The following is a 113944-nucleotide window of genomic DNA, read 5'->3' on the forward strand; positions in this document are numbered from 1 at the left end:
TCAGCAGCAGCATTCCGGCGAACGCGCGTACGAACCGCATCCGTTCCGTCCCCCTCCGTAGCCAGGTACCCGGCCGACCTTACCGACGTCGACCGGCCGATCAGGGGATATCCACGGCACGCGATCGGGGGAAAGACCGCGGGCCCGCCGGAACACCGGCGGGCCCACGTGACGGATACGGGTCAGGCCGTCGTGGCCGGCCCGCGGCGGGTACGGGCGAACGCGAGCCCGCCCAGCGCCAGGCCGCCGAGCCCGGCGATCAGGCCGGCGATGCCGAGCCCCAGCGCGGCCCCGTTCCCCTCGCCCTCGTCGTCGTCATCGTCGGCCTCGGGGGCCGTGGCCGCCACCGGAGCGGCGGACGCCGACGGCGAGGCCGCCGTGAGGGTGAGCACCGGCGCCGGGTCCTCCGGCTCCTCCCCACCCGGGGTCGGCTCCTCGATCCACCGGGACACGTTGCCGTCCGAGTAGGTCTGCAGCGTCTTGAAGACCATCGTGTCGACCTGCGGCAGCGGGCCCAGCGAGATCGGGAACTCCTGGAACTCGCCCGGCTTGACGCCCGCGTTCGCGCTCGCCGTCCACGTCAGCTTGGACACCGCCTCGGTGATCTGGCTGCCGTGCACGTCGATCGGCGGGTCCACCTTCCGCTTCTCCACCGCCACCGTCCAGCCCGGCACGGGCATGGTGGAGACCGATCCGACCGGCGCGTTCTCCGGCAGCACCACCTCGATCTTCGTGGTGGAGGCCGTGTCGCTCTCGTTCGGCACCCGGAACGCGATCCGGCCGTAGCCGCCCTGGGTCGCCTCCTTCGGGTTGACCGTCACGTGGGCGGAGGCGGGCGCGGCGAAACCGAGCACCGCGGTGGCGACGGCGCCGAGCGCCAGGGCGGCGGCAGCCGTCGCGGAACGCCGGGTACGGATCATGGGTACGGGACCTCTCTCTAACGGATCGGCACGGTGGCGGTCACCGTCGCCTGGTCGATGTCGGACGTACGGGCCGTGATCTTCAGCTGCCAGTCACCGGAGGCCGGCAGGTTGATCTCGCCGGTGGCGTGGTTGTCGGTGAGCGGCAGCAGCGGGATCTCGATCGGCTCGATCCCCGCCGACGGCAACGCCGCCGTCGCCTTCCACTCCACCACCGGCTGCGGGCGGTTCTCCTTGGTGTACGCGTAGAGGTGCATGGAGTTGTTGCCCCGCTCGGCCGGGTCCAGCTCGACCTGGACGGAGAGCAGGGAGCTGTTCAGCGTGGCGGTGAAGTAGCCGGCCGAGGAGGCGGCGACCTCGTTGGCGGTGCGGGCCGGCGGTGTCTGCACCAGCGTGGCCGAGAGGCCCAGCACCACCGCGGTGATCGCCAGCTCCACCCAGACCGCCCGGCGCACCGGTGCCGGGCGCTGTTCCGCGACGCGGCGGCGCACCAGCTGCCGGGAGTACGCGGCCACGCCCATCACCAGCAGGAAGAGCCCGATCTTGGCCAGCAACAGCCGGCCGTAGGTGGTGCTGAACAGGGCGCCCGGAGTGGCCACCTCGATCAGGCCCTGCACCACGCCGCCGAGCAGCAGCGCGGAGACGGCCAGCGCCGCCCAGCGGGACCAGATCGGCAGGATCGCGCCCAGCTCCCGCTCGTCGGCCCGGCGCAGCAGGAACGCGGCGAGCATCAGCAGGCCGCCCAGCCAGACCGCCATGCTGCCCAGGTGCACGGCGTCGACCACCACGGAGACCGCCGGCGCCGGCGAGGCCGCCGGGTGGCCGGCCAGCGGCCACGTCACCAGCGTCGCCACGCCGAGCACCGTGAGGATGACGCCGTCGGCGCGCCCGACCGGCCCGGCGAACAGCGGGCGCAGCAGGAAGGCGGCCGCGGCCAGCAGGCCGAGCCGGACCAGGTGCGCCGCCCCGAACGCGCTGCCCAGCACGCTGCTGAACCCCTCGCCGGTCACGTCGAGGAGCCCGCCACCGGCGGTGTAGGGCACCTGTAGCCACAGCTCGGCGAGGGTGGCGAGGACGACGAGGCCGAGGCCGGCCCAGGCGAGCCGGGCCGGGCCGCGCCGGTCGAGCCGCCGGGGCCAGAGCAGGGCGAGCACCAGCGCCGGCCCGACGAGCAGCACGAGTCCGGCGTAGCCGAGGTACTTGGCGACCTTCACGGCCGTGCCGACCACCGGGTCCGCCCGGTCGGTGTCACCGGTGTCCGTGGGCGGTGGCGAGGGCGCGCCCACCGAGTAGGTGAACGCGCCGGAGACCGGGTGGCTGTCGGCCGAGATCACCCGGTAGCTGACCAGGTAGGTGCCGCGCTCCCCCGCCGGGTCCACCGGGATGTGGACCACCGTCCCGTCGAAGGACGGCTCGCCCCGGTCCGCACGGGAACCGTCCGGCGCTATCACCCGGATCTTGTCGGGCACCTTCCGGACGGATTCGCTGAAGGTCAGCACCACCTCCTCCGGCCCGGCGGGCACGACGGCCGAGGCCGCCGGGCTGGAGCTGACCAGCACGGCGTGGGCACTCGCGGGAGAGGCCGGCGCGATCAGGAGGGCGACGGCGGTGACCAGCAGGCCGGCGGTGGCGCAGAGCCGGGCGAGCCAGCGACGAGGGGCAGCAGTCATGGCGATCATGCTTCCCGACCGGGGCCGTCGGCGGCCACCCCGCGTCGACCGTGCCGGACTGTCGGCGCCACGCGGCGCCGGGCCGTACGCGCTCATCCGCGCCCCGGCGCCAGCGTCGGCCTGAGGGGCCGCTCGGCGTCGCCGCCCACGCGGACGAGGGCCCAGAGCAGGCCGGCCTGGACCACGGCGGCCAGGTGCCCGATCTCGTGGACCAGGGCGGTGGTCGAGTTCGCGATGTCCACCGCGCTGGTGCCGGCCAGGCAGGCCGCCAGCACGAGCGCCACCGGCAGGAACGCCCGTGCCCGCTCGGGCCGCCACGCGGCCAGCACGAAGCCGACAGCGAGCGCCACGTCGAAGGAGGCCATCTCCCGGCTGGTGTGCGGGTCCACGCTCACGCCCAGGCCGGCGAGGAGGATGGGCAGGGCGGTGGCGAGCTGCGCGACGGCCGCCACGGCCACCGCCACCCGCAGCACCTGGCGGCGGGCGCGCAGCGCGACCTCCCGCGCCCGGCCGGCGGCCAGCGGGTCGGCGGCCACCGCCGCCAGCACCGACGCCGTGAGGTCGGGCACCTCCACCGCCTGCACGCGGACCAGGCGGGTGACCTCCTCGGCCCGGGCCAGCCACACCCGGCACCCGGAGCACCCGCCAAGGTGCGCGTCCAGCTCCGCCGGCGCCGCCTGCGGATCCTCACCGTCCAGCCGTGCCGACAGCGCCGCGCGTACGTCGTCGCATGTCATGCCGTGGTAGTCGGCCGGGGCGCGGGGAAAGTTCCCGGCGTGGCGCAGGCCATGGAAGAGTCCAAGGACCCTCGTCCACCGTCGTGCGCCGCGTAACCTGGTGTGTCGTGATCCCCGCCCCGCGTGACGCCGCCGCCGGCCCGGCCGACCCGGCCGGCGCTGCCCGGGATGCGGCCACCGAGTGGGCGCTTTCCGCCCGTGACGGCGACCCGGCCGCCCAGGCCGCGTTCGTCCGGCTCACCCAGGTGGAGGTGTGGCGGTTCACGGCGGCGCTCGTGGATCCGGACAGCGCGGACGACCTCACTCAGGAGACGTACCTCCGGGCGTTCCGGGCACTGCCGGCGTTCGAGGGCCGCTCCAGCGCCCGTACCTGGCTGCTCGGCATCGCCCGGCGCGCCTGCGCCGACCACCTCCGGTCGGTGGTCCGCCGCCGGCGGCTCGACGACCGCCTGACCGCGCACGCGCACACCGACCGGCCGTACCCGGACCCGGCCGGGCAGCTCGGCGCCGCCGACCTGCTCCACCGGCTCCCCGCCGAACGGCGCGGCGCGTTCGTGCTCACCCAGCTGCTCGGCCTCTCGTACGCCGAGGCCGCCGCCGTGGAGGGGGTGCCGGTGGGCACCATCCGGTCCCGGGTCGCGCGGGCCCGCGACGAGCTGGTCGCGGCGGTCGGCGACGCCCTCGCGGGTTGACCGCGGAACTTCCGGCGGAGGCGGGACGACTAATGATCGTGACAGCACCCAGCACCACCCCGGCCTCGCGCTGGCCCGCCGTGCGGCCCTGGCTCGGCACGGCCGCCCGGCTGGGCCTGGCCGCCGTCTGGCTGCTCGCCGGGGCGTCGAAGGTCGATGATCTGGCCGCCTCCGGCCGCGCCGTGAACGCGTACCAGATCCTGCCGTACGACGTGTCGACCGTGGTCGGTGCGGCCCTGCCGTTCGTCGAGCTGGCGTTGGGCGTACTCCTGTTGGTGGGCCTGGCGACCCGGTTGACGGCGGGGGTCTCCGCGCTGCTGCTGGTGGTCTTCATCGCCGGGATCGCCTCGGCCTGGGCGCGCGGGTTCGCCATCGACTGCGGGTGCTTCGGCAGCGGCGGCCAGCTCGCCGAGGGGCAGGCCCCGAGTTATCTCCCGGAGATCCTCCGGGACCTGGGATTTCTGGTATTGGCGGGGTTCCTGCTGGTCTGGCCCCGCACGCCCGTCTCGGTGGACGGCTGGCTGACGGGCGAGCCCGTCGTGGAGGACGAGGATGAGTAGTCGCAAGGGGCAGAAGGGCGCGGCCCGGGTGGTCCAGCAGCAGTTGGCGCGGGAACGGCGGCGCCGGCGCACGCTCTGGGTATCGGTGGGCGCGGTGGCCGTCCTCGTGATCGCGGGCCTCATCGGCTGGGGCGTCTGGTCCAGCCAGCGGTCGACCGAGTTCACCGCGCCGGCCGGGTCCGCCGAGGGCGGCACCGGGGTGGTGGTCGGGTCCGGCCCGGTGACCGTGGACATCTACGAGGACTTCCTCTGCCCGGTGTGCAAGCAGTTCCAGGACACCAGCGGCGCCACGATCGACCAGCTCATCAGCGAGGGCAAGATCAAGGTCGTCTACCACCCGGTCGCCTACCTGAACCGCTTCTCCACCACCGAGTACTCCACCCGCTCCTCCGCCGCCTCCGGCTGCGCCGCACAGGAGGGCAAGTTCGCCGAGTACGCCAAGGCGCTCTACGGCCAGCAGCCCCCGGAGGGCAGCGCCGGGCTCACCGACGACCAGCTGATCGACATCGGCGCGGGGGTCGGGCTGAACCGAGACAGCTTCGGCTCCTGCGTACGCGACGGCACGTTCAAGCCGTGGACCGACCACGTCACCGAGCAGGCGTCCCGGAACAACATCACGGGCACCCCCACCGTGGTCATCGACGGTCAGCAGGTCGCCGACCGCAGCCCGGAGGGGATCCGGGCGGCCGTGGCGGCGGCCGGCAAGTGATCCGCACCCTGCTGACGCGCGCCGGGCTGGTGGCGGCCGGCGCGCTCGCCGCCACGCTGGCGACCGCGGCTCCCGCGGCCGCACACGGTGCGGACGCCCCCGACGGCACCGACTACCGCACGACGGTGACCGGGATCAGCCCGGCGCGGGAGGGGCTGGAGGTCCGGGCGGTGGAGGCCGGTGCCCGGCTGGAGCTGACCAACCGCAGCGGGCGGACCGTCGAGGTGATGGGCTACTCCGGCGAGCCGTACCTGCGCGTCGGCCCGGACGGGGTGTACGAGAACACCCGCTCCCCCGCCACGTACCTCAACCGCACGATCGCCGGCGACACGACGCTCCCCGCGGAGGCCGATCCGGCCGCGGCCCCGTCCTGGCGTCGGGTGGCCGACGGGCCGAGTGTGCGCTGGCACGACCAGCGCACGCTGTACCGGGAGTCTGCCCCACCGGCGGCGGCTCAGGCCGCACCGGACCGGGAGCACCGGGTGCGGGACTGGGCGGTGCCGCTGCGCGACGGCACCGAGCCCGTGGAGATCCACGGCACGCTGGACTGGGTGCCCCCGCCGGACGCGTACACCTGGTGGGCGGTGAGCGTCGTCGGCCTGCTCGCGGTCGGCGCGCTCGGTCTGCCGGCGGCCGGCTCCACGCTCGGCGCCCGGTCGATCGCGGCGGTGGGCGCGCTGCTGGTCGTCGGCGGGGTGGCGGCGGTGGCGTACACCGTGGGCCGGGAGTTGGACGCCGGCGCGCAGGGGGTGGGTGGCCTGCTTCTCGGGCTGCTCACCGGCCAGTTGTGGATCCTGCTCACCGGCTTCGGCGCGGTCGCGGCGGGCGCGTACGCGCTGGCCCGCCGCCCCGCCGCGGACTTCGCGGTGGCGCTGGGCGGCGCGTGCCTGGCGTTGTTCGCCGGCGTGGGCAACGCCGCCGTGTTCGCCCGGGCGGTCGCCCCGGTGCCCTGGTCGGCCACGGGCGCCCGTCTGCTCGTCGCGCTCGTCCTGGTCACGGGCGTGGGTGCCACCGCGGCCGGCATCCTGCGCCTGCACGCCGCCCGCCCCCGCGCTGCCAACCCCAACCCGAACCCCGCACCCCTGACCCTCACCCCCTCCTGACCGCCCCGCGATCTTGCAGTTTGTGCCCTTCATCTGGGCTGGTGTGCGGCTTTTGTCGGGGCCGAAAGTGCAAGATCGCGGGGGGTCAGGACGGGCGCGGGGTGGCGTGGTGGGGGTTGAAGCCGTACGGGAGTTCCAGGCGGTGCCGGGACAGCAGGGCGTCGTCGGAGAGCAGGTCCCGCGTCGGGGCGTCGGCCACGATGCGGCCCCCGTCGAGGATCACCGAGCGCTCGCAGAGTTCCGCGGCGTACGGCAGGTCGTGGGTGACCATGAGCATCGTCACCGGCAGGCCGCGGAGGATCTCGGCCAGCTCCCGCCGGGCGGCCGGGTCGAGGTTCGACGACGGCTCGTCGAGGACCAGGATCTCCGGACGCATGGCGAGCACCGTGGCCACCGCCACCCGGCGGCGCTGCCCGAACGAGAGGTGGTGCGGCGCGCGGTCCCGGTGCTCGGCCATCCCGACGGCGGCGAGCGCCTCGTCGACCCGGGCGGCCAGCTCCGCGCCCCGCATCCCGAGGTTGGCCGGACCGAACGCCACGTCCTCGGCGACCGTGGGCAGGAAGAGCTGGTCGTCCGGGTCCTGGAAGACGATGCCGACCCGGCGCCGCACCTCGGCCAGGGTGGCCCGGTCCGGCGTCACGGTCAGCCCGCCGACGCTCACGCTCCCCTCGACCGGGGTGAGGATCCCGTTGAGGTGCAGCACGAGGGTGGTCTTGCCGGCGCCGTTCGGGCCGAGCAGGGCGACCCGCTCGCCGCGCGGCACGGTGAGGTCGACCCCGTGCAGGGCCACGTGCCCGTCGGGGTACGCGTAGTGGACCCCGCGGACGTCCAGGCTGGGTGTCGTCGGCTGCACGTACCCGATCATGTCAGGACGACGGCGGCGGCGGCGACGGCGGACGCCACCACCGGCACGGTGGCCGCGACCAGCCACTGCGCGGAGGTGGCCGCGCCCACGCCCTGCCAGGTGGCCGGCATCCGGCCGGTGTAGCCACGGGAGAGCATCGCCAGGTAGACCCGCTCGCCGCGCTCGAAGGCGCGCAGGAAGAGCGCGCCCACGCCGGCCGCGAAACCGCGCAGCTGCCAGAGGAAGCGCGGGTCGTCGCCGCGGGAGACCCGGGCCACCCGCATCCGCCGGGCCTCGCCGACCAGCACGTCGAGGTAGCGCAGCATGAACGTGGCGATCTGGGTGAGCATCTGCGGGCAGCGCAGCCGGTCCAGGCCGATTATGAGGTCACGGGTGGTGGTCGTGGCGGCGAGCAGCAGCGAGGCGAGAACCCCGAGCGTGCCCTTGGCCAGGATGTTCCAGCTGCCGTAGAGGCCGTCCACGGACAGGTGCAGACCGGCCACCGTGACCCGCTCGCCCGCGCCGAGGAACGGCAGCGCGACCGCGAACAGCACGAACGGCAGCTCGATCAGCGCCCGGCTGAGCAGCCAGCGCGGGCCCACCCGCGCCAGCGCCGCGACGGCCGCCACCAGCAGGGCGTACGCCCCGAAGGCCCAGAACGCCTCGCGCGGGGTGGCCACCACCGCGACGGTGAAGACCACCATCGCGACGATCTTGACCTCGGGCGGCAGCCGGTGCACCGGCGAGGGGGTCTCGCGGTACAGCACGTGCCCGTGACCAGCTCCCACCCCGTCAGCCCCGTACGGCCGGGCCGGTGGCGCGGGCGCCGTCGGCGCCCGAGACGGCCCCGGACGTGGCGTCGGCGCCGGACGTGGCGTCGCCGGTCGACCGGCGGCGGAGCAGCCAGAACGCGCCGGCCCCCACGGCGAACGTGAGCAGCACGCCGAGCACGCCGGACAGGCCGGTGGAGAGGAAGCCGTTGTCGACGCCGCGGACGCCGTAGTCGGCCAGCGGGCTGTCGGCCAGCTCGTGGTCCTTGGCCTGCTGCGCCGGGCAGCTGCCGCCCGTGATGTTGTCGTCGGCGTCGACGGTGCACCCCTTGAGCAACGAGGAGTCCAGCCCGTCCGGGTGGGACGAGGCGTAGTTGCTCACCACGCCGGCGAGCACGAGGGCGACCAGCAGGCCGCCGACGACGAACGCCCAGGGACGCTTGTTCACCGGACACCTCCGACAGCGGGAACGGCGCGCGTGGTGACGGGGCGACGCAGCCCGCGCAGCGCGTAGACGAGATCGGGGCGCACCTTGGCGACGGTGACCACCGTGGTCGCGGTGATGAGGCCCTCGCCGATGCCGATCAGCAGGTGGACGCCGGCCATCGTGCCGGACAGGCCGGCGAGGTTGCCGCCCAGGTCCGTGGTGCCGCCCAGCCAGTACTGGACGACGAAGCCCTGCGAGGCGACGACCACGCTCAGCAGGGCGGAGACGAAGGCCGTCACCGCGAGGCCCGTGGAGGTGCGCGGCAGCACCCGCAGCAGGACCGCGATCAGCAGGTACGCGGCGGCCGTGCCGAGCAGCGCCATGTTGGTGATGTTCAGGCCGAGCATCGCCACGCCGCCGTCACCGAAGACCAGCGCCTGCACGACCAGCACCACCGCCACGCAGAGCGCGCCGACCCATGGGCCAACGAGCATCGCGGCGAGCGCGCCGCCGAGGAGGTGGCCGCTCACGCCCGCGGTGAAGATCGGGAAGTTGAGCATCTGCACGGCGAAGATGAACGCGGCGACCAGGCCGGCCATCGGGGCCAGCCGGTCGTCCAGGTCACGCCGGCCGCGCAGCACGCAGACGGTCAGGGCGGCCAGTGCGAGCGCCGCGAAGACCGCGGCGACCGGACCGTTGATGATCCCGTTCGAGATGTGCATCGCCAGGGTTTCCACGCGACCTCCCACGCGTTCGGCGCGCCGGTCCTCGCCGGCGGGATCAGCCTATTTCTCACACCTGCTTGTTGCCAAGACTTGGCAACAAGGGATGGTGTTGATCACGACGCCCGGCGCGCCGGGGTCGGCCGGGCCGTCCCGGCCGGCGGTAGGGTCGGGGCCATGACCGCACCCGACCGCCTCTCCCCCGGTGACCCCGCGCCCGAGTTCACCCTCACCACCGACACCGGTGACACGCTGTCCCTGGCCGACCTGCGCGGTCGCCGGGTGATCCTGTACGCCTACCCGGCGGCCATGACCCCCGGCTGCACGAAGCAGGCGTGCGACTTCCGCGACTCGCTCGCCTCGCTCCAGGCCGCCGGCTACGAGGTGGTCGGCATCTCCCCCGACAAGCCGGAGAAGCTCGCGAAGTTCCGCGACCGGGACGGCATCACCTTCCCGCTCGTGTCCGACCCCGACAAGTCCGTCCTGACGGCCTACGGCGCGTACGGCGAGAAGCAGCTCTACGGCAAGACGGTCACCGGCGTGATCCGCTCCACGTTCGTCATCGACGCGGACGGCAAGATCGAGCGCGCGCTCTACAACGTCAAGGCCACCGGCCACGTCGCCAAGCTCCGGCGCGACCTCGGCCTCGACTGAACGTCACGTGCGGGCACGGGCACCACACCGTCGCGGGGCGGCGCTCTAGACTCAGCAACGCAAGCGGGAGTGGCGAAACGGCAGACGCGCAGGATTTAGGTTCCTGTGTCCGAAAGGACGTGGGGGTTCAAGTCCCCTCTCCCGTACCAGCAGACTCGTGCGGTTGTCACCCGCGTCACGATCGTGGGTGCCCACCCGGCCACCGGGTCCAGGATGGCGGCGTGACCCTGCGCTTCGTCCTCGACCCCGAGCTCAGCCCCCGGCTGCGCGAGCAGATCGTCGCGCTGTGGGTGGACGTCAGCAACGCCGGTGGGGCGGTCGGCTTCGTGCCGCCGGTGACCACCGCCGACGTCCGCACCCTCGCCGACCCGACGTTCGCCGGGATCGCCCACGGCCCGGACCGGCTCCTGGTCGGCTACGACGGGGAACGGCTCGTCGCGGCGCTGATCCTCGCCGACAACCGGTTCGCCCTCAAGACGCACTGGTGCGTGCTGAAGCGGGTGATGGTCCACCCCGACACCCAGGGCAAGGGGTACGGGCTGGCGCTCATGCGCGAGGCCGAGCGCGTCGCGCGGGAGATGGGGCTCGCGGCGCTACACGTGACCCTGCGGGACGGCCTGGGCCTCGACCACTTCTACCGGAGGCTCGGCTACCGCGAGATCGGCCGGCTGCCCGGCGCGCTGCGGGTGGCACCGGGCGACGACCGGGACGAGGTCCTGATGTGGCTCGACCTCACGCCGGGCGACGCCCGACCGTAGGAGCAGAGACGGACGGGCCACGGCCGGGCGCAGGCTGCGGCGGCGGTCAGTCGGCCAGCGTCACCACGTCGCCGACGGTCAGCTTCCCGGTGCCGACGGGGACGAGGTGCAGTCCGAAGAGGAGCTTCTGTCGCACGTTGCGGTAGCGGCCGAGCGTGCGCAGGGGCTCCCTACCGCGTACCCCGGTCTCCTGGTCCGTCGTGGTGACCAGGCAGCGGTCACACGACCCGGCGGCCCGGAACCACACGTCGCCGATACGCAGCGACCGGCCCTCCCAGCCGTCCTCGGCCCAGGCCGGCGCGCCCTCGACGACCAGGTTGGGGCGGAACCGCGTCATCGGCACCGGCTCCTCGCCGGCCTCCAGGAGCCAGTCACCGAGGGCGGTCAGCGATGCGGCGTTGGCCAGCAGCACCGGGTAGGCGTCGGCGAAGCTGACCTGGTCACCCGTGTCGTGCTCCCGGTCGCCCACGGCCAGATGCCGGACGGGTCGGGCCAGCCAGACCAACCGGACGGGCCTGCCGAGCAGGCCGCCGAGCCACTCGTCGGCGACCGGCCCGGCGGGCAGCGCCGGCACCGGCAGCTTCCGGCTGCGGAACGTCCGCACCGGCACCGGCTCGCCGCCGGTCGGCTCCGGCACGTCCAGGTCGGGCCAGCCCTCGGCGCGCAGCAGCAGCCCGCCGTCGCGGGTCACGGCGTGCAGGCCGACGAGCCGCGTGGTCTCCCGTTGGGTGACGCCGACGCCGTCGGCGTCCACGACCATCCAGCGCCGGTCGCCCGCCAGGCCCCACGGCTCCACCACCGCGCCGTCGTGGTCGAGCCGGTGACAACCCTTGACCGGGTACGTGTGGAGAGCGCTCAGCCGCACCCACTCACCATGCCACGCCGATGCCGTCTCCCGGGTACCAGTGGTCGGCGGGAGTCTCCCGGTAGGCGAGGAAGCGGCGGCCGGTGCGCTCGGCGTGCTCGGCGAGGACGTTCGTGGCGGTGACGTTGTCGGTGAGCAGGATCGCGCCGGGCGCCAGTTTGGACTCCACCGCCTCGAACTCCCGCTTCTCGTGGGCACGGCTGTGGTCGCTGTCGTGCAGGAACAGGTCGACCGGCCGGTCCAGCGCGGCGATCGAGGCGATGGAGTCGCCGATCACCAGGTCGACCACCTCCGACCAGGGCGCCGTCCGGGCCAGATAGCCCGCCTCCGGGTTGATGTCCAGCGAGGTGAGCCGGCCCGGATGTCCCTCGTCGGCGTTGCGCAGCAGGGCCGAGGCCAGGACGCAGCTGCCGAGCCCCTTGTCCACCCCGGTCTCCACCACGTGGCTCGGGCGCGTGGCGCGGACGATCGCGTACCAGCCGATCCGCCGCGCGTAGCGCACCTTCCGGTCGGCGAGACCACGCCGGGCGGCACGGGCGGTCGCGTGCTCGATGTGCCGGCGCAACGCGTCGTCGGACTCGATCTCGGCAAGGTAGCCGCGTACCTGCTTCACGGGCAGGTCGCAGACGACACTCACGAACCAGGCCAGGTGGTGGCGGCTGAGGGTGGTCAGCTCGTACGTGTAGTTGTGGTGCTCACGGGAGGTGACCAGCCATCGCGCCGAGGTGCGCAGCACCTTGGAGTCGTGGCGGGCGACCGAGGCCAGCCGCTTGGGAAAGGCGGCGACGGGGGCGAGCCGGGTACGGGCGATGGCCCGCCGGAGCTTCGTTGCGTCCACGGCTGACTTCTTACCAGGAGATGACGATCTATGGCTGGAAACGGTGGGCGTCCAGCCTGTGAAGGAACGTCCCGTCGGCGCGCAGTGCTGACCGGACGAGGGTACGCGGGCGCCACCGTGAGTCAGTAGCATCGCGGCCATGCCGCGTGCAGACCAGACCGCAGAGCTTCACCTGCCGACCGACACCGGGCCGGCCGACGGAGGACCCCCGGACGACGGCGGGCAGACCGCCACCCGGCCGCGTCGCCGCCGGTGGCGGCGCATCGTCCTCATCACCCTCATCGTCCTGGCGTTGGTCGGCGGCGGCGGCGTCATCGCGGCGGGTCTCTACGTCCGCTCCATCAACTCCGGCATCGAACGCGTGGACGCCTTCGACGGCGTACCGGAGGAGTCGCGCCCGCAGGTCGTGGCCCAGGGCGCCATGAACATCATGATCCTGGGCAGTGACTCGCGCGACCCGGAGAACGCCGGTGGCTCCCGGAGCGACACCATCATCCTGGCCCACCTGCCGAAGGACCGGTCGAGCGCGCAGCTCATCTCGATCCCGCGGGACACCTGGACGCACGTCCCCCGGTCCAAGGAGGGCCGGGGCGGCCGGGACGCCAAGATCAACGCAGCGTACGCGTGGGGCGGCGTCCCGCTCATGGTGCAGACCGTCGAGGCGTTCACGGGCGTCCGCATCGACCACGTGACGATGGTGGACTTCGCCGGTTTCAAGGAGATCGTGGACGCCCTGGGCGGCGTCGACATCGACGTCGAGCAGAGCTTCACCTCGACCCACTCGCTCGCCCCCGGCGGCCGGCGGGAGTTCACCAAGGGTCGGCAGACGATGGACGGCCCGACCGCCCTGGACTACGCCCGGGAGCGCTACGCGTTCGCCAACGGTGACTTCACCCGCATCAAGCACCAGCAGCAGGTCATCAAGGCCATCCTCGACAAGGCGGCCTCCGGTGGCACGCTGGGCAGCCCCACCAAGCTGAACTCGTTCGTGCAGGCCACGGCGGACGCGGTGGCCGTCGACAAGTCGATGTCCCTCGTGGACCTGGCCATGGAGCTGCGCCACCTGCGCAGCGGCAACCTCGGCTTCTACACCTGCCCCACCAAGGGCACCGGCCGGGTCGGCAGCGAGAGCGTCGTGTTCGCCGACGTCCCCAAGGCCAAGGTCCTGTTCGACGCGGTCCGCCGGGACGCGGTCTCCGAGATCGTCGCCGCCGGAAAGTAGGAGAAGACGCCACCCGGCCCGCTCGGGTGGGGGTTCGCACCCCTACCCGAGCGGAGCCGGGTCACCACCGGAACGACCGGGTTCCCCGGAGAACGCGCGGATCGGCAGGGGCCGGCCGAGCGCCACGGCACGCAGCACCGCGGCGTGGCCGGCCAGGGACGCCGCCGGCGAGAAGGTCTCCGTCGCCTCGTCGCGCAGGCGCTCGCGAGCGTCCGCCCAGGCCGTACGGTCGCGGACCATCGACGACATCGCCGCTACCAGGTCCGCGCGGTTGCCCTGCGGCCGGTACCGGAGGTCGTTGATCACCTGCCAGTCGACCAGCTCGGCGCTCCCGGCCGGGTTGGCCACCAGGTGACCCCGCCGTCCTGCCGCCAACTGTTCCCGGGCGCCACCCACGTCGGTCATGACGACGGGGACCCCGGCCACCAGGGCCTCCATCGACGCCAGCGACCAGCCTTCGAAGAAGGAGTCGAGGACGAAGGCGTCGGCCGCCGCCAGCAGGGCCGCCGGGTTGGCGCAGTGTCCACGGAGGTGGATGCGGTCGGCGACCGGCACGGACGCGGCCGCCTGCCGCGTCTGCTCGTAGTACAGCAGGTCGTCGTCGGCGCGACCCGCCACCAGCAGGTGCGCGTCCGGATGCTCCGCCGCCACCTCGGCGAACGCCGTCACCAGGCCGTAGGTGTTCTTCTGCAGGCAGTACCGGGCCAGTGACACGAACAGGAACTCGTCGGCCAGTCCCAGGGCCGCGCGCGCCCGCGCCCGGTCCACGAGGGGGACGCGCGAGCCGTCCACGCCGTTCGGCACGGTCACGACACGGTCGCCGGGATAGGTCGGGATACGGGCGAGGTACTGCTGACGGACGAGATCGCTGACCGCGACCTGCGCCGCGACCCGCCGCGCCCGCTCACGCTCCGGCGCCCAGGAGTGCGGATGGTAGAAGCGATGCATGTCGTGCAGCGTCTCCACCCACGGGACGCCGATTTCGGCGGCCACGTCGAGCAGCCAGTCGCGGGCGTTGTGCGCGCTGATCACGTCCGGCCGCCACGACCGCATCCAGACGCCGGCATCGTCGGGCGTGAGCTGGTGCGTCGCGATCCCCTCGGCCGCGAGCGACCGGGCGAGCCGGCCGCCCTCGCCCTCCTGGCCGGGCAGGCGCGTGTCCGAGTAGACGACGGCGGTCTCGACGTTGTGCGCGGGAAGCCGTCGGGCGAGGAACGCGGCGACCTCCTCCGCTCCCCCCACGTCGAGCACACCGGCCGCGATGGCGCAGCGCACCCGCTCGGACTCGACGACCTCGACGGTGGGTGGCGGGGCCGGCGGGAGCGTCCCGGCGCTCACCGGCTGGAGCGCCTCCAGGTCGCCGGCACCGCGGCCGGGGACCAGGGGGACCGACCAGTCCTCGCTCGGCCCTGCGGTGGCGGCGTCGGGCTTCGTGAACCGCCGCAGCGTACGCCCCGCCACCCGCCGCAGCGGCTTCGGGACGACGTGGGCCTGACGCTGCGCCCAGAGCGCGAGCCGCAGCGCGCGCCGCGATGACTCGGTCACGACATCCCCCCTCAGGCCCCGTCCCCACCGGGCCGGGCCGGCCGGCCACGGGTCAGGATGAGCGGGGCGACGATCCCGGCCGCGATCCCGAGCACCAGGGGCCATCGGCTGGTCTCCGCCAGGAACGGCGCGGTCATGAGGCACAGCGGCGCGATCAGGCAGAACGCGGCGGCGGACCGGACCACGACATCGCTCGCGGGGTCGCGCACGGCCCGCAGCGCCGCCAGGCCGGCGGTCACGAGGAAGAGGAGCACCAGCACCGGCGCCAGCGGCCCGTAGCGCAGCCAGTCCTGCAACAGCTCGTTGTGCACGTACACGCGGGTCGCGTCGCGGGCCGCGAGACCCGGGAGCTGGGGCGACTGGGGGCCCACCCCGGTCCAGACGTGCTCCCGGACGTAGTCCCACCCGAGGCGCAGGTCGCTGAGGTGCCCGGCCGTCGACTCCGTCTGGTGCTTGATGCTCTCCTCGGCCCGCTGGGTCGGCGCCGGTCTGGTGGGCGTGCTGGACGGCCCGCTGCCCGCGCCCGTCCTGCCACTCGGGCTCGGCGTGCCGGTCGCGCGGGGCGTGCCGGTCGGGCTCGGCTCGCCCGTCGGGCTCGGCTTGCCCGTCGGGCTCGGCTTGCCCGTCGGGCTCGGCTTGCCCGTCTGACTCGGCTTGCCCGTCGGGCTCGGCTTGCCGGTCGCGCTGGGCTTGCCCGTCGGGCTGGGCTTGCCGCTCGGGCTCGGCTTCCCGCTGGCCGGCGGGCCGGCGTTCGCGCCCGGCGTGCCGGTCGCGGTCGGCGTGCCGCTCGGGCTGCTGCTCGGTTTCGGGCTGCTGGTCGGGCTCGCCGCGCTGCCGCTGAGTTCGAAGCTGCCGGCGCTGCGCAGCCCGAGGTCCGCCGCGAAGCCGGGCGCGGCCAGCGCGATGACCGCCAGCACGGGAACCACGACGACGACCTGCCGGGCGATCCGCCGCCACCGCGGCCAGGTGAGCACGAGGACGACCAGGAAGGCGGCCAGCGCCGCCAGCCAGACGCTGCGCCGGAAGCTGATCAGCACGAGGAGCGGAGCGGCCGTGAGCACACCGAGGTGCCGCCAGTCCCAGCGCCACCCGTCGTCACCGAGCATGCCGATGAACACGGCCGCCGCGATCGCGGGCAGGGCCGAGTCGTAGTAGACGAAGTAGTCGCTGAGCCGGTCGTCGGCGATTTCACCGAAGGGGATCGCGATGGCTGCCGCCACGAGCAGGAGGCAGAGCGCCACGCCGACCGTCGGGCCCACCGACCTGCGGTCGTCCCGCAGCAACCGCAGGCTCATTCCGATGACCAGGCCCAGGACCAGCAGGACGAAGGGACGGGCGTTCTGGTTGACGGCGGAGAAGGGCGACTGACCGTGGAGGAGCCCGGCGACGACGCTCAGGACGACGAGAGCGGCCGCCGCCCCGACCAGGACCCCGCCCGCCGAGCGCAGGCGGGGCCTCGCGGGCGGCCACCAGCGTACGGCGGCAGCGAGCGCCGCGGTCAGCGCGAGCGGCAGGGCGACGGGGATCTTTCCGGTGCTGACGAACGTCTGGTAGCCCAGCGTGGTCAACGCGCCGAAGCGCCCGTTCGGCTTGATCTCCTGGGCGAGCACGGCCACGAGCACGATGCCCGTCACGGGAAGGCGCAGCACCAGCGCGGGCACGGCGACCGCCAGGACGACTCCGACGGGCGACCGCAGCGTCCACGCGATGTACGCGGCGGTGAACGCCGCCATCGCCCACGTCGCCCACACGAGCGGCCGCGGCGCTGTGGCGGTGCGGGGGCGCAGGGCGGCGGGCACCCAGCGGGAGGCGGCCGCCGGAAGGGCCGGGCGGCCGGCGTCACCGGTCAGGTCGCCGCGTTCACGGGGCTGCGGGGCGTCGTCCGTGCCCGAAGCCGTCGAAGTCCCTCTGGAACCCATCGCTGCCTCTGCCCCGAGATCAGGCTCCGTCGGCCTTCGCCGGACACGGAACCCCGTTGACAACAACATCGGACCGTCGGCCGTGACAATCGCGGGACGACCACCGCCGAAGCAACCCCGTGACCAGGGCGGCCGTGCACTGTGGCAGGTCGAGCGTCACAGCCAGCCGGCCGTCGCGGCACACAGTATCAGGAACGGCGGAGGGCGGCGTCACCGGAAGATCACCCGCGGATCGGACGGCGGGCCGGAGCGGATACGATGCTGGTCATTTTCGGTCGGATAGGTGGAATGGTGGGAAGTTCGCGCACTCGCCTCCGGTGGCCGCCGTTCGGTAGGGTCGGCCGTGATCACCCCCGGAGCTGCAGATGATCACCCGCCGCACTCTCCTCGCCACCGCGGGCGGCCTGGTCCTCGCCGGCGGTGCGGTCCTCGCCGGTGACAGCCCGTCCCGCGAGGGTGCCGTGCTGTTGCCACCCCCGTCGGGGGGTGACGACACCGCGGCGCTGAACGCCGCCCTCCTGGCCGGGGCGGGAGGCACCGTCCGCGGGCCGCACGACGCCCGTTACCAGGTCAGCGCTCCCCTTGTCGTGCACAGTGGAACCACGCTGATCATGTCGGGCTGCACGGTCACGCTGGTCGCCGACAGCGCCTGCAACCTGCTCACCAACGCTGCCGTCACCGCCGGCGGCCGGGACCGGGACATCACCGTCATCGGCGGCACGTGGGTCCGCGCCGAGGGCGTCGGCGGCGCCGGGGTCCACCTGCACACGCTGCGCTGGCGGCGGGTGGACCGCCTGGCGCTCAAGGGGCTGGCCGTGGAGACCGCGAGCGACAAGTACGCCATCTCGCTCGGCGACGTCACCGACACGACGGTCACCCGGATCCGGTTCGCGGTGCACTCCGACGGGGTGCACATCCAGGGGCCGGCCGCCCGTACGCGGATCTCGGGGCTCCGGGGCGCGACGGGCGACGACACGGTCGCCATCACCCCGCAGGACTGGCAGGCGTACGACGACGTGCGGGGGACGGTGACCGACACCCTCATCGAGGACGTCAGCGTGGCCTCCCTGGCGGCGCTGGTCAAGGTCCTCGGCGGGTCGCCCGGGACGGCGGCGTTGCGCACCACCGTCCGGAACGTCACGGGCCTGGCCGGCAACAACGTCATCTGGGTCGGTGACGACACCGCCGAGTGGCGCACGGTCGGCGGCCGGGTCGACGACCTGGTCCTGGAGCAGGTCTCGGCGGGCACCCTGCCCGACCGGGGCGGCGTGGTCCACATCAACGGCACCTCCGTGGGTCGCGTCCACATCCGCGGGATGCGGGTCGACAGCCGAGGCCCGAACCAGCCGCTGGTGCAGATCGCGCCGCTGCGTCCCGCCACCGTCGAGGCGCTCACCGTCGAGGACGTCGAGGTCGCGCAGCTCAACGCCGCGCCCCTGCTGTACGCCGACGCGAACGCGAGGATCCGGCACCTGCTCGTCGACCGGGTCACCGTCGGCGCCACGTCCACCAGCACGGCCATGACACGGATCGCCGGATCCGTCGAGGATCTGACCCTCCGCGCGGTCACCATGACGGCGAGCGGCGACAGCTACGTCCTCGACCTGCCCGGCTGGGCCGCGGCGGCCGCAGTGCGGCGTGCGGCGCTCTCCGGTGTGCGGATCGTCGGCGACGGGGGCGGGCTGGTCTCGGCCACCGCCGCCACGCACACCCTGCCGCACCTCGACGTCGCCGACGTACGCACCGTCGGGGCGCCGTGGCTCGTGGACCTGAACACCGCGACGGAACTCCAGCTGTCGAAGGTGGACCTCGAGAAGGCCACCGGCGGGGTCGCCAAGGTACGGCGTTCGGGGGCCGCCGTGATCCGCGGCGACGGGCTCCGGTCCACGCCGGGCTCACGGGGGGTCGCGATCGCGCCGGGCGGTTCGGTGGTCTCGTACGTGCTGGACCTGGCGGTCGACGTGAGCGAACTCGTCCGCGCCGACGGCAGCCGGGCCACGAACACCAACGCCCACCTGTCCTGCGGGACGGGCCCGGTGCGGTGTGCCGGGCTGACCTGGCAGCACCTGCAGACCGGCGCCACCTACTGACCGCGCGCTGGCCTAGAGGGCCCTGGGCGACAGGACGCGCCGGAGGTCCGCCGTCGTGATCGCCCGCGAGAGCAGCACCGCCGCGCCGAACATGCCGGCGGCCAGGGCGGCCTCGGCCGGCCACGGAAGTCGTACCAGCCACAGCACGAGGATCGTCGCGGCCCCCACGAGGAAGACGCTCGCCACCTCGCGGACCGGCGGTCGCGACGTCATCGCCCGGGCGGCCAGCAGGCAGGTCGCGACGCCGATGACGAACTCGGTGGCGGCCGCCACGGCGGCGGCGCCCGTCGCGCCCCAGCGCGCGCAGGCCCAGAACTGGGCCGCGAGGTTGACCACCGCCACCGAGACGGTGAGCACCGCGATCGGCCGTACGACGCCCAACGCCGAGCAGATGGTCGTGCCCACGTAGCCGAGGGTGACGCCGACGAAGGCCACCGCGAGCAGGATCAGGGGCGTGACGGCCGGGGCGAAGTCGTCGCCGTAGAGGTAGGCGACGAGCGCGGGCGCGAGCGCGATCAGCAGGACAGCGGTGCCCGCGCCGACCACGGCGCCGGTGCGCGCCGCCAGACTGAAGATCAGGTTCCGGCGGTGGGCGTCCATCGACAGGCTGGTCGCCACGATCGGCAGCAGCGGCGCCACCAGCATGGCCGGGCCAAGCTGCGCGACGTCGAGGAACTTGTAGGCGGCCGAGTAGTAGCCCACCTCGGCGGCGCCCTGGAGATGGAAGAGGATCACCGAGCCGAGCCGGTAGTAGGCCATCACCGCCAGCGAACTGATCGCGAGCGGCCAGCTCAGCGCGAAGATCCGGCCCGCCTCGGCCCAGGACGGCCGGCCCAGCGGCACCAACCGGCGGTTGATCGCCACCCCCACGCAGGTCTGCACCACGACGACAGCCACGAAGAACCAGGCGAGCAGCACGACGTCGCCGCCGGCGCGGGCGACGGCGACGACCGCCACCAGCCACAGGACGCCCTGGACGAGCGCGAGGACGGCGGACACCTCGGGACGGAACCGGGCCGTCGCGCCGGCGGTGAGGACGGACGCCGCGGACAGCGGTGTGGCGACGGCGACCACGCCCACGACCGAGCTGGAGTCGCCGAACAGCCCCGCGGCGGCGGCCACCAGCAGCGCGGCCGTGGCGACCAGTGCCACCGAGGTCCGGATGACCAGGCCGGTGGTCAGGATGCCGCCGGCGGCGGTCTTCTCGCGCGCGATCCGGGAACTCACGGTGATCGTCGTGCCCATGTCGGCCACCTGCGCCGCCGCGGTGCCGAGGGTGAGCGCGAGGGCGAAGACGCCGTACCCCTCGGGGTTCAGGTAGCGCGCGAGGACGGACGTCGTGGCCATGCCCACGGCCATGCCCACGAGCCGGAGCCCGAGGGACACGGCCGTGGCCATGCTGAGCCCGCGAGCCGACCGGGAGGGAGCGGCCGTCGCGTCCGCCGGCCCGCCCGCCGGGGCGGCGCCGTCGAGCGGCTCGGTGGTCGTCTCGCCGGGGGAGGTCACGCGAGGCACTCCCCGAAGACCCGCTCGTACGCGTCGAGCCAGTTCCGGCGGCTGTGACACTGCTCGACGTACGCCACGCCACCGCCCCGGAGTTCCAGGAGCGACCCGGCCTTCTCCGCGGTCAGCTCCGCCGGGTCGTCGATCAGGAGGCCCCCGCAGCCCTGCACCAGCTCCGTGCCCGGGTCGCCGCGGAACGCCACGATCGGCAGCCCGCAGGCGGCGGCCTCCAGGACGCAGGTCGGCGTGCCGTCGGTCTCCGCGCCGCAGTAGAGGTAGAAGTCGCTGGCTGCGAGGAGGTCCGCGACGTCCTGCCGGTAGCCGGTGAAGTGCACGTCGGGGCTGCCGCCGGCCAGACGTTCCAGCCGCTCACGGTCGGGTCCGTCGCCCACCACGAGGAGGGCGCTCCCGCTCGCCCGTGCCGCCGCGATCGCCCGCTCGTGGCGCTTGCCGACGTGCAGGCGTGCCGCCAGGACGGCCACCCGGCGGTCCTGGAAGCGGGCCGGAAGCAGCCGTTCCCGCAGGGACGCCCGCGCGGCGGCCGGCGGGTCGACGTAACGCTCGGTGTCGATCGCGTTCGGTACGACGACGAGCTTGTCCCTGCCGACCACGGGTTCGAGGTCGGCGGCCACGGCCTCGCTGACGCAGACCACCCGCGCCACGTGCTCGGCGGCGCGTGCGTAACCCGCGAGGAGCAGGCGTCCGGTCGGCCCGCCCAGCCACCGGCCGTGCTCCGTCCAGACGACGGGAGCGCGTCGGGCCAGCGGCGCGGTCAGGGCGATCTGTTCCCGCTTGAACTGCAGGTAGTAGATCGACGACTCGGGGATGACCTGCGTGCGGTGCCGTTCCAGGGGCACGCGCAGGAGGCCGGTGGCCATCGTCCGGCGCGACCACTTCGGGCCGAGCCCGATCTCGCGCCGGGTGAGGCCCTGCTCGTCCCATCCGGGGCAGCGGCCGTACAGGACGACGTCGTGGCCGCGCTGCCGCATGCCCTGCCCGAGCGCGACCGTGTGCGCCTCGGCGCCACCGGCGGTGTCCGAGACGGAAACCATCGTGACGGTCAACGTGGACAAGGCGGTCGACTCCTCAGCGGGTGCGGGCCCGGCCGGTGCCCCGGCTGCGCTGGACGGCGGTGTACTCGTCGAGGAACCGGCCGGCGGCGTCCGCCGTGTCGGTCGGCTGCGCGCCGAGTTCGTACGCGGCGACGATAGCGTCCCGGACCGCGGCGGCGGTGGTGTCGCGGGCCACGGCGGTGGCCAGCTCGCCGAGACCGCCGCACGGGGCCACCGCGGTGGGCACGCCCAGCCGGGCCGCCACCGCGAGGACGCCGGACTGGCTGGCGACCTCGTACGGCGCGACCACCACGTCGGCGCTCGCGACCAGGGCGGTGAACTCGTCGACGTCCAGGTAGCGGTAGGCGGTCGTCACGGGCGCCCCGGTCCGGGCGACCAGCGCGTCCACCTGCCGGCCCGGGCCGAGGTCGTCGCCGACCACCGCACCGCGCCAGCCGGGCAACTGCGCCACGGCCTGGACGAACAGCTCGGGGTTCTTGTCCGCCCGCACCTGGCCGGGGAGGAGCGCGAGCCGCCCGCCGTCGGGTGCCAGCTCGGCACGCCACCGCTCGACGAGGGCGGGTCGCGGGGGCGGCGTCCACTGCACGAGCGGCACCTGGACGACGTTCGGCACTCCCCGGGCGAGGAGGTCCCGGCGGTCGGCGTCGGAGTGGACGAGGACCCGGTCGCCGGTGAGCGCGCTGCGCAGCGCCCGGCCGCCGCCGGGGGCGTCGGACCGGACGAACGTGTTGTGCGGGCTCGTGACAACGGCCGCGCGACGCCGCCGGGCCACCGAGATCAGCTCAGGGGTCAGCGCGAACAGGCCCTGGACGTGCACGACGTCCTGCGGACCGATCACGCGGTGCAGGTGCGGCAGCGTACGGGCGAGGTAGCGCGCCGAGGTCCGGGCCTGGCGGACGCGCCGGTGCCGTGAGGCGCGGTGCCAGGTGACGCACCGGCACAGCACCACCGACGCCGGTGCCGGGTCGCAGTCGTCGGCGGTGTGGACGACCACGTCGACGCCGATGCCGGTGAGACCGGCGGCGAGTTCGACGGTGTGGTTGAAGACGCCGCCCCGGCCGCCCGACTCGACCAGGTGGACGCGCCGGATCACGACGCCACCCCCGGTGTTTCGAGGGCGTCGACGGCCTGGACCAGGGCCCGGACCGCGTGGGGCCATCCGAGCGCCTCGCACGCGTGCCACGCCGCCCGCTCACGCGCGTGCCGTACGGGCAGGTCCCGCAGCGCTTCGACGACCGCCTCGGCGAAGGGACCGGCCCCGTCGCCCACCCAGTAGGCGTCGGCGCCGCGTACGGCGTCGGGAAGGCCCTGCGCCGCGAACGGGCTCATCACGACGGCCCGCCCCCGCGACATCGACTCGGTGAGCTTGAGCTGCGATCCGCCTCCCGTGGTGGCGGGGGCGACGGTCAGCGCGGCACCGGCGTACGCCTCGGCGACGTCGTCGAGGGTGCCGAGGACGGTCACGCCGGGCGCGGCGGCGACCTCGTGGCCCAGCGCCTCGCTGCGGCGGCCGGCGACCACGAGCCGGGCCTCGGGGAGCCGGGCGCGGACGAGCGGCCACACGTCGCGCACCAGCGCGCGCAGCGCCAGCACGTTGGGCTCGTAGTCGTACGAGGCCAGCGCGAGGACGTACCCGTCGGCGGGCGAGGGATGGTAGGGCCGGACGTCCACCCCGTTGGGGGCGACGACGACGCGCCGGGTCCAGCCGCTCAGCACCGCCCGGTCCGGCTCGGACAGCGCGACGCAGAGCGCGGCGCGGGCGGCCACCCGGGGCTCCCAGTACGCGGCCTTGGCCGCCTCGGCGCGGCGGGCGACCCGCTGCCACCCGTTCGCCGACGTGACGAGCGTCCGCAGGCGCCGGCTCTCGATGTTGGCGAACTCGACCACCTGCGGGACCGGGCGGGACCACGCCGGCGCCCACGCCGCCAGGTAGGAGTGCGACCAGTACACCGCGTCGGGGCGGAACTCGTCGTGCAGCGCCGCGAGGGAGTCGGCCACCGGCAGCAGGTAGTGCCCGCCCAGGTGCGGACGCCCCGACGCCCGGGTGCGGACCGCGGACGGCGGGGACCAGGGCAACGGCCGGGTGGGGACCGGCGCGTCGTCCTGCCGCTCGCCGTGCTCGGGGAACGTGACCAGCACCTCGGCGTGGGCGCTCAGCGCCTCGGCCACCCGGGCCGTGCGGATCCGGCCGCCGTGGTGCGCCGGCCACGGCGGTTCGACGCTGACGACCAGCACGCGCCTCATGGCCGCACCGCCGCGCGCCCCCGCGCCCACCGACCGCCGACGACGTCCATGGCCACTACCGCACCCGGGCCAGTTCGCGTTCCAGCAGCTCCCGCAGCACCGCGCCGCGGCCCTCCCACCCGTGTTCCGCCGCGCTCGCCACGCGGTCGTCGAGGACCGTGTCGCTGACCGGCTGGAGCAGCTCCAGCAGGCGCGCGGGGAGGTCGTCGGCCTCGGCGGCCGTCACGTGGGGGTTGGTCCGGGCGAGGTCGGCCACCGCCGGCAGCCGGGTGCCGAGCACCGCGAGACCGGAGGACAGGTACTCGAAGCACTTCAGCGGGCTCACGCCGCGGGTGTAGTCGTTGATCGCGTACGGGATGAGCCCCACGGCGCAGGTGCCGGCCGCCTCGGCGAGCTGCGCCGGGGTGAGGAGGCCGAGGTGGCGGGCCCCCAGTTCCTCGAGACGCCGGAGTTCCGCGTCGAAACTGCCGCCACCGGCGGCGAGCGGCCCGGCCAGCAGCAGCTCGCCGCGCCCACGCAGGGCGGTGGCGACCGCTTCGAGCAGCCGCAGGTCGAGCTTGTGGACGGTGAGGTTCCCGGAGAAGAGCGCGGCGGGACGGCGCTCACCCGCCGGCCTGCTCGCCGCCGCGAAGACCGACACGTCCGCCACGTTCGGCATCAGCTCGACCCGGGGGAAACCGGCGCCGACCAGGTGCTCCTGGACTGCGGGGCTGGTGGCGATGGCGACGGCCGTACGCGACGACAACGACTTCTCGCCGCGCGCCACGGCCACGCCGTCCACGCCGGGGAAGGACGCGAGGAGGTCCACGCAGTGGTAGACGACGACGTCCGCCGCGTCCTCCAGGCCGTACGTCACCGGCGTGAAAGCCCACAGCACGCGCGGACGCTCGCTGCCCAGCCAATCGGCCGTGGCACGCCGGAGCAGGGCGCGGTTGAGCGGCCGCGTCGGTGTCCGGTGCACCGGCAGCACGAGCGGCGACACGATCTGCGTACCCGCCGGGCGGGGCCGCTGCGCCGGGACCTCCCGGTCGCCCGCGGCCCTGCGGACCCGCGCGGCCATGCGTACGACGTCGTCGCGCCTCAGCGTGGGCCGGCGCAGCCCCAGCGACTCGACGAAGGTCACGGTGGCGGAACGGGCGAGTTCACGGGCGACGTAGTGCTGGTTCGTCGCGATCGGGGAATCCCACTCGGCCGTACCCAACATCAGCACGTTGGCCACCGGCCCGTCGCCGAGTCGCGCGTGCTCCGGCACTGACGCCGTCACCATGAGTCTTCTCCAGCTCGCCGTGCACCGAGCCCGGCAAGATTATTCGAGGATCGTGCCGGGGCCAATAGCGAACCTCCTGCCGGCGGCGTCGCCAGCCGTGGAGGCTATTCCTGCTCGGCCAACCAGGCGGCCATGTTCGCCTGGAAGGCCTGGGTAGTGAACCGTTGCGCGTTGGTCACCGTCGCCTCGGCGGACAGGCTCGACACGCGACGGATCGCGTCCGCGTACGCCGTCGGATCGGGGGCGTCGAGAAGGAAGCCGGTCTCCTCCGACACCACGGTCTCCAGCAACCCGCCGCGGGCCCACCCCACGACGGGCGTACCGCAGGCCTGCGCCTCCACGGCGATCATGCCGAAGTCCTCGACCGCGGGATAGAGCAGCGCCAGGGCACCCCAGTACAACTCGCGGAGACGCTCCTTGGTCGGTCGCATCTCGAACTCGACCGGCACGTCGACGCGCGCCGCGAGCCGGCGCAGGTTCTCCTCCTCCGGCCCGCCGCCGGCGATCACCAACGGCAGGCGGGCCGCCGCGGCGATCTCGATCATCAGGTCGAAGTTCTTGTACGGGATCCACCGGCCCACGCCCAGCAGGTAGCGGCGATCCTGGTCACGGACCTCCGGCGGGGCGTCCGTGAAGTAGTCCACGTCCACCGGCGGATTGATCACCCTGGCGTCGCGGCCCCAGAAGCGACGGATCCGGGCCTGCACTTCCCGCGAGTTCGCGGCGTAGCTGTGCACGTGCCGGCTCAGCCTCTTGTCGCCCGCCTGGAGCACGGCGCGCATCGGCGCGAGCATCGGGTTGGCGCCCCGCTGGTCCAACTCCGGGATCCAGACGTAGCGCGCGGGTGAGTGCACGTAGCTCAGGTGGCGCGTCTGCTCCGGATCGCCGATCTTCACGGTGTGCGCGAAGGCGTGACTCGACGAGATGACGTAGTCGTACTTCTTGCGGGTCAGCGTCCGCCACGTGAGCGGCATGAGCGGAAGGGCGAGGGCCTTGCTGCGGCGCAGCGGCGTCTTCGCCATCCACGACTCGTGGAACTCGCGGTCCGCGGGCGCGTCCTCGTCCTTCCAGAGGACGAAACGGTCCGCGTGCGGCACCAGCTCGGCCATGTTCAGGAACACCTGCTCGGAGCCGCCGGCGGCCTCGAACCACTCGTGGATGAGCGCCACCGAGCGACCGGCGAGGGGTCGGGGTGCCGCGTCGGGTGTGGAGGGAACGAGGCCCATGGGCGTCCCTCGGTGCAGCGTGCTCAAAAGACGACCACGTCACGGATGTAGCTGGCGAAGCGGCGCAGCTGGTAGGCCTCCTTCACGGGCGAGGTCATCCGGATCACGAGCTGCCGGTTGATGGCGCCGTCCTCGCCGCTGCGGAAGTACGCGACGACGACCAGGCCGTGCCGGGACTCGCCGTTGACGTCGATGATCTGCTCGGCGTACGTGGAGTACTGGCCGCTGCGGATCCACTGCGCGCCCCACGCCTCCTCGGTGGCCCGCATGGCGCTCTGCCACTGCTCGTTGCACGGCTGGGGGCAGTCCCGCACGGTCAGCTCGCCGCCGATCTTGCTTCCCGCGTCGGTGGTGCTGCAGTCGTACGTGACCAGACCTTCGGCCCGGGCGGCGAGCGTGCACTGCCAGTTCGTGGGGACCTTCACGGGGAATGTCAGGCCCTCGAGATCGGTGAACGTCCGGACGGTGTCCCGCTCGTGGAACCTCGGCCACTGCGTCGGCCAGGCGCCGGGCTTGGGCGGCTCGATGCCGGGCGACTGCGGCGGTGACGTCGGCAGCGCCGGCGACACCAGGGTCGGGCTGGGCGCCGCCTCCGGCGGCGTCTCCGTGCCGTCCGAGCCCGCCCAGACGACCGCGCCGACCACACCGGCGAGCAGCACCAGGACCAGCACCCCGGCGCCGACCCACAGGCCGGTGCGACGCGGACGCGGCTCGGACGGCTTGATCCGGCGGGTGGGCGTGGCGAACGGGTCCTGGAACGGGGCGCCCGGGCGGGCCTGGGCGATCGGCGGCTGCCCCGCGTCGTCGGCGGACGCGGACGTCTCGGCCAGCGGCGTCGCGGGGGAGGTCGGCGCCGCCGAGACCGGTGACGCGGACGCGGACGCCGGCTGCCCCGAGGTCGGTGTCGTGTGCACCGCCCACGGAAGCTGCGGCTTGTCGGACACCAGCTCAGGCGCGCCGGACACCGGCTGCGGCGGCGCGCTCACCTGCTGGGGCACGCCGGACACCTGCTTCGGCACGCCGGACGCGGGCGGGGCGGACGTGGGTGGCGCCGAGACCGGCGCGTCGGGCACCGGCTGGTAGTCCAGGCCGAGGCTCTGGAAGAGACGCCGCGGGGCGTCCCCCTCCTCGGCGGTGTAGGCCACCCACGGGTGGGCGGCGGAGAAGTCGGCGCCGGCGACCGGGTGCCCGCCATCCGCGTGGGCGAGGGTGTTCGCGGCGTTCGCGAAGGCCTCGCGCCAGCGCGGGTCGGAGGCCGCAACCCCGTCCAACACCGCCACGGTCGCGAACCGGCCCTGCCCATCCACCGCGGCCCAGGCCTTACCGACCTGGCACGCGCCCAGCATGTGGGTGTACCTGTAAGGGCTTTCCGGCTGCATGCCACTCCTCCGCTCGCCCGCCGTGCGGATAGTACAGAGATGAGGCTCGCTCGTCCGCCCGCGGGCACCGGTCCATCGACCGACAGGTCGGTGACCCGGGTCCTGAGCCACTCGCCTCGTCGACGATTTCAGACGCCGAGCGACGACGAAGCCCGTTGGTAGGCCACGGGAACCGCAGCTTCCCCGATCGCTCCGGTCGACAGTGGTCGGCGCTCCGACGCCGTCGGCGTGCTGATGTGCACAGGACGGCAGCCGGGCGGCTGCCGTCCTGTGCCCGCAGCTAGAGCCGCCTCCGGAACGAGCCGATCACCGACCGCCATTCCGGCGTCCGGAGAGTGTCCAGGTCCGCCGCCACGACCGGCTCGACGCCGGGCGCGCACACGCCGTAGATCTGGGGCGCGATCGCCTCCGTGAGGATGTCGTCGAAGTGAAACGAGCCCTCGAATCCGAGCCAGACCACGCCGTCGGCCACGGCGCACGCTGCCCGGAGACAGTGTGAGAGATAACCGTGCAGGTCAGCCGGGAGCTCGTCGAAGACCAGGTCGTATTCGGTGACGGTGGCGTACGGGAACGGACCCGGGTCGTCCCGCTCGAGCGAATACGTCTGGACCTCGGCCGGCGCCGTGCCGCCGAACTCGAAGTTCGGCGACACGGCCGGAACACCCGGCACGAAGACACTGACGACCGGCTGCGCGGCGAAACGCAACCCGGATGCCAGATCAGCAGCCACAGATCCCCCACAGCTTTAGATCATCGGGGGTGACGACCTTCGACGACGTGACCCTACCGGCGTACTGGCCTTCCTTCGCCACGAACAGGACGACCGTCTTGCCGTTGACCTCACCGATGAAGCCCTTGTTCCGGATGCCACCGGTGCCACCGAGCGTCCAGTCGAAGGTCTTCTGCGGGTTGGTCAGGATCGAGGAGGTCAGGCTCTCGAACGCCTGCCTCTTCGCCTCGTTGCTACCGGTGTTGGGAATGATGTCGCCGACCAGCCGGCGCATCGCGTGGCCGCCCTCGCCTCGCATTCCCTGGTACGCCGTGGCCACGGTGTCCGCGCTGAACCCGATCGCGGGCGGGCAGCCGGCGTTGTGGACCAGGACGGGAGTGTCACCGGCGACCACGTAGTAGGTCTGCAGATCGGCGATGGACAGGTTGTGGACCTGGGAGATCTCGGTCCGCTCCGACACGGTTTCGATCTGCACCCAGGTGCCCGCCGAGGTGCGGATCGACTGTCCCGGTTTCAGGGACTCCGCCCTGACCCACGTGTCGAGGTCACCGACCCAGAAGGGGTGGTTGTGGGTGGCCGTGACGGTCCCGGTCTCCTCGCCCGCCGCGCCATCCGTGTCAACCGTGACGTCGACGAGTCGCTTGATACCGGCGCTGCCGATGAGAGCCGTGACCGGCTTCGCAGCGGTGACCCCACTCACCGGATCGGTGGCCAGGACCTTGTCGCCGACCCGGATCTGTTCGATCGCCCGGCGACTGCCGTCGGCCAGCAGTACGCCCGTGCCGGGCGTGAAGCTGCTGCCGCACTTGATGAGCTGGTCGACGATGTTCTTGACCGTCCGCAGCTTGTCCGCGTTCTTCATGGTCTTGGCGCCGGAGGCGAGCCAGCCGACCACCGGGACCATGGCGCCCAGCGACAGCAGGCCACCGACCACATCGCCGCGGCCGAACGAGATCGCCGCGTCCGCGGCGTCGCACACCTCACCCGCGCCCGGAATCAGACCGCACATGCCCAGGACGAACTGGAGCATGTCGAGCATCAGGCCGGGGTTCTCCTCGACGAAGCCCTTGAGGTCGTTGAGCATGGAGCAGCCGGGGCTGCCCGCGTTGGCCGGCGCGCTGCACTTGGCCGGATTCGTCAGTGTTCCGGCCAGGTCCTTGTAGACGTTCACGCACTGCGGCGACATCGCCGATTCCGGCACCAGGCAGCCCCACGTCTTGTGGCTGTCCGCCGCGCTTCCGTTGCCGCCCGGGCCGGTGCCCGGCGTGGTGCTGCGCTGCTGAGCCTCCCACTCCTTCAGCTTGGTGGCGTAGATTGTCGACGCTTCCTTGGCGGCAGCGTCGGCAGCCGCGGCGTCCTTGCCCGCGGCCGTGGCCGCGGCGCGGGCGTCCCTGGCGTCCTCCGCCGCAGCGGCGGCGTCCGCACTCGCACGGCGGGAAGCAGCGCTCGCCGTCGCCGCCGAAATGGCGGCACTGTTGGCGCTCGCCTGCGCGGAGTTCGCCGCGTTGCGAGCCGTCTGGGCGGACTGGGCGGCCTCGTCCGCCGACCGCTTGGCCGCCTCGGCCGAGAGCCGCGCGTTGTTCTTGTGCGTCTCGGCCAGCCGGGCCGCGTCCTCGGCACGCTTCGCCGCGGCATCCGCCTCTCCGGCCGATCCCGCGGCATCGAGTGCCGCCTCCTGCGCCCGTGCGGCGTCCTCCAGCGCCTTCTGCGCGTACTGCTGCGCCTCCAGGATCAACTTGCGGACGGTCGCCACGTGGGCCGCCTGCTCCAGGTCCCGCTGCGCCGCCTGGTAGCGGGAGGTGGCCAGGAAGTAGGAGATGTACGACGAGGGCCCGGAAAGGGCGACCTGTCCAGCCGCCTTGACCTCCGGTCCTCCGGCGTCCATCACGCGGTACACCTCAAGGCGCTCATCGGCGGCGCGAGCGGTGTACTGGCCGGTGCGGAGGAACTCGTGTGCGGCGGCCGTGCCGTCCGCGAGCGCCCTCTCCGCGGCGGCCTTCAGGTTGACCTGCCCGGCGGCCGTGGCCGTCTCGATGATCCGGTAGATCGCCTGCCGGTCGTTGAAGACCTTTCCGCTGTAGTTGCGGGTACGCAGGAACGCGTCCACCGCGGCGTCGTCACCGGCCAGAGCGGTCTGCGCAGCCGTCTTCTCGGGGCCGTCGGGCAGGGTGTCCATCAGGTGCCACACCCGGGACCGGTCGTCCTGACCGCTCGCGGCCCTCCGGCCGCTGGCCAGCCAGGTGCGCATCTCGATCTCGCCGCCGGCCAGGACATCCAACGCGGCGGACTTGGTCCATTCGCCGCCGGTGCTGGCGAGGGCGACGGCCGCGCGGCGACCCTTGTCCAGCATCTCGCCCGCCGGGACGCCCGGCGCGGCCGCCTCGTCCAGGAGCGTGCGGGTCGCGGGATCGACCCGGAGCTCCTCGGCGGTGTCCCACTGCAGAGTCCGGTTCCACGCCGCCAGGACCCCGCCCTCGGCCTTCACCTGCTGCTCCTGCGCCAGGGCTTCCTGCGCTGCCAGCACACCCTGCTCGGTGGCCTCCGTCAGCCGTGCCTCGTCCTCCTGGCGAGCCAGGGTCTCCAGTTCCGCGGCCCTGGTGGCCGCGGCCACCGCGACGTTCGCCGACTCCACGGCCGCGGCTGCGGCCTTGGCGGCCTCAGCCGCCGAGTACTGGGCGTTCTCCGCCGCGACCGCTGCGGCCAACGCCGACCGCTCGGCATTCTCCGCGTGCACGGCCGCCTGCTCTGCGAAGCGGAACGCGTCCGCCGAGGCCTCTGCCGCCGTCCGGGCCAGTGACTCCGCGCGATCCGCCGCGCGCGACGCCGCGGCCGCGGCCGCCCGGGCACGCGCCGCAGCGTCGCGCGCGCGCTGCGCCTGCTGGGCCGAAACACCCGACTGCCGGCTCGCCGTGTCGGCCGCGTTGGCGGCGTCGTCCGCGTTCCTTCCGGCTGCCTTCGCCGCCACGGACGCCGCCTGCGCCTGCGCCAGAGCGCGGTCACGCTCGACCTTCGCGTACACCAGCTCGCGGGCGCGTGCCGCCGCGTCCCGTGCCGCCTCCGCCGCCTCCCGCGCCGCCCGGGCATCGCCGGCGTTCGCTCGTGCCGCAGCCGCAGCGCGCTGCGCCCGTGCCGCGGCCTGCGCCGTCAACGACGCCGCCGTCACGGCCCGTCGGGACGCGTCCGCGGCGGTCCGCGCCGCCCGCATCGCCGCGTTCGACGCGGCTACCGCCTCCCGGGCGGCGTCCGCCGCACCGGCCGCCGCATCCGCCGCCCGCCCGGCCGCCGCCGACGCCTTCGCCGCCGCACCCCCGGCCGCCTGCGCCTCCGCCTGCGCCGCCTGGGCCGCCTTCTTCGCCTCGTCCGCGGCGTTCGCTGCCCGCGTCGAGAACTCCTCCGCCGCCAGGGACTCCTGCGCCGTCGCCTCGCCGGCCTGCTTGGCCTGCTCGGTCAGTGCCCGGATCGAGGCCAGCTCCTGGTCCCGCGCCCGTGCCACGTACTGACCGCTCGCCAGGAACTCCGCAAGCTCCTCGGGTGATCCCGACAACGCCTGCTGCGCCGCCGCGTCCAGCACCGGGCCGCTGTTGTTGGGGCCGCCGGCGAGCATCCGCGTCGCGGCAAGCCGGTCATCGGCGAAGGCCGCCGCGTCCCGCCCCTGGGCGAGGAAGTCCGAGATGTCCTGTGCCGAACCGTCGAGTGCCCGTTGCGCCGCCGCCTTCGTCGTCGGCCCGCCGGCCTCCAGCACCCGATACACCCGCACGCGCTCGTCGGCCGGCCACGCCTCCTGCCAGCCGCCGTTGACGAACGCGCGCACCTCGTCAGCGGAGCCCTCCAGCGCCCGGAGGCCCGCCGCACGCACCGCCGGACCGTCCATGGACGTGAGCACCTGCGCCGCGGCCCGTTCGTCGGCCTCCTGCGCCAGCTTGCGCCCGGATGCGAAGAACTCCTCGAGGTCCTGGTCCGAACCCAGCAGCGCGACCTCGGCGGCCCGCCGCACGGAGGGCCCGCCCGACACCATGTAGTCGGCCGCGGTCTGGCGGTAGGCCCGAAGGTCGCCTTCCACGGCGGACGCCGACGCCGGCGGTTGAAGGAACGGCCCGACCATGACGAGAGCGACCACAATGGCCAGACGCCGCCTCAGGCGGGCTCGCCGCCTCGGACGGGAAGGCGCCGGATCATGCCTACGAACTAACACAGGACCCCCGTTTCGGAAACGACAACGCGGACGCCGACTGTGGTCGGCGCCCTGCCCCACACATCGAACTTTTTCGACGGCGGCCGGCGGGGGACAGTCTGTCAAATATCGAAGAACCACGCTGCCCCGCGATCCCGCCGGTGTCACCGACCGGACGGGCGGTCGGTCACCGGAAGTCCCGGGGAAACACGAAGGGGAGCGCCGGCAACCGCCGCCGCTCCCCTTCTCACTTCCGCTAGGACGCGGCCCCGGACAGGCGCAACTCGACCAGGATCGCCTTCGGCGGCTCGGTCCCCGTACCGGGGCTGATGGCTACGGGCTTGTTCGGCTCGATCTGGTAGGTCTTCGGCCCCTCCGGCAGGTTCGCGGTCGCCTCCAGCGGCTCGCTGCCGCCGCGAATCCCGAACGTTCCCGGTACCTCGAGGGTCAGATAACCCTCCGTGCCCTTGGTCTTGAAGCAGTACCAGACACCGTACGGCGCCACGTCGAGGGCCTTCTCGACCTGGATCTGGCCGACCGGGCACTGCTCGCCCGTGTCGTAGGAACGGGAGGTGTCGAACCAGATGTGGCCGTCACCCTTGAACACCTTCAGGCCGTGGTCGGCCAGGATGCGCTCGGCCCCCGGGTGGCTGAAGTCCTCCTCGATCGTCGGCGGTGTGTCCGCCGCGAACGAACCGGTGTTCGCCACGAACACCACAGCCCCCGTCAGCACCGCCGCCGCGCCGAGCCCTGCCCACACCTTCATCTGCTCTCCTAGCTCACGCCGACGGTTGCCCACCCGGCTGACCATAGGGCGGACGTCAGCCCGCCCTCCGTCACCGGGTTGGTGCCCCCGCTCTGCCACCTTCGACCCTTGAGACCGAGCATCGCCGGAGGCGTGATCGTTCCCGCCCTCCGGCATGTGGGACGGTACCGGAATCCATCGATCTCTGCTGCCCCGCGAGGCAGCCGACGGTTGCTCTTTGAAAGTTTTCATGCATAGAGTCACGGTGTGAATGAAGGAGCTGTCGCCGCGCCCACCCAGCGCGTGCTCGACCTGTTCCACGGGGTCCGGCTCACCCCCACCCAGCGCCGGATCGCGCACTGCCTGGTGCAGCACGCGCCGGCCGTGGCGTACCTCTCGGCGGCCGAGGTGGCCGAGCTGGCCGGGGTCAGCCAGCCGTCGGTCACCCGGTTCGCGGTGGCGCTCGGCCACGACGGCTATCCGGCGCTGCGCCGCCGGCTGCGGGAACTGGCCGCCGGCGCGCCGGACGGCGCGGCCCACGCCGGAAACGAACTCCAGCAGGCCGTACGCGCCGAGGTCGGCAACCTGGACCGGCTGGCCGCCCAGCTCGCCGACCGGGACGGCATCGCCCGCACCGGCGAGCTGCTCGCCGCGAGCCGGCCGCTGCCGGTGCTCGGCCTGCGGGCCGCCGCGCCGCTGGCCGCGTACTTCGCGTACTTCGCCGCGAAGGTGCACCCGGACGTGCGGGTGCTCGACGACGGCGGCAGCCTGCTCACCGACCGCCTGGAGCAGGCCGCCGAGGCCGGCGCGAGCGCCCTGCTCGCCTTCGTGCTGCCCCGCTACCCGCGGGAGACCCTGGACGCGCTGCGTGAGGCGCGGGCCGCGGGGCTCGCCGTGGTGGCGATCACCGACTCGCCGGTCAGCCCGGCGACCGAGTACGCCGACGTGGTGCTGCCCGCCGCGGTCGGCACCGATCTCGTCTTCGACCTGCACACCGCCCCGATGGCCCTGGCCATGGTGCTGCTCCAGGCCATCTGTGACGCCGCCCCGGCCGACACCCAGCGCCGGTTGGAGGCGTTCGAGGCGTCCGCCGCCCGCCGACAGCTGTTCCTCGGCTGAGAGGAGAACCGAGATGTCCCACCCGGTCCGCGCCGCCCGTGGCGCCGAACGCACCGCCCGCGGCTGGCCGCAGGAGGCCGCGCTGCGGATGCTCATGAACAACCTGGACCCGGAGGTTGCCGAGCGCCCCGACGACCTGGTCGTCTACGGCGGTACCGGCCGGGCCGCCCGGGACTGGCCGTCGTACCACGCGCTGGTGCGTACGCTCACCGACCTGCGTGACGACGAGACGATGCTGGTGCAGTCGGGCCGGCCGGTGGGCGTCCTGCGCACCCACGAGTGGGCGCCGCGGGTGCTGCTGGCCAACTCGAACCTCGTGGGCGACTGGGCCACCTGGCCGGAGTTCCGCCGGCTGGAGCAGCTCGGCCTGACCATGTACGGGCAGATGACGGCCGGCTCGTGGATCTACATCGGCACCCAGGGCATCCTCCAGGGCACCTACGAGACGTTCGCGGCGGTGGCGGCCAAGCGGTTCGGCGGCAGCCTCGCCGGCACGCTCACGCTGACGGCCGGCTGCGGCGGCATGGGCGGGGCGCAGCCGCTCGCCGTCACCATGAACGGCGGCGTCTGCGTCATCGTCGACGTGGACCGGAGCCGGCTGGAGCGCCGGGCGCACGACCGCTACCTCGACGAAATCGCCGATGACCTGGACGACGCGGTACGGCGGGCGCTCGCCGCGAAGCGCGAGGGCCGCGCCCTGAGCGTCGGCGTGGTCGGCAACGCCGCGGTCGTCTTCCCCGAGCTGCTGGTCCGGGGCGTCGAGATCGACATCGTCACGGACCAGACGAGCGCCCACGATCCGCTGTCGTACCTGCCGGTGGGCGTGGAGCTGGCCGACGCCCCCGAGTACGCGGCGGCGAAGCCGGCCGAGTTCACCGACCGGGCGCGGGCCTCGATGGCCCGGCACGTGGCGGCGATGGTGGGCTTCCTCGACGCCGGCGCGGAGGTCTTCGACTACGGCAACTCGATCCGGGGCGAGGCGAAGCTCGGCGGTTACGAGCGCGCCTTCGACTTCCCCGGTTTCGTCCCGGCGTACATCCGGCCGCTGTTCTGCGAGGGCAAGGGCCCGTTCCGGTGGGCGGCGCTCTCCGGCGACCCTGCCGACATCGCCGCCACCGACCGGGCGATCCTCGACCTGTTCCCGGAGAACGAGTCCCTGGCGCGGTGGATCCGGATGGCCGGCGAGCGGGTCGCGTTCCAGGGCCTGCCGGCCCGGATCTGCTGGCTGGGCTACGGCGAACGGGACCGGGCCGGCGTGCGGTTCAACGAGATGGTGGCGTCCGGCGAGCTGTCCGCCCCGGTGGTCATCGGCCGCGACCACCTGGACGCCGGCAGCGTGGCCAGCCCCTATCGGGAGACCGAGGCGATGGCCGACGGCTCCGACGCGATCGCCGACTGGCCGCTGCTGAACGCGCTGGTCAACACGGCCAGCGGGGCGTCCTGGGTCTCCATCCACCACGGCGGCGGCGTCGGCATGGGCCGTTCGATCCACGCCGGGCAGGTGTGCGTGGCCGACGGCAGCGCCCTCGCCGGGCAGAAGATCGAGCGGGTGCTCACCAACGACCCGGCGATGGGCGTCATCCGGCACGTGGACGCCGGTTACGACGGCGCCCGCGAGGTCGCCGAGCGCACCGGCCTGCGCGTGCCGATGGCGGAGGGTGCCGCGTGAGCGCGAGGAGTGCAGCGCAGCGGAGCCCCGCAGTCGCGAACAACCGGGGGAACAACGTGAGCGCGAGGAGTGCAGCGAAGCGGAGCCCCGCAGTCGCGAGCAACGGGAGAACAGCGTGACGGACCTGGCCGGCCGGTTCCGCAAGCTGTGGGACGAGATCGCGCCTGTGGGCCGCGACTCCGGCAGCGGCGGCTACCTGCGGTACGCGCTCACCGAGCCCGAGCTGCGGCTGCGGGGCTGGTTCCGGGACCAGGCCGCCCACCGGGGCATGCCGGTCGTCGAGGACGGCAACGGCAACCTCTTCGCGTGGTGGGGCGACCCGGAGGCCGGCGACGCGGTGCTGACGGGCAGCCACTTCGACTCGGTGCCGCACGGCGGGGCGTACGACGGGCCGCTCGGCATCGTGAGCGCCTTCCTGGCCGTCGACGAGCTGCGCGCCGCCGACGTCACCCCGACCCGGCCGGTGGTCGTGGGCGCGTTCGTCGAGGAGGAGGGCGGCCGGTTCGGCGTGCCGTGCCTCGGGTCGCGGCTGCTCACCGGCGCGCTGCCGGCCGAGCGGGCGGCCGTGCTGCGGGACGCCGCCGGCGTGAGCTTCGCCGAGGCGCTGGGCCACGCCCCGGCGGGAGCCCGTCCCGAGCTGCTGGCCCGGTTCCGGTCGTTCGTGGAGCTGCACGTCGAGCAGGGCCGCGCGCTCGCGGAGACACCGTCGCCGGTCGCCGTGGCGAGCGCCATCTGGCCGCACGGCCGCTGGCGCTTCGACTTCACGGGCGAGGGCAACCACGCGGGCACCACGCGGATGGCCGACCGCCGCGACCCGATGCTGACGTACGCGTTCACGGTGCTGGCGGCCAACAAGGAAGCCCGGCTGCGGGGGGCGCACGCAACCGTCGGGCGGGTGTCGGTGGAGCCGAACGCCACCAACGCCATCCCGTCGCGGGTGAGCGGCTGGCTGGACGCCCGTGCGGCCGAGCCGGACACCCTCAGCGGGCTGGTCGAGGCGGTGCACGACAAGGCCGTCGAGCGGGCCCGGCGCGACGGCACGGCGGTCACGCTCACGGAGGAGTCGGCGACCTCCCTGGTGGCCTTCGACGGTGGGCTGGCCGAACGGCTGGCCCGCCTGCTGGACGCCCCGGTGCTGCCGACCGGCGCCGGGCACGACGCCGGCGTGCTGTCGGGGCACCTGCCGACGGCGATGTTGTTCGTCCGCAACCCGAGCGGGGTGTCCCACTCCCCCGCTGAGTCGGCGACCGACGAGGACTGCGCGGCCGGAGTGGTGGCGCTGGCCCGGGTGCTGGCGGAGTTGGCGTGCTGACCGTCGGCCCGGCGCGGCGTTGCGCGGCCCGGTCGGCGGGCCGGTGCGGCCAGGATCGGCTGATGACGCAGACGATCCAGCTCCGAAGGGGGCGCGGGGCATGACGGCGACGCGCTGGCTGGCCGAGTACGCGTGGCTGCCCGACCGGAGCGAGCCGACCGCCGACGTGCTGATCGAGGCCGAGGACGGCCGGTTCACCACCGTGACGCCGCTGACCGGGGACGCGGCGCCCACCGCCGGGGTCGAGGTTCTCACCGACGCGGTGCGGCTGCCGGGGCTGACCCTGCCCGGCCTGGCCAACGCGCACTCGCACGCCTTCCACCGGGCGCTGCGCGGGCGTACGCACGGTGGGCGGGGCGACTTCTGGACGTGGCGCGACCAGATGTACGGGGTGGCCGCCCGCCTCGACCCGGACTCGTACCTGGCGCTGGCCCGGGCCACGTACGCCGAGATGGCGCTGGCCGGGATCACCTGCGTGGGCGAGTTCCACTACCTGCACCACGGCCCGGACGGCACCCCGTACGCGGACCCGAACGCGATGAGCGTCGCGCTGGTCGAGGCCGCGGCCCAGGCGGGCATCCGGATCACGCTGCTGGACGCCTGCTACCTCACGGCGTCGGTGGACGGCCGGCCGCTGGCCGGGCCGCAGCGGCGTTTCGGCGACGGGGACGCCGCGCGGTGGGCCGAGCGGGCGGCCGCGTTCACGCCGGATGGCGAGCACGCCCGGGTGGGCGCCGCCGTGCACTCGGTGCGTGCCGTACCGGCCGAGCAGCTGAGCACCGTGGCGCGCTGGGCGCGCGAGCGCGACGCACCGCTGCACGTGCACCTGTCGGAGCAGCCCGCGGAGAACGACGCCTGCCGGGCGGTGCACGGCTGCACCCCGACCCGCCTGCTCGCCGACCGCGAGGTGCTGGGCCCGGCCACGACGGCCGTGCACGCCACCCATCCGACGAGCGCCGACCTGGCCCTGCTCGGGGAGAGCCGTACCGGCGTCTGCCTCTGCCCCACCACGGAACGGGACCTCGCCGACGGCATCGGCCCGGCCCGGCGGATGGCCGACGCCGGCAGCCCGCTCAGCCTGGGCAGCGACAGCCACGCCGTGATCGACCTGTTCGAGGAGGCACGGGCGGTGGAGTTGGACGAGCGGCTGCGTACCCGCCGCCGGGGCCATTTCGCCGCGGCCGACCTAATGACCGCGGCGACCGCCGCCGGGCACGCCGCGCTGGGCTGGACCGACGCGGGCCGGCTGGCCGTCGGCGCCCGCGCCGACCTCGTCACGGTACGGCTCGACACCGCCCGGACCGCCGGTGTGCCGCCGGTCGGCGCGTTCTTCGCGGCCACCGCCGCCGACGTCACCACCGTGGTGGTGGACGGGCGGACGGTCGTCGCCGACGGCCGGCACCGCACCGTCGACGTGCCCGCCGAACTGCGCGCCACCATCGCGGAGGTGACCTCGTGAGCACTGACCCCTGGCCGACCCGGCCGGTGCGACCGGGCGATTCGGCGCGGCCGGCCGTCCGCAACAGCGGCAGTCTGCTCGTGGACAACATCGGGGAGCTGGTCACCAACGCCTTCGGCAACGGCGAGGGCGGGCCGCTTGGCATCTACCGCGACGCCGCCCTGCTGGTGGAGGACGGGCTGGTCGCCTGGGTGGGGTCGGCCCGGGGCGCGCCGGCCGCCGACCGCCGCATCGACGCGGACGGGGCGGCCGTGCTGCCCGGTTTCGTGGACAGCCACGCGCACCTGGTCTTCGCGGGCGACCGGGCCGCCGAGTTCGCGGCGCGCATGGCCGGCGAGCCGTACACCGGCGGCGGGATCCGCACCACGGTCGGCGCCACCCGGGCGGCCAGCGACGACGCGCTGCGCGCCACGGTGCGCCGGCTGCGCGGGGAGGCGCTGCGGCAGGGCACCACCACCATCGAGATCAAGAGCGGGTACGGCCTCACGGTCGCCGACGAGGCCCGTTCGCTGCGCATCGCCGGAGAGTTCAGCGAGGAGACCACGTTCCTCGGGGCGCACGTGGTCCCGCCCGAGTACGCCGACCGCCCCGACGACTACGTGGGGATGGTCTGCGGGCCGATGCTGGCCGCCGCCGCCCCGCACGCGCGCTGGATCGACGTGTTCTGCGAGCGGGGCGCCTTCGACGTCGACCACGCCCGCGCGATCCTCGCCTGCGGGCAGGCCGTCGGGCTGGGCGTACGGGTGCACGCCAACCAGCTCGGCCCCGGCCCCGGCGTGCAGCTCGGTGTGGAACTCGGCGCGGCCAGCGTCGACCACTGCACCCACCTGTCCGACGCCGACGTCGACGCGCTCGCCTCGCACACGATCGACTGCATGTGCATGGAGGGCCGCCACACCAGCACCGTGGCCACGCTGCTGCCCGGCGCCGAGTTCTCCACGCGGTCGCCGTACCCCGACGCCCGGCGGCTGCTCGACGCCGGGGTGACCGTGGCGCTGGCCACCGACTGCAACCCCGGCTCGTCGTACACCTCGTCGATGCCGTTCTGCATCGCCCTCGCCGTCCGCGAGATGCGGATGACCCCGGCGGCGGCGGTCTGGGCCGCGACCGCCGGCGGCGCCCGGGCGCTGCGCCGCGACGACATCGGGGTGCTGCGTCCAGGCGCCCGCGCCGACCTCGTCGTCCTCGACGCCCCGTCCCACCTGCACCTGGCTTACCGGCCCGGTGTGCCCCTCGTCCGCAAGGTCCTGCACAACGGAGTTCCGCAATGACGACCGTATCCATCCAGCCCAGCGGGGTCTCCCCCGCCGACGTCCTCGCCGTGGCCCGCGGCTCGGCCAAGGTCGTGCTCGACCCGGCCGCCGTGGAGGCGATGGCGGCCAGCCGGTCGATCGTGGACGGCATCGAGGCGGCCGGGAGGCCGGTCTACGGGGTCTCCACCGGGTTCGGTGCCCTCGCCAACACGTTCGTCGCCCCGGAGCGCCGCGCCGAACTCCAGCACGCGCTGATCCGCTCGCACGCGGCCGGCGTGGGCGCGCCCATGCCGCGCGAGGTGGTCCGGGCCATGATGCTGCTGCGCGTCCGTTCCCTCGCCATGGGCCGCTCCGGTGTCCGGCCGCTGGTCGCCGAGGCCCTCGTCGACCTGCTCAACCACGACATCACCCCGTGGGTGCCGGAGCACGGCTCGCTCGGCGCCTCCGGCGACCTGGCGCCGCTGGCGCACTGCGCGGTGGTGCTGCTGGGCGAGGGCTGGGTGCTCGGCCCGGCCGGCGAGCGCGTCGACGCGGCCGGGGCGCTGCGCCAGGCGGGCCTGGCCCCGATCGCGCTGGCCGCCAAGGAGGGGCTGGCGCTGATCAACGGCACCGACGGCATGCTCGGGATGCTGCTGCTCGCCCTGCACGACGCCGCCCACCTGTTCACGATGGCCGACGTGACCGCCGCGCTGGCCATCGAGGCGATGCTCGGGTCCGAGCGGCCGTTCCTTCCCGAACTGCACGCCATCCGCCCGCACCCCGGCCAGGCCGCGTCGGCCGCGAACATCCACCGGCTGCTCCAGGACTCCCGGGTGATGGACTCGCACCGCGACGACCTGGCGCACGCCGTGCAGGACGCGTACTCGATGCGCTGCGCGCCGCAGGTGGCCGGCGCCGCCCGGGACACGCTGGAGTTCGCCGCCACGGTGGCGGGCCGCGAACTGCTCTCCGTGGTCGACAACCCGGTGGTGCTGCCGGACGGCCGGGTCGAGTCGACCGGCAACTTCCACGGCGCGCCGCTCGGTTTCGCGGCTGACTACCTGGCCATCGCCGCCGCCGAGGTGGGGGCGATCGCCGAGCGGCGGGTCGACCGCCTGCTGGACGTCACCCGCTCCCGGGACCTGCCGGCGTTCCTGTCGCCGGACGCCGGCGTCAACTCGGGGCTGATGATCGCCCAGTACACGGCCGCCGGCATCGTCGCGGAGAACCGCCGGCTCGCGGCGCCCGCCTCGGTGGACTCGCTGCCCACCAGCGGCATGCAGGAGGACCACGTCTCGATGGGCTGGGCGGCCACCAAGAAGCTGCGCACGGTGCTGGACAACCTGACCAGCGTCCTCGCCGTCGAACTGCTGGCCGCCGTACGCGGGCTCCAGCTCCGCGCCCCGCTCACGCCGTCGCCGGCCGGGCGGGCCGCGGTCGAGGCGCTCGGTGGGGCCGCCGGCGAACCCGGCCCGGACGTGTTCCTCGCGCCGCTCATGGAGACCGCGCGGGAGGTGCTGCGCGGCCCAGGGCTGCGTGCGGCGATCGAGCGGCAGATCGGCCCGCTGAGCTGAGCCCGCCGCCCCGGTGCGGCCGTCGCAGGTGGACGGCCGCACCCGGGTCAGTCTGCGGGCGGGAGGACCTTGGCGATCAGCTTGGCCAGCTCGCGCAGCGCCTTGCCACGGTGGCTGACGGCGTCCTTCTCCTCCGGCGTCAGTTCGGCGTTGGTCCGGGTCTGCCCATCACCCATGAAGATCGGGTCGTAGCCGAAGCCGCCGTCGCCGCGCGGGGCGCGCAGCAGGCGGCCGGGCTGCCGGCCGTCGACCAGGTGCTCCTTGCCACCGGGCAGCACCAGCGCCACGGTGCAGACGAACGAGGCGGTGCGGTGCTCGTCCGGCAGGTCGGCGATCTGGTCGAGCAGCAGCTGGAGGTTGGCGTGGTCGTCGCCGTGCCTGCCGGACCAGCGGGCGCTGAACACGCCGGGCATGCCGCCCATCGCGTCCACGGCCAGACCGGAGTCGTCGGCGACGGTGGGCAGCCCCGTCCGGCGGAAGCCCTCCCGCGCCTTGATCAGCGCGTTCTCGCCGAACGTGAGGCCGGTCTCCGGCAGCTCCGGGTACTCCTCGACGTCGTCGAGACCGAGCAGGGCGATCCGGTGCGCACCGAGCGCACCGTCGAGGATCCGCTGGAGTTCCACCAGCTTCTTCTGGTTACGGGTGGCGAGCAGCACCTTGTTCATGAGAGAGCCTTCCGCTGGGCTTCGGCCAGGTCCGCGCAGCCCGCCACACCCAGGTCGAGCAGGGCGTCGAGCTGACTCCGGGGAAACACGCCGGCCTCCCCGGTGCCCTGCACCTCGACGAAGTCGCCGGTGCCGGTGCAGACCACGTTCATGTCGACCTCGGCGGCCACGTCCTCGGCGTAGCAGAGGTCCAGCCGGGCCTCCCCCTCGATGATCCCGACGCTCACCGCGGCCACCGACCGGTGCATCACGGCGGCCGGCTTGCCGGCCAGCGCCTTGCGCTCGGCGAGCCAGGTGACCGCGTCGTAAAGGGCCACGTAGGCGCCCGTGATGGCCGCCGTACGGGTGCCGCCGTCGGCCTGGAGCACGTCGCAGTCGAGCACGATCGAGTTCTCGCCGAGCGCCTTGAGGTCGACGCACGCGCGCAGGCTCCGGCCGATCAACCGGGAGATCTCATGCGTACGCCCGCCGATGCGGCCCTTGACGCTCTCCCGGTCCGAGCGGGTGTTCGTGGCCCGCGGCAGCATCGCGTACTCGGCGGTGACCCAGCCGAGGCCGGACCCCTTCCGCCAGCGGGGCACCCCCTCGGTCACGCTCGCAGTGCAGAGCACCCGGGTCGCGCCGAACTCGACGAGCACCGAGCCCTCCGGGTGGGTGCTCCAGCCCCGGGTCAGCGTCACCGGTCGGAGTTGGTCGGGCCGTCGCCCGTCGGGTCGTGCCATGCCTGCACCCTATGCGGTGCCCCAGACGGGCGCGCGCGGGTGTCCCGACCCGGACGACCGGGCCGTGACCCGGCCGGCCCCGGCGCGTCAGGCGTGCAGGCCGGTTCGGCGTGTCAGGCCGGGGCGGGCGGGCGTACCGGTTCGGCGTCGTGCATCCGCAGGAACCCCGACACCGCGGCGGGCCAGCCGAACTCCTCCGCACGGGCCCGCGCCGCCCGGCGTCGCTCCGCCTCGGGCCGGGCCAGCAACCGCCGTACCGCCGCGGCGACGGCCTCCGCCGAGCCCTCCGCGGCCAGTCCGGCCGTACCGACCACCTCGGGCAACGCGCTGGCGGCGTTGACGACCACCGGGGTGCCGCACGCCAGCGCCTCCAGCCCGGCCAGCCCGAAGGTCTCCACGGGCCCGGGTGCGAGCACCACGTCGGCGCTGGCCAGCAACGCGGCGACGGCGAGCCGGTCGGGCAGGAAACCGGTGAAGGTGACCGGCAGCCCGGCGGCGCGGCGCCGCAGCGCCGGCCGCATCGGGCCGTCGCCGGCCATCACGAGCACCGCCGGCACGCCCGCCCGGCGCAGCGCGGCGAGCGCGTCCACGGCCAGCTCCGGGCGCTTCTCCCGGGACAGCCGGGCGCAGTGCACCAACAGCAGCTCGCCGCGGTCGGCGTACCGCTCCCGCACGGCGGGATCGGCCCGGTCGGGACCGAACGTGGCCAGGTCGACCCCGAGCGGCACCAGGTCGACGTTGCGCGCGCCGATCCGGGCGAACTCCTCGGCGGCCCACCGGGTGGTGCAGACGATCCGGTCGTACGCCCCGGCGGTGCGACCGTTGAACCGGTCGGCGAGCGGCCGGCGCAGCGCGTCCGGCACCCCCCACTGGCCGAGCAGGCCGGTCAGCGACTCGTGCGACACCATCACCGACGGCACCCCGTGCGCCCGGGCCCAGTCGCCGGTCCACCGCAGGGTGAACCGGTCGGAGACCTCCAGGCGGTCCGGCGCGAGCGTGTCGAGCAGCCGGGCGAGCCGACGCCGCGCGGTGAGCAGCCGATACCCGCCGCTGGCCGGCAGCTCCGGACCGGCCAGGGTGATCACCCGCCCCCAGGGATGCTGCTCGTCGGCGTCGCGCCGCCCCGGTACGACCAGCACCGGCTCGTGGCCCGCCTCGCGGTAGCCCACCCCGAGCTGGTGGAGCGCGGTCCGCAGCCCGCCGGACCGCGCGGTCACGAAGTTCGCCAGCCGGACGATGCGCAGTCCCGCGGCGGGGGCCGGACCGGTCACGACGCGGCGGGCAGGGTCGCGGCGGCCGCGCCGGCGCGTACCGCCTCGTAGTGCCCGATCAGCTCGTCGCCCACGGCGGACCAGCTACGCCGGCGCACGGCGGCCCGGGCGGCCCGCCCGTACGCGGTGCGGCGCTCCTCGTCCGCGCCCAGTGTGGCCACCGCGGCCGCCAGCGCGCTCCCGTCGCCGGGCGGCACCAGCAGCCCGGTCACTCCCGACTCCACGAGGTCCACCGGTCCCCCGGCGGCGGGGGCCACCACGGGGACGCCGCTGGCCAGCGCCTCCTGCACGGTCTGGCCGAAGGTCTCGTGCGGGCCGGTGTGCACGAACACGTCCAGGCTGGCGTAGAGCCGCGCCAGGTCCTCGCCGTGCTGCACCCCGAGGAAGGTGACCCGGGGCAGGGCCCGCGCCAGTTGCCTCCGGGCCGGGCCGTCGCCGACCACCACCACCCGGACGCCGGGCAGCGCCGACGCCTCCGCCAGCAGGTCGACCCGCTTCTCCGGGGCGAGGCGGCCGACGTAGCCGACCAGCAGCTCACCGTTCGGGGCGAGGCGGGCACGCAGGTCCTCGGACCGCTTCGCCGGCTGGAACCGCTCCGCGTCCACGCCGCGCCGCCACAGCCAGATCCGCTGCACCCCGTTCGCGATCAGGTCGGCGGCGGCCCGGGTGGAGGGCGCGAGGGTGCGGTCCACCGAGTTGTGGATCTCCCGCAGCCGCCGCCAGGCGGCCGTCTCACCCCAGCCGAGGCGGTAGGCGCGGGCGTACGACGCCACGTCGGTCTGGTACACGGCCACCGTGGGCAGCCCGTGCCGCACGGCCAGCGTCGCGGCGCGGGCGCCCAGGACGAACGGGCTGGCCAGGTGGACGACGTCCGGCGCGTGCCCGAGCAGTTCCCCGGTCAGGCGGGTGGTGGTGGGCACACCGAGGCGGAACCCCTGGTACCGGGGCATCGGCACGCTCGGGATGCGCACCACCGGGTAGGGGTGCTCACCGGTCTCCTGCCGGGCGGCCGCGCCGGGCGGCGCGGGTGCGATGACCAGCGGCTCGTGGCCGCGGGCGACCAGGTGTTCGGCGGCCCGGACGACGGAGTGCGCGACGCCGTTCACGTCCGGCGGGAACGACTCGGTCACGATGGCGATCCGCATGCCCACACCGTGCGGGTGCCACGGGTGCGCGAGACGACCGGATGCTGACCGGTCGGCGAACAATACGGCAAGACCCGGTCCCTCCGGGTGCCGCCGCGGAGGTCAGATGTCGTAGCTCGCGCCGGCCCGGACGACCTCGAGCGGGCCGGCGTACGCGGCGGCGGCTGACTCGACCGTGTGGGCCTCGCTGCCCCAGGCGGCCACCAGGTGGGTGAGCAGCAGGCGGCCCACGCCCGCCTTGGTCGCCGCCTCGCCCGCCTCCCGGCCGGTGAGGTGCAGGTCCGGAGGGTTCTCCACGCCGTCGAGGTAGCTGGCCTCGCAGAGGAAGACGTCCGCGTCCTGAGCGAGCCGCAGCAGCGCGTCGCAGGGGGCGGTGTCGGACGAGTAGCACAGCACCCGGCCGTCGTGCTCCAGCCGCACCCCGTACGTCTCGACGGGATGGTTGACCCGGTCGACCGTGACGGTGAGCGGGCCGATCGGGAAGGTGCCGGGTTGCAGGCCGTAGAACTGGTAGACGTCATCCATCGAGCCGTCGTCGCCGTAGGCGGCCGTGAGGCGGTCGGGCGCCCCGGACGGGGCGTACACCGGCATGGGCGGGTACGGGCCGTCGGGCGCGTACCGGCGGACCACCACGTACGTCACGGCGTCGAGGATGTGGTCGCAGTGCAGGTGGGTGAGGAGGATGGCGTCGGGCGCGTGCAGGCCCGCGTAGCGCTGGAGGCTGGACAGCGATCCCGAGCCGAAGTCGACCAGCAGCCGGAAGCCGTCGGCCTCCACCAGGTAGGCGGAGCAGGGGGCCTCCGGTCCGGGGAAACTTCCCGCGCAGCCCAGGACGGTCAGTCGCATCGAGTCGGCTCGCCGTCACGTTGCGTAGTCGCCCCGCCGGTCGCCGCTCGGCGCATGATCTCTACCGACGCGTACGCCACGCTGCGCAGCCTACGCCGGCACGCGGGGACGCAAGAATCATCCGTTGGAACTTGTCACCAAGGTGACACCCACGGCGCGTTGTGGACGACAGGTTCCCGCGATCCGCGCCGGAACGCGTCGCCGTCGCGCTCCGTGAGGGCCCGCGACACGGAACCGCCGCCCGCCGACCTGTGGAGGCGGCGGGCGGCGGACACGGACGGAACCGGCCGGACGGGCCCGGGCTCACGCCCAGAGCTGCCCCTCGAGCGCCTCCTCGGCGTCGGCCAGAGTGCCGCCGTACGCGCCGGTGCTGAGGTACTTCCAGCCCCCGTCGGCGACCACGAACGCCACGTCGGCCCGGCGGCCCTCGCGTACCGCCTCGTGCGCCACGGCCAGCGCCGCGTGCAGGATCGCGCCGGTGGAGAAGCCGGCGAAGATGCCCTCGACCTCCACCAGCTGCCGCGTGCGCAGCACCGCGTCCCGCGTACCGACCGAGAACCGTCGGGACAGCACGCTGGCGTCGTACAGCTCGGGGACGTACCCCTCGTCGATGTTGCGCAGCCCGTAGACCAGCTCGCCGTACCGCGGCTCGGCGGCGACGACCTGGATCCCCTCGACCTTCTCCCGCAGGTAGCGCCCGGTGCCCATGAGCGTCCCCGTGGTGCCGAGGCCGGCCACGAAGTGCGTGATCGTGGGGAGGTCGTGCAGCAGCTCCGGCCCGGTCGTCTCGTAGTGCGCCCGGGCGTTCGCCTCGTTGCCGTACTGGTAGAGCATCACCCAGTCGGGGTGCTCCGCGGCGATCTGCTTCGCCGTGGCGACCGCCTGGTTCGAACCGCCGGCCGCCGGCGAAAAGATGATCTCGGCGCCGTACATCCGCAGCAGCTGAACCCGCTCGGTCGACACGTTCTCCGGCATCACGCAGACCAGCCGGTAGCCGCGCAGCTTCGCCACCATGGCGAGCGAGATGCCCGTGTTGCCGCTGGTCGGTTCGAGGATGGTGTCGCCCGGCCGGAGCCGGCCGGCCTCCTCGGCCGCCCGGACCATGAACAGCGCCGCCCGGTCCTTGATGCTGCCGGTCGGGTTCCGGTCCTCCAGTTTCGCCCAGAGCCGCACCGGCGGCGCCCCCTCGGGCACCGTCGGCGAGAGCCGCGGCAGACCGACGAGAGGCGTGCCGCCGCAGGCGTCGAGAAGGCTGTCGTACCGCGCCATGGCGGCTGCCTCAGCGGGCGGTGGACGCGCGACCGGGAGCCGCGGACGCGACCTTCTGCTGCGCGATCGCCGCGGCGGCCGCGAAGCCGAACGCGCCGCCGGCGACCGCCGGCAGGATGGTGACGCTGTCGCCGTCGTTCAGCTTGGCGTCCAGCGCACCGAGGAAGCGGACGTCCTCGTCGTTGACGTAGACGTTGACGAAGCGGTGCAGCGACCCGGCGTCGGTGACGAGGCGGGCCTTCAGGCCGCCGTGTCGGGAGTCAAGGTCGGTGAGCAGGTCGCTCAGGGTGTCGCCGGTGCCCTCGACGACCTTCGCGCCGCCGGTGTAGCTGCGCAGGATGGTGGGGATGCGAACCTCGATGGCCATGATGTCGTGCTCCTTGTGTGCCTGGTGACGGGACGTGGACGGGTGCTACGGCGCGGGGATCAGCGGCCGGAACACTCGTAGTCGACCGTCGCCGGGCTCTGCCCGAACATGTAGGACTGCACGGCGTGCTGGTCCACGGCGGCGTCGACGACCCGGACCGGTTCCTCGGTCACCACGCCGTCCACGATCCGGAAGGAACGGATCTCCTCCGTGTCGGGCTCCCGGGTGGAGATGAGCAGGTAGTGCGCGCCGGGCTCGCCGGCGAACGAGACGTCGGTGCGGGACGGGTACGCCTCGGTGGCGGTGTGCGAGTGGTAGATGACGACGGGCTCCTCGTCCCGGTCGTCCATCTCGCGCCACACCCGCAGCTGCTCCATCGAGTCGAACTCGTAGAACGTCATGGAGCGGGCGGCGTTCTCCATCGGGATGTGCCGGGTCGGGGTGTCGCTGCCGGCGGGGCCGGCGACGACGCCGCACGCCTCGTCCGGGTGGTCCCGGCGCGCGTGGGCCACGATCGCGTCGACGATCGACCGGTCGATGCTCAGCACGCGCTCAAGCCTAACGCCTGGCCGGCCCGGGCGGCGAAGTGGCGGCGGTCACGCCCCGTCGATCAGGGCGTTGAGCAGGGACTCCTGGAGATAGCCGAGATATGCGTAGACCGACAGTTGGAACACCCGGCTGGAGGTCGGATCCTCGGCGACCGCCTCGTCGAGCTCCTCGCCGAGGTCGGTCCCGTCCTTGATCTCCAGCCGGACGCCCATCGCGAGCCGGGCGTCGTTCAACGCCCGCAGCCACGCCTCGGCCGCCTCGGCGTCCAGCCGCACCTCGCCGCCGGCCTCACCGGGCAGCGCGGCGAGGATGGCGCCCGCCTGGTCGATCTTCGCGGTCTTGAGGTCGCCCTCGGTGTAGCGGCGGAACTCGGCGGTGCTCCTCGGGTCGTCCGGGTAGACCTCGGGGAAGAGCCGGCCCACCACCGGGTCGGAGTGGTCGAAGCCGTCGGTGAGCAGGCCCACCACCTCGGAGGCGACCTTGCGCAGGACCCGCACCTCGTCGACGGCGAACGTGGCCACGTAGCGGCCACTCTGCCGGTGGAACATGCTCACGGCGCCATCCCTGTTCGCGACTGCGGGGCTCGCAACACCGGCTCACTCCTCGCGCTCACGACCGGTCCACCGTCGCCCACAGCCCGTACGCGTGCAGCTGCGACGCGTCGTGTTCCATCCGCTCCCGCGCGCCTGTGGAGACGACGGCGCGGCCCTTGTGGTGTACGTCCAGCATCAGCTTCTCGGCCTTCTCCCTGCTGTAGCCGAAGAGCTTCTGGAAGACCCACGTCACGTACGTCATGAGGTTGACGGGGTCGTCCCAGACGATCGTCACCCACTGCCGGTCCGAGACCGGCACCTCTTCGGTGTCCGGCGTCTCGACCGGTGCAACCTGCGGAGCCGCCATGCCCCCCATCGTGCCACCGGTTTCCCGGAACCGAGGAACCGGAACGCCGGTCCGGCGTGGATCACCGTCGGCGGGCGGCCCCGACCCGCCGTTGCCGCGCCCGAGGGGTGGGCGGGCGGGCTCGGGGGGCCGGGGGGCGCGGACGCCGTCAGGCGAGCAGGATGCCGTGGTCGACCGCATCGGAGAGCACCGCACCGAGGCCCAGGCGGACGACCTCGAACCGCCGGGAGATCTCCCGGGACAGCTCCAGCTCGACCTCCCGCAGCGCCCGCTGCGCCCACGCCCGCGCCTGGTTGGCGTCGTTGTTGCCCGGACTGCGCCAGTGCTGCCAGCAGCCGCCGGAGAGGGCGACGGCGACCGGCGGGAGCACCTCGGCGCGGGCGGCACTGGGATAGCCCGCGAGGGCGTCGATCGCCCCGTCACCGCCGAGACCGGCCACCCCGGCCGTGCTGGTGACGAGCAGCACCCGGTCGAGTTCGCGGCCGGCCCGGTCCTCGGTGAGACCCCAGCGCATCGCCTTGACGACACGCCGGTCCACGCCGTCGGGCAGCGGCGAGCCGAAGACCCGGGCGACGGCGTCGTCGACGATCCCGCGTACGGCCCGGTCGCACTGGACGGTGGCCAGCAGCGACAACGCCTCCATCTCGCGGTCGAGGAGCTGGGGAAGCCCGGCACACCCGACGCCGAAGACGATCTCCTGGACGACCCGCAGGTGCACGTTCGCCAACTCCAGCGCGAGGTGCTGGCGGATGCGCTGGGCGCAGGTGCGGGTCTGCCGGTCGAGCCGCTCGGACCAGTCGCCCGGGTCGGCCGCGACCGGCACCCGGACGTGCTCGCCGGGAAGCTCCGGCGGGTCGGAACTGGCCCGGCGCAGGCCCTCGTCGGCGGCCCAGCCGACCAGCGCCCGGCGCAGGTCGGCCGCCGCGCCGCGGTGCAGCGCGAACCAGCGTGCCTCGGCGAGGCCGGGCACGGCGGAGAGCAACGCCGCCCGGTGCGCCTCCACGGTCACGGCGACCGGGTCGACCGTGGGGCCGGGTGAGGGGGACCCGGCCCCGGGCGGCGGGACGGACGCCCCCGCGTCCTCCGTCGGCGCCGTGCTGTCGGACCCGGACCAACCGGTCGAGCCCGGGGTGACCACGAAGAAGACCGCCACCGACGTCCGGGAGACCTCGGCGAGCAGGTTGAGCTCCGCGGCCGTGAACGCCTGGTCGGCGGCGATCACGAAGAGCAGCGCACCGGCCCGACCGGCCGCGTCGAGCAGCACCCGGACACCGGCGGTGCCCAGGGTGCCCGTGTCGGCCGTGTCGACCAGGGTGAAGTGACGCAGCAGTGGGTCGGGCAGGCCCAGCTCGACGCGGCGGGGCGGGCGGGCCAGCGCCGGGCCGGCCGCCGTGCGGTCGGCGCCGTAGGAGTGCGGCTGGCGGTAGCCCGGCACGTACGCGGCCCGGGTCGAGGTGGCCGAGTGACGCATCACCAGCCAGCTGCCGTCGGGCGCGCCGAGCAGAGCGGGATCGAGATCGAGCAGCGTGGCGAGCACGGCGCGCCGGCCGGCCTCGCCGGGGCCCACGGCGAGCACGCCGAGCGGCTCGTCGGGGCGGGGGTCGGTCACGCCGAGCCGGGTGGGCAGCGGCGTGCACCGCAGCAGGTCGCTCGGCCCGGGCATCTCGGACACGTCGACCGACGGGAGAGGACCCGGCTTCATCAGGGCGACCTCCCAGGACGGGCGGATCCGGCAGCACCGGCCGCGTGGAATGCCCGGTGCATCGCACCGGATGCCGGAAGACTACGAGCGGTCGGGGACCCGACCGGAACAGATTGGATACTCAGCGGTAATCGCGAGATTACTCAACTTCGGTGCGTGACGATCTGCACGCGGACCGATTTCGATGGATATGCTGCCGGGATGAGTCGGTGGAGTTTCGTCGGCCGAACAGATGAGCTCAACCGTCTCCTGTCGGCGGTGACCGGCACGGAGGGGCGGGGGCTCTTCTTCAGCGGCAGCGCGGGCATCGGCAAGAGCCGGCTGCTCCGCGAGGGGGTGGCGGCGCTGCCCACCGACCGGTACGCCATCTGGTCGATCGCGGCCAGCGCGACCACCGCGACCCTACCCTTCGGCGGGCTGGTGCAGGTGCTCCCGGCCGAGCAACCGCAGGGCCTGTCACCGGCCGGCACCCTGCGCTGGGCGCTGGACGTGCTCCAGCAGCAGGCGGCCGGGCGCCGCATCGTGCTCGCCGTCGACGACGCCCACCTGCTCGACCCGCCGTCCGCCGCGCTGGTGCACCTCGTGGCCCGCGCCGACAACGCCACCGTCATCGGCACGCTCCGCGACGGCGAGCAGATCCCGCTGCCGATCCGGGCACTCTGGACCGACGACCTGGTCGACAAGGCCGAGCTGAGCCCGATGGCGCCGGCCGAGACCGCCGGGCTGCTCGCCGCGATCCTCGACGGGCCGGTCGACGCCGGATCCGCCGACCGGCTCGGGCGGCTCTCCGCGGGCAACCCGCTGCTGCTGCGCGAGCTGGTCCACGCCGCCTCCGGCAGCGAGGAGCTGACCCGGACGTACGGGATCTGGAAGTGGACCGGCCGGCTGGAGCTGGCGCCCAACCTCACCGACCTCATCGACACCCGCATCGGCCAGCTCACGCCCGGCGTGCGGGCGGTGGTGGAGCTGGTCGCGTTCGGCGAGCCGCTCGGCCTGCACCTGCTCAACCAGGCCGTCGACCCCGACGACGTGGAGGTCGCCGAGGAGCGCGGCCTCATCTCGGTGATCCGGCACGACCGGCGCACCAACGTCCGGCTGGCCCACCCGCTCTACGGCGAGATCATGCGTCGCCGCTGCCCGGTCAGCCGTACGCGTCGCCTCCAGGCCCACCTCGCCGAACTGCTGGAGCGGGTCGGCAAGCGGCGGCGCGACGACGTGCTCCGGGTGGCGGTGTGGCGGCTCGACTCCGGCACCGCGCAGGACGCCGCGCTCCTGGTCGACGCGGCCGGGCAGGCGTTCAGCCGCTACGACGTACCGCTGGCGACCCGGCTGGCCCGCGCGGCGCTCGACGCCGGCGGCGGGTTCGACGCGGCCGAGCTGCTCGCCACCATCCTGATGTTCGCCGACCGTCCGGAGGAGGCGATCGAGGTGCTCGACGCCGTCTCCCCCGACACCACCGACGACCAGCGGTTCAGCCGTTGGCTGACGGTGCGCGGGATGGTCACCTACTGGGGGCTCAGCCGGGAGTCCACCGTGGAGGAGATCGCGGCGCGGGCGGGCAGCCTCACCGACTCCGCCGACCAGGCCCGGATCCGCGCGTTCGAGGCCATCATGCGGTTGCACCGGCTCGACACGGCCACCGCGCTGCGGCTCAGCCAGGGTGTGCTGGACCGCCCCGCCGCCAGCGTCGCCGCCCGCGAGCTGGCCCGGTCGACGATCGCCTACCTGCAGGCCGCGCAGGGGCAACTGCGGCGAAGCGCCACCGCCATCGCGCAGGTGCACTCGGAGGCGGCCCGCTGGCGGGCCGACATGCCGTACCTGCAACTCGCCCTCGAACTGGCCCGCGGCACCCGGCTCACCCTCGCCGGCGACCTGGCCGGCATCGACGCGATCGCGGCCGACGAGTTCGCCGACCTGGCCGGCGCGGGAGACTTCCGGCTCGGCACCGGCTACCTGGCCATTCTCCAGGCGTACGCGGCGCGGCTGCGCGGCCAGAGCGACGTGGCGCTGCGCACCAGCCTCGGCGCCTGCGCGGTGCTGGCCACCAGCCGGGTCTACGCCGGGCTCGCGCAGGCCGAGCGGGCGCAGGCGGCGGCGCTGCGCGGTGACGCGGCGCAGGCGGCCGAGGCGATGGCCGAGGCCGACCGCACCCAGGCGCCCGGCATGGCGGTGCTCTACCCCTGGCTGGAGCAGGCGCGGGGCGCGGCGCTGGCCGCGGCCGGTGACCTGCCCGGTGCCGTGAAGCAGCTCACCGAGCTGGTCGACCGGCTCCGCGCGGACGGTTTCGCCGGCCACGAGGTGCACGTCCTGCACGACCTGGTGCGGCTCGACCAGGCGGCTCTGCAGGTCGGCCCCACCTGCTCCGACGGCAGCCGCCGTACGATCGCCCAGCGCCTCACCGAACTGTCCGAACGGGTCGACGGCGACCTGCCGCCGCTGCTGGCCCGGCACGCGCGGGCCGCCATGGCCGGCGACGCGGCCGACCTGCTCGCGGTCGCCGCCGAGTTCGCCGCACGGGACCTGAACGTGTTCGCGGCCGAGGCCACCGCCGCCGCCCTGCACCGGCTGCGGCACGAGCGGCCGGCCGCCGCCGGTGAGGCCCGGGAGCGCCTCGCCGCGCTGCTCAACCGTTGCGACATGATCCGCACCCCGGCGTTGCGGGCCGGGATGCCCGCGCTGACGGAGCGGGAGTGGGAGGTGGCCCGGCTCGCCGCGCAGGGCACCACCAGCAAGGCCATCGCGGAGAAGCTCTACCTGTCCACCCGCACCGTCGAGAACCACCTCCAGCGCGTCTACGCGAAGCTCGGCGTCGCCGGCCGGGCCGAGCTGCGGGCGGCGCTGCGCGCGATCCCGGGCCACGAGGGCGGGAATGTCGGGTGAACTCTAGGCTGGGGCGGTGAGCACCCTTCGCCCCGCACTGCTGACCGACCACTACGAGCTGACCATGGTCAGCGCGGCGCTGCGCGACGGCACCGCCGACCGCCGCTGCGTCTTCGAGGTGTTCAGCCGCCGGCTGCCCGCCGGGCGACGCTACGGGGTGGTCGCCGGCACCGGGCGACTGATCGAGCTCATCCGGGAGTTCCGGTTCGACGACGCTGACGTGGACCACCTGCTCCGCTCCGGCGTGGTCGACGAGCCGGCCGCCGCCTGGCTGCGGGACTACCGCTTCACCGGTGACATCGACGGGTACGCCGAGGGTGAGCTCTTCTTCCCCAACTCCCCGGTCCTGACCGTGTCGGGCGGCTTCGCCGAGTGCGTGGTGCTGGAGACGCTCGTCCTGTCCGTCCTCAACCACGACAGCGCGGTCGCGGCGGCCGCCGCGCGGATGGTGACCGCGGCCCGCGGCCGTACGCTGATCGAGATGGGGGCCCGGCGGGCCCACGAGGGTGCCGCCGTCGCGGCCGCCCGGGCGGCCTACCTGGCCGGCTTCGGCTTCACCTCCAACCTGGAGGCCGGACGGCGCTACGGCATCCCGACGGCCGGCACCGCGGCGCACGCCTTCACCCTGCTGCACGACGACGAGCGCGCCGCGTTCGCCTCCCAGGTCGCCACGCTGGGCAAGGACACCACGCTGCTGGTCGACACGTACGACATCAGCCAGGGCATCCGCAACGCGATCGCGGTGGCCGGCACCGGCCTACGGGCGGTCCGGATCGACTCCGGCGACCTGGCCGTCATCGCCCAGCAGTCCCGCGAACTCCTCGACTCGCTCGGCGCCACCGAGACGAAGATCATCGTCTCGGGCGACCTCGACGAGTACGCCATCGCCGCGCTCGCCGCCGAGCCGGTGGACATGTACGGCGCGGGCACCGCCGTGGTCACCGGTTCCGGCGCGCCCACGGTCGGGCTGGTCTACAAGCTCGTCGAGGTCGACGGTCGCCCGGTGGTGAAGCGCTCGGAGCAGAAGGCCACCATCGGCGGCCGGAAGGTCGCGGTGCGGCGGCACAAGCCGACCGGTACGGCGACCGAAGAGGTGATCGTCCCGCAGGGTGTGCCGGACCGGCAGCCCCACGACCGGCTGCTCCAGCGGTCGTTCGTGGCCGGCGGCGAACCGGTCGACCTGCCGTCCCTGCCGGAGTCGCGGGAGCACCTGCGGGAGTGCCTGATCTCCATCCCCTGGGAGGGGCTGAAGCTCTCCGCGGGCGACCCGGCCATTCCGGTCACCGTGGTACCCGCGGCATGACCACGATCCGGTCACAGACGTCAGGAAGGGAGCACCGGTGAGCACAGCGCTGATCATCGTGGACGTGCAGAACGACTTCTGCGAGGGCGGCTCGCTGGCCGTCGCCGGCGGGGCGGACGTGGCGACCGGCATCAGCCGGCTGCTCGCCGCCGAGCCGGACCGCTGGGACCACGTGGTCGCCACGAAGGACTACCACGTCGATCCGGGCCCGCACTTCGGCAACCCGCCGGACTTCGTCGACTCCTGGCCCCGGCACTGCGTGGTCGGCACGACCGGATCGGAGTTCCACCCCCATCTCGAGACCGGGCGGGTCGAGGAGATCTTCCACAAGGGCGAGCACGCGGCCGCGTACTCCGGTTTCGAGGGCCACGCCGCGGACGGCGAGTGCCTGGCCGACTGGCTGCGCGGTCGCGGGGTGGACCGGGTCGAGGTGGTCGGCATCGCCACGGACCACTGCGTACGGGCCACGGCGCTGGACGCCGCGCGGGAGGGCTTCGCCACCACCGTGCTGCTCGACCTCACCGCGGCCGTCTCCCCGGACACCACGGACGTGGCGCTGCGGGCGCTGGAGGGCGCGGGCGTCGAGCTGCACGGGCAACCTGTGATCAGGACCGCATGAGCAGCTAATCGGTTGGCTACCGCCGCACCTCCGGCGAGGATGGCGCCGGAGGTACGGACCATCGTGAATCTCAAGCCTTACCGGGAGACGCTTGCGCTGCCCGGACTGCGGTCACTGCTGCTCGTGGCGGTGCTCGCCCGCATCCCGCTCACCGCGACCGGGATCACGATGACCCTCCACGTGCTCGACCTCGGCCGCGGGTACGCCGCCGCGGGCCTGGTGGGCGCGGCGATCACGGTGGGCGCGGCGATCGGCGGCCCGGTGCTCGGCCGGCTCGTCGACCGTCGCGGGCTGCGGCCGGTGCTCGTGCTGACCGGGCTCGTCGAGGCCGTGTACTGGTCCACCGCCCCGTCGCTGCCGTACCCCCTGCTGCTGCCGGCCGCCTTCGTGGCCGGCTCGCTCGCCCTGCCGATCTTCTCGGTGGTCCGCCAGTCCGTCGCCGCGCTGGTCCCCGAGGACCGACGCCGCCCGGCGTACGCGCTGGACTCGATGTCCGTGGAGCTGTCGTTCATGGTCGGGCCGGCGCTGGCTGTGGCGTTGGCCACCGCCATCTCGGCGCGTACCACCCTCTACCTGGTCGGCGCCGGCATCGTCGCCGCCGGCGTCGCCTTCTGGCTGCTCAACCCGCCCACCGCCGACGCCCGCGAGGAGACCGGCACACCACGCCGCCGGGTGTCCCGGCGCGAGTGGATGACGCCGAGGCTGCTGGCCGTGCTGGCGGTGAGCCTCGCCGCGACCCTGGTGCTCGGCGGCACCGACGTGGCGGTCGTGGCCGTGCTGAAGGAGAGCGGCGAGGTCGGTTGGACCGGTGCGGTCCTCGCCATGTGGGCGGTCGCCTCGCTGGTCGGCGGCTTCGCGTACGGTGCGACGCGCCGTCCCGTCCCGCCGCTGGCGCTGATGACGGCGCTGAGCCTCTGCACGATCCCGGTGGGGCTCGGCGGGTCGCACTGGTGGCTGCTCTGCCTCGCGATGATCCCGGCCGGCGCGCTCTGCGCCCCCACCATCGCGGCCACCGCGGACGCCGTCAGCCGGCTCGCACCGGCCGAGGTACGCGGCGAGGCCATGGGCCTGCACGGCTCGGCGGTCACCGTCGGCATCGCGGTCGGCGCGCCGCTCGCGGGCGCCGTCATCGACGCGCACGCCCCCTGGTGGGGCTTCGCGGTCACCGGCGCGATCGGTGTCGTGGTGGCGCTCGCGGTGCTCCCGATCGAGCTGCGCCGCCGCCGGGCGGCTCTCCCGGTGGCCGCCGAGCCCGAGCCGGAACCCGCCGTCACCCGCTGACTCCCACCCCGACCGGCCCGCGCCGCGGGCAGCCCGTGCGCGGGCAGCCCGTGCGCGGGCAAGGTCGACTCGGGTTCCTGGAAGGCGCGGTGTCCCGGCCGTCTGGACGCCGCGACTCCAAGGAACCCGTATGGATCAGGGCGTTGAGCCGAACGAGATCGACACCACATCGCCGATCTCGCGGCTTCCGGCGCACCAGAACCCCGCCACATCGGCGAAACGGAGTCGATCAAGCCGGCCGGGACCGACCGGCCCGGCACCGGCGGACGTCCCCCGGGCCGTCGTCCGGAAACGGCGGCGGGCGCCGCTCCCGGGTGGTCCCGGGGGCGGCGCCCGTCGTGGTGCCGTGGAGCCGAGCGGTCAGGCCCGGTCGATGTTGCTGGCGGTGTCCTCGGTGTAGCGGGCGCCGCCGTCCGACTCGCTGGTGAGCGGCTTGGCACCGCCCTCGGGCGGGCCGGCCAGGGTCTGCCCGGCGGCCAGCTCCGGGAACTTCATGTCGAACGCCGGCCGCTCGGAGCGGATCCGGGGCATCCGGTCGAAGTTGCGCAGCGGCGGCGGGCAGCTGGTCGCCCACTCCAGCGAGTTGCCGTGGCCCCAGGGGTCGTTGACCTCGACCACCGGGCCGGTCTTGTACGACTTCCAGCAGTTGTAGATGAACGGCAGCGTCGAGATACCGGTGATGAACGCGCCGATGGTGGAGACCATGTTCAGCGTGGTGAAGCCGTCGTCGGGCAGGTAGTCGGCGTACCGCCGGGGCATGCCCTCGTTGCCGAGCCAGTGCTGCACCAGGAACGTGGTGTGGAAGCCGATCATGGTCAGCCAGAAGTGCACCTTGCCGAGCCGCTCGTCGAGCATCCGGCCGAACATCTTCGGGAACCAGAAGTAGATGCCGGCGAACACGGCGAACACGATGGTGCCGAAGAGCACGTAGTGGAAGTGCGCCACCACGAAGTACGAGTCGGAGACGTGGAAGTCCAGCGGCGGGCTGGCGAGCAGCACACCGGTGAGCCCGCCGAAGAGGAAGGTCACCAGGAAGCCGATCGCCCAGAGCATCGGCGTCTCGAAGCTGACCTGGCCGCGCCACATGGTGCCGATCCAGTTGAAGAACTTCATGCCGGTGGGGACCGCGATCAGGAAGCTCAGGAAGCTGAAGAACGGCAGCAGCACCTGGCCGGTGGCGAACATGTGGTGCGCCCAGACGCTCATCGACAGCGCGGCGATGGCGAGGGTCGCGGCCACCAGGCCCTTGTAGCCGAAGATCGGCTTGCGGGAGAACACCGGGATGATCTCGCTGATGATGCCGAAGAACGGCAGCGCGACGATGTACACCTCGGGGTGCCCGAAGAACCAGAACAGGTGCTGCCAGAGCATTGGCCCACCGGTCGCCGGGTCGTACACGTGGGCGCCGAGGAGCCGGTCCGCGGCCAGCGCGAAGAGCGCGGCGGCCAGCAGCGGGAAGACCAGGATCACCAGGAGGCTGGTGACCAGGATGTTCCACGTGAAGATCGGCATCCGGAACATGGTCATGCCGGGCGCCCGCAGGGTCAGCACCGTGGTGATCATGTTGACCGCGCCGAGGATGGTGCCCAGACCGGAGATGGCCAGACCCATGATCCACATGTTGGCGCCGACGCCGGGCGAGTGCTCCACGCTGCTCAGCGGGGCGTACGCGAACCAGCCGAAGTCGGCGGCGCCACCCGGGGTGAGGAAGCCGGCGGTCGCCATCGTGCCGCCGAACAGGTACAGCCAGTAGGCGAAGCTGTTCAGCCGGGGGAACGAGACGTCCGGCGCCCCGATCTGGATCGGCACGATGTAGTTGGCGAAGGCGAACACGATCGGCGTCGCGAAGAACAGCAGCATGATCGTGCCGTGCATGGTGAAGAGCTGGTTGTACTGCTCCGGCGACAGGAACTGCAGCCCCGGCCGGGCCAGCTCGGCCCGCATGATCAGGGCCATCAGGCCGCCGATCATGAAGAACGCGAACGCGGTGACCATGTACATGATCCCGATCTGCTTCGCGTCCGTGGTCCGCAGCAGCCGCGCGATGGCCGACCCCTTGACCGGCTCTCGGACCGGCCAGGGCCGGGTCACGACCGGCTTGGGTGCGACGGTGGTCACGAGTGGCCTCCGGTTCTCGGTTGTCCCGCTCGGCACGCGCTGATATCTGCGAGCCGTCATCCGCAAGGAGGATAGTCCCCGGCAGGTGGGAGCGCCGCGTGGGGTGGTCGGGGAGCGATCTACAGCGGGCCGAGCAGCAGCCGGTAGTGCTCGCCGAAGATGCGGTTGCCGCGACCGCGCAACAGTGGGTCGCGCAGCGCCGGCGGAACGTCCCGGGTCCGGTTGCGGTCGCGCGTCCGGTCCCGCACCCATCGCGTACGCGGGCGGCGGCGGCTCTCGTACGCGACCAGGGCCGCGTCGACGTCGCCGGCCGCCTTCAACGACTCCGCGAGCACCACCGCGTCCTCGAGTGCCATGGCGGCGCCCTGGGAGAGCGTCGGGGCGGTGGCGTGCGCGGCGTCGCCGACGAGCAGCACCCGCCCCCGGGACCAGCGCCCCAGCTCGACCTCGTCGGTGATCCCGACGTGCACCCACTCCACCGCGTCGAGCAGCTCCGGCACCGGGCCGCCGTAGGACCCGAACACCTCGCGCAGGCGGGCCACCGGGTCGGCGGGCCGTTCGGTGCCCGCCTCGTCGGCGTAGCAGTGCAGGCGCCCGGCGCCGATCGGCACGACCAGGAACCCGGACCGCTGGCCGAGCAGGGCCGTCCACTCGGTGACCGGCGGGCCGTCGCGCAGCACGGTGCGGTAGACCACCTGGCCGGCGGGTCGGGGCGGGCCGCCGAGCGCGGCGAGCGTCCGCACCGAGGAGCGTGGGCCGTCGGCACCGATCACGAGGTCGTACTCGGCGGCCGTGCCGTCGACGAAGGTCACACCGACGCTGGACGGCAAAAGGTCGAGCGTGCGCACCTCGGCACCGTGGCGCACCGCGCCGCCCGCGCCGGTGAGCAGCACCCGGTGCAGTTCGGCCCGGGGCAGGGCGCGGCACTCGCCGACACCGGTCCAGAGCACGTCGAGGTCGACCTCGCAGAGTTCCGCTCCGGCGGCGTCCAGGAACCGCTGCCGGTGCACCACGTGCCCGAGGGGCCGGACGGGGCCGTCGAGGTCGAGCCGGCGCAGGGCCCGGGCCGCGTTGCCGGGCAGGTAGAGGCCGGTTTCGTGGGATTCTCCCGGCGGCAGCTTCTCGGTGACGTCCGGCCGGAAGCCCGCCATCCGCAGCGCCCGGGCCACGGCCAGACCGGCGATGCCCGCGCCGACGACGAGGATGCGCAGGGGGGAGCCACCCATGGTGCGGTACGCCTCCGGAGGGGATCGGCACGCGTCGAATACAGGACACTACTCGGAGCAATCGACGCACACCAGGGCCGATCAGCCCCTCGGGAACGCTCCCGGGGGCGACCGCGCGCGCTCACGCGGCGGTACGACGCCGTCACGCGGACGGACGGCTCCGCCGCCTCGGCGGTCCGCGCCCGCCACCCAGGTGGCTCGTGGCTGCCGCCCGGGGGCCGGCGCGCGCCGGCGGGTCGAGTGAGCGGTGGCCGTTGGTCGCGTCCCACGCGGCGCCATGCGGACATCCTCATTTTCCGGTCTTTTGCCACGAGCGGTTGCGCCATCGTTCGACTGATGTAAATGTGTGGCATGAGCGTGGGAGCGCTCCCGCAGCCTCCGGTCCCTTCCGGCGCCCGGGCAGCGCCACAACCAAGGAGCAGCATGAGACGTCCACTACGGGCCCTGATGGCCGCCGGTCTGCTGATCGGCGGTTCCCTCGTCGCCGTGGCCCTCGGCGGGAACGCGTCCGCCGACACCCAGATCTGTGAGCAGTACGGCTCGACCGTCATCGGCGGCCGCTACGTCGTGCAGAACAACCGCTGGGGCACGAGCGCCCAGCAGTGCATCAACGTCACCGACAGCGGCTTCGAGATCACCACCCAGAACGGCAGCAACCCGACCAACGGCGCGCCGACCGCGTACCCGTCGGTCTACCTCGGCTGCCACTACACGAACTGCTCCCCCGGCACCAACCTGCCCGTGCAGGTGAGCCGGATCAGCAGCGCCACGAGCAGCATCACCTACCGGTACGTCAGCGGCGCGACCTACAACGCCTCGTACGACATCTGGCTGGACCCGAGCCCACGCACCGACGGGGTGAACCAGATGGAGATCATGATCTGGCTCAACCGCCAGGGCCCGATCCAACCGATCGGCTCCCCTGTCGGCACCACCACCCTGGCCGGCCGCACGTGGGAGGTCTGGCGCGGCAGCAACGGCTCGAACAACGTCATCTCGTACGTGGCGCCGTCGCCGATCACCAGCCTGAGCTTCAGCGTGCTCGACTTCATCGCCGACGTGCGCAACCGCGGCGCGATCACCAACTCCTGGTACCTGACCAGCATCCAGGCCGGGTTCGAGCCCTGGCAGGGCGGCGTCGGCCTGGCGGTGACCTCCTTCTCCGCCGCGGTCGACACCGGTGGCACCCCGCCGACCACGCCGCCGCCGACGACCCCGCCGCCGGGCGGCGCCGCGTGCGCGGTGGCGTACACGCCGAACTCGTGGAACACCGGGTTCACGGCCGACGTGCGGATCACCAACACCGGCTCGGCGCCGGTCGACGGCTGGACCCTGACGTACGACCTGCCCGCCGGGCAGCGCGTCACCAACGCCTGGAACGCCACGGTGACCCAGAGCGGGTCGACCGTGACGGCCCGGAACCTGAGCTGGAACGGCACGCTCGCGCCGGGCGGCACGGCCAGCTTCGGCTACCAGGGCACGGTGAGCGGGGCGTACAGCTCTCCGACCAGCTTCACCCTGAACGGCGCGCCCTGTTCCCGATCCTGATCCGGACACCGGGTGCGGCGGGGGTTCCCGCCGCACCCCGGCTCGCTCAGACCCGCGTGAGGCGGACGGCGTCGGCGATGACCAGACCGCTCGCCGAACTCCAGCGGCTCACGGCCACCCGGTTGGCGTCGCCGGCCGGCAGCGCGAACGTGCCGAGCGTCCGCCACTGGCCACCGGTGACGCGCTGGTCCACGTACACGGTGCGGTTGCCCGTGGTCGTCGCGACGATGTACGGGGTGGCGCTGTTGTAGCCGGAGTTGGCCGGCCACCACGCGTCGACGCGGTAGTTGCCGGCCGCCGGGACGTTGAACCGGTACCAGGCCGGGTCGCTCACGGCGACCGGGTCGGCGTAGCGGTAGTCGGCGCCGTAGCGCTGCCCGGAGTACGTGGAGACACCCCAGGCCGCGCTGGCGGTGAACCGCCCGGCCGTGGTGTTGTCCACGATGGACGACCACGCCGTGCCGCCGCCCATCTTCGCGGCCACGTCGGCGCGCATGACGTCCAGGTCGATGAACGACGGGTCGATCTTGCCGGTGGTGCTCGTCTCCCGGTGCCCGCGGGCGTAGCTGGCGTCCCGGCCCAGGCGGGTGAGCACGGCGGCGGTCGCCGCGACCGAGGCGTTGTACTGCGCCGCCGTCATCTCCTGGTCGACGCCGTTGTAGTCGATCTCCCACCCGATCATCAGGGTGTTGCCGTCGCCGGCCGGGATGGGTCCGCTGCCGCCGCTGACGCCGGCGTGGTTGCACCGGCCGGCGGAGATCACGTGGAAGACGCCGTGGTAGTCGACGAGTGCCTGGCAGAGCGGCCCGGCCAGGTCGGGCCGGCCGTTGATGCAGATGTTCAACGCCGGGTGCGGGTTGGTGGCGCTCGACGTGGACGCGGTGTGGTGCCAGAGCACGCCGATCGGGTTGAAGTCGCCCGGACGCATCCGGTTGAGCCAGTCACCCTCGACGACGACCTGGACGCCGGCGGCCCGCAGCACGTCCACGAGCCAGGGAATCGTGGCCATCAGGCACCGCCGAGCAGGTCGGCCAGGCACTCGGGTTCGCGTGCGGCGGGAGCGGCCGGAGCCGCGGCGGCCGGGGCGGGCCGGACGGCCGCCGCGGTGAGCGCGGCGGCCACCAGGGCCGGGACGCCGAGCAGGCCCCGGCGGCGCAGACGGACGGATCGGGACGTGGCCATGGCGCTCCTTCAGCAGAGGCGGAGGGGTCACGACGTATCGACGTACGTGATGGCGGCACGCTACATCCTCACGTACGTCGATGTCGATACCCTTCAGAACCCTCCTCTTCGCTGAAGATTCTTTGCAGAACCGCCCCGGTCAGCTCGACCCGAGCGCGTCGAGGTCGCGCATCTCCTCGGCGGTCAGAGAGAAGCGGAAGATGTCGGCGTTGGCCTGGATCCGCTCCGGCGTGACGCTCTTGGGAATGACCACGATCTCGTGGTCGACGTGCCAGCGGAGCACCACCTGGGCCGGCGACACGCCGTGCGCGGAGGCGATCCGGGCCAGCACGGGATGAGAGAGGTCGCTCGTGTCGAGCGGGCTGTACCCCTCCAGCACGACGCCGCGGTCCCGGTGCTCGGCGTGCCGCTGCCGGTCGTACAGGAAGGGGCTCCACCGGATCTGGTTGACCGCCGGGTTCTCCTCGGTGGCCTGGATCAGCTCGTCGATCTGGCTGGTGCTGTAGTTGCTGACGCCGACCGCCCGGGTCATGTTCTCGTCCCGCGCGGCCAGCATCTCGCGCCACATGGGGACGCTGTCCCCGGGCGACGACGGCGGCCAGTGGATCAGCCACAGGTCGACGTGGTCCGTGCCGAGCGCCTCCAGGCTCGCCTCCAGCGTCGCCCGCTCCCGTCCCACCCGCTCCGGCGGCAGCTTCGTGGTGATGAACACGTCCTCCCGTCGCAGGCCGCTCTCCTGCACGGCCCGACCGACCTCCTTCTCGTTGCCGTACATCGTGGCGGTGTCGATGTGCCGGTAGCCGGCGTCGAGCGCGGCCAGCACGGCGTCGTACCCGGCCTTCCCCGTGGCGCGCCAGGTGCCGAAACCGAGCAGGGGCATCCGCACCTCGCCGGGAAGCAGGGCGGTGGGCTGGTCGTCGAGGCTCATGACGACCGTTCTACCCGACGTCGCCCCCGGCATGCGGCCCAACGGCGCTCCCCGCCGGCCAGCGCGGCGGGCCCGGTTGCCGGAGAATGCGGGTGTGGCGGACCGGCTCGAGGAGTACCGACGCCGGCGCGACGCGGCCCGCACCCCGGAGCCGGTGCCGGACAAGACCCCGCGCCGCCGCCGGAGGGCCGCGGCCGGCGACGGGCGGTTCGTCATCCAGCAGCACCACGCGCGCAGCCTGCACTGGGACCTGCGGCTGGAGCGGGACGGGGTGCTCGCCTCCTGGGCCGTGCCACGCGGCCTGCCCCGCGACTCCGGCCGCAACCACCTGGCCGTGCACACCGAGGATCACCCGATGGAGTACCTCGACTTCCACGGTGAGATCCCGGCCGGCGAGTACGGCGGCGGCACCATGACCATCCACGATCGGGGCACCTACCGGTGCGAGAAGTGGCGTGACGACGAGGTCATCGTGGTGCTCGACGGCGAGCGGACGTCCGGGCGGTACGTGCTGTTCGCCACCGGCGGCAAGGAGGGCCGGGACTGGATGGTCCGGCGGATGGACCCGCCGCCGGAGGGCTGGACGAGCATGCCCGAGCTGGTCCGCCCGATGCACCCGACCGGCGCCGCCCGGCTGCCCCGCGACCAGGCCCAGTGGGGGTACGAGCTGCGCTGGGACGGCGTACGTGCGGTCGCGTACGTGTCGGGCGGGCGGCTACGGCTGCTCTCCGAGACCGACGAGGAGATCACCGGGGCGTACTCCTGGCTGCGTGACATGGCCGAGGCGCTGGCGCCCGCCGAGGCGGTGCTGGACGGCGTCCTGGTCCGCATCGACCCCGCCGGCCGGGTGCGCCCGGCACCCGCGAAGTCCGGCGGCCGGGTCCCGGCCGGGTCCCAGTACCTCCTGTTCGACCTGCTGTGGCTGGAGGGCGTGAGCTGCGTCGACCTGCCGTACGCGCAGCGTCGCGAACTGCTCGACGGTCTGGCGCTGACCGGCGCGCACTGGCAGACTCCGCCGTGGTTTCCCGGCACCGGCGCCGACGCCCTGCGCACCAGCCGCGAGCAGGGGCTGCCCGGGGTGGTGGCGAAGCGGCTGGACGCGGGCTACGAGCCGGGTCGGCGCAGCCGACACTGGTTGAGCATCGACGCGACCTGACGGCGAGGAGTCCCGTGTACCTGACCCACCTCGAGTGCCCGCGCTGCGGGAAGGACCACCCCGCCGACCGGCCGCAGAACCTCTGCGACTGCGGCTCGCCGCTACTGGCGCGGTACGACCTCGCCGCCGTGGCCCGGGCGGTCACGCCGGAACAGTTCCCGCTGCGCCCCGCCGACCTCTGGCGCTACCGGGAGGTGCTGCCGGTCGCCGACCCGCGGCGCGTGACCACCCTGGGCGAGGGGTGGACGCCGCTGCTGCGCACCCCGTCCTACGGAGCCGAGATCGGCATCCCCGACCTCCTCGTGAAGGACGAGGGGCTCATCCCGACCGGCTCGTTCAAGGCGCGCGGGGCGGCGGTGGGCATCAGCCGGGCACGGGAACTGGGCGTGGAGCGGATCGCCATGCCCACCAACGGCAACGCGGGCGCGGCCTGGGCCACGTACGCGGCCCGTGCCGGCATGGGAGCGACCATCGTGATGCCGCTCGACGCGCCGACGATCTGCCGCCGCGAGTGCGTGGCCGCCGGCGCGGACCTGCGGCTCGTCGATGGGCTCATCAGCGACGCCGGCAAGCGGGTGGCCGAGCTGGTCGCCGACTCCGACGGCGCGATCTTCGACGCCGGCACGCTGCGCGAGCCGTACCGGCTCGAGGGCAAGAAGACCATGGGGTACGAGATCGTCGAGCAGCTCGGCTGGCAGGTGCCCGACGTGATCATCTACCCGACGGGGGGCGGTGTCGGCCTGATCGGCATCCACAAGGCGCTCCAGGAGCTGCGGGAGCTGGGCTGGGTCGAGGACAAGCTGCCCCGGCTCGTGGCCGTGCAGTCCACCGGCTGCGCGCCGATCGTCCGGGCCTTCGCCGCCGGTGAGGACCGTGCCCAGCCCTGGGCGGACGCCCACACCGTGGCGTTCGGCATCACCGTTCCGGCCCCGCTCGGCGACGAGCTGATCCTGAACGCGCTGCGCGCGAGCGCCGGCACGGCCGTGGCGGTGGACGACGAGGAGATCCTGACCGACCTCCGCGACTTCGCCGGCCGGGAGGGGCTGCTGCTCTGCCCGGAGGGGGCCGCCTGCCTGACGGCCGCCCGCCAGCTGCGCGCCGGGGGCTGGATCCGCGCCGGTGAGCGGGTGGTGGTGCTCAACACCGGGGCTGGCCTCAAGTACCCGGAGACGGTGGACGTGTCCGCCGTACCGGTGCTGGCCTGACCGAGCGCGCTCACCCGGTCCGCCGGCAGGTCCGCGTCCGCCCCGGCCGCGTCGTCAGAACGCGGCCGGGTCGGTCAGCCGCTGCCTCGTCAGAACGCGGCCGGGTCGGTCAGCCGCCAGGCCGCGTTGATGAGGCCGATGTGCGACAGCGCCTGCGGGACGTTGCCGAGCTGCGCCCCGGTGACGAGGTCCACCTGCTCGCTGAACAGCCCGAGATCGTTCGCGTGCCCGGCGGCCCGCGCGAACAGCTCCTCGGCCCGCTCCTGCTCGCCGGCCATCGCCAGGCACTCCACGAGCCAGAACGAGCAGAGGAGGAAACCGGCCGGGTCGGTGTTCCACCGCCGGATCAGCCCCTCCTCGGTGCCCAGCTCGCGCTCGATGACGGCGACGGTGGAGCGCATCCGGGGATCGTTGGCCGGCAGGAAGTGCACGACCGGCAGGAACAGCGCCGAGGCGTCCAGATCGGCCGAGCCGAAGGAACCGGTGAACGCGCCCATGCGCTCGTTCCAGCCGTCGTGGAGCACGGTCGCCCGGATCTCGTCGCGTACCGCGGCCCAGCGCCGGGGGTCGGCCTTCTCGCCGAGCCGGTCGGCCAGCCTCACGGCGCGGTCCATCGCCACCCAGCAGAGCACCTTCGACGACATGTAGTGCCGCTCCTCGTCGCGGGTCTCCCACATCCCCCGGTCGGGAAGCTGCCACGTGCTCGCCACCTGCTCGGTCAGCCCGAGAACCATCTCCCGCAACTCCAGGTCGAACGTCTGCCCCAGGTAGTCGCGCAACCGCCAGACCCCGGAGATCACCTCGCCGGGCACGTCGAGCTGCCGCTGCCGCCAGGCGTCGTTGCCGACCCGCACCGGGCGGCTGCCCCCGTGACCGGCGAGGTGCGAGCTCTCGTGCTCGCTGAGGTCCCTCTCCCCCTCCACACCGAAGAGCACCGGCACCGGCTCGTCGCCGATGCGGCCGATCGACCGGGTGACCCAGTCGAACAGGCGGGACGCTTCGTACGGGCAGGCCGCCACCCACAACGCCCGCATGGTCATGGCGAAGTCGCGCAGCCACGAGTAGCGGTAGTCGTAGTTTCGCTCGCCGCCCATCCGCTCGGGCAGTGAGGTGGTCAGGGCCGCCGTGACCGCGCCGCTGCGGGCGTAGGTGAGGCCGGTGATCACGGTCGCGCTGGGCCGGACCAGCTCCGGGAAGCGGCCCGGGTACTTGTGGTGCTCCCGGTACGCCTCCCACGCGCGCACGGTCTCCTTCAGCGCCAGGACCGGGTCGAGCCGGGCCGGTGGCCGCCCGTACGCGGGCGCGTACGCGAGGTCGAGCCCGACGACCTGCCCGGCGGACACCTCGAACTCCTCGTACACGCCGCGCCAGCCGGCGTGCAGCGGCACGTCGCCGGCGCGCAGGACGAGCACCGTGGGCCCGCCGTCGGCGCGGATCCCCCCGTCCGGCTGCTCGTGCAGGTACGGGATGAGCAGGCCGTTCTCCGGGCGCGGCGCGAAGTCCAGCGCCATGCGGACCCGCCCGGACAGGCCCTGGACCACCCGGAGCAGCACCGCCGGGGACTCCATGCCGAGGTCGTGAGCGCGGGCGCCGAGCGCGGCGGCCAGCGCGTCGGTGACCGCCACGCTCCCGTCCGGCGTGTGGTGCACGGTGCGGATGACCAGGGTGTCGGGGTGGTACGCCCGCTCGATCCGGTGACCCGGTCCGCCGGCGCCGACGGGCGCCAGCCGGTAGTGGCCGGCCCGTGGGTCGAGCAGCCGACCGAAGACACCCGAGCCGTCGAACCGGTCGGGGCACCACCAGTCGACGGAGCCGTCCCGGCCCACGAGCGCGCCCGAGCGGCAGTCGGACAGGAACCCGTAGTCGGAGATAACCGGCTGCTCCACGCGCTGCGGGTACCCGGATGACACCGGATCCAACGGCACGGCCGGTCGACCGTCAGTTCGGCGGCTCGTCCCGGCCCGCGGCCTCCGCGGCGTCCGCCTCCTGCTTCGTACGGTGGACGGCCTGGTCGGCGTGCTCCGGCGGGCCGTAGACGGTGTAGAGCACCAGCGGGTTCGGCCCGGTGTTCACGAAGTTGTGCTTCGTGCCCGCCGGCACCACGACCAGGTCGCCCTGGACGACCTCCCGCTTCTCCCCGGCCACCCGTGCCTCGCCGGTGCCGCTCACGAAGGTGAGGATCTGATCGATGTCCTCGTGCACCTCCTCGCCGATCTCGCCGCCCGGCGGGATCGTCATGATCACCAGCTGGGTGTGCTTCCCGGTCCACAGCACCCGACGGAAGTCCGGACTCTTCTCGGCGACGGTCGCGATCGTGAAATGCTCCATGCCGCGTCCATACCCGTTACGGCGCTCGGCCACGCCGGGACTGGCAGATGGTGGAATTCCCCACTTGATCGAGGTTTGGATCCGTACGGGCCGGGGATCGACACGGCAGGGCCGGTGTCACGCCGGCCGAGCCAGGTCCCCGCTGGCGTACCGCCGAACGGGCTGCGGTGGTGGGAGACGGCCAGAGCGCGGCGACGTTCCGACGGGGTCGGGCGGCGCCGTGCGCTCGTGTGGAGCACGCACGCACCAACCCCCGCGATCTTGCACTTTGTGCCCTGGCATTTCGGGGTGAAAGCCGCGAATCAGGGGCCGAAAGTGCAAGATCGCCGGTGTAGAGAGTGGGGTCAGGCCACGACTGTCAGGTGGAACGGGCGGTCGGCGGCGGTGCCGTCGCTCGCGAAGGTCTCCACGAAGACGCCGTTGGGGATGCCCGTACGGCCCGCCACCGCGATCTCCCCGGCGGGCGCGACGCCTGCGCTGCCGGCGAGGCCGAGCGTGCCCACGTAGCCGGCGGCCGACACGTCCTGGTCGAAGGTCACCTGGTACATCCCCGTGGCGAGCCGGCTGGCCGCGGCGACGCCGAGCCCCCGGATCAGGGTGCCGTTGGCGTTGACCACGGCGAAGAGGACCCGCGCGCTGGCCGGCAGGCCGACGGTGGCGTCGGTCGTCACCTCGTCGTCGGCGCGGACGGCATCACCCTCCTCCGGTGCGGGCTGGGCCCCGGCCAGCCGCCGGGATCTCGAGCTGGGCATGGTGCGGTCCTCCCTGCTGGCCGGCCCGGCCGGGCAGCGCCACGGGGCGGTTGCGAACAAGGGAGCGATCGGCGCGATCGCGCCCTTTGGTGTCGAAACTAGGTCGGAATTCCGGGTGGCAACCAGTCACCGAGCTGTCCGATCATGGACAGATATCGATCACGCGGGGATGCCGGCACCGTGTCTGACCTGCGGCGGAGTCAGTCGTCCTCCACGGCCACCGGCTCCTGGCCGAGGCAGCGCACCTTCAGCTCGTACCGCCCGGCCGCCCCCTCGAAGCGCACCTCGACGTCGTCGTCCGGCCCGCGGTCGACGTCGTGCACCCGGAAGCCCTGCGCCGGTGCCCAGGACACCAGCCGCACCCCCTCCCGGGTGCACTCGGCGACCGCCGTGCCGCCACCGGTGGCGAAGCTGCGCCGCGTGCCCGCGTCCGCGGTGGCGGACGCCGTGGCCGGCGGCGAGGCCGTGGCCGGCGGGACGCTCCCCGGCGCGGACGACGGCGGCCCGGACGACGGGGGCGCGGACGGCGGCGGCCCGGACGGCGGCGGTTCGGACGCGAGCGCCCGGGCGATCTCCTCCTGGCTGCGTACGCCGCCCGGCGTGCCGCTGATGCTGTCGCCCACCAGCCGGATCGCGCCGACCCCGATCAGGGTGGCGAGGGCGCCGGTGGCCAACCACCCGGCGGCGACGAGGACCCAACGGCGCATCCTGCGAGTGTGCCCCACCGGAGGTTGGCGCCGGCACAGCGCGACGCTAAGGGAGGGTTAACGCCCTGCCCCGCGGCGGGCGGCAGCGGCTAGCCTGCGAGGCGTGGCCCGCCTGCTGCTCATCGAGGACGACCTCGCCATCCGGACCCCGCTGATCCGGGCGCTGCGGGAACGCGGGCACGCGGTGGCCGCCGCCTCGACCGCCATGGCCGGGCTGCGTGACGCGCTCGACGACCGGCCCGACCTCGTCGTCCTCGACCTCGGGCTGCCCGATCTGGACGGACGCGAGCTGCTGCGCATGCTCCGCGCCGTCAGCGCGGTGCCGGTCATCGTGGCGACGGCCCGCGACGACGAGGCCGAAATCGTCCGGGTGCTCGACGCGGGCGCCGACGACTATGTGGTCAAGCCGTTCACCGCGGCCCAACTCGACGCGCGCGCCCGGGCGGTGCTGCGCCGGGCGCCCGGCGCCGCCGGCACGTCGGAGCCGACGCTCGTCGTGGGCGGGCTGCGCGTCGACCCCCGGGCCCGGCAGGTGACCCTGGACGGTACGCCGGTGGAGCTGACGCCGCGCGAGTTCGACCTGCTGCACCACCTCGCCACCCGGCCCGGGCAGGTGGTCACCAAACGCGAGCTGCTCACCGAGGTCTGGCAGATCCCCTACGGCGGCGCCGACAAGACGGTCGACGTGCACCTGTCGTGGCTGCGCCGAAAGTTGGGCGAGAGCGCGCAGGAGCCGCGCTACCTGCACACGGTGCGCGGGGTCGGGGTCCGTCTGGAAGCCCCGCGGGCGGCCGGATGAGGACGCGCCTGACGCTGCTTGTGGCCGCGGTCAGCGCGCTCATCCTGGTCGCGTTCCTGGTACCGCTCGCGCTGCTCGTCCGCACCGTCGCCGAGGACCGCGCCACCGTCCGGGCCACCGCCGACGCGCAGAGCCTCGTCCCCGTGGTGGGCACCGCCGACGCCGCCACCATCCGGCTCACCGTCGAGCAGCTCAGCGCCGAGTCGAGACGTCCGGTGAGCGTCTACCTGCCCGACGGGACGGTGCTCGGCGCGCCCGTCCCCCGTACGCCGGCGGTGGCTCTGGCCGCGCGCGGCCAGAGCCTGACCGGGGAGTCCGAGGCGGGCCGGGAGGTCGTCATCGCCGTGCAGGGCCGGGCGGACGGCACCGGTGTGATCCGGGTCGGTGTGCCACGGGACGAGCTGACCGCGGGCGTCGGCCGTGCCTGGCTGGTGCTCGCCCTGCTCGGGCTCCTCCTGGTGCTGATCGGGCTGCTGGTGGCGGACCGGCTGGCCCGGACCCTCGTGCGGCCCATCGGGGAACTCTCGGCCGTGTCGCACCGGCTGGCCAACGCGGAGCTGGACGCCCGGGTCACCCCGTCCGGGCCGGCGGAGCTGCGCGAGGTGGCCGGCGCGCTGAACCACCTGGCGGGCCGGATCCAGGTGCTGCTGGTCCAGGAACGGGAACAGGTCGCCGACCTGTCCCACCGGCTGCGGACCCCGCTCACGGCGCTGCGGCTGGAGGCGGAGTCGCTGCGGGACCCGGACGACGCGGCCCGGGTCACCGCGGCCGTGGACGGCCTCGAACGGGCCGTGACCGGCCTGATCCGGCACGCCCGCTGGCGGCAGACCCCGGCGGCGGGCCCCACCGGCTCGGACGCCGCCGAGATCGTCGGCGAGCGGGTCGCCTTCTGGTCGGTGCTCGCCGAGGACACGGGCCGGCCCGTGACCCTCGACCTCGCGGACGGCCCACTCCCGGTCGGCGTACCGGCCGACGAGCTGGCGGCCGTGGTGGACGCGCTGCTCGGGAACGTCTTCGCGCACACGCCGGACGGCACACCGTTCACCGTCCGGCTGGCCCGCGAGGACTCCCACGTGGTGCTGAGCGTGGCCGACCGGGGACCGGGCCTGCCCGCCGAGGCCGGCCGGCGGGGCGCGAGCGCGGCCGGCTCGACCGGCCTCGGGCTGGACATCGCCCGGCGGGCGGCCCAGGCCACGGGCGGGCGGCTGGAGCTGGGCACCGCGGCGGGCGGCGGCGCGGAGGTGCTGCTCCGGCTCGGCCCACCTCGTACGGAATCCGGGCCCGCCAGCGGCTTAACCCGGCCTTAGCTGTCGGACAGCGCGGCGCTATCCCCGCCGGACCGATCCTCGGAGGCAGGAAACGAGGAGAGGTGGACATCATGAAGCGCAGTTCGATGATCCTGGCGTCGGCCGGCGGCGCGGCGGTGCTCGCCGTGGCCGGGGTGGCGATCGGCTCCGCGGTCGCCGACGACGAGCGGAACCGCGGCACCACCCTCGCCGCCGCCACGGTCGCCCCGACCGCGCCGGGCACGCCGGACGACAGCGCCACCAGGGGTACGCCGGACGACAGCGCGACGCGGGACGACAGCGCGACGCCGGACGACAGCGCCACCAGCGGCACGCCCGGCGGCACTCCGACGACCGGTGGCACGACGACCGGCGCACCGGCCGGCGGCGAGCGGGTCGGCTTGCAGCGGGCCGGCGAGATCGCCCTCGCGAGGGTCGGCGGTGGCCGGATCGTGGAGATCGAGGCCGAGCAGGAGCACGGGCGCCCGGTGTGGAGCGTGGAGATCGTGACCGGCGGGGTCGAGCACGACGTCGACGTCGACCGGGACAGCGGCGCGGTGCTCCGCGTCGACCGCGACGACGACGGTGACGACGACGGCCGCCACCACGACGGCTCGGACGACGACCGTGACGACGACGACCGGCACCACGGTGACGACGACCGCGACGACGACTGACCCGCGGCCCGGCCCACCGCCCACGAGGGCGGTGGGCCGGTCGGTGTCGGCCGTCCGATCGATCGGCCCTGTCCCGCGGGGCCTCGTCCGCCTACATTGAACTATGGTGCCCGCCCACGACGGTCGGGCGGCGGATCCGGTCTACCGCCCCATCCTCGCCACCCGGCGGGGCGAGCTCGAGGCGTTGGGCCACCTCGACGTCACCGCCGCCCCGCTGGTCACACCGATCCTGCACGTCGACACGACCGAACGGTCCACACCGGACACCCTCGCACGACTGCCCACCGGGCTGCTCCCGGCCGTCGACGTCACCGCCCTGCCCGAGTCGCGCGAGACCGAGCTGGTCCGCTGGGGCGTACCCCTGGTGCCGGTGATCGGGCTCGCGGACGGCGAGCGCCGGCTCGTGGCCCACGGCGCGGCGGCCCGGGCGTACGCGGGCCGCGCGCTCATCCGGCTCCGGGCCGGGCGGGACCGCGCCGGCCCGGACGCCACCACGTCAGCGGTGGAGCGGGTCTGGCGGTTCACCCGGCTGGCGCCCGAGCAGTGCGACCTGCTCGTGGACGCGGGTGACGTGTGCTGCCCCGCCGACGTGCGGCAGGCCGAGCCGCGGATCCGCCGGCTTCTGGGGTGGGCCCGCCGGTACGCGTGGCGGTCGGTGACCGTGGCGGCCGGCGGTCTGCCGCCGAGCCTCGCCCGGCTCCCCGTCGACGAGCCGGTCCGACTGGAGCGCTGGGACTGGCTCCTCTGGCAGTGCCTCGCGGACCTCGGGGTGCGGTACGGCGACTACGGCATCGGGTCCGCGCAGGCCGGCGCGGGGCAGGCGGCCGACCGGCTGCCCACCATGTGCTACACGACCGACGGCGACTGGTGGGTCTACCGCTGGTCGCGGCGGGGCGGGCGGGGCGACGACCGCGTCGCCGATCTGTGCCGCACGCTGGTGTCCGCGCCACACTGGCCGGCCGCCGGCGCGGCGTTCTCGTGGGGCGACCACGAGATCCTGCGCCGGGCCCGCCGGGTCGCGGGCGCCGGGTCGAGCAGCAACTGGACGGCGTGGAGCACGTCGCACCACCTCGCGCAGGTGCTGACGGCGCTGCGGCGCCCCGGACGCGACGGGCGGCCCGGTTCCTGGCGGGACGCGGCCGACCTGCCGGACCGGCACCGGCCGGCCCGGCCGCAGCGCGGTGAGACGCGGCGCGCCGGTTGAGGACTACTGCTTCTCGGTGAAGCCGAACTGCACGATGCCGTCGTCGTCGACGGTCGCGTCGACCGAGGCGTCGCCCAGGATCTCGGCGGCGTCGTGGTCCAGGAAGATCCGGGCGCCCTGGTTGTCCACCACGTGGTCCCCCTGCACGGGCTCGGAGACCAGCTCGACGGTGAGGGAGCCCGCCTGGGCGTCCGCGGCGATGCGCACCCCGCCGTCCTCTGCGACGTCCTGCTGGTTGGCGAGGTCGCGGATGACCAGGACGGCGTTGTCGGTCATGGTGAGCATGGGGAACTCCTCGTGGATCTTCGCGTATCGCGGTCGGAACGGCGCAGACCAGTGATCGGCCCGCGTCCGGCTGCACGTCGGAGACGGTCGGCCGGCGCGTGTCGGGTCGCCGGCTCGTCGGGGCAGGTCAGAAGTGCCCCTCTCCGCCTACGGTGCCCGCCCCGCGGCCATCCGTCAAATAGACGCCCCTCGGTGGAGAACGGTGTCCCGGGCGCGCAGCGCGCGAATTTCCCGCACCGCCGCGCGGCCCGCACGGTTGGCGCCGATGGTGCTCGCGGACGGTCCGTACCCGATCAGGTGAATGCGGTCGTCGGCGACCACCCGGGTGCCGTCCATCACGATCCCGCCCCCGGGTCCGCGCAGTTTCAGCGGGGCCAGGTGGTCGAGCGCGGCACGGAAGCCGGTGCACCACAGGATCGTGTCGGCGGGTACGAAGCGGCCGTCGTCCCAGGCCACCCCGTCGGGCGTGATCCGGTCGAACATGGGTAGCCGGTCCAGCACGCCCTGCTCGCGCAGGCGGCGCACCTCGGCGGTGACCGGCAGGCCGGTCACCCCGACCACGCTGGAGGGCGGCCGGCCTTCCCGGACGCGGGCCTCGACCAGGGCGACCGCGGCACGGCCGTGTTCGCTGGTGAACTCGATCTCGCGGAAGTCGGGCGGACGCCGGCTGACCCAGGTCGTCCCGGCGGCGACGGCGGAGATCTCGCCGAGGAGTTGCACGGCGGAGGTGCCCGCGCCGACCACCACCACCCGGCGGCCCGCGAACTCGTCCGGTCCCCGGTAGTCGGCGGTGTGCAGTTGCCGCCCCCGGAACTCCGACCGGCCGGGGTAGTGCGGCCAGAACGGCCGGCTCCAGGTGCCCGTGGCGTTGATGAGGGCCCGGGCGACCCAGATCCCGCCGTCCGTACGGACCTCCAGCCGGCCGTCAGGCAGCGAGTGGACCGCCTCGACCCGGACCGGGCGTCGCACCGGCAGCGCGAACTCGTGCTCGTACGCCGCGAAGTAGCCGGTCACCACCTCCGCGGCCGACCGGTCGGGCGCGGCGTCGGGGAAGGGCATGGCGGGCAGGTCGTGGAAGCCGTGCACCCGGTCCACCGTCAGCGTGGGCCAGCGGTGCCGCCACGCGCCGCCCGGACCGTCGTCGGCGTCGAGGACGACGAAGCCGGTTCCGGGGGCGAATCCGGTCCGGTGCAGGTGGTACGCGGCGGAGAGACCGGCCTGGCCGGCCCCGATCACCACCACGTCGACCGAGTGCGTGTCCACACCGTCTGCAACAACGGATGCCACCGCGCCGATGCCCCGCACCGTCGTCTCCCCGCTCACAGCAGCACTACCATTTCGTCCGCATCCGCCCCGATCATCCCTAGGCTGGGTCCCATGAGAGACGCCCGCCGGTACATCGCCGAGTTCGTCGGTACCCTGCTGCTGGTCTTCATGGGCGTGGGCAGCGCGGTCGCGGCCCGGGTCGACGGCGGCGTCGTGGTGGTCGCGCTCGCCTTCGGCTTCGTCATGCTGGCGCTGGTCTACACGATCGGCCCCCTCTCGGGCAGCCACGTGAACCCGGCCGTCACCCTCGGCGTGCTGCTCTCCGGCAAGGTCTCGCTGCCGGGGGCGGTGGCCTACTGGATCGCCCAGCTCGCCGGGGCGACCGTCGCCGCCTTTCTCCTCTGGGTGCTGACCCGCTGGGGTGGCGTGGCGGACCAGACGGGCGCCCTGGGCAGCAACGGCTACGGCGCCAACATCAATCTGGGCGGCGCGGCCCTGCTGGAGACCGTGCTGACCTTCCTGTTCGTGCTGGTCGTCCTGGTGGTGACCAGCCGGACCGAGTACCGGGCGGCCGCCGGGGCCGCCATCGGGCTGGCCCTCGCCACGGTTCACCTGGTCGCCGTCACCCTGGACGGCACGTCGGTCAACCCCGCGCGGTCCTTCGGCCCGGCGGTCTTCGAAGGGGGCGCCGCGCTCGGACAACTGTGGGTGTTCATCGTCTTCCCGCTGCTCGGCGGGGCGCTGGCCGCCCTGGTAGCGCCGCTGATCGTCGGGTCGACCCGGCCCGGCCCCGGTGAGGACCGAGCCGCCGAGCGGGCCTGATCCCGGGCGGAAGATCCCCCGTCCGACATCGGCGCATGGAGAAAACCTTCGCGCGAGGTTCTTCTCTGGCGATTACCTTCGTGACAGCATTCCGGCATGCATCGTCGTCTCTTCCCCCGGACGCTCGCGCTGGTGGCGCTCGTCGCGGCCGCGGCCACCGCTGGTGCTCCCGGCGCCACCGCCGAGGCCCCCGCGCCCGCCGTGACCCGCCTGAACGCGACCATCGACGCGATCCTCGCCAACCCCGCGCTGGCCGGCGCCCAGGCGTCGGTGGTCGTGGCGGACACCGCCACCGGCGAGACCCTCTACGACCGCAACGGCGACCGCCGGCTCGTGCCCGCCTCCAACACCAAACTGCTCACGTCCACGGCCGCCATGGCGCTGCTCGGGCCGCAGCACCGGTTCACCACCGACGTACGGGCCAGCGGCCAGCGGCAGGCGGACCGCGTCGCCGGCAACCTCTACCTGCGCGGCGGCGGCGACCCCACGATGCTCGCGGCCGACTACGACGCTCTCGCCGCGCAGGTGGCGGCCCAGGGCGTCCGGGTGGTCGTCGGCAACCTCGTCGCGGACGACACCCGCTACGACCGGACCCGGCTCGGGCCGGACTGGACCTGGGACGACGAGCCCTGGTACTACGCGGCCCAGGTATCCGCGCTGACCGTCGCGCCGGACACCGACTACGACGCGGGCACGGTGATCGTCCACGCGGCGCCGGGTGCCCGCGCCGGCGCCAAGCCGGTGATCACCACCACCCCACCGACCGGCTACCTGCGCTTCGACAACCGCGCGACCACGGTCGCCGGCGGGGAGACGTCGATCTCCTTCGAGCGGGAGCACGGCAGCAACACGATCGTGGTCACCGGTCAGATCGCGGCGGGTGACGACCCGGCCAGCGACTGGGTGACCGTCTGGGAGCCGACCGGCTACGCCGCCGACGTGTTCCGGTCGGCGCTGAGCCGGCACGGCGTACGGGTGCTCGGCCGGACGGTGCTCGGCCAGGCCACACCAGCCGGGACGGCCCCCGTGGCGCGCCACGACTCGATGCCGCTCGCCGAGCTCATGGTGCCGTTCCTCAAGCTCTCCAACAACGGGCACGCCGAGGTGCTGACCAAGGAGATCGGCCGGGTGGTGTCCGGGTCGGGCACCTGGTCGGCCGGGCTCGCGGCGATCACCAGGTACGTGGCGGACGCCGGGATGGACACCGGCACGCTGCGGCAGCGGGACGGCTCCGGCCTGTCCCGGCGCAACCTCGTACCGGCGGGCGAGTTCGTCGACCTGCTGGCCGCCGTCCGCAGCGAGCCCTGGTTCGACACCTGGTACGCGGCGCTGCCCATCGCCGGGCAGCCCGAGCGCTTCGTGGGCGGCACGCTGCGCAGCCGGATGCAGGGCACTCCGGCGGCGGGCAGGGTGCACGCCAAGACCGGCAGCCTCACCGGCGTCTCCGGCCTCTCCGGCTACGCCACCGACGCCGACGGCCGGGTGCTGGCCTTCTCGATCCTGTTGAACAACTACCTGGCCTCGTCGGTGAAGGGGCTGGAGGACCAGATCGCGATCGCGCTGGCCTCGTACAGCGAGAAGAGCGTGAGCACCGCGAAGCTGGCACCGCCCGCGGCGCCCTCGTCGGCACCGGCGCCGGAGGACGTCGAGTGCTCCTGGGTCAAGCCGATCGCCTGCTGAGGGCGGCCGCGCGGGCCCCTGCCACTCGGCGTGGCGGGGGCCCGCCGGTCAGGCGCCGCGGGGCGGCAGCGGGGCCGCCGGGTCGCCGCGCTCGATGAGCGCCGCGATGTCGGCGTCCTCCAGCCCGCGCAGCGCCAGCACCCGGGCGCCCCAGCGGTGCAGCCGGCACGGATGCGGGCTCGCGTCGTTGCGGCAGACCGTTCCGCCGGACCAGCGCCGGGGCGCGTGGACCACCACCGCCCGCACCGCGAACTGGGCGTCCTCACCGGTGACGTACGGCGGCAGCGGGATCTCCCGGAGCACCTCGGCGGACGCCTCCCCGGCACTGCTCGGGGCGGCGGTACGGGCGCGGTGGGCGGTGCTGCTGCTCATCTGCTCAATCCTCCACACAGGATGGTCGGACCGGGTCAGCAGAAAGTTACGTCGCCGTGCACACCGGCCGACGGACAAACTGTCCCGCAGATGAACGACCCGCCACGCCCGCGGGCGACCCGTCAGGCGCGTTCCAGCACGACCACCGGGATCTCCCGGTCCGTCCGGGCCTGGTAGTCGTCGTACGCCGGCCAGATCGCCGCCATCGTCGCCCACATCCGGGGCTTCTCCTCGGCCGTGGCCGTTCGGGCCCGGGCGGTGAACCGCTCGGCGCCCACCTGCACCTCGACCTGCGGATCCGCCATGAGGTTCAGGTACCAGGCCGGGTGCTCCGGCGCACCGCCCTGCGAGGCCACGACCAGGTAGTCCTCCCCGTCGCGGCCGTAGATGAGGGCGGTCCGGCGCAGCTTCCCGCTGCGCCGCCCCCGGGTCGTGAGCAGCAGGGTGAACACTCCGGGCCGCCACTCGTGGCCCTCGGCACCGTCGGTCTCCACGTACCGGCGGATGTGCCCGGCCACCCAGTTCGTGGGGCTGTCCAGCACGTCCTCGCGCGACGTCATCGGGCTCCCTTCCGATCTTCCTCGGTCGATGCCCACGCTACCCCCGCTCCGGCCGGTGGTCAGCGCAGCGCGACGGCCTGGAGGCCGACGTTGCCGCAGTCCTGGCTGAACACCGCCTCGGCGGTCCAGGTGACGAGGAGGCGGGCGCCCTTCGGGACACGGAACCGCAGGGTGAACTCGGCGCTGCGGCTGGTGTGCGGGTCCTCCATGCGCAGCGTCGTGGTCGGGCCGCCCACCGAGAGGCGGGCGTCCAGCCGGCCCCGCGCCATCCAGAGTCCGGCGTAGAGGCGTACGGTGCGCAGCTCGCCGTCGCCGGCGACGGCCAGCGCGAAGCCGTTGCCGGCACCACAGGTGTAGACGCCGGTCGAGGTGCCGTCGACCGCCGGGACCGCGGCCCCGTCGCGCCAGCCGAACAGCTCCTGGTTGCCGTCCCAGCCGCCCCGCGCGCCGGGACCGCCCTCGTCCACGATCTCGCCGGACCCGTTCCGCTTCCGGACCGTCGAGTCCGCCCCACGCAGGCCCCAGTGCACCCAGTCGCGTGGCCCGGCGCCGGTCAGGTCGACGTGGGCCGGGATCTCCCCCTGCGTCACGGTGAGCAGCGGCGGCGCGGGAGTCGTCCCGGTGGGCGACGGGGTCGGGCTGACCGACGGCGGGCGCTGCCGGGGTCGCAGGCCCGGACTGGCCGGTCCGGTGTCGGTCCGGTGCGCCTCGATCGGCGGGAAACCGGTCGGGCGCCCGGCGCCGGCGGGCACGCCCGTGGCCGGCTCGGACGCGCCCTCCGGGCGGGTGCCGACGTACGCCACGGCGGCGCAGAGGCAGACCAGCGCCGCGAGCCCGGCGGCCGTGGCCCACCGGTGCCGGCGCAGCGGAACGAGCCACCGCCGCACCAACGCCCCGGCGGCGGACCCGGCGGCCGACCGGTGCCGGGCGGGAGTGGGCGCGCGATGGGCGGACCTCCGACCGGACTCACCGGCGCCCGTACGGGTCGAGTCGTCCTCCGCCACCGGCCCTCCGTTCCCCACCGCACCCGGCCCGGTGCCGCGCCGCGCATCACGCGCACGGCGCCAGACGGCCGGCCCGATTCAGCGCCGGACGGGTCCAGTTGTCCGGTCTGCTACGGCAAGGTAGCCGAGATCGACGCGAAGCGGAATCGCGCCCCGACCCACGGACGGCCCGCTCCGCCGGGGGACGGAACGGGCCGCGGGGCGGGCGCGCAGGTCAGCGTCGCTCGCGGCGGCGCAGGCCCCGGTCGGGATGCCAGCTCTCGATGACCAGATGGTCCGGCGGGTCCCCGACGCGGGTCAGCACCACCTCGGTCACCTCGATCCGGAACCGGTGCGAGCCGTCCTCACCCGGCGGGTCCTCGTGGGCGACACCGCTGATCTTCGCGTCCCCCTCCCACGCGGTCGGGTCGTCGGGCGCATCCTCGGTCGGGCAGTGCAGCGCCACCCGTGGGTCGCGGCGCAGGTCCATGGCCTTCCGCGCACCGGCCATGCTGCCCAGCCGCAGGTGCTCGGCGTCGAAGTCGAACTCCGTGCCGCTGATCCGGGGGGAACCGTCGCGGCGCAGGGTCGCCATGGTGCCGTGCTTGCGCACCGCGAACCGGGTGCGTACGCGTTCGGCGAACTCGGGTTGCTCGTTGACGAGGTCGGACCACCATGCCATGCGGTCCACTCTGGCAGGCAAACCTGACAGGGACGGTCCGATTTTCCGCGGGCCCGTGCCGGCCTGTCCGCTCAGGCCACCTCGAAGCCGAGTGCCTGCGCCATCAGCACGGCCTGCTCGCCGTCGATGATCGCGCGGGCCCGCTCCACGGTCAGCGGGTCGAGGGCGCTCAGGTCACTGCCGCGCAGGTCCGCCCCGCTCAACCGGCAACTGTGCAGCTGGGCCGCCGAGAGGTCGACGCCCGTCACCACGGCCTCGGTGAGGTTCGCGCCGGTCAGGTCCGCCTCGCGCATCCGCACGTCGCTCAGGCGTACGCCCCGCAGGTCGGCGCCGGGCAACGCGACGAACGACCAGTCGCCGCCGGTGACGGTCAGGGGGCGCAGGTCGCACTGGGCGAACGTGCTGCCGACCAGTTTGCAGCCGGTGAACTCGGCCTCGAAGAGGTTGCAGCGCGTGAACGTGCAGCGGGTGAAGGCCGAGTCGGTGTGCCGGGACGCGTTGAACCGGACGTTGCCGAAGGTGCACTCGGTGAACACCGCGCCGCGGCTGACCGCCTCGGTGAGGTCGACGTCGAAGAACTCGCAGCGGGTGAAGCGGCGGTCGGCGAGGTCTTCGGCGTACCAGTCCTCGCGGCGGAAGGTGACGTCCTCGGTCGGTTCCGGCATCGGGCCAGGCTATCCGTGGGCCCCGACATGTGTGGACGGCGGCACTTCCGGCCGGGGCGGACCGGCGAGTAGGTTCGGCGGCGTGAGTGTGGCGCGGAGCATCGACCCGGACCAGATCGGCTTCGACCCGGCGCGGCTGGCGCGGATCGACGAGCACTTCGGCAGGTACGTCGACGACGGCCGGCTCGCCGGCTGGCAGGCGGTGGTGACGCGGCGCGGCGAGGTGGTCCACTCCAGCGCCCGCGGGCTGCGCGACCGGGAGTCGGGCGCCCCCGTCGAGGGCGACACCCTCTGGCGCATCTACTCGATGACCAAGCCGGTCACCTCGGTCGCCGCCATGATGCTCTGGGAGGAGGGCCGGTTCGAGCTGACCGACGAGATCAGCCGCTGGCTGCCCGAGTTCGCCGACCTGCGCGTCTACTCGAAGGGCTCGACGCTCAAGCCGTACACAGTGCCGGCCGTCGAGCCGATCCGGGTGTGGCACCTGCTCACCCACACCTCCGGCCTGACGTACGGCTTCATGCAGACCTCGGTGGTCGACGGCCTCTACCGGGCCGCCGGCTACGACCTCTACCCGCCCTCCGACGTCGACCTGGCCGGGGCGTGTGCCGCGTTCGGCCAGCTGCCGCTGCTCTTCCAGCCCGGCACGGCCTGGGGCTACTCGGTCGCCACCGACGTGCTCGGCCGGCTCGTCGAGGTGGTCTCCGGCCAGAGCCTGGACGCCTTCTTCGCCGACCGGATCTTCCGGCCGCTCGGCATGACCGACACCCGGTGGTACGTCGAGGGCGACGACGCGGTCCGCCTGGCCGCGCTGTACGCGCCCGACCCGCGCACCGGGCGGGCCATGCGGTACGACAAGCTGGGCGCCCTCGCGTACCAGAAGCCGACCCTGCTCTCCGGCGGCGGCGGCCTCATCTCCTCCGCGGCCGACTACCACCGGTTCACCCAGATGCTGCTGCGCGGCGGCGAGTACGACGGGGCGCGCCTGCTCGGGTCCCGCACGGTGCGCTTCATGACCCGCAACCACCTGCCCGGCGGGCAGGACCTGGGCACGCTGTCCACCGGCGGGTTCGCGGAGACGACCCTCGACGGCATCGGGTTCGGCCTCGGGTTCGCGGTGGTCGACGACCCGATCCCGAGCCGGGTGCCGAGCAGCGTCGGCGAGTACTACTGGGGCGGGGTGGCGAGCACGGCCTTCTGGGTCGACCCGGTCGAGGAGATCACCGCGCTCTTCTTCACCCAGCTCATGCCCTCCAGCACGTACCCGATCCGGCCGCAGTTGCGCCAGCTCGTCTACTCCGCCCTCGTCGACTGAGCCGGCCGGGACGGCAACCGGCCCGGGGCGGGTTCTTCGGGTAACGGCACCGGCCGGCCGGCCCGGTCAATAGCCTGGTGGCGGGGCTACGTCCGGCGGGAGGCGGTCATGAGCAACATCGTCGTGTTCGGCGCGGGCGGCACCGCCGGGTCCCGCGTCGCCGCGGAGGCGGTCGACCGGGGGCACCGGGTCACCGCCGCGGTACGCCGTCCCGAGGCCACGTCGTACCTGCCGGCCGGTGTGCAGGTGGTCACCGGGGACGCCACGAGCGAGCGCAGCGTGCGCGAGCTGGCCCCGGAGGCGGACGTGCTGGTGGTGGCCATCGGCGGCGGCGAGCGCGGGCTCTGGCTCGACGCGGCGCAGGCCCTGGTCGGCACCTTGCGCGGCATGCCGGACGCGCCGCGGATCATCCACCTCGGCGGCGGGTCGACGCTGCTCACGCCGAAGGGCACCCGTTACCTGGACGAGCCGGACTTTCCGGAGTCGTACCGGGACTCGGCGCAGGGGCAGGCCGACGCCCTGGACTACTACCGCAGCCAGGCGGACGGGGTGACCTGGACGTACGTCTCCCCGCCGCCGCTGGAGTTCCACCCCGGCGAGCGGACCGGGCACTACCGCACCGGCACGGACCAGCCGGTCACGGACGCGCAGGGCCGGTCGGTGCTCACCTACGAGGACCTGGCGGTGGCGATCGTCGACGAGATCGAGAACCCGCGGCACGAGAACCAGCGGTTCACCGTCGCGTACTGAGCCCCCTCCGCCGGGGCGCGCTCAGTCGGCCAGCCGGGCCGGGAAGCCGCCGGTGGCGATCGGACCCCAGGCGTCGATGGTCACCCGGATCAGCGACTTGCCCTGGCGCACCATGGCCGCGCGGTACTCGTCCCAGTCCGGGTGCTCGCCCGAGATGCACCGGAAGTACTCGACCAGCGGTTCGAGCGCCTCGGGCAGGTCCAGCACCTCGGCCGTGCCGTCGATCTGCACCCACGGCCCGTTCCAGTCATCCGAGAGGACGCACGCCGAGACGCGGGGGTCGCGGCGCACGTTGGTCGCCTTGGCCCGGTCGGGGTAGGTGGAGATCACCAGCCGGCCGGCGGTGTCGACGCCCGCGGTGACCGGGGAGGACTGGGGTCGGCCGTCGGCGCGGGTGGTCATGAGCACCACCCGGTGCCGGGACCGGAGGAAGTCGACGAGGCCGTCACGGTCGACCCTGGTGTTCGTCGCGATGCTGCGTGCCACGGCTCGTTTCTACCAGGCGCGCCGCCGGGCCCGGCGGAGGCGCCCGGCCCCGGCCGGCCCGGCGGGGACGGCCGGCCTCAGGACGGGCGGGCGGCCGGTCGCTCCGCGCCCTGCTGGGCGGGCACCCGGGGGCGGACCGAGGGCCGCCAGGCGCGGCCGTTGGCATAGATCACCCGGAACCCGAGATACGACGCGAGCGGCGCCCAGTGCGCCGAGCCCATCCGGAGTTCCGCGGCGTTGTGCCGCTGCCCGTTGGCCAGTACGTCGAGCAGCACCGTTTCGAACGCGGCCGATTCGACCCAGTCGACATCGCGGGTGAAACCGCAGATCAGGGCCGCTCCGGTCACGTCGAGGAATTCGCGCAACGCGGCATCGGAGGCGCGCAGCACGGAACAACTGCCGAAGTAGAGGCGGCGGCCCTCGCAGCGGCCGGCCATCAGGTCGGCGACCTCGGACAGCGGGACCGAGTCCCAGTCGGTGAGGCAGAGCCGGCTCGGCTCGCCATGCATGGCGAAGAAACCGACCCGGTGGTCGGCGTACTGCTTGAGCAGCCAGCGGTCGAGGAAGTAGAACAACTCGTCCCGGGTCGCCGCGTCCTTGTGGATGAACCGGATCTTGCCGAGCCGCTCGAGCAGTTCGAGCGTGGGCAGCACCGAGCCCCGGTCGTTGAGGTCGCGGTGCCACTGACCCTCGACGCAGAAGACGCCTCCCCGCGCCACGTCCACCTCCGCGTGTACGCCAGCCCGGGGGCTGACGTTACCGGCTCACCGCCGTCGGAGGACATCACCCTCGGTGGGGTGTTCCGGGACGTTAGATGCCGTTTCGCACTTCTCGCGACCACTTTGGCGGAAATGGCTGTTTGCCGAATCAGCCGAATTCACAGTCACTACCCAGGAACCGTGAATCATGAGGACGATTCTCGTTAATCGCCACCAACCCTACCGACAGATGCCAGGGTGGAAATAGCGGGACGTCCCGGTCGATGTCCTGGAGGCCACCCCATTCACGCTCCTATCGGGAGGACTTCTGTGCGCGTAAACACACTGAAGCGGGCTGCCGTCGCTTTCGCCCTGGCGCTGCCGGGCGCCGCGATCGCCGCGGTGGTCGCCGCGCCAGCGGCCCACGCGGACGGCTGCTACACCTGGACCCGCAACCTCTACCAGGGGCGCTCCGGCGCCGACGTGCGCCAGTTGCAGGTCCGCGTCGCGGGCTGGGCCGGTAACCGGGACATCGTGGAGAACGACGGCATCTTCGGTCCCAAGACCGCGGCGGCCGTGCGGCGCTTCCAGCAGGCGTACGGGCTGCGCGTGGACGGCGTGGCCGGCCCCGAGACGTACGCGAAGCTGTACGAGCTGCAGGACAACGACTGCACGCCACGCCACTTCAGCTACAACGAGTTGGACGGCGGATGCGGCCAGGGCGGGTTCAGCGGCGGCCCCGTGTCGGCCACCGAGACCCGGCAGAACGCGCTGCGCACCATGTGGAAGCTGGAGGCGCTGCGGCGCAGCCTCGGCGACAAGCCGCTCTACGTCACGAGCGGCTTCCGCAGCCGGTCCTGCAACAACCAGGTCGGCGGCGCGTCCGACAGCCAGCACCTCTACGGCACCGCCGCGGACGTGGTGTCCCGCACCTCCTCGCTGTGCGAGGTGGGCCGGGCGGCCCGCAACAACGGGTTCAGCGGCATCTTCGGGCCGGGCTACCCCGACCACGACGACCACATCCACGTCGACTCGCGACGGGAGAACAACAGCGACGGTGCCCCGAACACGACGACCTGGTCCGCCCCGGACTGCGGGATCCGCTGACCGGGTCACCGGTGCGACGCCGGCCCGGCGCGGGGTGTGGGGGGTCCGCGCCGGGTCGGCGTCTTCCTGCCCGGCCCGGGCCGGCGTCTGCCTGCCCCGGGCCGGGCGGCGCCGTCTGGCCCGGGCCGGGCCGGCGGGTGCGCCCGCGCTCAGCTGGCCCGGGGCCAGCGCGGAGCGGCGGCGGGCGCCGGATGGCCGGTGCCGGCGGCGTTCACCACCGGCCGTACGCCCGGCGGCACCACCCGGGCGGCCTGGCCGCGGACCGGTGGCACACCCCGGTCGGCCGGACGCTGCGGCGGAAAGGCGGCGGGGCGGGCGGGCTGGGCCGGGCCGGTGGCGGTGAACGGGAAGGGCACGTGCACGAAGGGATTGCCGTGCCGGATCAGCGCGTCGACCTGGCGGTCGTTGAGCCCGTGGGCGAGCAGCACCCGCCGGCCCCAGCGGTGGAGCCGGCACGGGTAGGTGGCGCCGTCGTTGCGGCACTTCGGCCCGGCCGGCCACTCCTCCGCGGCGTGCACCACCACCGCCCGCACCGCGAGCCGTACGTCCTCGGGGGTCAGCGGTGCCGGCACCGGCACCTCCCCCAACACCTGGTCGATGGGATCCGTCGACTGCTCACCAACACGCACGGCAGGCCTCCCGCAGCTCGGCAGGGGTGCGGCGGGCCCGCCGCACCCGCATCCTCGGCCAGTGGTACGGCCGCCGCCGACCGAAAGTTCAATCCCGGTACGCGGCCAGCAGCTCCTCCGGCGAGATGCTCCGGACACCGCCGGCGACCACCCCGCCGCGGGAGACCGCGACCGGCAGCGTCCCCTCGTCCGCGCCCGGGAGCCAGGCCCTTCGCTGGAGCAGCCGCCAAAGGTCGTCCTCGTCGAACGGCCGGTCATCCCGCCAGCTGATCGCGCCGACGAACGTGATCCGCCCGGCGACGGGCGCACGGTCGGCGCCCACGAGCGGGACCTCGATGTCGCTGGCCCTCGTCCAGTAACCGCCCACCTCGGCGGTGCCCGGGGGCAGCCGGTCCGGGGGCAGCCGGCGCAGGGCCTCGCGGACGAGCGGCTCGACGGCCCGCGCGCGCCAGTCCGGCCAGGCCGCGGCGATGCGGTCGAGGGTCAGGTCCGCCCTACCGCGCTCCACCTCGGCCAGGTGCGGGCCGAGGAACGCCGTCCAGAACGGCAGGTGCGGATCGGTCGGGGTGTACCGCGTCTCCCGCGACGCGCGCACGGACAGCGGCAGGTCCGCCTCGACCGCCCGCTGCTCGGTGAGCGTCCGGAGCGCCCGGGTGAGCGACGCCTGCGGAAGGCCCCCGGAGGCCCGTTCGATCAGTGAGAACGTCCGCGCGCCGCCGCCGATCGCCCGCAGCACCCACCCGACCTGGGACTGCGCGGGGTGGTCGGCCGCCAGCGACCGCTCACCGCCGACGACGAGCGCCGAGGTCGGGTCGGCGACCGCCTGCGTCAGGTACGCCTGCGGCGGGGTGCCCGATGGCCACTCGTCGACGACCAGCGGCAGGCCGCCGCAGACCAGGTAGGCGTCGAGGGCGTCCGCGGCCGGGAGGTCCAGCACGTCACCCACCTCGGCTGGGGTCAGCGGCGCCACGACCACCTCCTCCGCGCAGCGATGGAACGGCCGGCCGACGGCGGTGAGCGCCTCCATCGCCGGGACGTCCGACCCCACACCGACCACGAGGACCGGCCGCCGGGACAGGTGCCGGTCGAACGCCGTCCGCAGGGTGCCCTCGAAGCTCGGGTCGGCGGCGGCGAGGTGGGGCATCCCGTCCAGGACGACGACGGCGCGCCGGTCGGCCGGCAGCGCGTCGGCGAGCAGGGCGAGCACGGCGTCCCAGGTGTGCGGGACCGGAGCCTCGAACAGATCGGCCCCGGGGAGGGTCGACCGGGCCGCCGCCTCGACGAACAGCGCGAGTTCGGCCGCCGGGGTGGGCTGCGCCGAGGCGGTGAAGTACAGGTACGGGACGCCGGACCGGGTCAGGAACTCCTCCACCAACCGCGACTTGCCCACCTGCGGGCGGCCACGCAGGAACACGACCCGGCCCGGACGATCCGCCCGGTCGTCGCGGCGCACCCCGTCCAGCAGGTCGTCGAGCCGGGCGAGGTCCCGCGCCCGCCCCACGAAGCAGCCCACACCCCGATACTGGCAAAGACCGGGTCAGACCAGGCCGGCGTCGTGCACGAGCAGCGCCACCTGCACCCGGTTGTTGAGGTCGAGGCGGGTCAGCAGGCGCGAGACGTAGGCCTTCACGGTCGCCACGCTCATGTGCAGGTCGCCCGCGATCTCCGCGTTGGTCCGCCCCCGGCCCAACGCGACGGCGACCTCCCGCTCCCGTTCGCTCAGCACGTCGAGCAGCCGCAGGGCGCGTTCCCGCCTGGGGTCCGGGCCGGCGGCCGGTACGGCGCCGGTGACGTGGGCGATCAGCGTGCGCGTGACCGCCGGGGACAGGGTCGCCTCCCCCGCTGCCACCCGGCGTACCGCCTGCACGATCTCGGCGGGCGGAGTGTCCTTGAGCAGGAAACCGGCCGCGCCGGCACGCAGTGCCCGGAGCACCTGCTCGTCGGCGTGGAAGGTGGTCAGCACCAGCACCTCGGGCGGGTCCGGCAGCTTCCGCAGCGCCTCGGTCGCGGCCAGCCCGTCCAGGCGGGGCATTCGGATGTCCATGAGCACCACGTCGGGCCGGCCGGCGGCGACCGCCGCCGGCACCTCCCCGCCGTCGGCGGCCTCCCCTACGACCCGCAGGTCCGGTACGCCGCCGAGGATCATCGACAGCCCGGCCCGGACCAGCGGGTCGTCGTCGACGACGAGCACCCGCACCGGCCGGTCCGGCGTGCCCGGCCCGTCGCCGCCGGCCGGGGGCACCCGGGGGGTCGCGCCCGGCGCCGGACCGGCCCCGTCGGCGCCGCTCATGCCGCCGGCCACGGCAGCCACGCGGCCAGCCGGAAGTCGCCCGCGTCGTCCCGCCCGTACTCCAGCCGGCCGCCGGCCAGCGTGACCCGTTCGCTGATCCCGACCAGGCCGGTGCCGGCGCCGGGGATCTCCGCGTCGGTCACCCCGCCGATCGGCCACCGGTTGCGGATCTCGACGGTGAGCCCGGCACCCGGGCCGCCGGAGACGCCGACGGTCACCACGGCCCCGGGGGCGTGCTTGCGCGCGTTGGTCAGCCCCTCCTGCACGATCCGGTACGCGCTGCGGCCCACCGCCGCGGGCAGCGACTCCGGGGCGGCCACCAGGTCGGTGGCGTTGACCCGGACGCCGGCCGCGCGGGACTCCTGGATCAGCGCCGGCAGGTCCGCGAGGGTGGGCTGCGGGCGCTCCGGCTCCTCCTCGGCGTCGGTCTCCGCGCGCAGCACCCCGATCACCTCGCGCAGGTCCTGGAGGGCCGCGTGCGCACTGCCGCGGATCACGCCGGCGGCCTTCGCGACCTCCTCGGCGGGCGCGTCCGGGCGGAACTCCAGCGCGCCGGCGTGCAGGCTGAGCAGCGAGATCCGGTGCGCGAGCACGTCGTGCATCTCCCGGGCGATCCGCGTGCGTTCGAGCTGGCGGGCCTGCGCCACCCGCAACTGCTGCTCCGCCTCGGCCCGTTCGGCGCGCTCCCGCAGCGACACCACGAGCTGCCGACGCGCCCGGACGAACATCCCCCACGCGAGCACGGTCACACTGATGACGACGCCCCACGCCGTGGACACCCAGTACGGCATGTCTGGCTCGGGCCGCAGGTAGGCGAAGGCGAAGTTGGTGCAGAGGCCGGCCGCGGTGATGGCCAGCGCGACCGCCGTGCGCCGGTGCACCACCACGGTGAAGTAGAGGATCAGCAGCGGGAACGCACCGGCCATCGAGAACGCCGTGAACGGCAGGCTGGCCACCGCGACCCCCACCGGCCAGCGCCGGCGGACCCACAGCATCCCGCAGCAGAGCAGCCCGACCAGACCGTCCGCCGCGATCATCCAGTCGTACGGCAGCCGGGGGGCGAGTTCCGGATCCGGCGCGGTCGCGTCCCCGGTCACCACGAGGACCCAGAACAACGACAGCAGGAAGGCGACGCCGTCCACGATCCAGTCGCGGGTGGTTCGCCTCGGGTGCGGCCGCGCCCGGTCGACCGGCACGCTCAACGCCCCGGGCAGCAGCCACGGGTGGTCCGGCACGACGGCGCTGGTCACGCGCCCATGCTAGACAGCGCCGGTGGCCGGCAGCCAGCTACCAAAGTCGACACCGGGCCTCGACCAAGGTCGGTGCGATCGCCGACCGCCGGCCGCTGCGCGCGGCCGGGCGGCGCGAGCAGGCTCGACACATGATCAGCGTGGAGAACCTGAGCAAGCGGTACGGCCGGCACCAAGCCGTCGACGACGTGTCGTTCCGCTGCGAGCCCGGCACGGTGACCGGGTTCCTCGGGCCGAACGGCGCCGGCAAGTCCACCACCCTCCGGATGCTCTGCGGGCTGACCCCGCCGACCGCCGGCCGTGCCAGCGTGGGCGGGCGGGCCTACCGGGACCTGCCCAACCCGGGACGGGAGGTCGGTGTGCTGCTGGACGCCTCGGCCCAGCACGCCGGGCGGACCGGCCGGGAGGCGCTGGCCGTGGCCGCGCAGACCATGGGGCTGGACCGGCGTGAGGTGGGCGCGAAGCTCGACCTCGTGGGGCTGGACGCCGCGGCGGCGCGGCGTCGGGTCCGCGCGTACTCGCTGGGCATGCGGCAGCGCCTCGGCCTGGCGCTGGCGCTGCTCGGCGACCCGCGGGTGCTGATCCTCGACGAGCCGGCCAACGGGCTGGACCCTGAGGGGATCTTCTGGATGCGCGGGTTGCTGCGCGACTTCGCCGACCGGGGCGGCACGGTGCTGCTCTCTTCCCACCTGCTGCGCGAGGTGGAGGCGGTCGCGGACCGGCTGGTGGTCATCGGGGGCGGCCGGATCGTGGCCCAGGGCGACAAGGCGGAACTGCTCGCCGGCGGCGGCACGCTGGTGCGCGCCCGCGACACCGGGGCGCTGCGCCGTGCTCTGGACGCCGCCGGCCTCGGCGCCCGGGAGGCGACCGACGGGCTCGTGGTCCGCGCCGACAGCGAGGCTGTCGGTCAGGCCGCCGCCGACGCCGGGGTCGTCCTCACCGAGCTGCGCCCGGACGACGGCGGGCTGGAGCAGCTCTTCCTGTCCCTCACCGCCGCCGAGTCGTCCAAGGAGGCCGGGAAGTGACCACCACGACCGCACCCACGGCACCCGCCGTCGCGCCCGAGCACCGTCCGGGCGTACGGAGGCCGTCCCTGCTCCGCCTGACCGCGGTGGAGCTGCGCAAGCTCTCCGACACCCGGGCCGGGCTGTGGCTGCTGATCACCATCGGGCTGGTCACCGCGGTGATCGTCACCCTCCAGCTGATCTACGCCGACGCGGCGGACCAGACGTTCGCGAGCTTCTTCGTGCCGTCGCTGCTACCCGTCGGGGTACTGCTGCCCGTGCTGGGCATCCTCTCCATCACCGCCGAGTGGTCGCAGCGGACCGCGCTCGTGACGTACGCCCTCGTACCCCGCCGGGAGCGGGTGGTCGTCGCGAAGCTGGTCGCCGTAGTGCTGGCCGCGCTCGCCTCCGTGCTGGCCAGCCTCACGGTCGCGGCGGCCGGCACGCTGATCGCCGGCGCGACCGGCGGCGCGGGGCGCTGGGAGTTCGACGAGGCGCTGCTGCTGAACGCCGTGGTCTTCCAGGTCGCCAACGTGCTGATGGGCGCCGGTTTCGGGCTGCTGCTGCTCAACACGCCGCTGGCCATCGTGACCTACCTGCTGCTGCCCACCGTGTGGTCGGTCGTCGGCGAACTGGTGCCGGCGCTGCGCGGGCCGGCCGGCTGGCTGGACACGGGCCGCACCATGGAGCCCCTGTTCAGCAGTTCCCTGGCCGGCGAGCAGTGGGCCCGACTGGGAGTGTCGCTGCTGGTCTGGCTGGCCGTGCCGGTGGCCGCCGGGCTCGTCCGGACGCTGCGTCGCGAGGTGGCCTGACCATGGCCGGCCGCTCCGGCACGAGGGTCGGCGGCGGCGCGACCGACCTGGTCGTGATGTGGGGCGGGTTCCCCCTGCTCGGCGCCGGGGCGGGCGCGCTGCTCGGCTCCGCGGCGGGCTGGATCTCCGACCTGCCGTGGGTGCCGCTGCGGGGCCTGTTCGAGGCGCTGTCCCGGCTGCCGCAGCCGCACGTGACGATCGGCGCCGCCTCGGTGGGGGTCGTGGCCGCGCTGCTGCTGGCCGGCGCGGGCACCGCCGAGCGGCTCACCGTGACGGTCGACGGGCAGCGTGCCGTCCTGCGGCGGGACGGCCGGGACCGGGACGTGTCCCGGCACGAGGTCCGGGCCGTCCTCGTCGACGGGCGGGAGCTGGTCCTGCTCGACACCGACGGGGGCGAACTGGTCCGGGAGACCTCGGATCTGGCCCGCGACCGGCTGCGGTCGGCGTTCCGGGCGCACGGCTGGCCGTGGGCGGAGGAGGATCCGCACCGGGCCGCGTACCGGCTGTGGGTGGCCGGGCTGCCCGGGCTGCCGGAGGGGGCGGACGCGCTGCTGCGGGCCCGGGAGCGGGCGGTGGAGAAGGACCGCCGCGACGACGTCCGGGAGCTGCGCCGGGAACTGGGGCGGATCGGGGTGGTGGTGCGGGACGAGGGAGGCCGGCAGTACTGGCGGCTGACCGGGCGGGCCGTCCTACCCGCGGCCGAACCTCCGCCGGCGACCCGGCCGGAGCCCGACCGTCGGTAGCGCCCCGGCGTGGTGCGGGCGCTACGGCTGTGGGCGGGCCGGTCGGCCCGCGACGGGAGCGTCCGCGAACGCCAGCCGGTTGGCCAGCAGCAGCGCCATCCCGAGGCCGGCGAGCACCCCGACCAGGGAGTACAGGATGTCGGAGTCGGCGGAGTTGATGGGGCTGTTGCCGGCCAGGGCCGTGAACGGGGCGCCGATCCGCAGGGTCATGGTGAGCAGGGCGGCGACGACCATCATCGCGGTGGGGCCGACCAGCGCGGCGAGGGCGGCCAGCCCCTGCCGTCCCCAGTCCGGCCGGCCACCCGGCCAGTCCCACGCCAGCAGGGTGACCCCGGTCAGCAGCACCGCGCTGAGGGCGAGTTGCGGCAGCATCCGGGTGCCGGGCGCGGTGGTGCGCAGCAGCCCGACGCCGAGCACGGCGGCCGCGCCCAACCCGACGGCCAGCCAGCACCGGGCCCGGGTCGCGGCCGGCGCCGCCGCGAGCGCCGCGGCGACGGCCACCACGACCAGCAGCGCGCCCGTGGTGAAGGCCGCCGGGTTCAGCTCCGGCTCCCGGTCGGTCGGCGACTCGATGGTGGCGGCCACCAGCGTCAGCACCCCGGCCACGCAGGCCGCGCCGGTGAGCACCGGCCGGTCCGGGCCGGGGGCGGGCGCGCGCATCTCGCGCCGTACGAGCGGGGTGGCGACCGCGGCGACGACCGCGCAGCCGGCGGCGGCGAGCAGCACGGTGGCCCCGGCGCCGGTCGGGTCGGCCCGGTCGACGGCCAGGTCGGCGGCGACCCAGGCGCCGCCGAGCAGCACCGCGGTGCGGCTCCACCACCGGTCGCCGCGGCCGGCGAGGAGCAGCCCGAGGACGACCGCCACGATGGTGGCGAACCGCAGGTCGCGGGCCCAGTAGGCGTTGTTGCCGGGGAACCGCTCGGACCACGGGCCGAGCGGCTCGGTCAGCGGTTGCAGCACGGTCATGTTGACCGCCCAGAGCACGGCGCCGACGGCGGCGAGGAGCAGCCCGGCCGGGCGCGCGAGTCGCATCAGGGAACGGTAACGGCCGCGTCGCCGCTCGGCGACCCCGTCGGGGCGCGTCCGTCCCGGAGGTTTCCGGACGGGTCGGAACGCGGACGGGCCCGCACCGGTGGTTCCGGTGCGGGCCCGCGGAACGGGTGGTGCTACTTGCCGGTGTTACGGACCTGGAACGCGTAGTCGGCGTCGAGGAAGGTGAGGTCGCCGGTCGGCAGGTTGGAGACGAGGACGGCGAAGTCGTCCTGGTTGCCGTTGGCGCACTTCGTCTTCAGGCCGCTCGCCGTGAACTGGTCTCCGGTGAAGCGGTAGACCCAGTTGCCGGCGCCGTCGGTGGTCTCACCGGCCGAGGTGGTGCCCGGCGTGAGGTCGCAGTGCGAGACCACCTGGACGGTCCAGTTGTTGTCCTGGGTGCCCGTGGTGGTGACCCAGTCGCCGGCCGGCGAGGACAGCGTGGCGTCGGCCCCGTTGACCCGCACGTCGTCGACGAACCAACCGGTGTCGAGGTAGGCGGCGTCGGTGGAGTAGCGGAACCGGACGTCGGTGGCCCCGGCCGGCAGGTCGGCGGTCAGGTGCACGTAGACCGGGTCGTCCACGAAGTACGCGCCGCCGGAGGTGCCGGTCAGGCCGTTGCCCTCCTCGTTGTTGCCGTGCGGGTTGTCGTCGGTGGTGACGATCTGCCCGGCGTCGTTGCGCAGCGGGACGGTGACCCACTGGCCGCCGACGAGCGCCTCGACGAAGCCGTAGTCCCAGCCCTCCTCGATGAAGTTCCAGCTCCAGAAGTCCAGCGAGGTGACCGGGCCGGAGGTGGCGACGTCGAGGACGTTGTCGGACTGGCTTTCGTAGCCGCCGTACCAGTGGGTGGTGCCGGAGTGCGGGGCGATCACCGTCTCGTCGTCGCCGTCGAAGGCGACCGCGACGGTCGGGCCGGGGTTGCGGAACCGCTCGACCGACAGGCCGAACGGCACGGCGGTGGTGTCGGGGCGGTTCTTGAGCCGCGCCCACTTGGCGGCCGGCGTGGCGCCCTGGTAGCTGCCGCGACCGCCCCAGTACACGTCGTCGGCGATGTCGATGGTCCAGGTCGTGTCCGCCGCGTCGCCGAAGTCGAACGCCTTGATGTCGTAGACCGGCGAGTCCTCGTCGTCGAGGTAGACGGCCACGGACCAGTCGCGGAACAGCTGCTCGGCGCTGCGGAGGTTGGCGCCGGTCGCGGCGTTGAACGTGTCGATGGCGTTCTGCACGCCGGTCATGCCGTCGGCCTGCTCCTCGAAGATCGTCTTGATGAGCAGGTCACCGGCCTTGCCGTCGTACTGCTTGTCCGGCGTGAAGGTGCCGTCGCCGTTGCCACCCGCCTGCTCCCACAGGTACTGGAAGTAGGTGAACGAGGCACCGTAGTTGGCCAGGGTGCCGCCCCACCGGGTCAGCGACGTCTCCTCGTAGAAGACCTGCTGGTTGGACAGGTGAGAGCCGCCCGCGTCCAGGCCGTTGAGGAAGATGGCGAAGTCGGCCAGCCCCTCGTCGACCCAGGACAGCTCGCCCGGGTCGCTGTAGTTGTGCAGCAGGTGCTGCAGCTCGTGGGCGACCGTGCCCTCGTACAGCTCGGGGCGGTCGTTGGCCGGGTTGTCGTCGCGCCACGGCGCGTCGTCCGGGCCGACCCGGTTCGCCCAGTCGAGGGCGTCCACGACGATGACGTTCATGCCGTTGCTGTCGATGAAGTCCGGCGCGAAGTAGCCCGCCGTGTACGAGGTGACGGCGCAGTCGTAGTACGCCTCGTCCTGGATGTTGTAGAGCACCATCACGAGCGAGTCGCTGGCCGGCTCGTCCGGGTCGGCCGCGTCCATGAGGCCGAAGTGCTCCTCGTCCACGGCGACGATCTGGTTGGCGAGCTTGTCGCCGACGTAGTTGATCTGTGCCTGGGTGATGGTGAACTGCGCGGCGGTGGCCGTGGCGCAGGGGGTGAACGCGTCGCCCGGGTTGTGGTCGAACTTCGGGTCGAGGCTGGCCACGCCGGCCGGCGCCGAGCCGTCCAGCGGGGTGCCGACCGGCACGTAGATGTAGACCGGCGTGCCGTCGGGGGTGGTGTTGGCGTACACCCGGGTGAAGTCCTGGTTGTACGTCCCGCCCGCCGCGCTGTCGTTGATCGGCAGCGTGATCGTCGGCTCGCCGGGAAGGTTCTCGTGGTCGTGCGCCTGTGCCGGGGCGGACACGGTGAAGGCGAGCGCGGTCGCACCCGCCACCGCGGCCGCGATCCGGCTCGGTCGTCTCATTCGCACGCAGCAGCCTCCTGCGGTGAAGACCGGACGGATAGGGCCGCCCGGTCGTCGATCCAATGATGTGGATGTAACGTTTCCAGGGCCGGTGACGCTGCACTGAAACCGCGTCCGACCTGGGGTTTCACCATCCGAGGAGACCACTTCGGACGGTACTTGCGAAGTGCCGGCGGGTAACAGGTGTGTCACGAACCTGCCGCCCGGCGGACGGTCGGGCGCGGACGGCCCAGCGCCTAGGCTGGTGACAGCCGGAGCCCGAGGAGGTCGCCATGGACCGGTACGTCGCGCTGCTGCGCGGGATCAACCTGGGCAGCCACGCGCGGATCGCCATGGCCGACCTGCGCCGCCTCGTCACCGGCCTCGGGCACGAGGACGTCCGGACGTACCTGCAGAGTGGCAACGTCGTCTTCGCGAGCGCGGTGCGCGACGCCGAGCGGCTGGCCGCCGGCATCGAACGCGCCATCGCCGACGAGCTGGGGCTGACCGTGCCGGTGCTGGTACGCGGCACCCGGGAGATGGCCGCGATCGCGGGCGGCAACCCGTACGCCGGTCGGGAGGACGACCCGACGAAGCTGCTGGTGGCGTTCCTGCGGGCGGCGCCGGAGCGGAGCCGGGTGGACGCGCTCACCGTGCCCGGCGGCGAGACCGCCGCGTTCACCGTGACCGGCCGGGAGGTCTACCTGCACTACCCGGACGGGTACGGGCGGTCGAAGCTGAGCAACGCGTACCTGGAGAAGAAGCTGGGCGTGGTGTCGACCACCCGGAACTGGAAGTCGGTGCGGGCGCTCGCCGACCTGGCGGCCTGATCCGGCGGGTGGCCGCGGCACCGCGACCACCCGCCGCCCCCGATCAGAAGTGGTACGCGGTGTCGTAGGCGGGCACGAGCACCCGGCTGCGCGGCGACGACTCGCGCACCGCGGCGATCAGCTGGTCGAGCTGCTTGCGGTCGCTCGGCGCCACGGTTGGCGGGTTGCGCAGCTCGGTCTCGAAGTTGTCGAAGTGCACCGGCACGACGACCTTCGGGTGGTCCAGGGCCGCCATCAGCCGGGGCACGTAGTCGGCCGTGACGTTCGTGCTGTTCAGCGCCACCATGGCCACGTCGGGCGCGATCCCGGCGAGGTTCCGGGCCGCGAAGTCGCTCGCGCCCATGAAGAACACCGACGGGCCGCCCGCGACCCGCAGGACGTAGTTCAACGTGTCGCCCTCGGGCAGGTCGGCGATGGTCGCCGGCTTCGCGGGCGGGTCCACCCGCACCCCGGGGAAGGCCACCGAGTACGACGCGTTGCGGCTGTGCAGCGAGGCCACCACCTCGACCGTGTAGTCGCCGAAGTCCAGCACCTCGCCGCCCTTGACCGCGCTGAGCTGCCCGGACGGCACCCCGTACGCGAGGCCGAGGTGGTATGCGGTCAGCGTGCCGAAGACCCGGGCGCCGGTGCGGCCCGCGATGTGTGGCACGTCCATGAAGTGGTCCCAGTGGGTGTGCGTCACGAGCACTGTCTCGGCCCGGTCGACGCGTGCGTCGACGACGTCGGCGCGCACCTGCAGCGACGTGGACGGGTTGAAGGCCCCCGCGAACAGCCCGGTGTCGATGCGGCTGAGGAACGGGTCGACTAGGACGGTCCGGTCGCCGATGTCGATACGCCAGCCGGCGGTGCCCCACCAGCGGAAGCTGACCCGGCCGACGCGGCGGGTGGTGGCGGCGGCCGGTGCGGCGGCACCCGCCGGTCCGGCGGCTCGTGCCGGTGCGGCGAGGGCGGTGGAGGCGAGCCCGCCGGCGGTCACCAGGGCGGTGGAGGCGGCGGCGTCGCGGAGGAAACGGCGTCGGTCGAGGTTGGGCATGCGGATGCGCTCCCGTCGTACTGGGCGATCGGATGACGGGAGCCAACCAGCGACCACCCCGCGACGTCCAAGATCAGCCAGCGCCACGGTCGATACGCTGCCGCATATCGGACCTGGTGGAGGCGGGTGTCACCGGCCGGACCGGCCGACGAAAGTCATGTGCCGCGCAGCGCCTCGACCGCCGTCCGGGCGGCCTCCCCCATGGCCAGGTCCACGTCGATGCGCCGGGTGTCGAGCTGCTCGGTGCGGGCGAAGACGGCGATGGCGTACCGGCCACCGTCGGGGTACTCGGCGACCCCGGCCTCCAGGTGCAGCCCGGGCAGCGTGCCCGTCTTGCCGGCCACCCGTACGCCGGCCGGGAAACCCGCCGCGAGCCGGGTCCAGAAGAGCTGGCGGGCCATCCAGCCGCGGACCAGGGCGCAGGCCTCCGGGGGACCGGCCTCGTCCCGCCAGACGAGGCCGAGCAGCCGGGTGATCTCCCGGGCGGTGCTGGAGGTGGTCTGCTCGGGATCGAAGACCCGCATGGCGCGTACCCGCTCGGGAGCCAGGGTGGGGAAGATCCGGGCGAAGTCGGCCTCGGTCCGCGCGCCCACGTCGGCCAGCATCACCTCGACGAGCTGCCGGGGACCGCCCACCACCCGGGTACGGGTGAGCCCCAGCTCGGCGGCGAGCATCGGCAGGAGATCCGGGCCGACCCGACGCAGCAGCAGGTCGGCCGCCGTGTTGTCGCTCACCGACATGGCGAAGTACGCGAGGTCGCGCAGGGACACCTCGGCGTCGTCGGCGCAACCCGCGAGCCCCCAACCGCCGAGGCGGTCGGCGGCGGTCACCAGGACCCGCTCGGTGGGATCGAGCTGGCCCGCGGCGACTTGGCGGGCGAACTCCAGCACCAGCAGGATCTTGAAGATCGAGGCGATCACCACCTGCTCGTCCGCCCGGACGGCGACCTCCCGGCCGTCGGCGTCCGGCGCGTCGAGGTCCACGACGTGCAGGTTCGCGCTCACGCCGGCCCGACCGAAGATGGTGCCGATCCGCTCCTCCACTGCCACTCCGGCACGGTATCGGCCGCCGCCCGCGGGGTCGGCCGCCGGGCGGCTTCCTGCGAGCCGGCGTAGGGTCCGGCTCGTGGACCTGCTCCGACACCTGCGGCACTTCGTGGTGGTCGCCCGCGAACTGCATTTCGGACGGGCCGCCGAACAGCTCGGCATGGCCCAACCGCCGCTGAGCCAGTCCATCCAGCGGCTGGAGCGCGAGCTGGCCGTCGAGCTCTTCGACCGATCCCGCCGCCAGGTTCGCCTCACCACCGCCGGTGAGCTGCTGCTCGGCGAGGCCGAGGAGCTTCTCGCCGGCGAGGGCCGGCTGCGCAACCTCATGCACCAGGTGCGCGCGGGCGCGCTCGGCGTCCTGCGGGCCGGCGTGCCGCCGGAGACGCCGGCGGTGACCCTGCGCGCGCTACTCGACCGGCTCGCCGACCGGGCGCCGGGCCTGGACGTGGAGCTGCACGAGCTGACCACCGGCGAGCAGCTGCGGATGCTCGCCGAGCGGCGGCTCGACGTGGGCCTCGTGCACCACCCCGTTCCGGAGGACGGGCTGCGCTTCGGCGCGCCGGTCGACGTACCGCTCGGGGTGCTGCTGCCGCGTACCTCGCCGCTGGCGCGCGAACGGGAGGTGGAGCTGGCGGCGCTCGCGGGCCTGGACCTGGTGACCGCCCCGCGGGCCACCGCCCCGGGCTGGCACGACCACCTGCTGGAGGTGTGCCGGCGGCACGGGTTCCGGCCCGGACGGGTCCGACCGGCCCGCAACCCGGAGTTCCTGTTCGGGTTGGTGCTGGCGGGCAACGGGGTGGCCATGGAGTCCGCGGCGACCGCCCGCCGGGAACCCCGCATCGCCTGGCGTCCGATCGCCGGCGCCCCGCTGGCGAAACGCACGTCGGCGGCGTGGCCGGAGCGCTCGGCCCACCCGGCCGCCGCCATGTTCGCCCAGCTCGCCGCCGAGGTGCTGGCCGAGGCGGAACCGGTGCCGGCCGGGGTGGCGCTGGCGCCCGCGCAACGGCCGTGGCCGGTGTTGTTCGACGCGGCCGGGTGAGAAGGGGGGCCAGGCGGCCCTGCTCCGGGGCGCGCGGTCGCTGCACCGCACCGTGGTCGAATTCACCCCGGTTCGGCCCGTGTTCCCGCGCCCGCGCCGGGTATGGGATCCGGATGGCGGGCCGGGACGCCGCGGGAGAGCGGTCTCCCGCCCCGGACGGTCGGAACGACGCGCGAAGGAGCCGCAGTGGCGAACACGATCCCCAGCATCAGCCTGAACGACGGCAACACGATCCCGCAGCTCGGCTTCGGGGTCTTCCAGGTCGAGCCGAGCGACACGACGAAGGCGGTCGGGAAGGCCCTGGAGATCGGCTACCGGCACATCGACACGGCCGAGATGTACGGCAACGAGGCCGAGGTCGGCGAGGCCATCCGCGCCTCGGGACTCGACCGGAGCGAGGTCTTCGTGACCAGCAAGCTGAGCAACGCCGCCCACCGGCCCGACGACGCCCGCCGGGCGTTCGAGGGGACCCTCGCGGCACTCCGGACGGACTACATCGACCTCTTCCTGATCCACTGGCCGCTGCCCACCCGGTACGACGGCGACTTCGTGTCGACCTGGAAGGCGCTGGAGGAGTTCCAGCGTGACGGCCGGGCCCGCTCGATCGGCGTGTCGAACTTCCAGGTGTCGCACCTGGAGCGGCTCGCCGCCGAGACGGACGTGCTGCCGGCGGTGAACCAGATCGAGGTGCACCCGTACTTCGGCAACGAGGAGGTCCGGGAGTACGGCCGCAAGAACAACATCCTCACCGAGGCCTGGTCGCCGATCGCCCAGGGCAACGTGCTCGGCGACCCGACCGTCACCGACATCGCCGAGCAGGTCGGCCGGACGCCGGCCCAGGTGGTGCTCCGGTGGCACGTGCAGCGCGGCGACATCATCTTCCCGAAGTCCGTCAGCCCGGCGCGGATCGAGGAGAACTTCCGGATCTTCGACTTCGAGCTGGACGACACCGCGATGGAGCGGATCACCCAGCTCGACCGTGGCCCGGCCGGCCGGCAGGGCGGTGACCCGGACACCTTCGACTGGGTGCCGGCCTGACGTAACACGCCGGCCGCCGGCGGCGCTGTGGAAAGGGGGTCCGACAGGGCCCTCTCTTCGCGTACGAAAGGATCGCGCCGCGCGATGTCGCCCCGCCGTGCCTCGTTGGCCCTGCTGTCGTTGCTCGTCCTGATCGGCTCGGCGGGCTGCGGCCCGGGCGAGCCCACCGAGGCGGCCCGCTGGTCCGAGCCGGCGTCGGCGTCCCCGACACCGCCCCCGCCCAAGCCGGCGCCGACCTCCACGGCCGAGGTCCGCACCCGGGTCACCTCGGGGATGCTCCAGCTGGACACGTCGTTCCACCCCGAGACGGCGGCCCACACCGAGGAGAACAGCGAGGCGTGGAAACTGATCTCGCTGTGCCGGGACAGCCTCCCGTCGGACCGCAAGCGCACCGCCTACCGGGAGCGAGTCTGGGACGGCGACACCGTGTGGATCCGACAGTACGTCGTCGGCTACCTCAAGGTGTCCGGGCGCAAGCTCGCCGACGAGCTGCGCTCGGTGCTGAAGACCTGCAAGCAGTACGAGGTGCCGAACGACGGGCGTACGTCGACGATCGTGCAGCCGTCACCGCCTCCCGTGCCGAACGGGCCGGACGTGATCACCTTCTGTGAGCGGTTGAAGGGCCAGTCGACCCGGCACCAGTGCACGCTCTTCCTGACCCGTGGCAACTTCGTGATGGAGGTGGACGTCTCGGGCGAGAACGGTGAGCTGGCCGCCGCCACGGCCCTGCTCACCAAGATCGCCCCGCTCGCCACGGCCGCGCTCCAGAAGATCGCCTGAGCCCGGCGGCACGGCCGGCGTCCGGCGCGGAGCCGGCCGGGCCGCGCGCCGCGGCTCAGGCGGGGCGGGCTCAGGCGGCGCAGCTCAGGCGGGGGCGTGCTCGGCGAGCCGGCGGAAGGCCCGCTGGGTGGGCGAGCCGGGCTCCGGAACGTAGACGATCATCCGCTGGTCCGTCTCCGGGACGTGCAGCACCCGGCACTCGAACTCCAGGGGGCCGAGTTCCGGGTGCTCCACCCGCTTGACGACCGGCCGGCGCTCCTCGACGTCATGCTCGGCCCAGACCTCGGCGAACCGCGGCGAGGTGCCGAGCAGTTCGGTGACCAACCGCCGCAGGCGCGGGTCGTGGGGGTAGCGGCCGTACGCGGCACGCAGGTCGGCCACCGAGGTACGCGTGAACCGCAGCATCTCGGGGTCGGTCCAGTGGGTGTCCGTGGCGGCCCACCGGAACATCCAGCGGACCATGTTGCGGTCGTCCGGCGGCACGTCCGCGAGATCGCCGATGAAGTACGTGGCCAGCCGGTTCCAGGCCAGCACCTCGTAGCTGGCGTCCACCAGGTACGCCGGTGTGTCGGCCATCGCGTCGATCAGGTGCCTTAGGCCGGCGCCGACCTCCCGGCTCGGGCCGGTCGACGGGGGCGGGCTCTCCCCCGCCACGCGGAACAGGTACTCGCGTTCGTCGCGGCTGAGCAGCAGCGCCCGGGCCAGGGCGGCGAGCACCTGCCGGGACGGGTGCGGGCCGCGGCCCTGCTCCAGCCGGATGTAGTAGTCGATCGACATGCCGGCGAGCTGGGCCACCTCCTGGCGGCGCAGGCCGGGTGTGCGGCGGCGTACGCCCTCGGGCAGGCCGACCTCGGCGGGGCGCAGCCGGGCGCGGCGGCTGCGCAGGAACGCCGCCAGTTCGTCACGGCGCAGGCCGGTGCTGGTCATGCGTTCCAGGGTGCCTCAGGTCCGGGCGGTCAGGGTGGTACCGCCGGTACCAGCCTCGCCCGGTCTCTCCCGGCCCGGCGGGCGCGACGGCACCGTCGAGGGCATGACGACGAACCTGATCGCCCTGGTCACCGGGGCCAACAAGGGAATCGGCCTCGCCACGGCCCGGCAGCTGGGGGCGCGCGGGATGACGGTGCTGGTCGGCGCGCGGGACGCCGAGCGGGGCCGGGCCGCCGAACGGGAGCTGCGCGACGGCGGGGCGGACGCCCGCTTCGTACCCCTCGACGTCACCGACGCCGAGTCGGTGGCCGCCGCCGCGAAACTGGTCGACGAGGAGTACGGGCACCTCGACGTGCTGGTCAACAACGCCGGCATCGTGCTCGGCGACGGCGAACGGGCACTGCCCAGCGAGACCACCGTGGACACGCTGCGCCGGGTGTACGAGACGAACGTCTTCGGGGTGGTCGCGGTCACCAACGCCCTGTTGCCGCTGCTGCGCCGCGCGCCCGCGGCCCGGATCGTGAACGTCTCCAGCGAGGTCGGCTCGATCGCCACGATCTCCGACCCGGAGAGCTTCATCTGGGCGTTGACCTCGGTGCCGTACCCCTCGTCGAAGGCGGCCCTCAACATGGTCACCGCCATGTACGCCAAGGAGCTGCGGGACACCCCGATCCGGGTGAACGCCGCGAACCCGGGCTACTGCGCGACGGACCTCAACGGGCACCACGGCTACCGCAGCGCGGAGCAGGGCGCCGAGGTGAGCGTGCACCTGGCGACGCTGCCCGCGGACGGCCCGACCGGCCAGCTGTGGGGTCACCTCGCCGACGACGGCGGCGGGTACGGCGTCCTGCCCTGGTGACGGTCGGTGCGGCGGCCGCGGCGGCGGCCGCCGCCGGGGCCGCGCCCGCCGTCGCACCCGCGGAGATCCGCACAACAACAGGGATGTAGTGGCCTCCCGGCGGCCCGGAGGCCACTACATCAGGCATGTTGCGCGATCTTGGGCGCCCGGACCCGGGCAACGCCGGACCGGCGGTGCCCGGACCCGGCAACGCCGGACCGGCGGCGCCGGGCTTGAACGCCCCGCGCGTCCCCTACAGGCCCACCGTCCGGGCGGTGGAGCGGCGGAACAGCGGCACGAGACAGCCGGCGACTGACACCGCCGCCTGGGTGAGCACCGCGGACCAGTCGAGCGCCTCCGGGGCTCGCGCGGTGAACAGGCTGATCACCGTCGGCAGGGCCAGGACCGCCACGACGTCCACCCCGTTCACCAGCCACAGCAGTACGCCGCTGGGGAACGCGCCGACCGGCGTGTCGATGAAGATCGTGCCGATGCTGCTGGCGCTGGCCCTGGCGCGGTAGAGGGCCGCGACGGCGGCCGCCGGGCCGGCCGCGACGCCGAGCGCCCACCACGGGCCGGACAGGTCGCCGGCCACCTGCGCCACGCCGAGGGCGAGCGCGCCCCACAGCACGGCGACCCCGGTGGGGACCACGAGTCGCTGCCCGTAGACGCGGCGGGCGGTGAGGCCGAGCAGCCGCAGCGTCGCCGGGTTGGACGCGTCGGCGTGGGTGGCCTCGCCCGTGATGCTGGCGGCGGCCAGCGCGCCGACCAGGACGGTGGCCGCCATCAGCCAGGCCGGCCCGTCGACGACGAGGGCTGGCACCATCGCGGTGCCGATCAGCCAGGGCAGCCGCCCGGGCCGACGGGCGACGTGGAGCAGGTCCTGCGCGACCAGCGGCGGCACGCGGCGGGCCCGCAGCAGCCGCGAGCTGCGGATTCCGGCCCGCCGCCGCCAGTACCGGCGGGCGCCCTGCTCGGCGAGGAACGAGGGCTCGATGGCGTAGACCGCGTCGGCGTACGAGCCCGTGGTGGCCGCCGCCTCGACGATCCGGTGGGTCGGCCAGCCGTCCAGCTGCCACCAGATGCCGACGAGGGCGGCGGCGGCCAGCGGCAGCACGGTGGCCGCCACGACCAGCACGATCGAGGCCGGGGGCAGCACCGCACCCGGAGGCGCGTACCCGCCGGCCAGCCGCTCGACGGCCGCGCCCACGACGAGCGCGGCGGCGACAGCGCCGGTCAGCCGGTCGACCACCCGGCCTGTGCCGGGGCACTGCTGGCAGCGGACCGCGAGCAGCACCAGGAGGAGCCCGGCCGCGGCCCCACCGGCCAGGCCCGCCGCGAAGGCGGTGTCCCCCGCCGGTCGTCCGGCGACACGACCGGCGACGGCGAGCCCGACCAGGCCGCCCACGACGACCGCGGTGAACACGGTCAGCAGCAGGGCGGGGGTGAGCAACGCCCGCCGGCGCACCGGCGCCACCAGCAGCCAGGTCGCGTCCGCCCGGGTGACCACGAGCGGGCCGGTCCGCCGCAGCACGTTGAGGAAGGCCAGCAGCACCAGCGCGGCACCGACCAGCACCGGCACCGACGGCCCACCCGCTTCGGCCGGCCAGACGACGGCGCCGAGCGGCCGGCCGACGAGGACCCCGGCCATGACGATCGCGAGCAGGACGCAGTAGACGCTGCTCGGATCGACCCGGCCGACGGCGGCGACCCGCATGCGCCGGATCCGGCGGCGGACGTCGGCGTCGCTGGCCGGGACGGTGACCGGCTCCCTGGTGGCCGTCACCGGCAGCACCCCGCACCCGTTCCGGACGGGCGGACGGCCCTCACCGGGTCAGCCCTCCGGCCGGGACAGGACGACCTCGTCCGCGCCGACGTCGCGCCAGAACTGCTCGTCGTGGCTCGCCATGAGCAGCGTGCCGCCGGTCGCCAGGTAGTCGCGCAGGTGCCCCGCGAGGGCACGCTTGGCCCCGACGTCGAGACGCTGTTCCGGTTCGTCGAGCACCAGCAGGCGGCTGGGGCGTACGAAGGTCGCCGCGAGCAGGAACCGCTGCCGCTGGCCGGAGGAGAGGGTGATCGGGAGGCTGTCGGCCAGCCCGGTGATCCCGAGCAGGCCGGACACCTCGTCGACGCGCCCGTCGGCCGGGTCCCCACCGTTGGCCACCCGCACCAGCTCCAGGTGCTCGCGTACGGTCAGGCCGTGGTACCAGGTCGGCGACTCCACGGTCGTCGCCACCTGCCGCCAGAACCCGGCGCCCTGGTCGGGCGCCGCACCGAAGACGGTCACCACGCCACCGGAGGGCGCCTGCAGGCCGGTCACGCAGCGCAGCAGCGTGGACTTGCCCACCCCGTTCTCTCCGGTGAGGGCGACCACGGCGCCCACGGGGACCCGCAGGCCCACGCCGTCCAGCACGGTCGTCGACCCGTACGTGACGGTCAGGCCGGTGACCTCGACCGCCGCGCCGTCGCTCACGCCCCGCTCGCGATCACGCGTGGCGCTGACCTCCCCGTTCCGCATCCCGCCATGCTAGTGACCCCCGGCCCGCTCCCCGATCACGTCGGCGGATGGCCCCGCGTCCCCCGGCTGGTCGCCCCCCGCCGCCGGCGCCGTCAGGTCGAGCCGCCAGTCGTTCGAGCGCATGAGCTGGCCCGGCGGGTACTCGAACTCGGTCTCGCCGAGCAGGGTGAAGCCGGCCTTGCGGCAGATCGCGTTCGAGGCCGGGTTGTCGACCGAGGGGAACGCGTGCGCCCACCGGAGGGTCCGCCGGGCGGCCGCCACCGCCACCACCGCCCGCACCGCGGCCGTGGCCAGGCCCCGGCCCTGGTGCTCGGGCAGCACCGCCCAGCCCATCTCGTACACCTGCTCGCCGTGCCACTCCCGTTCCCAGTAGCCGACGCTGCCGGCGCGCGTCCCGTCCGGCAGCACGACCGTGAACATGCAGCCCTTACCCGTGCCACCGAACCGCACGTAGCGCTCGTGCCGCGCCACCACCTGCTCGTCGGTCTCCGGGCCACCGGTGTGCGCCCGGATCTCCGGCGCGTTGAGCCGCCGCAGCAGATCGAGGTCGTCCTCGCTCCACGGCGCGATGCGTACCTGTCCCATCCCCCACCCCCTCGTCACCTTGTCATTCAACCCGCCCGCACGGCTCGACCCGGCGACGGGCCTCCCCCCGGCCGCGGACGGCACGTACCACCACGGCCAGCGTCGCCGCGCCGGCGACGACCCCCACGACCGCCTGGGCGCCGGCCACCCCCAGGTTCTCCGGCCACCGGTTGGCCTGCTCGGCGGCGACGGCCAGGTATCCGACCAGCGGCAGCTTCCAGCAGCTCCAGGCGAACAGGAATCCCGACGACACCCAGCCCAGCGTGACCGGAATCCACCGCGGCAGTCCGGGCACCCGGCCGCTGGTCAGCGCAAACGCGCAGGCGGCGGCGACGAGGGCCCACACTCCCGCGTTCCCGGTCAGCAGGCGCCAGTCCGGGTCGGCGAACTCCGGCTGTGCGAGGCCGAGGGTTCCGCCCGCCGCCCAGACGAGCTGCAGGACGCCGAGGACGGCCGTCATCGTGGCCGCGGCCACCCCCGAGCGACCGCCCGGCGGCCCCTTCCTGACCCGACCCTGGAACGCCGCCGGCCATCGTTCCCGCAGGTAGATCGGGAGCGCGACGGCCAACCCGAGGCCGAGCCCGGCGAAGCCGACGTCGATGAGCACGGCCTCCCAGACCGGCATGGTCGAGCCGTCCCCGCCCGTCGCGCCCCCGTTTCCGCCCGCCAGCGAGCCGACCAGCAGGTACGGGAGCATGGGCACCAGAAAGCCGCTGCCGATCCAGGCGCACGCGAGCAATGGCAGCGCCGGGATCCTCCGCCCCCAGGGTCGGGCCAGCGCGAGGCCGAGCACGATGCCCGTCGCCGCCATCACGATGGTGACCGCGTTGAGCAGGACCCAGCCCGCCAGGCTGAACTCCTCACCCACCTCGACGAGGCCGGACAGCCCGCCGACCACCCACGAGACCTTGATGAGCAGGTACGGCACCATGGCGGCCGCCGCCCCGTACGCGAAGACCACCCTGGTGCGGCTGCCCGGCGCCGCACCGCGCCCGTCGACGTCATCCATGCCCCTCACGATCGACCGCGCCCGACCGCCGTACCTCCCGCGCGCGAGGGAGGCGGGGGGAGATCGCCCCCCGGCCGCCGGTACCCGCTAGATCCGATCTAGCGGGTGCCGGGCCGCGCCTCGCGCCTGACGGGTGAGACCGAGAGGCCGGGAGGGGGAACCATGACACCGCTGCGACTCGCCGTGATCATCGGCAGCACCCGCGAGGGACGGATGGGCGACACGGTCGCCCGTTGGTTCGTCGACCAGGCCGGCCGCCGGGACGATATGGCGGTGAGCGTCCTCGACCTCGCCGACTACGACTTCCCAACCAGCTATCCGGCCGAGCCGACCAGCTCCATCCGGTCGTTCGTGCGGGAGGTGGGACGGGCCGAGGCGTTCGCCGTGGTCACCCCCGAGTACAACCACAGCTTTCCGGCCTCGTTGAAACAGGCGATCGACTATGCGTACGACGAGTGGCAGGCCAAACCGGTCGGCTTCGTGTCGTACGGCTGCCGCTCCACGGGCCTGCACGCGGTGGACCAGCTCCGCACGGTCTTCACCGCGCTGCACGCCACGACCATGCGCGACGTCGTGGGCGTCGACCTGCTGTGCGGCGAGCCGTCGCCGCTGCACGCCGACCAGCTCTGCCAGGACGCCCGCGTCCTGCTCGACGAGCTCGCCTGGTGGGGCCTGGCGTTGCGCGACGGTCGCGCGGCGCGCCCCTACGTCTCCTGACCTGGTATGGAAGGAAGGTACGGATCATGAGTAAGCGCACGACCGGCCTGGCCGTCGAGGCCGAGGGACTGACCCGGTCGTTCGGGGAGACCCGGGCTCTGGCCGGGATGGACCTGAGCGTCCCCGCCGGCACCGTCTACGGTCTGCTCGGTCCCAACGGGGCCGGCAAGACCACGGCCGTACGGGTCCTCGCGACGCTGCTGCGGCCCGACGGCGGGCGAGCCCGCGTCTTCGGCCACGACGTGGTCGCCGAGGCCGACAAGGTACGGGCGCGGGTGAGCCTCACTGGCCAGTACGCCTCGATCGACGAGGACCTGACCGGTGTCGAGAACCTGATCCTGCTCGGCCGGCTGCTGGGCCTGCGCAAGCCGGCCGCGCGGCAGCGGGCGGACCAGTTGCTCGCCGCGTTCGGGCTGACCGACGCGGGCGGCCGGCAGGTGAAGAAGTACTCCGGCGGCATGCGGCGCCGCATCGACATCGCGGCCAGCATCCTGAACACGCCCGACCTGCTCTTCCTCGACGAGCCCACCACGGGCCTGGACCCGCGCAGCCGCAACCAGGTGTGGGAGATCGTCCGGGCGGTCGTCGCCCACGGCACCACCGTGCTGCTCACCACGCAGTACCTCGACGAGGCCGACCAGCTGGCCGGCCGGATCGCCGTCGTCGACCACGGCCGGGTGATCGCGGAGGGCACGCCGGGCGAGCTGAAGTCGTCGGTCGGCTCCGGCACCGTCCACCTGCGACTGCGCGACGCCGGGCAGCGGCCCGAGGCCGAGAAGGTGGTGCGGGCCGCGCTCGGCGTACCGGTGCAGCTCGAACCCGACCCGGTGGCGCTCACCGCGCGGGTCGGCGGTGAGGGCAGCGACCTGGCGGCCAGCGAGCAGGCCGCACGTGCCCTGGCGGACCTGGCCCGCGCCGGCATCGTCGTCGACGACTTCTCCCTCGGCCAGCCCAGCCTGGACGAGGTCTTCCTCGCCCTGACCGACCACCCCGCCGTCCCGGACGACGAGCGGGACGAGCAGCTGGAGGCAGCCCGATGAGCGACACCGCCACCACGACCGGCCGCGCGCCGTCCGTCTACGTACCCTCCGCCGAGGCGCTCGCGACCGTCCTCGCGCCCGGCGAGCGGCCGCCGAGGCCGAGCGCCCTGTCGGCGTCGCTCACCTTCGGCTGGCGGGCACTGCTGAAGATCAAGCACGTGCCGGAGCAGCTGTTCGACGTGACCGCGTTCCCGATCATCATGGTGCTGATGTTCACGTACCTGTTCGGCGGCGCCCTCGCCGACAGCCCCCGTGACTACCTGCAGTTCTTCCTGCCCGGCATCATGGTGACCAGCGTCGTGATGATCACCATGTACACCGGGGTCGGGCTCAACACCGACATCGAGAAGGGCGTCTTCGACCGCTTCCGTACGCTGCCGGTCTGGCGGCCGTCCGCCCTCGTCGGCATGATCTTCGGCGACCTCCTGCGGTACGTGCTGGCGGCCGTGGTGATCCTCGGCGTCGGGCTGGTGCTCGGCTTCCGGCCCGACGGCGGCCTGATCGGGGTGGCCGCCGGGATCGGCCTGCTCGTGGTGTTCTCGTTCGCGTTCTCGTGGGTCTGGACGTTCTTCGGCCTGATCCTGCGCAGCGAGAAGTCGGTGATGGGCGTGAGCATGATGGTGCTCTTCCCGCTGACCTTCCTCAGCAACGTCTTCGTCGAACCCAGCACCATGCCGGGCTGGCTCCAGGCGTTCGTGAAGGTCAACCCGATCACCCACCTCGTGGCCGCCGTACGTTCCGCGATGGCCGGCTCGACGGACCCGTCGAACACGATGTGGCTGCTGCTGTGGAGCGCCGGCTTCGTGGTGGTCTTCGGGACGCTGACCATGTACCGCTACAACCGTCGCTGACCTGCTCCCCGACCGCCCGACGGGCGTCGCCACCCCACGTGGCGACGCCCGTCGCCCGTGATCCACACCAGATCAGCGAAATCGCGGTGTCCACGCCACCCGGACACCGCAACTTCAAGGAAATGGAGTCGATCAAACCTCCGGCACGCGACCGGCCCGGCCGCCGCGTTGCCCGGCAGCCGGGAACGGCGCGCGGGTGGGTCAGAGGCGCCAGGGCAGGGGCTCGGACGGCAGGTAACGGCACGTGCCTCCGGTCGAGACGGCGTCGCGCAGGTGGCCGGCGAGGGCGGGGTGGCGCTCGTCGAGTTTGCGCAGCGTGTCGCGGATCCGGGCGGTCACCGTCTTGCGGGCCCGCTCGGCCTCGTCGCCGAGACGGCGGCTGCGCCCGGCGAGTCCCGCCGCGGCGCGTAGCTCGGCGAGGAGCGCCACCCGTTCCGCCTCCAGCGCCGCGACCTTCGCCGCGTCGTCGCGGGTGGCGGCGCGGTCGATCTCGTCGTCGAGGCGTTCGAGGTGGCGCCGGTAGCGGGCCTTCGCCTCGTCGTCCAGCACCGGGTCACCACCCATGCGGCGGGCGGCGACGAGGTCCGGCCCGGCGGCCGGGTCGAGCAGTTCCACGGCCGGTACGTCGGTGCCGGGCCGGCTCAGCAGCAGGTGCAGGTCGTGCAGCCCCTTCGCGTCGGGCAGGTGGACGACGGTGTCGGCGTAGGCGAGCTGCCAGACCGGGCCGTCGCGGCGGAACTCGTACCGCGCCTCGCCCGGGCCGGGCCTCACGGCGACGGGCTCCGCGACGCCCGGCGCGCGGTCGCCGGCGCCCACTGTCGCCAGGGTCGGGCCGGACGCGACCGCGCCGCCCTCGTCGGTCCGGGTCGCCCGGCCGACAACACTCGCGACCGCGCCCGCACCGATGCCGCCGGATGGCACGACGGGCTCGCGCGCGTCGACCCCGCCGGCCACCGCGCCAGGCCCATTGGGCTGAGCGATGTCGACGGCGGCCAGCCGGTCGAGCACCTGACGCATGCCCAGGGCGGACGCCTCCCGCTCGGTGGCGGCGCACAGCTCCGCCGCGGCGGCCGCGTCGCCGGGGCCGGCCCGCCGGGCCAGCGCGTCGACGAGGGCGGCGCGTGACAGGACGGACCAGGGGCGGGCGCCCATCCGGTCGGCCGCGGCCCGGGCCGCGCCGAGGGTGGCGACCGCGTCGTCCCAGCGCTCCTGCGCGGCGTCGAGCAGCCCCAGCCAGTGGTCCACGGGGCCGCTGACGTCGCACCCGAAGAGCGCCACCGTCCACTGCCCGCGGTACGGGGCCAGCGCCGCGCGCGCCTCCTCGCACCGTCGCGGATCACCCGACGCGGCGGCGGACTGCGCCCGCAGGCGCAGCCACAGCGGCGACAACCAGCGGGCGTACGTCGTGGCGGTGGCCTCGATGCCGTCGGTGAGCCGTACCGCCGTTTCGACGTCGCCGCGCTCGACGGCCGTGATGGCGCGGGCGAGGTCCAGGTACGGGTAGTCGGCGCTGTCGAGCCCGTCGAGGAGCGCGTCGATCTCGGCGTACCGGCCCTGGAGCAGCAGCCGCGCCCAGCGCAGGTGGTGGGCCATGAACGCGAAGTCGGATGGCGCCTGGTCACCGATGTCGTCGAGGGCGGCGAAGTGCCGGTCCGCTTCGGCGAAGTCGCCGCGGAAGCTCGCGATGATGCCGGCGTCGATGGCCGCGGCCATCCGGTGCCGGGCCACCTCGCCGGCCTGGCACCCGGCGACGAAGGCGGTCAGCTCCTCCAGGTAGTGGGGGTCGTCCAGTTCGAGCAGGGCGACCCATCGCAGCGAGGTGGCCCACAGCTCCGTCTCCCGGTCGCCGGTCCGGCGGGCCACCTGCCGGATCTCGGCGGTGATGGCGGCCCGGTCGGCGGCCGTGCCCAGCCCCCAGGTGGTGTCGTGGCGCGCCCACAGGCTGAAGGTCAGCGCCTCGTCGTCCTGCCCCCGCCGAGCCAGCGTCTCGGTCGCGGTGATGAGGTCGGTCACGAGCGTGGCGACGGCGGCCTCCTCGTCGGGCTCGCCGATGAGCCGCCGGTACGCCTCGCGCAGCAGGCCCTCGGAGTGGTCGCCGGCGTCGTCGTCCTGCCGGTGGCGCTGGACGCTGAGCGCCGCGCGGGCCAGCGTCCCCGGGTCGTCGAGCGTCACCGCGAGCGCCGCGGCCTCGTGGAGCAGCTGCCGCGCGACGTCCGCCCGGCCACAGTGGAACAGCAGCTGGGCCAGCTCGATCATGATCTTCACGCGGTGCGCCTGGTCCCGTACGACCTCCAGCGCCCGCCGGAAGTGGAGCGCCGACTCGTCGCTGGCGAGCCGCCCGCTGGCGTCCCGCGCGGCTGCGATCAGCAGCTCGGTGGCTCGGGCCGGGTCGAGGTTGGCGCCGGCGAGGTACGCGTGGCGTGCCAGGTCTGCGGGGACCAGCCGGTCGACGAGGTCGGCCGAGCCGTCCACCGCGCGGACGACGGCGGCGTGCCGCGCACGCCGGTCGTCGTCGCCGAGGCCGTCGTAGAGGGTCTCCCGGACCAGGTCGTGCGCGAAGGCGAACCGGCCGCCGCCGCGAGCCACCACGAGGCGGGCGGTCGAGGCGTGGTCGAGGAGCCGGTCGACCTGCGCCACGGGGGCCGCCACGCAGGCGGCGAGGACCTGCCGGTGGAACGCGCGGCCCAGGACGGCGGCGACCGTGAGCGCCTCGACGACGGCCACCGGGAGCTGGGCGAGACGGCGGCGTACGGCCTCCCGTACGCCCGGGGCCACCGTGCCCACGGCGCCGCCGGCCCGCCACAGCCGGGCGGTCTGCTCCACGAAGAACGGGTTCCCGCCGGTCCGCCGGTGCACCTCGTCGACCAGGTCGGGCTCGGGCTCCCGCCCGGCCGTACGCGCCATGAGCGCGCCCACCTCGTCGCGGGACAGGCCGGTGAGGGTGAGGGTGGTCGCCTTGACGAGCAGCGGCATGAGCAGCGGGCGCAGGGGATGGTCGCCCGACTCGACCTCCGCGTCCCGGTAGGTGCCCACGAGCAGCAACCGTTCGAACCAGGTGTGCTGGGCGGCGAACCCCAGCAACCGCAGGGAGGCGGGATCGGCCCAGTGCAGGTCGTCGAGGACCACCACGACCGGCCGGTGCTGGGAGACCGTGACGAGCGCGGTGGTCACCGCGTCGTGGAGGGCGAACTCCCCGCGCTCGGCGTCCTCGCCACCGGCCGTCTCCTCGGTGCGGGGGAGGCCGAGCAGCCCGGGAGTGCCGCTGCCCGTGCCGGCGGCGAGGCTCAGCGGACCACCCGGCGGCGCACCACCGGGCGGCGCGCCGGTGTCGGCGGGCCCGCCGCCCAGCACCGCGAGGGCCGGCTCGGCGGCCTGCCGCGCCACCGCCCAGTCGTCGGCGGAGCGCCGCAGACCGCGCAGCACCTGCACCCACGGCCAGTAGCCGGGTGCGCTGTCGGAATCCCAGCAGGCCGCGCCGAGCACGAGCGCGCCCTGCCTGCGGGCCTCGCGTGCGGCGGCCGTGACCAGCGTCGTCTTGCCGATGCCCGGCTCGCCGGTGACCAGGACGAGGCCGCCGTGGCTGGAGGTGGCCCGGTCGAGTTCGGCGCGTAGCAGGCCGGCGGGGTGGTCCCGCCCGATGATCGCCTC

Annotated in this window: 105 protein-coding genes and 1 tRNA gene (1 of these 106 only partly in view); 42 read left to right on the forward strand and 64 right to left on the reverse strand. The window is 74.0% G+C overall.

Annotated features, from left to right (window positions below; genetic code table 11):
- Nucleotides 1–182: 182 nt before the first annotated feature.
- From D7193_RS05690 to D7193_RS05700, 3 genes are all read right to left on the reverse strand, one after another.
- Nucleotides 183–920 carry a YcnI family copper-binding membrane protein gene (locus D7193_RS05690; RefSeq protein ID WP_120778259.1) on the reverse strand — a complete coding sequence of 246 codons (738 nt, stop codon included), beginning with the start codon at nucleotides 918–920 and terminating at the stop codon, nucleotides 183–185.
- Nucleotides 921–937: 17 nt separating this feature from the next.
- Entirely contained in the window at nucleotides 938–2599 is a 1662-nt protein-coding gene (locus D7193_RS05695; RefSeq protein WP_120778260.1) for a copper resistance CopC/CopD family protein, read from the reverse strand.
- Between the two features lie 83 nt (nucleotides 2600–2682).
- Nucleotides 2683–3327: a zf-HC2 domain-containing protein gene (locus D7193_RS05700; RefSeq protein ID WP_120778261.1), complete on the reverse strand. Its 645-nt coding sequence runs from the start codon at nucleotides 3325–3327 to the stop codon at nucleotides 2683–2685.
- A gap of 107 nt (nucleotides 3328–3434) precedes the next feature.
- On the opposite strand from D7193_RS05700, the gene D7193_RS05705 reads away from it, so the two are divergent.
- From D7193_RS05705 to D7193_RS05720, 4 genes are read left to right on the forward strand one after another with little or no spacing between them, the layout of a single operon-like run.
- Complete coding sequence (locus tag D7193_RS05705) at nucleotides 3435–4019, forward strand: sigma-70 family RNA polymerase sigma factor (protein WP_120778262.1); 585 nt, start codon at nucleotides 3435–3437, stop codon at nucleotides 4017–4019.
- Nucleotides 4020–4051: 32 nt separating this feature from the next.
- On the forward strand, nucleotides 4052–4579 hold the full coding sequence (locus D7193_RS05710; RefSeq protein WP_120778263.1) for a MauE/DoxX family redox-associated membrane protein: 528 nt from the start codon (nucleotides 4052–4054) through the stop codon (nucleotides 4577–4579).
- Nucleotides 4572–5288 (forward strand): DsbA family protein, encoded by a 717-nt coding sequence (locus D7193_RS05715; RefSeq protein WP_120778264.1) that lies wholly within the window; start codon nucleotides 4572–4574, stop codon nucleotides 5286–5288. The genes D7193_RS05710 and D7193_RS05715 overlap by 8 nt, the downstream gene beginning before the upstream one ends.
- Nucleotides 5285–6391 carry a hypothetical protein gene (locus D7193_RS05720; protein ID WP_120778265.1) on the forward strand — a complete coding sequence of 369 codons (1107 nt, stop codon included), beginning with the start codon at nucleotides 5285–5287 and terminating at the stop codon, nucleotides 6389–6391. The genes D7193_RS05715 and D7193_RS05720 overlap by 4 nt, the downstream gene beginning before the upstream one ends.
- A gap of 85 nt (nucleotides 6392–6476) precedes the next feature.
- On the opposite strand, the gene D7193_RS05725 is transcribed toward D7193_RS05720, so the two are convergent.
- From D7193_RS05725 to D7193_RS05740, 4 genes are read right to left on the reverse strand one after another with little or no spacing between them, the layout of a single operon-like run.
- Nucleotides 6477–7256, reverse strand: coding sequence for an energy-coupling factor ABC transporter ATP-binding protein (locus D7193_RS05725; RefSeq protein WP_120778266.1), 780 nt, complete (start codon nucleotides 7254–7256; stop codon nucleotides 6477–6479).
- Nucleotides 7253–8023, reverse strand: a complete 771-nt coding sequence (gene cbiQ / locus D7193_RS05730; RefSeq protein ID WP_120778267.1) for a cobalt ECF transporter T component CbiQ — start codon at nucleotides 8021–8023, stop codon at nucleotides 7253–7255. Before cbiQ ends, D7193_RS05725 begins: the two co-directional genes overlap by 4 nt.
- Nucleotides 8024–8027: 4 nt before the next feature.
- Nucleotides 8028–8453 carry a PDGLE domain-containing protein gene (locus tag D7193_RS05735; protein WP_120778268.1) on the reverse strand — a complete coding sequence of 142 codons (426 nt, stop codon included), beginning with the start codon at nucleotides 8451–8453 and terminating at the stop codon, nucleotides 8028–8030.
- Nucleotides 8450–9169, reverse strand: coding sequence for an energy-coupling factor ABC transporter permease (locus D7193_RS05740; RefSeq protein WP_120778269.1), 720 nt, complete (start codon nucleotides 9167–9169; stop codon nucleotides 8450–8452). The genes D7193_RS05735 and D7193_RS05740 overlap by 4 nt, the downstream gene beginning before the upstream one ends.
- Nucleotides 9170–9331: 162 nt before the next feature.
- Between D7193_RS05740 and bcp the strand changes: the two genes are divergently transcribed.
- The 3 genes from bcp to D7193_RS05755 all read left to right on the forward strand — a co-directional run bounded on the left by bcp (nucleotide 9332) and on the right by D7193_RS05755 (nucleotide 10566).
- Nucleotides 9332–9808, forward strand: a complete 477-nt coding sequence (gene bcp / locus D7193_RS05745; protein WP_120778270.1) for a thioredoxin-dependent thiol peroxidase — start codon at nucleotides 9332–9334, stop codon at nucleotides 9806–9808.
- 63 nt (nucleotides 9809–9871) lie between these two features.
- Nucleotides 9872–9957, forward strand: a tRNA-Leu gene (locus D7193_RS05750).
- 72 nt (nucleotides 9958–10029) lie between these two features.
- Complete coding sequence (locus tag D7193_RS05755) at nucleotides 10030–10566, forward strand: GNAT family N-acetyltransferase (RefSeq protein ID WP_158674773.1); 537 nt, start codon at nucleotides 10030–10032, stop codon at nucleotides 10564–10566.
- Between the two features lie 46 nt (nucleotides 10567–10612).
- On the opposite strand, the gene D7193_RS05760 is transcribed toward D7193_RS05755, so the two are convergent.
- Complete coding sequence (locus tag D7193_RS05760) at nucleotides 10613–11431, reverse strand: MOSC domain-containing protein (RefSeq protein ID WP_120778272.1); 819 nt, start codon at nucleotides 11429–11431, stop codon at nucleotides 10613–10615.
- Nucleotides 11432–11435: 4 nt separating this feature from the next.
- Entirely contained in the window at nucleotides 11436–12269 is an 834-nt protein-coding gene (locus tag D7193_RS05765) for a class I SAM-dependent methyltransferase (protein ID WP_120778273.1), read from the reverse strand.
- Between the two features lie 139 nt (nucleotides 12270–12408).
- Between D7193_RS05765 and D7193_RS05770 the strand changes: the two genes are divergently transcribed.
- Nucleotides 12409–13491: an LCP family protein gene (locus tag D7193_RS05770; protein ID WP_120778274.1), complete on the forward strand. Its 1083-nt coding sequence runs from the start codon at nucleotides 12409–12411 to the stop codon at nucleotides 13489–13491.
- A gap of 42 nt (nucleotides 13492–13533) precedes the next feature.
- On the opposite strand, the gene D7193_RS05775 is transcribed toward D7193_RS05770, so the two are convergent.
- Together D7193_RS05775 and D7193_RS05780 are read right to left on the reverse strand one after the other, a co-directional pair.
- On the reverse strand, nucleotides 13534–15036 hold the full coding sequence (locus tag D7193_RS05775) for a glycosyltransferase (RefSeq protein WP_158674774.1): 1503 nt from the start codon (nucleotides 15034–15036) through the stop codon (nucleotides 13534–13536).
- 11 nt (nucleotides 15037–15047) lie between these two features.
- The gene (locus D7193_RS05780; protein ID WP_120778276.1) at nucleotides 15048–16955 is read right to left on the reverse strand and encodes an O-antigen ligase family protein; all 1908 of its coding nucleotides are present in this window, start codon (nucleotides 16953–16955) and stop codon (nucleotides 15048–15050) included.
- 365 nt (nucleotides 16956–17320) lie between these two features.
- Between D7193_RS05780 and D7193_RS05785 the strand changes: the two genes are divergently transcribed.
- Complete coding sequence (locus tag D7193_RS05785; RefSeq protein ID WP_120778277.1) at nucleotides 17321–19045, forward strand: hypothetical protein; 1725 nt, start codon at nucleotides 17321–17323, stop codon at nucleotides 19043–19045.
- Nucleotides 19046–19057: 12 nt separating this feature from the next.
- On the opposite strand, the gene D7193_RS05790 is transcribed toward D7193_RS05785, so the two are convergent.
- From D7193_RS05790 to D7193_RS05835, 10 genes are all read right to left on the reverse strand, one after another.
- Entirely contained in the window at nucleotides 19058–20551 is a 1494-nt protein-coding gene (locus D7193_RS05790) for an oligosaccharide flippase family protein (RefSeq protein WP_120778278.1), read from the reverse strand.
- Nucleotides 20548–21621, reverse strand: a complete 1074-nt coding sequence (locus D7193_RS05795; protein ID WP_206611847.1) for a glycosyltransferase family 4 protein — start codon at nucleotides 21619–21621, stop codon at nucleotides 20548–20550. The genes D7193_RS05790 and D7193_RS05795 overlap by 4 nt, the downstream gene beginning before the upstream one ends.
- A gap of 13 nt (nucleotides 21622–21634) precedes the next feature.
- Nucleotides 21635–22714, reverse strand: coding sequence for a glycosyltransferase (locus D7193_RS05800; protein WP_158674775.1), 1080 nt, complete (start codon nucleotides 22712–22714; stop codon nucleotides 21635–21637).
- On the reverse strand, nucleotides 22711–23865 hold the full coding sequence (locus D7193_RS05805) for a glycosyltransferase (RefSeq protein ID WP_147434330.1): 1155 nt from the start codon (nucleotides 23863–23865) through the stop codon (nucleotides 22711–22713). The genes D7193_RS05800 and D7193_RS05805 overlap by 4 nt, the downstream gene beginning before the upstream one ends.
- 55 nt (nucleotides 23866–23920) lie before the next feature.
- Nucleotides 23921–25132, reverse strand: a complete 1212-nt coding sequence (locus tag D7193_RS05810) for a glycosyltransferase family protein (protein WP_120778282.1) — start codon at nucleotides 25130–25132, stop codon at nucleotides 23921–23923.
- Nucleotides 25133–25236: 104 nt separating this feature from the next.
- The gene (locus D7193_RS05815; RefSeq protein ID WP_120778283.1) at nucleotides 25237–26358 is read right to left on the reverse strand and encodes a glycosyltransferase; all 1122 of its coding nucleotides are present in this window, start codon (nucleotides 26356–26358) and stop codon (nucleotides 25237–25239) included.
- A gap of 23 nt (nucleotides 26359–26381) precedes the next feature.
- Nucleotides 26382–27704, reverse strand: coding sequence for a hypothetical protein (locus D7193_RS05820; RefSeq protein ID WP_120778284.1), 1323 nt, complete (start codon nucleotides 27702–27704; stop codon nucleotides 26382–26384).
- 313 nt (nucleotides 27705–28017) lie between these two features.
- Nucleotides 28018–28467 carry a hypothetical protein gene (locus D7193_RS05825; protein ID WP_147434331.1) on the reverse strand — a complete coding sequence of 150 codons (450 nt, stop codon included), beginning with the start codon at nucleotides 28465–28467 and terminating at the stop codon, nucleotides 28018–28020.
- A complete protein-coding gene (locus D7193_RS34530; protein ID WP_147434332.1) occupies nucleotides 28457–32569 on the reverse strand; it encodes a polymorphic toxin-type HINT domain-containing protein in 4113 nt (1370 codons plus the stop codon). Before D7193_RS34530 ends, D7193_RS05825 begins: the two co-directional genes overlap by 11 nt.
- A gap of 325 nt (nucleotides 32570–32894) precedes the next feature.
- Nucleotides 32895–33437: a hypothetical protein gene (locus tag D7193_RS05835; RefSeq protein WP_147434333.1), complete on the reverse strand. Its 543-nt coding sequence runs from the start codon at nucleotides 33435–33437 to the stop codon at nucleotides 32895–32897.
- Nucleotides 33438–33650: 213 nt separating this feature from the next.
- Here D7193_RS05835 and D7193_RS05840 point away from each other — a divergent pair, with 213 nt between their 5' ends.
- The 6 genes from D7193_RS05840 (at nucleotide 33651) to hutH (ending at nucleotide 41748) form a co-directional block, all read left to right on the forward strand.
- Complete coding sequence (locus D7193_RS05840; RefSeq protein WP_120778288.1) at nucleotides 33651–34502, forward strand: MurR/RpiR family transcriptional regulator; 852 nt, start codon at nucleotides 33651–33653, stop codon at nucleotides 34500–34502.
- Nucleotides 34503–34515: 13 nt separating this feature from the next.
- Nucleotides 34516–36171: a urocanate hydratase gene (gene hutU, locus D7193_RS05845; RefSeq protein WP_120778289.1), complete on the forward strand. Its 1656-nt coding sequence runs from the start codon at nucleotides 34516–34518 to the stop codon at nucleotides 36169–36171.
- A gap of 115 nt (nucleotides 36172–36286) precedes the next feature.
- Nucleotides 36287–37483 carry an allantoate amidohydrolase gene (locus D7193_RS05850; RefSeq protein ID WP_120778290.1) on the forward strand — a complete coding sequence of 399 codons (1197 nt, stop codon included), beginning with the start codon at nucleotides 36287–36289 and terminating at the stop codon, nucleotides 37481–37483.
- A 100-nt stretch (nucleotides 37484–37583) separates the two neighbouring features.
- On the forward strand, nucleotides 37584–38942 hold the full coding sequence (locus tag D7193_RS05855; protein WP_120778291.1) for a formimidoylglutamate deiminase: 1359 nt from the start codon (nucleotides 37584–37586) through the stop codon (nucleotides 38940–38942).
- A 26-nt stretch (nucleotides 38943–38968) separates the two neighbouring features.
- Nucleotides 38969–40213 (forward strand): imidazolonepropionase, encoded by a 1245-nt coding sequence (gene hutI / locus D7193_RS05860; RefSeq protein WP_120779284.1) that lies wholly within the window; start codon nucleotides 38969–38971, stop codon nucleotides 40211–40213.
- Complete coding sequence (gene hutH / locus D7193_RS05865; protein WP_120778292.1) at nucleotides 40210–41748, forward strand: histidine ammonia-lyase; 1539 nt, start codon at nucleotides 40210–40212, stop codon at nucleotides 41746–41748. The genes hutI and hutH overlap by 4 nt, the downstream gene beginning before the upstream one ends.
- 47 nt (nucleotides 41749–41795) lie before the next feature.
- Here hutH and rdgB read toward each other — a convergent pair whose 3' ends face one another.
- From rdgB to D7193_RS05920, 11 genes are all read right to left on the reverse strand, one after another.
- Entirely contained in the window at nucleotides 41796–42413 is a 618-nt protein-coding gene (rdgB, locus tag D7193_RS05870) for an RdgB/HAM1 family non-canonical purine NTP pyrophosphatase (RefSeq protein WP_120778293.1), read from the reverse strand.
- On the reverse strand, nucleotides 42410–43135 hold the full coding sequence (rph, locus tag D7193_RS05875; RefSeq protein WP_120778294.1) for a ribonuclease PH: 726 nt from the start codon (nucleotides 43133–43135) through the stop codon (nucleotides 42410–42412). Before rph ends, rdgB begins: the two co-directional genes overlap by 4 nt.
- Before the next feature lie 113 nt (nucleotides 43136–43248).
- Nucleotides 43249–44406: a glycosyltransferase gene (locus D7193_RS05880; RefSeq protein WP_120778295.1), complete on the reverse strand. Its 1158-nt coding sequence runs from the start codon at nucleotides 44404–44406 to the stop codon at nucleotides 43249–43251.
- A complete protein-coding gene (locus D7193_RS05885) occupies nucleotides 44403–45551 on the reverse strand; it encodes a glycosyltransferase family 4 protein (RefSeq protein ID WP_120778296.1) in 1149 nt (382 codons plus the stop codon). The genes D7193_RS05880 and D7193_RS05885 overlap by 4 nt, the downstream gene beginning before the upstream one ends.
- Nucleotides 45552–45653: 102 nt before the next feature.
- Complete coding sequence (locus tag D7193_RS05890) at nucleotides 45654–46397, reverse strand: MBL fold metallo-hydrolase (RefSeq protein WP_120778297.1); 744 nt, start codon at nucleotides 46395–46397, stop codon at nucleotides 45654–45656.
- Nucleotides 46398–46700: 303 nt separating this feature from the next.
- Nucleotides 46701–47666, reverse strand: a complete 966-nt coding sequence (locus tag D7193_RS05895) for a PLP-dependent cysteine synthase family protein (protein WP_120778298.1) — start codon at nucleotides 47664–47666, stop codon at nucleotides 46701–46703.
- Between the two features lie 10 nt (nucleotides 47667–47676).
- Nucleotides 47677–48033: a MoaD family protein gene (locus tag D7193_RS05900; RefSeq protein ID WP_120778299.1), complete on the reverse strand. Its 357-nt coding sequence runs from the start codon at nucleotides 48031–48033 to the stop codon at nucleotides 47677–47679.
- Nucleotides 48034–48092: 59 nt separating this feature from the next.
- Complete coding sequence (locus tag D7193_RS05905; RefSeq protein ID WP_120778300.1) at nucleotides 48093–48581, reverse strand: M67 family metallopeptidase; 489 nt, start codon at nucleotides 48579–48581, stop codon at nucleotides 48093–48095.
- A gap of 48 nt (nucleotides 48582–48629) precedes the next feature.
- On the reverse strand, nucleotides 48630–49130 hold the full coding sequence (locus D7193_RS05910) for a DUF2017 domain-containing protein (RefSeq protein ID WP_174242596.1): 501 nt from the start codon (nucleotides 49128–49130) through the stop codon (nucleotides 48630–48632).
- 61 nt (nucleotides 49131–49191) lie between these two features.
- Nucleotides 49192–49482, reverse strand: coding sequence for an ATP-dependent Clp protease adapter ClpS (gene clpS, locus D7193_RS05915; RefSeq protein ID WP_120778302.1), 291 nt, complete (start codon nucleotides 49480–49482; stop codon nucleotides 49192–49194).
- Between the two features lie 148 nt (nucleotides 49483–49630).
- On the reverse strand, nucleotides 49631–51184 hold the full coding sequence (locus D7193_RS05920) for a P-loop NTPase family protein (RefSeq protein ID WP_120778303.1): 1554 nt from the start codon (nucleotides 51182–51184) through the stop codon (nucleotides 49631–49633).
- A gap of 201 nt (nucleotides 51185–51385) precedes the next feature.
- Here D7193_RS05920 and D7193_RS05925 point away from each other — a divergent pair, with 201 nt between their 5' ends.
- From D7193_RS05925 to D7193_RS05940, 4 genes are read left to right on the forward strand one after another with little or no spacing between them, the layout of a single operon-like run.
- Nucleotides 51386–54064, forward strand: a complete 2679-nt coding sequence (locus D7193_RS05925; RefSeq protein ID WP_120778304.1) for a helix-turn-helix transcriptional regulator — start codon at nucleotides 51386–51388, stop codon at nucleotides 54062–54064.
- Between the two features lie 16 nt (nucleotides 54065–54080).
- On the forward strand, nucleotides 54081–55367 hold the full coding sequence (locus D7193_RS05930; protein ID WP_120778305.1) for a nicotinate phosphoribosyltransferase: 1287 nt from the start codon (nucleotides 54081–54083) through the stop codon (nucleotides 55365–55367).
- 37 nt (nucleotides 55368–55404) lie between these two features.
- Nucleotides 55405–55986 carry an isochorismatase family protein gene (locus D7193_RS05935; protein WP_120778306.1) on the forward strand — a complete coding sequence of 194 codons (582 nt, stop codon included), beginning with the start codon at nucleotides 55405–55407 and terminating at the stop codon, nucleotides 55984–55986.
- A gap of 39 nt (nucleotides 55987–56025) precedes the next feature.
- A complete protein-coding gene (locus tag D7193_RS05940) occupies nucleotides 56026–57267 on the forward strand; it encodes an MFS transporter (RefSeq protein ID WP_120778307.1) in 1242 nt (413 codons plus the stop codon).
- 360 nt (nucleotides 57268–57627) lie between these two features.
- Here D7193_RS05940 and ctaD read toward each other — a convergent pair whose 3' ends face one another.
- Both ctaD and D7193_RS05950 read right to left on the reverse strand, forming a co-directional pair.
- Nucleotides 57628–59385 (reverse strand): aa3-type cytochrome oxidase subunit I, encoded by a 1758-nt coding sequence (gene ctaD, locus D7193_RS05945; RefSeq protein WP_120778308.1) that lies wholly within the window; start codon nucleotides 59383–59385, stop codon nucleotides 57628–57630.
- Between the two features lie 119 nt (nucleotides 59386–59504).
- Nucleotides 59505–60611, reverse strand: a complete 1107-nt coding sequence (locus tag D7193_RS05950) for an FAD-dependent monooxygenase (protein ID WP_120778309.1) — start codon at nucleotides 60609–60611, stop codon at nucleotides 59505–59507.
- Nucleotides 60612–61034: 423 nt separating this feature from the next.
- Here D7193_RS05950 and D7193_RS05955 point away from each other — a divergent pair, with 423 nt between their 5' ends.
- Entirely contained in the window at nucleotides 61035–62159 is a 1125-nt protein-coding gene (locus D7193_RS05955) for a glycoside hydrolase family 12 protein (protein ID WP_120778310.1), read from the forward strand.
- A gap of 46 nt (nucleotides 62160–62205) precedes the next feature.
- On the opposite strand, the gene D7193_RS05960 is transcribed toward D7193_RS05955, so the two are convergent.
- The 3 genes from D7193_RS05960 to D7193_RS05965 form a co-directional block, all read right to left on the reverse strand.
- Entirely contained in the window at nucleotides 62206–63168 is a 963-nt protein-coding gene (locus D7193_RS05960; RefSeq protein WP_120778311.1) for a golvesin C-terminal-like domain-containing protein, read from the reverse strand.
- Nucleotides 63168–63341, reverse strand: coding sequence for a hypothetical protein (locus D7193_RS33640; protein ID WP_174242555.1), 174 nt, complete (start codon nucleotides 63339–63341; stop codon nucleotides 63168–63170). The genes D7193_RS05960 and D7193_RS33640 overlap by 1 nt, the downstream gene beginning before the upstream one ends.
- Before the next feature lie 139 nt (nucleotides 63342–63480).
- A complete protein-coding gene (locus D7193_RS05965) occupies nucleotides 63481–64269 on the reverse strand; it encodes an aldo/keto reductase (protein WP_120778312.1) in 789 nt (262 codons plus the stop codon).
- A gap of 94 nt (nucleotides 64270–64363) precedes the next feature.
- On the opposite strand from D7193_RS05965, the gene D7193_RS05970 reads away from it, so the two are divergent.
- Entirely contained in the window at nucleotides 64364–65425 is a 1062-nt protein-coding gene (locus D7193_RS05970) for a DNA polymerase ligase N-terminal domain-containing protein (protein WP_120778313.1), read from the forward strand.
- A gap of 14 nt (nucleotides 65426–65439) precedes the next feature.
- The gene (locus tag D7193_RS05975) at nucleotides 65440–66630 is read left to right on the forward strand and encodes a threonine synthase (protein WP_120778314.1); all 1191 of its coding nucleotides are present in this window, start codon (nucleotides 65440–65442) and stop codon (nucleotides 66628–66630) included.
- Between the two features lie 89 nt (nucleotides 66631–66719).
- Here the strand turns inward: D7193_RS05975 and D7193_RS05980 are convergent, their stop codons facing one another.
- The 4 genes from D7193_RS05980 to D7193_RS05995 all read right to left on the reverse strand — a co-directional run bounded on the left by D7193_RS05980 (nucleotide 66720) and on the right by D7193_RS05995 (nucleotide 70417).
- Nucleotides 66720–68516: a glycoside hydrolase family 15 protein gene (locus tag D7193_RS05980; RefSeq protein WP_120779285.1), complete on the reverse strand. Its 1797-nt coding sequence runs from the start codon at nucleotides 68514–68516 to the stop codon at nucleotides 66720–66722.
- A 52-nt stretch (nucleotides 68517–68568) separates the two neighbouring features.
- Nucleotides 68569–68958, reverse strand: coding sequence for a cupin domain-containing protein (locus tag D7193_RS05985; protein WP_120778315.1), 390 nt, complete (start codon nucleotides 68956–68958; stop codon nucleotides 68569–68571).
- A 344-nt stretch (nucleotides 68959–69302) separates the two neighbouring features.
- A complete protein-coding gene (locus D7193_RS05990) occupies nucleotides 69303–69710 on the reverse strand; it encodes a hypothetical protein (RefSeq protein ID WP_120778316.1) in 408 nt (135 codons plus the stop codon).
- Nucleotides 69711–69910: 200 nt separating this feature from the next.
- Nucleotides 69911–70417 carry a septum formation initiator gene (locus D7193_RS05995; protein WP_120778317.1) on the reverse strand — a complete coding sequence of 169 codons (507 nt, stop codon included), beginning with the start codon at nucleotides 70415–70417 and terminating at the stop codon, nucleotides 69911–69913.
- Between the two features lie 103 nt (nucleotides 70418–70520).
- On the opposite strand from D7193_RS05995, the gene D7193_RS06000 reads away from it, so the two are divergent.
- The 4 genes from D7193_RS06000 (at nucleotide 70521) to D7193_RS06015 (ending at nucleotide 74383) form a co-directional block, all read left to right on the forward strand.
- On the forward strand, nucleotides 70521–71216 hold the full coding sequence (locus tag D7193_RS06000; RefSeq protein WP_120778318.1) for a response regulator transcription factor: 696 nt from the start codon (nucleotides 70521–70523) through the stop codon (nucleotides 71214–71216).
- Nucleotides 71213–72523: a sensor histidine kinase gene (locus tag D7193_RS06005; protein WP_120778319.1), complete on the forward strand. Its 1311-nt coding sequence runs from the start codon at nucleotides 71213–71215 to the stop codon at nucleotides 72521–72523. The genes D7193_RS06000 and D7193_RS06005 overlap by 4 nt, the downstream gene beginning before the upstream one ends.
- A 71-nt stretch (nucleotides 72524–72594) precedes the next feature.
- A complete protein-coding gene (locus D7193_RS06010) occupies nucleotides 72595–73179 on the forward strand; it encodes a PepSY domain-containing protein (RefSeq protein ID WP_120779286.1) in 585 nt (194 codons plus the stop codon).
- Nucleotides 73180–73282: 103 nt separating this feature from the next.
- On the forward strand, nucleotides 73283–74383 hold the full coding sequence (locus D7193_RS06015; protein ID WP_174242556.1) for a beta family protein: 1101 nt from the start codon (nucleotides 73283–73285) through the stop codon (nucleotides 74381–74383).
- Nucleotides 74384–74386: 3 nt separating this feature from the next.
- Here the strand turns inward: D7193_RS06015 and D7193_RS06020 are convergent, their stop codons facing one another.
- On the reverse strand, nucleotides 74387–74668 hold the full coding sequence (locus tag D7193_RS06020; RefSeq protein ID WP_120778320.1) for an adhesin: 282 nt from the start codon (nucleotides 74666–74668) through the stop codon (nucleotides 74387–74389).
- A 174-nt stretch (nucleotides 74669–74842) separates the two neighbouring features.
- Complete coding sequence (locus tag D7193_RS06025; RefSeq protein WP_241562822.1) at nucleotides 74843–75991, reverse strand: NAD(P)-binding domain-containing protein; 1149 nt, start codon at nucleotides 75989–75991, stop codon at nucleotides 74843–74845.
- A 54-nt stretch (nucleotides 75992–76045) separates the two neighbouring features.
- On the opposite strand from D7193_RS06025, the gene D7193_RS06030 reads away from it, so the two are divergent.
- A complete protein-coding gene (locus tag D7193_RS06030; RefSeq protein WP_120778322.1) occupies nucleotides 76046–76756 on the forward strand; it encodes an MIP/aquaporin family protein in 711 nt (236 codons plus the stop codon).
- A gap of 96 nt (nucleotides 76757–76852) precedes the next feature.
- On the forward strand, nucleotides 76853–78436 hold the full coding sequence (gene dacB, locus D7193_RS06035) for a D-alanyl-D-alanine carboxypeptidase/D-alanyl-D-alanine endopeptidase (RefSeq protein ID WP_120778323.1): 1584 nt from the start codon (nucleotides 76853–76855) through the stop codon (nucleotides 78434–78436).
- A gap of 48 nt (nucleotides 78437–78484) precedes the next feature.
- On the opposite strand, the gene D7193_RS06040 is transcribed toward dacB, so the two are convergent.
- The 5 genes from D7193_RS06040 to D7193_RS06060 all read right to left on the reverse strand — a co-directional run bounded on the left by D7193_RS06040 (nucleotide 78485) and on the right by D7193_RS06060 (nucleotide 81698).
- Nucleotides 78485–78808, reverse strand: a complete 324-nt coding sequence (locus D7193_RS06040) for a hypothetical protein (protein ID WP_241562823.1) — start codon at nucleotides 78806–78808, stop codon at nucleotides 78485–78487.
- A 122-nt stretch (nucleotides 78809–78930) separates the two neighbouring features.
- Complete coding sequence (locus D7193_RS06045) at nucleotides 78931–79368, reverse strand: nitroreductase family deazaflavin-dependent oxidoreductase (protein WP_120778324.1); 438 nt, start codon at nucleotides 79366–79368, stop codon at nucleotides 78931–78933.
- A 59-nt stretch (nucleotides 79369–79427) separates the two neighbouring features.
- A complete protein-coding gene (locus D7193_RS06050; protein ID WP_241562824.1) occupies nucleotides 79428–80372 on the reverse strand; it encodes a hypothetical protein in 945 nt (314 codons plus the stop codon).
- Between the two features lie 214 nt (nucleotides 80373–80586).
- Nucleotides 80587–81033 (reverse strand): pyridoxamine 5'-phosphate oxidase family protein, encoded by a 447-nt coding sequence (locus D7193_RS06055; RefSeq protein ID WP_120779290.1) that lies wholly within the window; start codon nucleotides 81031–81033, stop codon nucleotides 80587–80589.
- Between the two features lie 71 nt (nucleotides 81034–81104).
- Nucleotides 81105–81698: a pentapeptide repeat-containing protein gene (locus D7193_RS06060; RefSeq protein WP_120778325.1), complete on the reverse strand. Its 594-nt coding sequence runs from the start codon at nucleotides 81696–81698 to the stop codon at nucleotides 81105–81107.
- An 82-nt stretch (nucleotides 81699–81780) separates the two neighbouring features.
- Between D7193_RS06060 and D7193_RS06065 the strand changes: the two genes are divergently transcribed.
- Together D7193_RS06065 and D7193_RS06070 are read left to right on the forward strand one after the other, a co-directional pair.
- Nucleotides 81781–83013 carry a serine hydrolase domain-containing protein gene (locus D7193_RS06065; protein WP_120778326.1) on the forward strand — a complete coding sequence of 411 codons (1233 nt, stop codon included), beginning with the start codon at nucleotides 81781–81783 and terminating at the stop codon, nucleotides 83011–83013.
- A 108-nt stretch (nucleotides 83014–83121) separates the two neighbouring features.
- Nucleotides 83122–83763, forward strand: coding sequence for an NAD(P)-dependent oxidoreductase (locus D7193_RS06070; protein WP_120778327.1), 642 nt, complete (start codon nucleotides 83122–83124; stop codon nucleotides 83761–83763).
- A gap of 21 nt (nucleotides 83764–83784) precedes the next feature.
- Here the strand turns inward: D7193_RS06070 and D7193_RS06075 are convergent, their stop codons facing one another.
- Together D7193_RS06075 and D7193_RS06080 are read right to left on the reverse strand one after the other, a co-directional pair.
- Nucleotides 83785–84249, reverse strand: coding sequence for a PPOX class F420-dependent oxidoreductase (locus tag D7193_RS06075; protein ID WP_120778328.1), 465 nt, complete (start codon nucleotides 84247–84249; stop codon nucleotides 83785–83787).
- Nucleotides 84250–84326: 77 nt separating this feature from the next.
- Nucleotides 84327–84968 carry a DUF6642 family protein gene (locus tag D7193_RS06080; RefSeq protein ID WP_120779291.1) on the reverse strand — a complete coding sequence of 214 codons (642 nt, stop codon included), beginning with the start codon at nucleotides 84966–84968 and terminating at the stop codon, nucleotides 84327–84329.
- A 309-nt stretch (nucleotides 84969–85277) separates the two neighbouring features.
- On the opposite strand from D7193_RS06080, the gene D7193_RS06085 reads away from it, so the two are divergent.
- Entirely contained in the window at nucleotides 85278–86054 is a 777-nt protein-coding gene (locus D7193_RS06085) for a M15 family metallopeptidase (RefSeq protein WP_120778329.1), read from the forward strand.
- 149 nt (nucleotides 86055–86203) lie between these two features.
- On the opposite strand, the gene D7193_RS06090 is transcribed toward D7193_RS06085, so the two are convergent.
- From D7193_RS06090 to D7193_RS06105, 4 genes are all read right to left on the reverse strand, one after another.
- Nucleotides 86204–86683, reverse strand: a complete 480-nt coding sequence (locus tag D7193_RS06090; protein ID WP_120778330.1) for a hypothetical protein — start codon at nucleotides 86681–86683, stop codon at nucleotides 86204–86206.
- A gap of 88 nt (nucleotides 86684–86771) precedes the next feature.
- The gene (locus tag D7193_RS06095) at nucleotides 86772–88196 is read right to left on the reverse strand and encodes an ATP-binding protein (protein ID WP_120778331.1); all 1425 of its coding nucleotides are present in this window, start codon (nucleotides 88194–88196) and stop codon (nucleotides 86772–86774) included.
- Nucleotides 88197–88220: 24 nt separating this feature from the next.
- The gene (locus tag D7193_RS06100; protein ID WP_377456395.1) at nucleotides 88221–88994 is read right to left on the reverse strand and encodes a response regulator transcription factor; all 774 of its coding nucleotides are present in this window, start codon (nucleotides 88992–88994) and stop codon (nucleotides 88221–88223) included.
- On the reverse strand, nucleotides 88970–90223 hold the full coding sequence (locus tag D7193_RS06105; protein ID WP_120778332.1) for a sensor histidine kinase: 1254 nt from the start codon (nucleotides 90221–90223) through the stop codon (nucleotides 88970–88972). The genes D7193_RS06100 and D7193_RS06105 overlap by 25 nt, the downstream gene beginning before the upstream one ends.
- Nucleotides 90224–90354: 131 nt before the next feature.
- Between D7193_RS06105 and D7193_RS06110 the strand changes: the two genes are divergently transcribed.
- Genes D7193_RS06110 through D7193_RS06120 form a run of 3 tightly spaced genes read left to right on the forward strand, consistent with a single transcriptional unit; the run spans nucleotide 90355 to nucleotide 92782 of the window.
- Entirely contained in the window at nucleotides 90355–91248 is an 894-nt protein-coding gene (locus D7193_RS06110) for an ABC transporter ATP-binding protein (RefSeq protein WP_120778333.1), read from the forward strand.
- The gene (locus D7193_RS06115) at nucleotides 91245–92039 is read left to right on the forward strand and encodes an ABC transporter permease (RefSeq protein WP_120778334.1); all 795 of its coding nucleotides are present in this window, start codon (nucleotides 91245–91247) and stop codon (nucleotides 92037–92039) included. The genes D7193_RS06110 and D7193_RS06115 overlap by 4 nt, the downstream gene beginning before the upstream one ends.
- A gap of 2 nt (nucleotides 92040–92041) precedes the next feature.
- Nucleotides 92042–92782 (forward strand): YqeB family protein, encoded by a 741-nt coding sequence (locus D7193_RS06120; RefSeq protein WP_120778335.1) that lies wholly within the window; start codon nucleotides 92042–92044, stop codon nucleotides 92780–92782.
- Between the two features lie 21 nt (nucleotides 92783–92803).
- On the opposite strand, the gene D7193_RS06125 is transcribed toward D7193_RS06120, so the two are convergent.
- Complete coding sequence (locus D7193_RS06125; RefSeq protein ID WP_120778336.1) at nucleotides 92804–93814, reverse strand: hypothetical protein; 1011 nt, start codon at nucleotides 93812–93814, stop codon at nucleotides 92804–92806.
- Between the two features lie 134 nt (nucleotides 93815–93948).
- Entirely contained in the window at nucleotides 93949–96066 is a 2118-nt protein-coding gene (locus tag D7193_RS06130; RefSeq protein WP_120778337.1) for a M6 family metallopeptidase, read from the reverse strand.
- Between the two features lie 272 nt (nucleotides 96067–96338).
- Here D7193_RS06130 and D7193_RS06135 point away from each other — a divergent pair, with 272 nt between their 5' ends.
- The gene (locus D7193_RS06135; protein WP_120778338.1) at nucleotides 96339–96875 is read left to right on the forward strand and encodes a DUF1697 domain-containing protein; all 537 of its coding nucleotides are present in this window, start codon (nucleotides 96339–96341) and stop codon (nucleotides 96873–96875) included.
- Between the two features lie 43 nt (nucleotides 96876–96918).
- Here D7193_RS06135 and D7193_RS06140 read toward each other — a convergent pair whose 3' ends face one another.
- Together D7193_RS06140 and D7193_RS06145 are read right to left on the reverse strand one after the other, a co-directional pair.
- Entirely contained in the window at nucleotides 96919–97908 is a 990-nt protein-coding gene (locus tag D7193_RS06140) for an MBL fold metallo-hydrolase (protein ID WP_120778339.1), read from the reverse strand.
- 155 nt (nucleotides 97909–98063) lie between these two features.
- On the reverse strand, nucleotides 98064–98957 hold the full coding sequence (locus D7193_RS06145; RefSeq protein ID WP_120778340.1) for a serine hydrolase: 894 nt from the start codon (nucleotides 98955–98957) through the stop codon (nucleotides 98064–98066).
- Nucleotides 98958–99033: 76 nt separating this feature from the next.
- Here D7193_RS06145 and D7193_RS06150 point away from each other — a divergent pair, with 76 nt between their 5' ends.
- The 3 genes from D7193_RS06150 (at nucleotide 99034) to D7193_RS06160 (ending at nucleotide 101811) form a co-directional block, all read left to right on the forward strand.
- Nucleotides 99034–99993, forward strand: coding sequence for a LysR family transcriptional regulator (locus D7193_RS06150; RefSeq protein WP_120778341.1), 960 nt, complete (start codon nucleotides 99034–99036; stop codon nucleotides 99991–99993).
- Between the two features lie 186 nt (nucleotides 99994–100179).
- Nucleotides 100180–101031: an aldo/keto reductase gene (locus D7193_RS06155; RefSeq protein ID WP_241562825.1), complete on the forward strand. Its 852-nt coding sequence runs from the start codon at nucleotides 100180–100182 to the stop codon at nucleotides 101029–101031.
- Nucleotides 101032–101115: 84 nt separating this feature from the next.
- A complete protein-coding gene (locus tag D7193_RS06160; RefSeq protein WP_120778343.1) occupies nucleotides 101116–101811 on the forward strand; it encodes a hypothetical protein in 696 nt (231 codons plus the stop codon).
- An 84-nt stretch (nucleotides 101812–101895) separates the two neighbouring features.
- Here the strand turns inward: D7193_RS06160 and D7193_RS06165 are convergent, their stop codons facing one another.
- A complete protein-coding gene (locus tag D7193_RS06165) occupies nucleotides 101896–102738 on the reverse strand; it encodes a helix-turn-helix transcriptional regulator (protein WP_120778344.1) in 843 nt (280 codons plus the stop codon).
- 103 nt (nucleotides 102739–102841) lie between these two features.
- Here D7193_RS06165 and D7193_RS06170 point away from each other — a divergent pair, with 103 nt between their 5' ends.
- Nucleotides 102842–103597, forward strand: coding sequence for an SDR family oxidoreductase (locus tag D7193_RS06170; RefSeq protein WP_120778345.1), 756 nt, complete (start codon nucleotides 102842–102844; stop codon nucleotides 103595–103597).
- 232 nt (nucleotides 103598–103829) lie between these two features.
- Here D7193_RS06170 and D7193_RS06175 read toward each other — a convergent pair whose 3' ends face one another.
- The 4 genes from D7193_RS06175 to D7193_RS33365 are packed head-to-tail and all read right to left on the reverse strand — an operon-like array spanning nucleotide 103830 to nucleotide 107688.
- Nucleotides 103830–105371 carry a DUF6297 family protein gene (locus tag D7193_RS06175; RefSeq protein ID WP_377456394.1) on the reverse strand — a complete coding sequence of 514 codons (1542 nt, stop codon included), beginning with the start codon at nucleotides 105369–105371 and terminating at the stop codon, nucleotides 103830–103832.
- Between the two features lie 39 nt (nucleotides 105372–105410).
- Nucleotides 105411–106094 (reverse strand): ABC transporter ATP-binding protein, encoded by a 684-nt coding sequence (locus D7193_RS06180; RefSeq protein WP_120778346.1) that lies wholly within the window; start codon nucleotides 106092–106094, stop codon nucleotides 105411–105413.
- Between the two features lie 9 nt (nucleotides 106095–106103).
- On the reverse strand, nucleotides 106104–106679 hold the full coding sequence (locus tag D7193_RS06185; protein ID WP_120778347.1) for a GNAT family N-acetyltransferase: 576 nt from the start codon (nucleotides 106677–106679) through the stop codon (nucleotides 106104–106106).
- Between the two features lie 22 nt (nucleotides 106680–106701).
- Entirely contained in the window at nucleotides 106702–107688 is a 987-nt protein-coding gene (locus tag D7193_RS33365) for a hypothetical protein (RefSeq protein ID WP_158674776.1), read from the reverse strand.
- Nucleotides 107689–107850: 162 nt separating this feature from the next.
- On the opposite strand from D7193_RS33365, the gene D7193_RS06195 reads away from it, so the two are divergent.
- From D7193_RS06195 to D7193_RS06205, 3 genes are read left to right on the forward strand one after another with little or no spacing between them, the layout of a single operon-like run.
- The gene (locus tag D7193_RS06195; protein WP_120778348.1) at nucleotides 107851–108405 is read left to right on the forward strand and encodes an NADPH-dependent FMN reductase; all 555 of its coding nucleotides are present in this window, start codon (nucleotides 107851–107853) and stop codon (nucleotides 108403–108405) included.
- Between the two features lie 26 nt (nucleotides 108406–108431).
- Entirely contained in the window at nucleotides 108432–109445 is a 1014-nt protein-coding gene (locus tag D7193_RS06200; RefSeq protein WP_120778349.1) for an ATP-binding cassette domain-containing protein, read from the forward strand.
- The gene (locus D7193_RS06205; protein WP_120778350.1) at nucleotides 109442–110296 is read left to right on the forward strand and encodes an ABC transporter permease; all 855 of its coding nucleotides are present in this window, start codon (nucleotides 109442–109444) and stop codon (nucleotides 110294–110296) included. Before D7193_RS06200 ends, D7193_RS06205 begins: the two co-directional genes overlap by 4 nt.
- Before the next feature lie 201 nt (nucleotides 110297–110497).
- Here the strand turns inward: D7193_RS06205 and D7193_RS06210 are convergent, their stop codons facing one another.
- Nucleotides 110498–113944, reverse strand: partial view of an ATP-binding protein gene (locus tag D7193_RS06210; protein WP_120778351.1) — the 3' portion only. Its footprint extends 18 nt past the window's final position; only the last 3447 of its 3465 coding nucleotides appear in the window; its start codon lies off the right edge, out of view — the gene reads right to left on this strand; its stop codon occupies nucleotides 110498–110500.

The sequence above is a fragment of the Micromonospora costi genome (genome assembly GCF_003626655.1).
Taxonomy (GTDB): domain Bacteria; phylum Actinomycetota; class Actinomycetes; order Mycobacteriales; family Micromonosporaceae; genus Micromonospora; species Micromonospora costi.

Coding starts and splice junctions, on each gene's coding strand:
- D7193_RS05725 (WP_120778266.1), bottom strand. CDS start 7,256: ATGATCGGGTACGTGCAGCCGACGACACCCAGCCTGGACGTCCGCGGG.
- D7193_RS05920 (WP_120778303.1), bottom strand. CDS start 51,184: ATGAAGCCGGGTCCTCTCCCGTCGGTCGACGTGTCCGAGATGCCCGGG.
- D7193_RS06140 (WP_120778339.1), bottom strand. CDS start 97,908: ATGCCCAACCTCGACCGACGCCGTTTCCTCCGCGACGCCGCCGCCTCC.
- D7193_RS06195 (WP_120778348.1), top strand. CDS start 107,851: ATGACACCGCTGCGACTCGCCGTGATCATCGGCAGCACCCGCGAGGGA.
- D7193_RS05715 (WP_120778264.1), top strand. CDS start 4,572: ATGAGTAGTCGCAAGGGGCAGAAGGGCGCGGCCCGGGTGGTCCAGCAG.
- D7193_RS06070 (WP_120778327.1), top strand. CDS start 83,122: ATGAGCAACATCGTCGTGTTCGGCGCGGGCGGCACCGCCGGGTCCCGC.
- D7193_RS06110 (WP_120778333.1), top strand. CDS start 90,355: ATGATCAGCGTGGAGAACCTGAGCAAGCGGTACGGCCGGCACCAAGCC.
- D7193_RS06160 (WP_120778343.1), top strand. CDS start 101,116: ATGTCGCCCCGCCGTGCCTCGTTGGCCCTGCTGTCGTTGCTCGTCCTG.
- D7193_RS05820 (WP_120778284.1), bottom strand. CDS start 27,704: ATGCTGGGCGCGTGCCAGGTCGGTAAGGCCTGGGCCGCGGTGGATGGG.
- D7193_RS06040 (WP_241562823.1), bottom strand. CDS start 78,808: ATGAGCAGCAGCACCGCCCACCGCGCCCGTACCGCCGCCCCGAGCAGT.
- D7193_RS06010 (WP_120779286.1), top strand. CDS start 72,595: ATGAAGCGCAGTTCGATGATCCTGGCGTCGGCCGGCGGCGCGGCGGTG.
- D7193_RS05965 (WP_120778312.1), bottom strand. CDS start 64,269: ATGAGCCTCGACGACCAGCCCACCGCCCTGCTTCCCGGCGAGGTGCGG.
- D7193_RS05700 (WP_120778261.1), bottom strand. CDS start 3,327: ATGACATGCGACGACGTACGCGCGGCGCTGTCGGCACGGCTGGACGGT.
- D7193_RS05710 (WP_120778263.1), top strand. CDS start 4,052: ATGATCGTGACAGCACCCAGCACCACCCCGGCCTCGCGCTGGCCCGCC.
- D7193_RS34530 (WP_147434332.1), bottom strand. CDS start 32,569: ATGGTCGGGCCGTTCCTTCAACCGCCGGCGTCGGCGTCCGCCGTGGAA.
- D7193_RS06130 (WP_120778337.1), bottom strand. CDS start 96,066: ATGAGACGACCGAGCCGGATCGCGGCCGCGGTGGCGGGTGCGACCGCG.
- D7193_RS06205 (WP_120778350.1), top strand. CDS start 109,442: ATGAGCGACACCGCCACCACGACCGGCCGCGCGCCGTCCGTCTACGTA.
- bcp (WP_120778270.1), top strand. CDS start 9,332: ATGACCGCACCCGACCGCCTCTCCCCCGGTGACCCCGCGCCCGAGTTC.
- D7193_RS06005 (WP_120778319.1), top strand. CDS start 71,213: ATGAGGACGCGCCTGACGCTGCTTGTGGCCGCGGTCAGCGCGCTCATC.
- D7193_RS06185 (WP_120778347.1), bottom strand. CDS start 106,679: ATGGGACAGGTACGCATCGCGCCGTGGAGCGAGGACGACCTCGATCTG.
- D7193_RS05885 (WP_120778296.1), bottom strand. CDS start 45,551: ATGCGGATCGCCATCGTGACCGAGTCGTTCCCGCCGGACGTGAACGGC.
- D7193_RS05910 (WP_174242596.1), bottom strand. CDS start 49,130: ATGTTCCACCGGCAGAGTGGCCGCTACGTGGCCACGTTCGCCGTCGAC.
- D7193_RS05940 (WP_120778307.1), top strand. CDS start 56,026: ATGGCGCCGGAGGTACGGACCATCGTGAATCTCAAGCCTTACCGGGAG.
- D7193_RS05785 (WP_120778277.1), top strand. CDS start 17,321: ATGATCACCCGCCGCACTCTCCTCGCCACCGCGGGCGGCCTGGTCCTC.
- D7193_RS05955 (WP_120778310.1), top strand. CDS start 61,035: ATGAGACGTCCACTACGGGCCCTGATGGCCGCCGGTCTGCTGATCGGC.
- D7193_RS06135 (WP_120778338.1), top strand. CDS start 96,339: ATGGACCGGTACGTCGCGCTGCTGCGCGGGATCAACCTGGGCAGCCAC.
- D7193_RS05810 (WP_120778282.1), bottom strand. CDS start 25,132: ATGGTGACGGCGTCAGTGCCGGAGCACGCGCGACTCGGCGACGGGCCG.
- D7193_RS05695 (WP_120778260.1), bottom strand. CDS start 2,599: ATGATCGCCATGACTGCTGCCCCTCGTCGCTGGCTCGCCCGGCTCTGC.
- D7193_RS06165 (WP_120778344.1), bottom strand. CDS start 102,738: ATGACCAGCACCGGCCTGCGCCGTGACGAACTGGCGGCGTTCCTGCGC.
- hutH (WP_120778292.1), top strand. CDS start 40,210: ATGACGACCGTATCCATCCAGCCCAGCGGGGTCTCCCCCGCCGACGTC.
- D7193_RS06020 (WP_120778320.1), bottom strand. CDS start 74,668: ATGCTCACCATGACCGACAACGCCGTCCTGGTCATCCGCGACCTCGCC.
- D7193_RS05985 (WP_120778315.1), bottom strand. CDS start 68,958: ATGGAGCATTTCACGATCGCGACCGTCGCCGAGAAGAGTCCGGACTTC.
- rdgB (WP_120778293.1), bottom strand. CDS start 42,413: ATGAACAAGGTGCTGCTCGCCACCCGTAACCAGAAGAAGCTGGTGGAA.
- D7193_RS05780 (WP_120778276.1), bottom strand. CDS start 16,955: ATGGGTTCCAGAGGGACTTCGACGGCTTCGGGCACGGACGACGCCCCG.
- D7193_RS06120 (WP_120778335.1), top strand. CDS start 92,042: ATGGCCGGCCGCTCCGGCACGAGGGTCGGCGGCGGCGCGACCGACCTG.
- D7193_RS06200 (WP_120778349.1), top strand. CDS start 108,432: ATGAGTAAGCGCACGACCGGCCTGGCCGTCGAGGCCGAGGGACTGACC.
- D7193_RS06045 (WP_120778324.1), bottom strand. CDS start 79,368: ATGACGTCGCGCGAGGACGTGCTGGACAGCCCCACGAACTGGGTGGCC.
- D7193_RS05895 (WP_120778298.1), bottom strand. CDS start 47,666: ATGGCGCGGTACGACAGCCTTCTCGACGCCTGCGGCGGCACGCCTCTC.
- D7193_RS06055 (WP_120779290.1), bottom strand. CDS start 81,033: ATGGCATGGTGGTCCGACCTCGTCAACGAGCAACCCGAGTTCGCCGAA.
- D7193_RS05995 (WP_120778317.1), bottom strand. CDS start 70,417: ATGCGCCGTTGGGTCCTCGTCGCCGCCGGGTGGTTGGCCACCGGCGCC.
- D7193_RS05890 (WP_120778297.1), bottom strand. CDS start 46,397: ATGCGACTGACCGTCCTGGGCTGCGCGGGAAGTTTCCCCGGACCGGAG.
- D7193_RS06180 (WP_120778346.1), bottom strand. CDS start 106,094: ATGCGGAACGGGGAGGTCAGCGCCACGCGTGATCGCGAGCGGGGCGTG.
- D7193_RS05815 (WP_120778283.1), bottom strand. CDS start 26,358: ATGGGCCTCGTTCCCTCCACACCCGACGCGGCACCCCGACCCCTCGCC.
- D7193_RS05855 (WP_120778291.1), top strand. CDS start 37,584: ATGACGGCGACGCGCTGGCTGGCCGAGTACGCGTGGCTGCCCGACCGG.
- D7193_RS06030 (WP_120778322.1), top strand. CDS start 76,046: ATGAGAGACGCCCGCCGGTACATCGCCGAGTTCGTCGGTACCCTGCTG.
- D7193_RS33365 (WP_158674776.1), bottom strand. CDS start 107,688: ATGGATGACGTCGACGGGCGCGGTGCGGCGCCGGGCAGCCGCACCAGG.
- dacB (WP_120778323.1), top strand. CDS start 76,853: ATGCATCGTCGTCTCTTCCCCCGGACGCTCGCGCTGGTGGCGCTCGTC.
- D7193_RS05900 (WP_120778299.1), bottom strand. CDS start 48,033: ATGGCCATCGAGGTTCGCATCCCCACCATCCTGCGCAGCTACACCGGC.
- D7193_RS05950 (WP_120778309.1), bottom strand. CDS start 60,611: ATGGGTGGCTCCCCCCTGCGCATCCTCGTCGTCGGCGCGGGCATCGCC.
- rph (WP_120778294.1), bottom strand. CDS start 43,135: ATGGCACGACCCGACGGGCGACGGCCCGACCAACTCCGACCGGTGACG.
- D7193_RS06060 (WP_120778325.1), bottom strand. CDS start 81,698: ATGCCGGAACCGACCGAGGACGTCACCTTCCGCCGCGAGGACTGGTAC.
- D7193_RS33640 (WP_174242555.1), bottom strand. CDS start 63,341: ATGGCCACGTCCCGATCCGTCCGTCTGCGCCGCCGGGGCCTGCTCGGC.
- D7193_RS05960 (WP_120778311.1), bottom strand. CDS start 63,168: ATGGCCACGATTCCCTGGCTCGTGGACGTGCTGCGGGCCGCCGGCGTC.
- D7193_RS05770 (WP_120778274.1), top strand. CDS start 12,409: ATGCCGCGTGCAGACCAGACCGCAGAGCTTCACCTGCCGACCGACACC.
- D7193_RS05805 (WP_147434330.1), bottom strand. CDS start 23,865: ATGAGGCGCGTGCTGGTCGTCAGCGTCGAACCGCCGTGGCCGGCGCAC.
- D7193_RS06015 (WP_174242556.1), top strand. CDS start 73,283: ATGGTGCCCGCCCACGACGGTCGGGCGGCGGATCCGGTCTACCGCCCC.
- hutU (WP_120778289.1), top strand. CDS start 34,516: ATGTCCCACCCGGTCCGCGCCGCCCGTGGCGCCGAACGCACCGCCCGC.
- D7193_RS06125 (WP_120778336.1), bottom strand. CDS start 93,814: ATGCGACTCGCGCGCCCGGCCGGGCTGCTCCTCGCCGCCGTCGGCGCC.
- D7193_RS05990 (WP_120778316.1), bottom strand. CDS start 69,710: ATGCCCAGCTCGAGATCCCGGCGGCTGGCCGGGGCCCAGCCCGCACCG.
- D7193_RS06170 (WP_120778345.1), top strand. CDS start 102,842: ATGACGACGAACCTGATCGCCCTGGTCACCGGGGCCAACAAGGGAATC.
- D7193_RS05925 (WP_120778304.1), top strand. CDS start 51,386: ATGAGTCGGTGGAGTTTCGTCGGCCGAACAGATGAGCTCAACCGTCTC.
- D7193_RS05690 (WP_120778259.1), bottom strand. CDS start 920: ATGATCCGTACCCGGCGTTCCGCGACGGCTGCCGCCGCCCTGGCGCTC.
- clpS (WP_120778302.1), bottom strand. CDS start 49,482: ATGGCGGCTCCGCAGGTTGCACCGGTCGAGACGCCGGACACCGAAGAG.